Source organism: Faecalimonas umbilicata (assembly GCF_042846195.1).
Lineage (GTDB): Bacteria > Bacillota > Clostridia > Lachnospirales > Lachnospiraceae > Faecalimonas > Faecalimonas umbilicata.
The window spans coordinates 2595220-2710562 of record NZ_AP031411.1; the positions used below are offsets into that span (position 1 = coordinate 2595220).

108 protein-coding genes (2 of these 108 only partly in view) are annotated in these 115343 nt (G+C 42.5%); 23 read left to right on the forward strand and 85 right to left on the reverse strand.

Features of this window, described 5'->3' with window-relative positions; genetic code table 11:
* The 4 genes from selB to yedF all read right to left on the reverse strand — a co-directional run.
* Positions 1 to 70, reverse strand: partial view of a selenocysteine-specific translation elongation factor gene (gene selB, locus ACGG81_RS12510; protein WP_117577839.1) — the 5' portion only. Its footprint begins 1847 nt before the window's first position; the window shows 70 of its 1917 coding nt (coding positions 1–70); its start codon is at positions 68 to 70; its stop codon lies off the left edge, out of view.
* Between the two features lie 76 nt (positions 71 to 146).
* Positions 147 to 1550 (reverse strand): L-seryl-tRNA(Sec) selenium transferase, encoded by a 1404-nt coding sequence (selA, locus tag ACGG81_RS12515; protein WP_008977016.1) that lies wholly within the window; start codon positions 1548 to 1550, stop codon positions 147 to 149.
* Positions 1551 to 1560: 10 nt separating this feature from the next.
* Positions 1561 to 2601, reverse strand: a complete 1041-nt coding sequence (gene selD / locus ACGG81_RS12520) for a selenide, water dikinase SelD (protein WP_081636852.1) — start codon at positions 2599 to 2601, stop codon at positions 1561 to 1563.
* A 90-nt stretch (positions 2602 to 2691) separates the two neighbouring features.
* A complete protein-coding gene (gene yedF / locus ACGG81_RS12525; RefSeq protein WP_120105636.1) occupies positions 2692 to 3297 on the reverse strand; it encodes a sulfurtransferase-like selenium metabolism protein YedF in 606 nt (201 codons plus the stop codon).
* A gap of 303 nt (positions 3298 to 3600) precedes the next feature.
* On the opposite strand from yedF, the gene ACGG81_RS12530 reads away from it, so the two are divergent.
* Both ACGG81_RS12530 and nagB read left to right on the forward strand, forming a co-directional pair.
* Positions 3601 to 4461, forward strand: coding sequence for a class I SAM-dependent methyltransferase (locus ACGG81_RS12530; protein WP_008977019.1), 861 nt, complete (start codon positions 3601 to 3603; stop codon positions 4459 to 4461).
* A gap of 173 nt (positions 4462 to 4634) precedes the next feature.
* Complete coding sequence (nagB, locus tag ACGG81_RS12535; protein ID WP_390110397.1) at positions 4635 to 5366, forward strand: glucosamine-6-phosphate deaminase; 732 nt, start codon at positions 4635 to 4637, stop codon at positions 5364 to 5366.
* A 162-nt stretch (positions 5367 to 5528) separates the two neighbouring features.
* Here nagB and nth read toward each other — a convergent pair whose 3' ends face one another.
* The 3 genes from nth to ACGG81_RS12550 all read right to left on the reverse strand — a co-directional run bounded on the left by nth (position 5529) and on the right by ACGG81_RS12550 (position 7914).
* Positions 5529 to 6170, reverse strand: coding sequence for an endonuclease III domain-containing protein (gene nth, locus ACGG81_RS12540; protein WP_008977021.1), 642 nt, complete (start codon positions 6168 to 6170; stop codon positions 5529 to 5531).
* Positions 6171 to 6257: 87 nt separating this feature from the next.
* Positions 6258 to 7409 carry a DUF3878 family protein gene (locus ACGG81_RS12545; protein ID WP_390108647.1) on the reverse strand — a complete coding sequence of 384 codons (1152 nt, stop codon included), beginning with the start codon at positions 7407 to 7409 and terminating at the stop codon, positions 6258 to 6260.
* Between the two features lie 58 nt (positions 7410 to 7467).
* Positions 7468 to 7914 carry a YaiI/YqxD family protein gene (locus tag ACGG81_RS12550; RefSeq protein ID WP_008977023.1) on the reverse strand — a complete coding sequence of 149 codons (447 nt, stop codon included), beginning with the start codon at positions 7912 to 7914 and terminating at the stop codon, positions 7468 to 7470.
* 178 nt (positions 7915 to 8092) lie between these two features.
* Here ACGG81_RS12550 and ACGG81_RS12555 point away from each other — a divergent pair, with 178 nt between their 5' ends.
* Entirely contained in the window at positions 8093 to 8599 is a 507-nt protein-coding gene (locus ACGG81_RS12555; RefSeq protein WP_008977024.1) for a GAF domain-containing protein, read from the forward strand.
* A 25-nt stretch (positions 8600 to 8624) separates the two neighbouring features.
* Here ACGG81_RS12555 and ACGG81_RS12560 read toward each other — a convergent pair whose 3' ends face one another.
* The 25 genes from ACGG81_RS12560 to cls all read right to left on the reverse strand — a co-directional run bounded on the left by ACGG81_RS12560 (position 8625) and on the right by cls (position 35646).
* The gene (locus tag ACGG81_RS12560; RefSeq protein WP_008977025.1) at positions 8625 to 8978 is read right to left on the reverse strand and encodes a hypothetical protein; all 354 of its coding nucleotides are present in this window, start codon (positions 8976 to 8978) and stop codon (positions 8625 to 8627) included.
* Positions 8979 to 9000: 22 nt separating this feature from the next.
* Positions 9001 to 9828 carry a DNA-3-methyladenine glycosylase gene (locus ACGG81_RS12565; RefSeq protein ID WP_016439551.1) on the reverse strand — a complete coding sequence of 276 codons (828 nt, stop codon included), beginning with the start codon at positions 9826 to 9828 and terminating at the stop codon, positions 9001 to 9003.
* Positions 9829 to 9872: 44 nt separating this feature from the next.
* Entirely contained in the window at positions 9873 to 10076 is a 204-nt protein-coding gene (locus ACGG81_RS12570; protein ID WP_318250203.1) for a DUF6472 family protein, read from the reverse strand.
* 75 nt (positions 10077 to 10151) lie between these two features.
* The gene (locus tag ACGG81_RS12575) at positions 10152 to 11039 is read right to left on the reverse strand and encodes a CorA family divalent cation transporter (RefSeq protein ID WP_008977028.1); all 888 of its coding nucleotides are present in this window, start codon (positions 11037 to 11039) and stop codon (positions 10152 to 10154) included.
* Between the two features lie 326 nt (positions 11040 to 11365).
* The gene (locus tag ACGG81_RS12580) at positions 11366 to 12025 is read right to left on the reverse strand and encodes a PHP domain-containing protein (protein WP_016439550.1); all 660 of its coding nucleotides are present in this window, start codon (positions 12023 to 12025) and stop codon (positions 11366 to 11368) included.
* Positions 12026 to 12273: 248 nt separating this feature from the next.
* Complete coding sequence (locus ACGG81_RS12585) at positions 12274 to 13461, reverse strand: glycosyltransferase family 4 protein (protein ID WP_390108651.1); 1188 nt, start codon at positions 13459 to 13461, stop codon at positions 12274 to 12276.
* A 323-nt stretch (positions 13462 to 13784) separates the two neighbouring features.
* Positions 13785 to 14660 (reverse strand): LysR family transcriptional regulator, encoded by an 876-nt coding sequence (locus tag ACGG81_RS12590; protein ID WP_008977030.1) that lies wholly within the window; start codon positions 14658 to 14660, stop codon positions 13785 to 13787.
* Positions 14661 to 14750: 90 nt separating this feature from the next.
* On the reverse strand, positions 14751 to 15323 hold the full coding sequence (locus ACGG81_RS12595; protein ID WP_390108654.1) for a chromate transporter: 573 nt from the start codon (positions 15321 to 15323) through the stop codon (positions 14751 to 14753).
* Positions 15324 to 15902: a chromate transporter gene (locus ACGG81_RS12600; RefSeq protein ID WP_009263339.1), complete on the reverse strand. Its 579-nt coding sequence runs from the start codon at positions 15900 to 15902 to the stop codon at positions 15324 to 15326.
* A gap of 227 nt (positions 15903 to 16129) precedes the next feature.
* Positions 16130 to 16966, reverse strand: coding sequence for a carbohydrate ABC transporter permease (locus ACGG81_RS12605; RefSeq protein WP_008977033.1), 837 nt, complete (start codon positions 16964 to 16966; stop codon positions 16130 to 16132).
* A complete protein-coding gene (locus ACGG81_RS12610; RefSeq protein ID WP_008977034.1) occupies positions 16966 to 17832 on the reverse strand; it encodes a carbohydrate ABC transporter permease in 867 nt (288 codons plus the stop codon). The genes ACGG81_RS12605 and ACGG81_RS12610 overlap by 1 nt, the downstream gene beginning before the upstream one ends.
* The gene (locus ACGG81_RS12615) at positions 17832 to 19109 is read right to left on the reverse strand and encodes an ABC transporter substrate-binding protein (RefSeq protein WP_008977035.1); all 1278 of its coding nucleotides are present in this window, start codon (positions 19107 to 19109) and stop codon (positions 17832 to 17834) included. Before ACGG81_RS12615 ends, ACGG81_RS12610 begins: the two co-directional genes overlap by 1 nt.
* 130 nt (positions 19110 to 19239) lie before the next feature.
* A complete protein-coding gene (locus ACGG81_RS12620) occupies positions 19240 to 20133 on the reverse strand; it encodes a cation transporter (RefSeq protein WP_390108659.1) in 894 nt (297 codons plus the stop codon).
* A gap of 120 nt (positions 20134 to 20253) precedes the next feature.
* Positions 20254 to 20655 carry a NifB/NifX family molybdenum-iron cluster-binding protein gene (locus tag ACGG81_RS12625; RefSeq protein ID WP_008977037.1) on the reverse strand — a complete coding sequence of 134 codons (402 nt, stop codon included), beginning with the start codon at positions 20653 to 20655 and terminating at the stop codon, positions 20254 to 20256.
* Between the two features lie 614 nt (positions 20656 to 21269).
* Positions 21270 to 21824, reverse strand: a complete 555-nt coding sequence (locus ACGG81_RS12630) for a peptidylprolyl isomerase (protein ID WP_390108662.1) — start codon at positions 21822 to 21824, stop codon at positions 21270 to 21272.
* Between the two features lie 157 nt (positions 21825 to 21981).
* Entirely contained in the window at positions 21982 to 23520 is a 1539-nt protein-coding gene (asnB, locus tag ACGG81_RS12635) for an asparagine synthase (glutamine-hydrolyzing) (RefSeq protein WP_035102976.1), read from the reverse strand.
* A 192-nt stretch (positions 23521 to 23712) separates the two neighbouring features.
* On the reverse strand, positions 23713 to 24672 hold the full coding sequence (locus ACGG81_RS12640) for a DnaJ C-terminal domain-containing protein (RefSeq protein ID WP_016439543.1): 960 nt from the start codon (positions 24670 to 24672) through the stop codon (positions 23713 to 23715).
* 187 nt (positions 24673 to 24859) lie between these two features.
* Positions 24860 to 25300, reverse strand: a complete 441-nt coding sequence (locus tag ACGG81_RS12645; protein WP_008977041.1) for an Hsp20/alpha crystallin family protein — start codon at positions 25298 to 25300, stop codon at positions 24860 to 24862.
* Between the two features lie 384 nt (positions 25301 to 25684).
* On the reverse strand, positions 25685 to 27475 hold the full coding sequence (locus ACGG81_RS12650; RefSeq protein ID WP_117500653.1) for a flavin reductase: 1791 nt from the start codon (positions 27473 to 27475) through the stop codon (positions 25685 to 25687).
* Between the two features lie 158 nt (positions 27476 to 27633).
* A complete protein-coding gene (locus tag ACGG81_RS12655; protein ID WP_270665677.1) occupies positions 27634 to 29499 on the reverse strand; it encodes an ABC transporter ATP-binding protein in 1866 nt (621 codons plus the stop codon).
* A complete protein-coding gene (locus tag ACGG81_RS12660) occupies positions 29492 to 31312 on the reverse strand; it encodes an ABC transporter ATP-binding protein (RefSeq protein ID WP_270665676.1) in 1821 nt (606 codons plus the stop codon). Before ACGG81_RS12660 ends, ACGG81_RS12655 begins: the two co-directional genes overlap by 8 nt.
* Positions 31313 to 31421: 109 nt before the next feature.
* Positions 31422 to 32150, reverse strand: a complete 729-nt coding sequence (locus ACGG81_RS12665; protein ID WP_009263352.1) for a sensor histidine kinase — start codon at positions 32148 to 32150, stop codon at positions 31422 to 31424.
* Between the two features lie 12 nt (positions 32151 to 32162).
* Positions 32163 to 32894, reverse strand: coding sequence for a LytR/AlgR family response regulator transcription factor (locus tag ACGG81_RS12670; protein ID WP_390108669.1), 732 nt, complete (start codon positions 32892 to 32894; stop codon positions 32163 to 32165).
* 91 nt (positions 32895 to 32985) lie between these two features.
* Positions 32986 to 34035, reverse strand: a complete 1050-nt coding sequence (locus ACGG81_RS12675; RefSeq protein ID WP_016439537.1) for a trigger factor — start codon at positions 34033 to 34035, stop codon at positions 32986 to 32988.
* Positions 34036 to 34170: 135 nt separating this feature from the next.
* Positions 34171 to 35646 carry a cardiolipin synthase gene (cls, locus tag ACGG81_RS12680; RefSeq protein ID WP_008977052.1) on the reverse strand — a complete coding sequence of 492 codons (1476 nt, stop codon included), beginning with the start codon at positions 35644 to 35646 and terminating at the stop codon, positions 34171 to 34173.
* A 168-nt stretch (positions 35647 to 35814) separates the two neighbouring features.
* On the opposite strand from cls, the gene ACGG81_RS12685 reads away from it, so the two are divergent.
* The gene (locus ACGG81_RS12685) at positions 35815 to 36309 is read left to right on the forward strand and encodes a hypothetical protein (protein ID WP_008977053.1); all 495 of its coding nucleotides are present in this window, start codon (positions 35815 to 35817) and stop codon (positions 36307 to 36309) included.
* Between the two features lie 148 nt (positions 36310 to 36457).
* Here ACGG81_RS12685 and ACGG81_RS12690 read toward each other — a convergent pair whose 3' ends face one another.
* The 9 genes from ACGG81_RS12690 to ACGG81_RS12730 form a co-directional block, all read right to left on the reverse strand.
* On the reverse strand, positions 36458 to 36931 hold the full coding sequence (locus ACGG81_RS12690; protein ID WP_270665674.1) for a DUF1934 domain-containing protein: 474 nt from the start codon (positions 36929 to 36931) through the stop codon (positions 36458 to 36460).
* A 46-nt stretch (positions 36932 to 36977) separates the two neighbouring features.
* Complete coding sequence (murI, locus tag ACGG81_RS12695; protein ID WP_009263356.1) at positions 36978 to 37814, reverse strand: glutamate racemase; 837 nt, start codon at positions 37812 to 37814, stop codon at positions 36978 to 36980.
* Positions 37815 to 38056: 242 nt separating this feature from the next.
* The gene (pfkA, locus tag ACGG81_RS12700; protein ID WP_009263357.1) at positions 38057 to 39031 is read right to left on the reverse strand and encodes a 6-phosphofructokinase; all 975 of its coding nucleotides are present in this window, start codon (positions 39029 to 39031) and stop codon (positions 38057 to 38059) included.
* Between the two features lie 70 nt (positions 39032 to 39101).
* A complete protein-coding gene (locus ACGG81_RS12705) occupies positions 39102 to 42578 on the reverse strand; it encodes a DNA polymerase III subunit alpha (protein ID WP_117577941.1) in 3477 nt (1158 codons plus the stop codon).
* Positions 42579 to 42772: 194 nt separating this feature from the next.
* On the reverse strand, positions 42773 to 43741 hold the full coding sequence (locus ACGG81_RS12710) for a carbohydrate kinase (protein ID WP_016439536.1): 969 nt from the start codon (positions 43739 to 43741) through the stop codon (positions 42773 to 42775).
* Positions 43742 to 43758: 17 nt separating this feature from the next.
* A complete protein-coding gene (locus ACGG81_RS12715) occupies positions 43759 to 45249 on the reverse strand; it encodes a glycoside hydrolase family 32 protein (RefSeq protein WP_390108676.1) in 1491 nt (496 codons plus the stop codon).
* Positions 45242 to 46915, reverse strand: coding sequence for an ABC transporter substrate-binding protein (locus ACGG81_RS12720; protein WP_120105615.1), 1674 nt, complete (start codon positions 46913 to 46915; stop codon positions 45242 to 45244). Before ACGG81_RS12720 ends, ACGG81_RS12715 begins: the two co-directional genes overlap by 8 nt.
* Positions 46916 to 46926: 11 nt before the next feature.
* Positions 46927 to 47826 (reverse strand): carbohydrate ABC transporter permease, encoded by a 900-nt coding sequence (locus tag ACGG81_RS12725; RefSeq protein WP_009263361.1) that lies wholly within the window; start codon positions 47824 to 47826, stop codon positions 46927 to 46929.
* 11 nt (positions 47827 to 47837) lie between these two features.
* Positions 47838 to 48776 (reverse strand): ABC transporter permease, encoded by a 939-nt coding sequence (locus tag ACGG81_RS12730; RefSeq protein ID WP_009263362.1) that lies wholly within the window; start codon positions 48774 to 48776, stop codon positions 47838 to 47840.
* A gap of 238 nt (positions 48777 to 49014) precedes the next feature.
* Between ACGG81_RS12730 and ACGG81_RS12735 the strand changes: the two genes are divergently transcribed.
* Positions 49015 to 50040, forward strand: a complete 1026-nt coding sequence (locus ACGG81_RS12735) for a LacI family DNA-binding transcriptional regulator (RefSeq protein WP_390108680.1) — start codon at positions 49015 to 49017, stop codon at positions 50038 to 50040.
* Positions 50041 to 50167: 127 nt separating this feature from the next.
* On the opposite strand, the gene ACGG81_RS12740 is transcribed toward ACGG81_RS12735, so the two are convergent.
* The 8 genes from ACGG81_RS12740 to ACGG81_RS12775 all read right to left on the reverse strand — a co-directional run bounded on the left by ACGG81_RS12740 (position 50168) and on the right by ACGG81_RS12775 (position 57341).
* A complete protein-coding gene (locus ACGG81_RS12740; protein ID WP_009263364.1) occupies positions 50168 to 50989 on the reverse strand; it encodes a S1 RNA-binding domain-containing protein in 822 nt (273 codons plus the stop codon).
* 1 nt (position 50990) lies between these two features.
* Positions 50991 to 51713, reverse strand: a complete 723-nt coding sequence (locus ACGG81_RS12745; protein ID WP_390108683.1) for an acyl-[acyl-carrier-protein] thioesterase — start codon at positions 51711 to 51713, stop codon at positions 50991 to 50993.
* Positions 51714 to 51728: 15 nt separating this feature from the next.
* A complete protein-coding gene (locus ACGG81_RS12750) occupies positions 51729 to 52913 on the reverse strand; it encodes a cation diffusion facilitator family transporter (protein WP_009263366.1) in 1185 nt (394 codons plus the stop codon).
* Positions 52914 to 52940: 27 nt separating this feature from the next.
* Positions 52941 to 53633: a stage II sporulation protein R gene (spoIIR, locus tag ACGG81_RS12755; protein ID WP_270457500.1), complete on the reverse strand. Its 693-nt coding sequence runs from the start codon at positions 53631 to 53633 to the stop codon at positions 52941 to 52943.
* Between the two features lie 64 nt (positions 53634 to 53697).
* Positions 53698 to 54375 (reverse strand): GntR family transcriptional regulator, encoded by a 678-nt coding sequence (locus ACGG81_RS12760; protein WP_008977074.1) that lies wholly within the window; start codon positions 54373 to 54375, stop codon positions 53698 to 53700.
* Positions 54376 to 54379: 4 nt separating this feature from the next.
* The gene (gene ispE / locus ACGG81_RS12765; RefSeq protein ID WP_390108687.1) at positions 54380 to 55255 is read right to left on the reverse strand and encodes a 4-(cytidine 5'-diphospho)-2-C-methyl-D-erythritol kinase; all 876 of its coding nucleotides are present in this window, start codon (positions 55253 to 55255) and stop codon (positions 54380 to 54382) included.
* A gap of 92 nt (positions 55256 to 55347) precedes the next feature.
* Complete coding sequence (locus tag ACGG81_RS12770) at positions 55348 to 56910, reverse strand: SPOCS domain-containing protein (RefSeq protein WP_009263368.1); 1563 nt, start codon at positions 56908 to 56910, stop codon at positions 55348 to 55350.
* An 11-nt stretch (positions 56911 to 56921) separates the two neighbouring features.
* Positions 56922 to 57341 carry a protease complex subunit PrcB family protein gene (locus ACGG81_RS12775; protein ID WP_009263369.1) on the reverse strand — a complete coding sequence of 140 codons (420 nt, stop codon included), beginning with the start codon at positions 57339 to 57341 and terminating at the stop codon, positions 56922 to 56924.
* A gap of 122 nt (positions 57342 to 57463) precedes the next feature.
* On the opposite strand from ACGG81_RS12775, the gene ACGG81_RS12780 reads away from it, so the two are divergent.
* From ACGG81_RS12780 to ACGG81_RS12795, 4 genes are read left to right on the forward strand one after another with little or no spacing between them, the layout of a single operon-like run.
* Entirely contained in the window at positions 57464 to 58243 is a 780-nt protein-coding gene (locus ACGG81_RS12780) for a lysophospholipid acyltransferase family protein (protein ID WP_117577951.1), read from the forward strand.
* Between the two features lie 5 nt (positions 58244 to 58248).
* Complete coding sequence (locus tag ACGG81_RS12785; RefSeq protein ID WP_009263371.1) at positions 58249 to 59706, forward strand: nicotinate phosphoribosyltransferase; 1458 nt, start codon at positions 58249 to 58251, stop codon at positions 59704 to 59706.
* 12 nt (positions 59707 to 59718) lie between these two features.
* Positions 59719 to 61197, forward strand: coding sequence for a UDP-N-acetylmuramoyl-tripeptide--D-alanyl-D-alanine ligase (murF, locus tag ACGG81_RS12790; RefSeq protein WP_270602180.1), 1479 nt, complete (start codon positions 59719 to 59721; stop codon positions 61195 to 61197).
* A 21-nt stretch (positions 61198 to 61218) separates the two neighbouring features.
* Positions 61219 to 62025: a Cof-type HAD-IIB family hydrolase gene (locus ACGG81_RS12795; protein WP_117577955.1), complete on the forward strand. Its 807-nt coding sequence runs from the start codon at positions 61219 to 61221 to the stop codon at positions 62023 to 62025.
* Between the two features lie 90 nt (positions 62026 to 62115).
* On the opposite strand, the gene ACGG81_RS12800 is transcribed toward ACGG81_RS12795, so the two are convergent.
* A complete protein-coding gene (locus tag ACGG81_RS12800; RefSeq protein WP_009263374.1) occupies positions 62116 to 62622 on the reverse strand; it encodes a sporulation initiation factor Spo0A C-terminal domain-containing protein in 507 nt (168 codons plus the stop codon).
* 163 nt (positions 62623 to 62785) lie between these two features.
* Between ACGG81_RS12800 and ACGG81_RS12805 the strand changes: the two genes are divergently transcribed.
* Positions 62786 to 63514, forward strand: coding sequence for a helix-turn-helix transcriptional regulator (locus ACGG81_RS12805; RefSeq protein WP_016439524.1), 729 nt, complete (start codon positions 62786 to 62788; stop codon positions 63512 to 63514).
* A 233-nt stretch (positions 63515 to 63747) separates the two neighbouring features.
* On the opposite strand, the gene ACGG81_RS12810 is transcribed toward ACGG81_RS12805, so the two are convergent.
* The 7 genes from ACGG81_RS12810 to ACGG81_RS12840 all read right to left on the reverse strand — a co-directional run bounded on the left by ACGG81_RS12810 (position 63748) and on the right by ACGG81_RS12840 (position 72699).
* Positions 63748 to 64791, reverse strand: a complete 1044-nt coding sequence (locus tag ACGG81_RS12810; RefSeq protein ID WP_008977084.1) for a ribonucleotide-diphosphate reductase subunit beta — start codon at positions 64789 to 64791, stop codon at positions 63748 to 63750.
* A gap of 44 nt (positions 64792 to 64835) precedes the next feature.
* A complete protein-coding gene (locus tag ACGG81_RS12815) occupies positions 64836 to 67088 on the reverse strand; it encodes a ribonucleoside-diphosphate reductase subunit alpha (RefSeq protein ID WP_390108693.1) in 2253 nt (750 codons plus the stop codon).
* A gap of 153 nt (positions 67089 to 67241) precedes the next feature.
* Entirely contained in the window at positions 67242 to 67676 is a 435-nt protein-coding gene (locus ACGG81_RS12820) for a hypothetical protein (RefSeq protein WP_009263378.1), read from the reverse strand.
* 48 nt (positions 67677 to 67724) lie between these two features.
* Positions 67725 to 68636 carry an NAD(P)-dependent oxidoreductase gene (locus ACGG81_RS12825; RefSeq protein ID WP_390108696.1) on the reverse strand — a complete coding sequence of 304 codons (912 nt, stop codon included), beginning with the start codon at positions 68634 to 68636 and terminating at the stop codon, positions 67725 to 67727.
* 177 nt (positions 68637 to 68813) lie between these two features.
* The gene (rlmD, locus tag ACGG81_RS12830; protein WP_117577979.1) at positions 68814 to 70214 is read right to left on the reverse strand and encodes a 23S rRNA (uracil(1939)-C(5))-methyltransferase RlmD; all 1401 of its coding nucleotides are present in this window, start codon (positions 70212 to 70214) and stop codon (positions 68814 to 68816) included.
* A 242-nt stretch (positions 70215 to 70456) separates the two neighbouring features.
* Positions 70457 to 71398 carry a 3'-5' exoribonuclease YhaM family protein gene (locus ACGG81_RS12835; protein ID WP_009263381.1) on the reverse strand — a complete coding sequence of 314 codons (942 nt, stop codon included), beginning with the start codon at positions 71396 to 71398 and terminating at the stop codon, positions 70457 to 70459.
* A gap of 41 nt (positions 71399 to 71439) precedes the next feature.
* Entirely contained in the window at positions 71440 to 72699 is a 1260-nt protein-coding gene (locus ACGG81_RS12840) for a S1C family serine protease (protein ID WP_120090954.1), read from the reverse strand.
* Between the two features lie 124 nt (positions 72700 to 72823).
* Here ACGG81_RS12840 and ACGG81_RS12845 point away from each other — a divergent pair, with 124 nt between their 5' ends.
* From ACGG81_RS12845 to ACGG81_RS12855, 3 genes are read left to right on the forward strand one after another with little or no spacing between them, the layout of a single operon-like run.
* A complete protein-coding gene (locus tag ACGG81_RS12845) occupies positions 72824 to 75196 on the forward strand; it encodes an endonuclease MutS2 (RefSeq protein ID WP_390108698.1) in 2373 nt (790 codons plus the stop codon).
* Between the two features lie 32 nt (positions 75197 to 75228).
* The gene (locus tag ACGG81_RS12850) at positions 75229 to 75930 is read left to right on the forward strand and encodes a response regulator (RefSeq protein WP_390108700.1); all 702 of its coding nucleotides are present in this window, start codon (positions 75229 to 75231) and stop codon (positions 75928 to 75930) included.
* A gap of 1 nt (position 75931) precedes the next feature.
* Positions 75932 to 77347 carry a sensor histidine kinase gene (locus ACGG81_RS12855; RefSeq protein WP_009263385.1) on the forward strand — a complete coding sequence of 472 codons (1416 nt, stop codon included), beginning with the start codon at positions 75932 to 75934 and terminating at the stop codon, positions 77345 to 77347.
* Positions 77348 to 77494: 147 nt separating this feature from the next.
* Here the strand turns inward: ACGG81_RS12855 and ACGG81_RS12860 are convergent, their stop codons facing one another.
* Positions 77495 to 78721: a substrate-binding domain-containing protein gene (locus tag ACGG81_RS12860; protein WP_390108703.1), complete on the reverse strand. Its 1227-nt coding sequence runs from the start codon at positions 78719 to 78721 to the stop codon at positions 77495 to 77497.
* A 367-nt stretch (positions 78722 to 79088) separates the two neighbouring features.
* Between ACGG81_RS12860 and pflB the strand changes: the two genes are divergently transcribed.
* From pflB to ACGG81_RS12880, 4 genes are all read left to right on the forward strand, one after another.
* On the forward strand, positions 79089 to 81200 hold the full coding sequence (gene pflB, locus ACGG81_RS12865) for a formate C-acetyltransferase (RefSeq protein WP_120090951.1): 2112 nt from the start codon (positions 79089 to 79091) through the stop codon (positions 81198 to 81200).
* A 40-nt stretch (positions 81201 to 81240) separates the two neighbouring features.
* Complete coding sequence (gene grcA3 / locus ACGG81_RS12870; protein WP_270196201.1) at positions 81241 to 81501, forward strand: autonomous glycyl radical cofactor GrcA3; 261 nt, start codon at positions 81241 to 81243, stop codon at positions 81499 to 81501.
* 180 nt (positions 81502 to 81681) lie between these two features.
* The gene (gene pflA, locus ACGG81_RS12875; protein WP_008977109.1) at positions 81682 to 82455 is read left to right on the forward strand and encodes a pyruvate formate-lyase-activating protein; all 774 of its coding nucleotides are present in this window, start codon (positions 81682 to 81684) and stop codon (positions 82453 to 82455) included.
* 169 nt (positions 82456 to 82624) lie between these two features.
* A complete protein-coding gene (locus ACGG81_RS12880; protein ID WP_330572380.1) occupies positions 82625 to 82804 on the forward strand; it encodes a 4Fe-4S binding protein in 180 nt (59 codons plus the stop codon).
* Between the two features lie 153 nt (positions 82805 to 82957).
* On the opposite strand, the gene ACGG81_RS12885 is transcribed toward ACGG81_RS12880, so the two are convergent.
* The 11 genes from ACGG81_RS12885 to ACGG81_RS12935 all read right to left on the reverse strand — a co-directional run bounded on the left by ACGG81_RS12885 (position 82958) and on the right by ACGG81_RS12935 (position 94625).
* Complete coding sequence (locus ACGG81_RS12885) at positions 82958 to 83563, reverse strand: helix-turn-helix domain-containing protein (RefSeq protein ID WP_009263387.1); 606 nt, start codon at positions 83561 to 83563, stop codon at positions 82958 to 82960.
* A gap of 88 nt (positions 83564 to 83651) precedes the next feature.
* The gene (gene dnaB / locus ACGG81_RS12890; protein WP_008977113.1) at positions 83652 to 84995 is read right to left on the reverse strand and encodes a replicative DNA helicase; all 1344 of its coding nucleotides are present in this window, start codon (positions 84993 to 84995) and stop codon (positions 83652 to 83654) included.
* A 9-nt stretch (positions 84996 to 85004) separates the two neighbouring features.
* Positions 85005 to 85451 carry a 50S ribosomal protein L9 gene (gene rplI, locus ACGG81_RS12895; RefSeq protein ID WP_008977114.1) on the reverse strand — a complete coding sequence of 149 codons (447 nt, stop codon included), beginning with the start codon at positions 85449 to 85451 and terminating at the stop codon, positions 85005 to 85007.
* Positions 85451 to 87499, reverse strand: coding sequence for a DHH family phosphoesterase (locus ACGG81_RS12900; protein ID WP_008977115.1), 2049 nt, complete (start codon positions 87497 to 87499; stop codon positions 85451 to 85453). The genes rplI and ACGG81_RS12900 overlap by 1 nt, the downstream gene beginning before the upstream one ends.
* Before the next feature lie 188 nt (positions 87500 to 87687).
* Entirely contained in the window at positions 87688 to 88704 is a 1017-nt protein-coding gene (galE, locus tag ACGG81_RS12905; protein WP_008977116.1) for a UDP-glucose 4-epimerase GalE, read from the reverse strand.
* Between the two features lie 204 nt (positions 88705 to 88908).
* Complete coding sequence (locus ACGG81_RS12910; protein ID WP_008977117.1) at positions 88909 to 90024, reverse strand: phosphotransferase enzyme family protein; 1116 nt, start codon at positions 90022 to 90024, stop codon at positions 88909 to 88911.
* Positions 90025 to 90028: 4 nt separating this feature from the next.
* A complete protein-coding gene (locus tag ACGG81_RS12915; RefSeq protein ID WP_008977118.1) occupies positions 90029 to 90955 on the reverse strand; it encodes an NDP-sugar synthase in 927 nt (308 codons plus the stop codon).
* Between the two features lie 249 nt (positions 90956 to 91204).
* The gene (locus ACGG81_RS12920) at positions 91205 to 91375 is read right to left on the reverse strand and encodes a DUF6903 family protein (RefSeq protein ID WP_008977119.1); all 171 of its coding nucleotides are present in this window, start codon (positions 91373 to 91375) and stop codon (positions 91205 to 91207) included.
* 12 nt (positions 91376 to 91387) lie between these two features.
* A complete protein-coding gene (locus tag ACGG81_RS12925; RefSeq protein WP_390108709.1) occupies positions 91388 to 92269 on the reverse strand; it encodes a carbohydrate ABC transporter permease in 882 nt (293 codons plus the stop codon).
* A 15-nt stretch (positions 92270 to 92284) separates the two neighbouring features.
* On the reverse strand, positions 92285 to 93175 hold the full coding sequence (locus ACGG81_RS12930) for a carbohydrate ABC transporter permease (RefSeq protein WP_008977121.1): 891 nt from the start codon (positions 93173 to 93175) through the stop codon (positions 92285 to 92287).
* Between the two features lie 76 nt (positions 93176 to 93251).
* Positions 93252 to 94625 (reverse strand): carbohydrate ABC transporter substrate-binding protein, encoded by a 1374-nt coding sequence (locus tag ACGG81_RS12935; RefSeq protein WP_117578431.1) that lies wholly within the window; start codon positions 94623 to 94625, stop codon positions 93252 to 93254.
* A 238-nt stretch (positions 94626 to 94863) separates the two neighbouring features.
* On the opposite strand from ACGG81_RS12935, the gene ACGG81_RS12940 reads away from it, so the two are divergent.
* Complete coding sequence (locus ACGG81_RS12940) at positions 94864 to 96324, forward strand: arylsulfatase (protein WP_390108713.1); 1461 nt, start codon at positions 94864 to 94866, stop codon at positions 96322 to 96324.
* Between the two features lie 67 nt (positions 96325 to 96391).
* On the opposite strand, the gene ACGG81_RS12945 is transcribed toward ACGG81_RS12940, so the two are convergent.
* Positions 96392 to 97498: a radical SAM/SPASM domain-containing protein gene (locus ACGG81_RS12945; protein WP_270457510.1), complete on the reverse strand. Its 1107-nt coding sequence runs from the start codon at positions 97496 to 97498 to the stop codon at positions 96392 to 96394.
* Positions 97499 to 97619: 121 nt separating this feature from the next.
* Here ACGG81_RS12945 and ACGG81_RS12950 point away from each other — a divergent pair, with 121 nt between their 5' ends.
* Together ACGG81_RS12950 and ACGG81_RS12955 are read left to right on the forward strand one after the other, a co-directional pair.
* Entirely contained in the window at positions 97620 to 98471 is an 852-nt protein-coding gene (locus ACGG81_RS12950; protein ID WP_390108716.1) for a helix-turn-helix domain-containing protein, read from the forward strand.
* Positions 98468 to 99352: an AraC family transcriptional regulator gene (locus tag ACGG81_RS12955; protein WP_016439512.1), complete on the forward strand. Its 885-nt coding sequence runs from the start codon at positions 98468 to 98470 to the stop codon at positions 99350 to 99352. The genes ACGG81_RS12950 and ACGG81_RS12955 overlap by 4 nt, the downstream gene beginning before the upstream one ends.
* 117 nt (positions 99353 to 99469) lie before the next feature.
* Here ACGG81_RS12955 and gnpA read toward each other — a convergent pair whose 3' ends face one another.
* The 8 genes from gnpA to ACGG81_RS12995 form a co-directional block, all read right to left on the reverse strand.
* Entirely contained in the window at positions 99470 to 101635 is a 2166-nt protein-coding gene (gnpA, locus tag ACGG81_RS12960) for a 1,3-beta-galactosyl-N-acetylhexosamine phosphorylase (RefSeq protein ID WP_009263394.1), read from the reverse strand.
* A gap of 193 nt (positions 101636 to 101828) precedes the next feature.
* The gene (locus ACGG81_RS12965; protein ID WP_390108720.1) at positions 101829 to 102032 is read right to left on the reverse strand and encodes a hypothetical protein; all 204 of its coding nucleotides are present in this window, start codon (positions 102030 to 102032) and stop codon (positions 101829 to 101831) included.
* Between the two features lie 36 nt (positions 102033 to 102068).
* Positions 102069 to 102722, reverse strand: a complete 654-nt coding sequence (locus ACGG81_RS12970) for a hypothetical protein (protein ID WP_008977130.1) — start codon at positions 102720 to 102722, stop codon at positions 102069 to 102071.
* An 18-nt stretch (positions 102723 to 102740) separates the two neighbouring features.
* Complete coding sequence (locus ACGG81_RS12975) at positions 102741 to 103775, reverse strand: M42 family metallopeptidase (RefSeq protein WP_008977131.1); 1035 nt, start codon at positions 103773 to 103775, stop codon at positions 102741 to 102743.
* 190 nt (positions 103776 to 103965) lie between these two features.
* Complete coding sequence (locus ACGG81_RS12980; RefSeq protein WP_009263396.1) at positions 103966 to 105069, reverse strand: PucR family transcriptional regulator; 1104 nt, start codon at positions 105067 to 105069, stop codon at positions 103966 to 103968.
* Between the two features lie 27 nt (positions 105070 to 105096).
* A complete protein-coding gene (locus ACGG81_RS12985; RefSeq protein WP_008977139.1) occupies positions 105097 to 106446 on the reverse strand; it encodes a glucose-6-phosphate isomerase in 1350 nt (449 codons plus the stop codon).
* A gap of 65 nt (positions 106447 to 106511) precedes the next feature.
* A complete protein-coding gene (locus tag ACGG81_RS12990) occupies positions 106512 to 107324 on the reverse strand; it encodes a hypothetical protein (RefSeq protein WP_270196176.1) in 813 nt (270 codons plus the stop codon).
* Positions 107325 to 107477: 153 nt separating this feature from the next.
* A complete protein-coding gene (locus ACGG81_RS12995) occupies positions 107478 to 108173 on the reverse strand; it encodes a 5'-methylthioadenosine/adenosylhomocysteine nucleosidase (protein WP_008977141.1) in 696 nt (231 codons plus the stop codon).
* A 194-nt stretch (positions 108174 to 108367) separates the two neighbouring features.
* Between ACGG81_RS12995 and ACGG81_RS13000 the strand changes: the two genes are divergently transcribed.
* Positions 108368 to 108610, forward strand: coding sequence for a TIGR03905 family TSCPD domain-containing protein (locus ACGG81_RS13000; protein ID WP_336305054.1), 243 nt, complete (start codon positions 108368 to 108370; stop codon positions 108608 to 108610).
* A gap of 313 nt (positions 108611 to 108923) precedes the next feature.
* Here ACGG81_RS13000 and ACGG81_RS13005 read toward each other — a convergent pair whose 3' ends face one another.
* Positions 108924 to 109370 (reverse strand): DUF6147 family protein, encoded by a 447-nt coding sequence (locus tag ACGG81_RS13005; protein ID WP_117578441.1) that lies wholly within the window; start codon positions 109368 to 109370, stop codon positions 108924 to 108926.
* 56 nt (positions 109371 to 109426) lie between these two features.
* Positions 109427 to 110323 (reverse strand): DUF4367 domain-containing protein, encoded by an 897-nt coding sequence (locus tag ACGG81_RS13010; RefSeq protein WP_117578443.1) that lies wholly within the window; start codon positions 110321 to 110323, stop codon positions 109427 to 109429.
* Positions 110324 to 110500: 177 nt separating this feature from the next.
* On the opposite strand from ACGG81_RS13010, the gene ACGG81_RS13015 reads away from it, so the two are divergent.
* Positions 110501 to 111565 carry an undecaprenyldiphospho-muramoylpentapeptide beta-N-acetylglucosaminyltransferase gene (locus ACGG81_RS13015; RefSeq protein ID WP_120090939.1) on the forward strand — a complete coding sequence of 355 codons (1065 nt, stop codon included), beginning with the start codon at positions 110501 to 110503 and terminating at the stop codon, positions 111563 to 111565.
* Positions 111566 to 111623: 58 nt separating this feature from the next.
* Here the strand turns inward: ACGG81_RS13015 and ACGG81_RS13020 are convergent, their stop codons facing one another.
* Positions 111624 to 112172 (reverse strand): RNA polymerase sigma factor, encoded by a 549-nt coding sequence (locus ACGG81_RS13020; RefSeq protein WP_009263403.1) that lies wholly within the window; start codon positions 112170 to 112172, stop codon positions 111624 to 111626.
* Between the two features lie 19 nt (positions 112173 to 112191).
* Positions 112192 to 112605: an HIT family protein gene (locus ACGG81_RS13025; RefSeq protein WP_016439504.1), complete on the reverse strand. Its 414-nt coding sequence runs from the start codon at positions 112603 to 112605 to the stop codon at positions 112192 to 112194.
* A gap of 135 nt (positions 112606 to 112740) precedes the next feature.
* Between ACGG81_RS13025 and ACGG81_RS13030 the strand changes: the two genes are divergently transcribed.
* Positions 112741 to 113466: a sensor histidine kinase gene (locus ACGG81_RS13030; protein WP_008977148.1), complete on the forward strand. Its 726-nt coding sequence runs from the start codon at positions 112741 to 112743 to the stop codon at positions 113464 to 113466.
* Here ACGG81_RS13030 and ACGG81_RS13035 read toward each other — a convergent pair.
* From ACGG81_RS13035 to ACGG81_RS13045, 3 genes are all read right to left on the reverse strand, one after another.
* Complete coding sequence (locus tag ACGG81_RS13035; protein WP_008977149.1) at positions 113444 to 114073, reverse strand: rhomboid family intramembrane serine protease; 630 nt, start codon at positions 114071 to 114073, stop codon at positions 113444 to 113446. The genes ACGG81_RS13030 and ACGG81_RS13035 overlap by 23 nt on opposite strands.
* Before the next feature lie 214 nt (positions 114074 to 114287).
* Entirely contained in the window at positions 114288 to 114665 is a 378-nt protein-coding gene (locus ACGG81_RS13040; RefSeq protein ID WP_008977150.1) for a RidA family protein, read from the reverse strand.
* Positions 114666 to 114818: 153 nt separating this feature from the next.
* Positions 114819 to 115343, reverse strand: the 3' portion of a protein-coding gene (locus ACGG81_RS13045; RefSeq protein ID WP_016441314.1) for a DUF6382 domain-containing protein. 231 nt of this gene lie beyond the right edge of the window; 525 of the gene's 756 nt are visible here — the last part of the coding sequence; its start codon lies off the right edge, out of view — the gene reads right to left on this strand; it ends in the stop codon at positions 114819 to 114821.

Consider the following 115343-nt stretch of genomic DNA (forward strand, 5'->3'; position numbering starts at 1 on the left):
TAAGCGCTTTTATCAAAGTTGTCTTTCCGTGGTCAATATGACCTGCGGTTCCAATAATGATATTCTTCATCTGTACTGCCTTTCTACCTTCGGGGATCTTTGCCGATCCCCTTTTTTCTGATTCAGGCGAATCTCTTTGCTTCCCCTTACTCCAATATCTCTTCTTCTTTGAGCATCTTTGCGATCTTCGGATACCATTTCTTATCCACTGTGCGCACATCGATCACAATCTTGTCATTCATTGTACGCACGATCATCGGAACAGACATATGTCTCAGCCGAAGTTCCAACTCTGCTGTCGTAATCTTTTCCGGATGAATCGTCACAGCCATACTTGGGATCCTCTCCAACGGCAGAGATCCTCCTCCAATCTGTGACTCACATGGCTCCATCTGAATCTGAGCCGGCAATTCTGCCTGCTGTAACAGTGCTTCCAATTCCTGCGCATCTCTTGTAATCTCTTCGATCTCTTTTGTGATCATGCGAAGTGCCGGAATATTCTGGATTGCTTTTTCCTCAGATAAATACTCCTGTAAAACGACCTCCAGCGTTGCCGCTGTAAACTTATCAATCCGAAGTGCTCTCGTCAGCTGATTTTTCTTCATCTGGTCAATATATTTCTTCTTGCCGACAATGATTCCCGCCTGCGGACCTCCGAGCAACTTATCCCCGCTGAAGCACACGACATCTGCACCATTTCGCACAGAATCCTGTACGGTTGGCTCATAGGTCAGTCCATATTTGCTAAGATCGATCAGCACACCGCTGCCAAGATCTTCGATTACAGGAATCTCCCGCTCTTTCCCAAGCGGAACAAGTTCTGCGATACTTACGTTATCTGTAAATCCAACGATTCGGTAGTTACTTGTATGTACTTTTAACAGCGCTGCCGTCTCCTCTGTGATCGCATTTTCATAATCTGTATAATGCGTCTTATTTGTCGTACCGACCTCTACAAGCGTTGCTCCACTCTGCTCCATCACATCGGGAATCCGGAATTTTCCGCCGATCTCTACAAGTTCTCCCCGGGAGACGATCACTTCTTTTCCTTTTCCCATTGTGCTCAGGATCAGCATAACTGCCGCCGCATTGTTATTCACCGCCATCGCCGCCTCTGCTCCGGTAATCTTGCAAAGTAATTTTTCAAAATGCGAATAACGTTCCCCTCTTGCTCCTGCTTCCAGGTTATATTCCAAATTAGAATAATTCATTGCAATATCTGCAATATGTCTCATATGACGCTCCCCAATCGGTGCACGTCCAAGGTTTGTATGCAAAATTGTTCCGGTTCCGTTGATCACTGTACGCATATTCGGCGTATGCATCGCCTTTACTGCCTCCTGAATCCGTACAGACAATTGTTCAATCTCCCGGATTCCTTCTGCTTCGTCTTCGCATGTTCCGATCAACGCCCGGAGTTTATCCAACTCCTCCCGCACCGCTTCCAGCACGGTATCGTAACTGTACTGCTCTGTCAGCTCCCGAATCTTTTCATCTTCCAGCAGTACATCTACCTTCGGTATCCTGCGGTATAATAAATTCTTATTCATTTTACTTTCCTTACTTCAGGTGAATCAATTTCTCACCCTTTTCCAGTACCTTTCCAATTATTGATATTTTCGTATCCATTCCCTTTTCTGCAAAATCTTTTATCATTTCTTCTGCCTGCTCTGGGGAGACACTGACTAAAAGACCGCCTGATGTCTGTGGATCATACAGAAGATCTACATAATGTTCTGCAACAGTTCCACAGTCTACCTGATCGATCGAATATCCCCGGTTCTTATAAGCTCCTGCCGGAATCAGCCCCATCTGTGCGTATGAGATTGCCTCTTCCAGATAGGCAATGTCTTCCACATGCAGTTCAAAGGTAACTTCACTTGCCGACGCCATCTCGACACAGTGACCTAATAGTCCAAATCCTGTAATATCGGTGCAGGCTGACACATCATATTTTTCTACAACTTCCTTTGCCTTCTTATTCAGAGATGCCATTACCGTCACCGCTTCCTTCACAGCAGCTTCCGATGCCATCTCCGCTTTGATCGCCGTGTTGACGATTCCGGTACCGATCTGCTTTGTCAAGATCAGTATATCCCCCGGTCTGCATCCGTAATTTTTAAAAATCTTCTTCGGATGAACAAAACCGGATACACAAAGTCCATATTTTGGCTCATCATCCTGCACGGAGTGTCCTCCTACGAGTACCGCTCCTGCCTCTTTCACTTTATCTGCTCCTCCTGCCAGGATTTCTCCCAACACTGCCGGATCCAGACAATTCGGAAATCCTACGATATTCAGCGCAATCTTCGGTTCCCCTCCCATCGCATAAACATCGCTGAGAGAATTTGCCGCTGCAATCTGACCGAAAGTATAGGGGTCATCCACAATTGGAGTGAAGAAGTCCACGGTCTGAATCAGTGCAATATCCTCTGTCACTTTATAGATTGCCGCATCATCGGACGTCTCGATGCCGACGAGCAGATTGTCATCATGAAATTTTGGTAGCTTACCCAACACCTGGGCAAGTGTCTCTGGACCTATCTTGGCAGCTCAACCCGCCGTCTTCGTCAACTGCGTTAATTTCACGTCTTTTTTCATCGCTTTTTTGTTCTCCTTCTCTCTGTCTTTTATCTTTGTTTCTCCTTCAGCCGGATTTTCCTTATATGAAATAAAACCTCTTTTTGCTTGCTAAGGCTGAATGATCTTTCCTGCCTCTGCCATCTTCTCCACGATTGTATACATATTTGTCACAGATCCTACTTCCAGCTTATCTGTCAGGCCGTAATAGTTCAGACATGTTCCGCACGTCAGAATCTCAACACCCTGCGCTTCTAAACTCTTTAAATCTTCCAGAGAATCCGAACCTTCTGCTGTCAAAGTTGCCCCTCCATTGTAGAAGATCATCGCCTTTGGCAATTCTTCCAGCTGTGTCACCGCAAAAATAAATCCTTTGATCAGTACCTTTCCGAGTTCATCATTACCGCTTCCCATTTTGTCAGAAGCGATCACAACAATCGTATCTCCCTTACGATCTGGTGTACATACTGCTTCCTCTCCTGCTTTCTTGGCTACTGCACCGTTCATCTGGATCGTCACTTTAAATTCTTTCTCTCCCAATTTTTCAGAAGTTACATTTCCCCCTGAGCTAACTGCCATCTTTGTCACATTCTGAACAGCGATCTCATTGTCCACAAGTACTTCTATCGTCTCAGGACCTGTAATCTCCTGCATTGCCTTTTTTGTTTTAATTACTGGAATCGGGCAGTTATCACCCATCGCATTTACTGTAATCATTTTCATATCCACCTTTCTTTTTTTCAAGTGCCCCTTCTTCTTCACTTATAGATACATTCTATCACTGTTTTTCACTTTGGTAAACCTAATTTTCTACATTTTTCCTCCAATTTCCCCAATTCTACGGTTCTTCCTGCAAAATCATTGAAAAAAGTCGGATTCTATGAGAATATAAGAAGAAACGTAAAATCAATACTCAAAAAAACAGCATGAAAAATTCCTGAATGGAACAAACGTGCCTGACATTGAAATAGCAAACTTAACTATTCTAAGAGAAAACGAACAACAGAAAGGAATAAAAATATGTGGATTGCAGATCACTGGAAAGATTATGAAGTTATTGACTGTTCAAACGGGGAAAAACTAGAGCGTTGGGGAGACTATCTGCTCGTCCGTCCGGATCCGCAGGTTATCTGGGATACTCCAAAGTCACACAAAGGCTGGAAACATATGAATGGCCACTATCACAGAAGTTCAAAAGGAGGCGGTGAATGGGAATTTTTTGACCTCCCTCAACAATGGCAGATTCATTATGGAACGCTCACCTTCAATCTGAAACCGTTCAGTTTCAAGCATACAGGACTGTTCCCGGAACAAGCTGCAAACTGGGACTGGTTTTCTGAAAAAATTAAAAATGCCGGGCGTCCGATCAAAGTACTGAATCTTTTTGCCTACACCGGCGGTGCAACACTTGCTGCTGCTGCTGCGGGAGCACATGTCACACATGTAGATGCCTCAAAAGGAATGGTAAACTGGGCAAAGGAAAATGCTGTTTCTTCCGGCTTAAAAGATGCACCGATCCGCTGGCTCGTGGACGACTGTGTCAAATTTGTTGAGCGTGAGATCCGCCGCGGCAACACATACGATGCGATCATCATGGATCCTCCATCTTACGGAAGAGGTCCAAAAGGAGAAATTTGGAAAATCGAGGATGCCATTCATCCACTCGTGAAACTCTGTACAAAGATCCTGTCAGACAATCCACTGTTTTTCCTGATCAATTCCTACACAACCGGACTTGCACCGGCAGTACTGACCTACATGCTCGCCACAGAGTTAAAGAACTTCCATGGAACTGTAGAATCTTCCGAAATCGGACTTCCAGTATCGGAAAGCGGACTTGTCCTTCCATGCGGTGCTTCGGGTAGGTGGGAAGCCATTTAATTTTGCCTCTCGCTTTACCGTTATCTACGTTATCTGATTGTAGGTTTTTTTTGTACTTTTGTTGATTTCATCTGCAAAAGCTTGCTTTTCCAGTTTGATTTTGTTACATTTGAATTATCTAAAGTACAAATTTCTAATTTATTTATAAGCATGGAAACTGGAGGAGAACTATGATGAAGATTTTCAAAATGAAAGATTATGACCAGATGAGCCAAAAAGCAGCCAATCTCATCGCTGCACAGATCATTACGAAGCCAGACTGTGTACTTGGACTTGCAACCGGTTCCTCACCGATTGGTACATACAAGCAGCTCATTGAAAAATATAACAACGGAGATCTTGATTTTTCCAAAGTCACTACTGTGAACTTAGATGAATACAAGGGACTTCCTCGCGACAATGATCAAAGTTATTACTATTTCATGAACGATAATTTATTTGACCATGTCAACATCGACAAAGAGAATACACATGTGCCAAATGGAATGATCGAAGACAGTGAGAAAGAATGTGCTGACTACGAAGCTCTGATCGCTTCTCTCGGAGGTCAGGATCTTCAGCTTCTCGGACTTGGTCACAATGGACACATCGGATTCAATGAGCCTGCAGATGATTTTGCAAAGACAACTCACTGTGTAGATCTTCAGGAAAGTACGATCGAAGCAAATAAAAGATTCTTCGCTTCCATCGACGACGTACCAAGACAGGCTTACACTATGGGAATCGGAACGATCATGAAAGCGAAGAAAATTGTTGTAGTTGTAAGTGGCGCTGACAAGGCTGACGTCGTAGAAAAAGCATTTTTCGGACCGGTAACACCACACGTTCCTGCTTCCATCTTACAGATGCACCCAGATGTGACAGTCGTAGGGGACGAAGCAGCTTTAGCAAAAGTAAATTTATAATTTTACTTGTTGCGTGAATTCAATCTAAAGATATTAAAAAACTTATATCAAAATTTTCATAAAAGATGCTATCCTGACTTGTATCACTCACAAATCGGGATAGCATCTTTTGTCAAAATTCTATTATTTATCCTTCCTACCACATACTAATATCCCTGTGCTCTAAATTTTCTTCGCACAGATATCTGCCAGACAGCATCTGTCGCAGTGTGGTTTTGTGCGGGCCGTGCACACTTCCCTTCCGTGGTATACAAGTCTGTGACAAAAATCGCTTCCTTCCTCCGGTGGGATGATCTTCCAAAGTTCCATCTCTACTTTCTTTGGCTCCTTAATGCCATCCACCAGTCCGATTCGATTTACAAGACGGATACAATGTGTATCCGTGACGATTGCCGGCTCCCCAAATACATCACCCATGATCAAGTTTGCACTTTTTCTTCCGACACCCGGAAGTTTCAGAAGTTCATCAAAAGTCTTCGGAATCTGTCCCCCATACTGCTCTTTTAAAATCTTCATACATGCGCTGATGTCTCTCGCCTTGCTTTTTCCAAGCCCACAAGGGCGCACGATCTCTTCGATCTCCGCCACATCCGCGTCTGCCAACGCATCCACATCTGGAAATTTTTCATATAATTTCTCTACCACAATATTCACCCGTTCATCGGTACACTGTGCCGCCAGTCTTACCCCGATCAACAATTTCCATGCCTGGTCATAGTCCAACGTACACTCTGCATCTGGATATTCCTCCCGCAAGCGCTCGATCACTTCCAGCGCCAGTTTCTGCTTTTTTGTCTTTGCCATCTTTATCTTCTCCTGTCATCCCGTAATTTCTACTGTTCTTTTTCTGTTTTCTCACGGTCTGTCTTCTTTTTATTTTGTTTTTCTATTTTACATCTTTTTTCGGATTCTGTCTGCAACATTTTTCCCATCTTCTGTGAAAATCCAGCTGTTTCTTCCTCTTCCCCGAAAGAATCCTCGGTTTCTTGCCTGTCTGTTACAATTCCTTCCTATTGTTGTTTGCCGCTTCACCTGCGATACCATATAGTAGATCCGAAATTGAAAATGATCCCATTCCATCACCGTAAAAGGATGCTCCTCCAAAACGATGACCTCAAACTCTCCCCGATGATACTCCGGATATGTACCTGTAAATCCTGCTCGAATCAGTTTCTGTTCCGCCTGCTTCCGTTTTTCTGCAATCTTTTGATGAAATGCCGCTCCATAATCCCGCTTTGCATAAGTACCTGACTCGGCTTCCACTGCCTGTAAGATGGTTTCGTAAAGCTGCTCTCTGCTTGAATCCGTCAGCGCTCTTGTCAGCCACCGTTCCAGAGATCTCGATGGAAATCTGCGGTACAAACGAAGCAGTGCCAAATATCCTCGATCCTGTGCCATCGTCGCAAACTGCTCCATACATGCAATTCCTTCATAAGTCGCAGGATATTTTTCTTCCAGCGACTCTCGTACCGGGGACCAATTCCGAAATGGAGCAAACTCTACCAGCCTCAAAAGTTCCAATTCTCCTTCTGTACAGACTTCTTCTCCCACATACGCAAATTTGTCATAGATCGTTCCTGCCATATAGACAAGCCGCCTCCACTGCTCCTGTCCTTCCATCCAAAAATGCCCTATCTCATGGTACTGATAGCAGGTTCTAGATTCACGGATTTTTTCAAAATGCAGTGTAAACACCGTTTCCTCCCCATGAAGCAAGCTCTTCTGCCGCACAACAAGTACATAAGCGCCCTCTTTCCCGGAAATCCTCGCAGACAGTTCCAATCCTCCCGCTTGCTCTTCTGCGGCAACCTCTCCTACCATTCGGCAGTTTTCCAAGACCAGATAATCCTCAATCGCATCATTCATCATATATGGGATTAAATAACTTTTCCCGCTTTCCTCTTCTTTCTCTTCAGGTTCCTCGCAAAGTTCAAATACTTGATATTTAAAAATCTCCGCAAGCTTCCAAAACGCTAATGGCATCTGCTCCTGCAGCCCATCCAGATATTCTGATAATTCCTCCCGTACTTTCACTGCCTCCATACTCTCACCTGCCTCTCTGCTATCTTCTTTCCTTCCGCTCTTTTATCCATAGCTGTTCCTATAACTGAAAACTCTTTCGAACGATCCTCTCAAATGCTTCTGCAAACTTTCTGTCATCCTCCTCGGTACGTCTGGCAGGTCCTTTCAGATGATGCTTGCTCTTTGCCCTTCTGGCTTTCTTAGCCATATGCCTCTCCATCAGGAGCCTGTCAATATTTTCATTTGTATACTCTCGTCCATTTTGATGGATACAGTAAGCACCTTTTCCAAGCACCATCGCCGCAACACCATAATCCTGCGACACAACAATATCCCCTCTGCTACATGCTCCGACAAGTGCAAAATCAACTGCATCCATCCCCGCACCGATCACTTTCACTTCACTATAATCAGATGACAATACATGATTCGTATCACAAAATAAAATGCAGGGAACACTATATTTCTCTGCAATCTGCTCAATCAACCTGATAACCGGACATGCATCCGCGTCTACTAAAATCATATATCTCCTCCTGAATCTGATACTATTTTCCACATCTTATATTTTGCTTCCCGCTTTTTTCCACATTTCCCATCTTTCATCCACATAAAAATCCCCATCCTGGCTTTTGACCTGTTCTTCTTCTTGTGATAGAATGACTTTATTAAATTGCCGTTCGAACGGCAGAATGGAGTTTTTTATGAAACAGATTGCAATAACTTATCCTGATGACAAAACTTTGATGTACCGTCTTCTCAGAACACAACTGACCGGACTGGTCGACGGAGTTCCTCACCTGACCGCAAATCTCGCAAATACTTCCGCACTTCTTGCCGGAGCACTGCGCGACATTAACTGGGTAGGATTCTACCTTCTGAAAGACGACACTCTGATTCTCGGACCATTCCAGGGAAAACCTGCATGCGTAGAGATCAAAGTAGGAAAGGGAGTCTGTGGTACTGCTGTCGCAGAAGACTGCACAATGCTTGTGCCAGATGTCCACGCATTCCCGGGACATATCGCTTGTGACTCTGCCTCTAATTCCGAAATAGTCGTTCCCATCCACTGCAGCGGGAAAGTAGTCGGTGTCCTCGATATCGACAGTCCATGCCTTCATCGGTTCGACGATGAAGACCGACATGGATTAGAATGTCTTGTCCACACGCTCGAGGGAATGCTGTCCGAATCCCTTCTGGAACTTTGCTAAAGAGAAGCTCATCCTACAAATGCTCTTATGCTTCTGTCAAAATCCGAATGATCTGCACACGTCTCTGTGTCATCAGCGCAAGCACATTTTTTGCCTGCGCTGTATTTTTTCTGGCAAATGTATTCTGAAGCTGTGGAAGAAATTTCTTCATACTCTGCATTCTCAGCCGCTCCATCGTCTGACCGATTCTCCGCATTGTCATTCTCGCAGCTGACCACTGCCCTCTTGTCACTGTCTGCCCAAGCCGCAGGAACTCCTGTCCCCTTACAAACTGCTCCAATTCTTTAAAATATTGTTCTTCCCCAAACTGCTCTATTCCTTCTGAAACACAGATTCCAAACTGCTCCAGTTTTTTTATCTGCACTGTTCTGTCTGCCACTATTTATACCTCCTGTCACTTCTTACATATGCCTTTTTTCATGATCTCCGGTCAGTTCATAGTAAAAAATGTACTGCTGCATCACACCCTGCATGCCCTTATATCTGCGGTTTGGAAATCCTCGCTTATAGTGCTTCTGAAGTGCCTGACTGATGTGTGTATCTATCGGAAATGCCTGCAGATGATGAAGCGCAAACAGACAGATACAGTCTGCAACTTTCTCACCGACTCCAAACAACTTTAACAACTCTTTCTTTGCTTTTGCATAAGGCAGATGTCGGATTGCATCCAGATCCACTTCCCCTGATACAATACTTTTTGCAGTCCGCACAACGTATTTACTGCGATATCCAAGATTACATGCTTTGAGATCATCATCCCCAAGTTCCGCTAGTTTTTCCGGCTCCGGAAATGTATAAAATGTATTTCCGGAATCGCTTGTCCTCTCCTCCCCGTATGTCTCACACAGATTTTGAATACACTTCCGGATTCTCGTGATATGGTTCTGCTGGGAAATCAGAAATGATGCTATCATCTCCCACAAATCCTGCCGGAGAATCCGTATCCCACTCCCCCACTCTGCCGCCGCGAGCAAGTAAGAATCATTTGGGTTAATCCCCTCTATATAACTTTGATAATCCGTTTCCAAATCAAAATAATCGTTCCATATCTCCTCAAACTCGTGCGGTGTGCAGAAAAATGTACATTGCTCTCCCTCCTGCAAGATTTCCAGAGATCTGCCAAATGCAATCACCCTGTAACAGTTCTCCGATACTCTCTCCATCCGAAAGCACTGCCCCGAATCGCAGATCTGCTGCAAGTTGAAATGTTTGCTCTGTCTTATCACCATATCGTTTCCTCTTCTCATCTTTATCTAGTATAGAAACTGCCCTATTATATCTGCTTCTTCACAATCTGGTACTCGTCTCCGAACTGATAATATGGACAATCCCGGAATTCTCCCCGGACAAACCGATACATCTCATCCTCATCCAGATTTTTGCTGCACACATAATACTCATACTCTTCATCGTATTCATAATTCATACAGCTCTCACAGTTTGTTATCCTTCGTTTTTGTGTACTTTTCTTTGTCACTGACCTTGTCAGAGATTTCCCTTCTGCCTTTTCTCCGATTGTTTCCATTTCATTTTATCCTTTCTTCCTCAACAACTACTCAAACCACTTTTTCTTTCGAAAAATCCACACTTCCACTGCCACAATGGCAAGACAAATTGCACTTACTACTATATAACCGTATTTCGCGTCCAATTCCGGCATATTTTTAAAATTCATTCCATACCATCCAGCAATCAATGTCAGCGGCATAAAAATGGTTGTAACGACTGTCAGAATTTTCATAATTTCATTCTGTCTAATATCAATCTGTGTCTGGTGCATTTCTCTTAACTGCATCGAATATTCTTTCAGATTCTGCACCATCGCATATAACCTTTCTGCTCGCTCGTAATACAGTCCGAATAAAAACTTATCCTGCTCATCTCCTAATTCCGCCGCATTCTGCTGAAGGGTCTCGCCAACATCTGACAACTGTTCATAATAGGCGCTCAATGCGGATAAATCCTTTCTGACCTCAAGCAGACTTCTGTTGAAGTCCTTTAATTCCCCATCTAGAAGCATCTCCTCCATCTGAGTGAGTTTCTCCTCATACTGCTGCAAATACAGCATATCATCTTTGATCAGATACTCCATAAAATCAAACAACAATAAGGATGCTGATGTAATATCTGTCATCTGATATCCCTGCATCTCGTCCAAAATTCTACGGACCTCTCCGTTGTTCTCAATAAAGATCAGTGTATCCTCTAACAAATAATATCCAAACCGAATCTTCTCTGCTGAAGGGTCTTTCTTCCGCGGAATTGCAAATGTCCCCGACACTCTCTGGTAGAAACGGTCTGCCTTACAAAACCGAATCTGCTCCAACTCATTACCTTTAAAGCTTCTTGGAAACTTCTCCGCATACAACCTTTGAAATTCTTCTGGCGTCAACAACTCAATCTGACAGGACTTTTGGCTGTCCTCCCACTTATAGTTCATCGTTTTTCTCCTTTTTCTAAACTTCTTTAGATTATTAAGAAATCCTTTTCTCTTTTGTCACACTTTCCTCACAACTTTATTTTATCATAACCTTATCAAAACAAAGAAGTCAATGGTTGCATTTATACTTTTATTATTTGTGGCTATTGTACTTCGCCTAACTACTACGTTTTGCGTTTACATAGAGCTTTTTCTTTTTAGCCGGCCAAGATGTATACAACATCTTTCCGGCTTTCTCCACAAAGTGAAAGAAGAAACTCACCTCCCCCGGCAGAGTTTCTTCTTTCTATGAGTTTTCATTACTTTCGCCTTCTGCCATTTCCCTTCTATTCTTTTAGCAGAAATGGCTTATGTATCGGCGTCTCCATATCCCAGATTTTATATTCCCCTTCCCAATAATAAGCAGGTTTACACCCGCCGCTCTTGAACACGCGCATAAAATCTTCCATCGTATACACATCTTCCGGGAAATACGTCGCGAAAAATCCTACTTTCTCTCTTACATGGCAATCGCTGGAACCTACGGTAACCAACCCTAACTCTTTGGCATAATCTGCCGCCTTTTTATTTGCTTCCGGCAATGTGCTTCCATTTAACACTTCCACCCCGTCCAGCCCATGAACAATTTTCAAATTCTCTTCCAGCCCACGGTTGTTGTTACGAAACGGATGAGCACTGAAGCAAATTCCTCCCTGCGCTTTCACAAGGTCAATAAATTCCTGAGCATTCACTCGCTCTTTCGGATATTCTTCAATTCCGAATGCTACAATATCTCCTTGTAAGGAAAAAAATTCAATTCCGACAAAGATTGGAAATCCAGTCTTTTCTGAATATTCCGCCGCATACTCTTTCAGACCCATATCATCGTGGTCTGTAATGCAGACTGCCCCCAGCCCTCTCTTTTTTGCCAACTCTACGATTTCCTCTAATTTTAAGTGACTATCTTTGGAATAGGTACACTCATGCATGTGTAAATCAATAAACATTTTACGCCCTGATTCATTGGTCTTCCCCCTGAATCTTTCCCCTTTCTCTGTATCTTTACACCGAAATCCTGATGAAAAAATTCTATTTTCCCGACAAGTGTACAACCATCTATTGACAAGCAAGAATATCTCTGCACACTAATCACTTCTAAAAATAATGTTATCACTCCAGCCACGTTTTTTCTAATAGAAATATAAAATAAGACAGAACACTTATTCGTTTTATCTATGAGTAACCCAAATTTTCTTTATCTCAATACACATTCGCTGATTTTTCTCCAGGAAATCTGAGAAAGCTGTGGAGTTTCTTCTTCTGTTTGTTCCAACTTCTGCCGCAATGCTTCTGCCAATCGCTGTTCAAATGCCGGGAGTTCTTCTGCCACCGGCTCATCGGTGTTCTCCATCCTCGGAAGTTTTACGAAAGTAATCTGCTCTCCCGGAACATTTTCCTCAAACCAGTCTTTCATTCCCGGAATATCTGAACAAACTACTTTGCATCCGCATGCCATCGCTTCAATATTGACAAGCGCCAGCCCTTCAAAAAAAGAAGGGAGTATAAATACATCGCTTTTCCGAAATTGCTCCGCCAATTCTGCTTGAGACAACATTCCTAAAAACTGGACCGGATAGCGACACTCCATCGCCAGTTGCTGTATCTGCTCATATTCCTCCTCCGGTCCATGTCCACCTGCAAGCACAACTTTCAATTTTTCTTTTGGATACGGAAGATAGGAAAGCGCACGAAGCAGGCTGCATACTCCTTTCTTTTCTGAAACTTTTCCCGCAAATATAATCTGAAACGATTCTTTCTTCTCCCTTTTTTCACCAGTTTGAAAAAAGATCTTATCATTGTAACCGACACCGGCAACTTTTATTTTTTCTTCTTTGACTTGAAAAATTCTTTCGATTTCCTTCTTTTGTTCCCTGTGCAGTGCGATCACTCCGTCTAACTGCCGAATACGTTCCTTGATATACTCTCGCTCCAGAGTATTCTTTTCTATCTGCCGCAGATCCGATCCATGACAGATGGCAATGATCTTTTTCCCCGGATACCATTCCCTGACCATCGCTGCCAGAAGATAAAGGTGATGACAGACAATCACATCCGGGTTCAGTTCCCTCACTGCATCTTCAATCGTACGGCAAAATATTTCCCGAAATTGCCCCAACATCTCTGATGTCAGATCCTTGTAGCATGTGCTCTCATACGGCATCTCGTCAGACATCCCCGTAATTGCAAATGGAAGTGCCTCTGTGTGATAAAATACCGGATAGAACTTCACCCCATCAGGAAAATCAACCTGATCTTCCTCGTAAATTCCACCGACAACAGACTGTTCATGTCCCGCTTCTGCCCAGTTTTTCACAAGTTCTGTCAGATAGACACCGCTTCCCGTGCTGTGTGGTTTCTGTGCTGTAATACTCAAAATCTTCATTCTCTTTTGCCCCTCTTTTTTTCCTCTTCCTTTCTTCTGCTGTCTGGAAAGACAGATACACTGCCTTTTCATCTACATGAAATAAATTTATTATACCACACTCTACTTGATTTTTGTGTCGTCTACCAGACTTTTCGTTAAATGTACTTAAACAAAATCATAGCTGATCCGATTTAGCTCTCCTCAAGTGCATTTGCCATCTCTTCCTGTCTTTATCCATTTCTCTTGAATCTTTTTTTCGCATCGACCTTTGCTTACTTTAAGCATACCAAAGCTCTGATTCTTCCACAACTGAACAGATCTCAACAAAATGTCCGGAAAAATTAACAACTGCTCAATAAAATTTCCTGAAGTACTTTGATTTCCTCTGACAAATATTTATTTTTATGAATGGCAAGATGAATGTTCCTTGTGACACTGATCTCCTTTAACGGCAGTATGACAATGCTTCCGTCTTCTGCCTCTTTCTCAATCATTCTTCTTGAGAAAATGGCAATCCCTCTTCCACGGATCACCGCATTTTTAATTGCTTCCGTATTCGTACTGCAAAATGTCCTGCGAAGCTGTACTCCACGATCCTCAAACATCTTTTCAATCTGATTGCGCTCCGCGCTGCCACTTTCTCTGCTAATGTATGACTCCCCCTGGAGCATCTCCAATGTCACACTTCTCTCTTTTGCAAGCCAGTGATCTCTTCCACAAACAACAACCATCTCATCCTTACAGACAGGTGTCAGGACGAGATCCTTGCTTTTTAAAATTCCTTCCACAATTCCAAGATCCACTTCATTATTTAAAATCTGTCTCTCAATCTCTGAAGAATTGCTCACATTGACACTGATCATACATTCTGGAATCCGTTTCTCTGCCTGATCCAGAATATCATTGATCAGGCATGTGCCCACAGATACGCTGCATCCAATCCGCAGACTTGTTGTTTCTACCGCCCGGTTCATCGCCGCTTCCATATGGTCGAACGAATCGAGAATATGACGGGAAAAAGAGAGCATCAGCTCTCCTTCTTTCGTCAAATATATCTTTTGTGAAAGCCGTTCAAACAGCTTTACTCCATAATGTTTCTCAAGTTCTGAAACTGCCTGGCTGATACTCGGCTGAGAGATGTGCAGCATCTTTGCCGCCTTGCTCATCCCGCCGTAATCTGCTACCGCCGTAAATATTTTCAAATGCCTGATCGTCATATATTCCTTCCCTTCTATCTTGGTCCCTGCTCTTCTTTTTCCCTAAAATCTTCGGATTTTTCTGCTTTTCCGGATGAACCTCACAGTGATTTAGATGGCTCCAAACAGTGCATAAATTACCGTCCCGACAACACCGCTTCCCAAAATAATTGCAATTGCGCTTACTTTGTATTTCCTCAGGAGGAACAGTGCTACGACAAAAATCCCCAACTCTACAACGCGAAGTTCACCAACTACCACTTCTCTTAACTCTGCCTGGAATAATCCCAACATCAAAATAGACGCACCTGCAGAGGCGATCAGAGATACGACTGCCGGCCGCATTGCTCCAAGAACAACCTGCACACCACCAACCGAACGATATTTATAATAGAAATGTGCAAGGATCAGACAAATGCAAAAGGATGGTATGATACATCCAATCGAACAGAGCAGGACACCTGGAATCCCGGCAATCCGCATTCCTACGAACGTTGCTGAATTGATGGAAATCGGTCCCGGTGTCATCTCTGCAACCGTGATCAAATCTGAAAATTCTTCCAGTGTCATTAACCCGTAAATATTGACAATCTGTTCCTGAATCAGTGGAATAGCAGCATATCCACCGCCTACACTGAACATTCCAACTTGTATGAAAGCAAAAAACAATTTTAATAATAACATTTATGCAACCCCTCCATTCTTTTTCCGAAAAGTTCCTACAGCAAGGTCCAGCAGACCAATTCCAAGACAAGCGAGAATAATGATCATTGCGCTGACATCCAACAGATACGTCGCAACAAAAGCGATGATCATCATGGAAATATACAGAATCCGTTTTGTCTTTATCACATTTCCAGCAAGGTTAATGACTACGTCAAAGATAACCGCTGCCACACCTGCCCGCATCACCTGCAGCGCTGTACTGATATACGGATTTGTACGGAACTGTTCATAGAACAGTGAGATGATGGAAATAATGATCATCGGCGGAAGAATTGTACCAAGAATAGCCGTCAGTGAACCTATTACCCCTGCGATCCGATATCCGATGATCACCGAAGCATTCACCGGAAGCGGACCGGGCGCTGACTGTGTGATCGCCGTCACATCAAGCATCTCATCCTCCTCCAGCCACTGCAGCTCTTCCACAAATTTTTTCTTCATCAAGGATACAATGACAAATCCCCCTCCGAATGTGCATGCACTGAGCACAAACATTGACTTAAATAACACCCATAGTTTACTATAATCCTTTTTCATAATGCTCTCCTCCATTTTCTATGTAAACCTTCTCTGGTCTTCCCTGTTTCCGAAATGAGTTTATCACACTCTATATCATTTGTAAAATACATAAGTTTTATATAACTTATAGGCTATTACTTATAGTATTTTTATCTTTCCCTCAAAATATTTTAAAAAAAGACTGTTGAAAAATGTTTTTTCATTTTCCAACAGTCCCACACTTCACCCACGAAAAAAGGAAGGATCTAACCTTTTACAGATCCACGCATCATCCCGGAAATCAAAAACTTTCGAAAGATTAACGCTGTAATGGCCGGTGGAATCACAGTTATAATCCCTGCTGCAGCAGTCAGACCGTATTGAATGGAGTCCTTTGTCATGAACTCTGATACAACGATCGCCACCGGTTTTGTCTCCACAGAAGAAGCGAGAATTAACGGAATCTGAAACTGATTCCATGTGTTTAAAAATATGATCAATGCTGCTGAGAGGATGATCGGATAAGAAATCGGAAGAAAAATCCTCATAAAAACAGCAAGCCTTCCGCAGCCATCAATCACTGCCGCTTCTTCTAATTCTTTTGGTATCGTAGAAAAATAATTGGACATCAGCCAGGTAATCATCGGAAGATACGAACTGACATAAACAAGGCTGAGCCAAAATACGTTATCCAACAACTGTCTGGCAACAAAAATCCGAAACAACGGAATGATCGTCGCCATGACAGGAATGACCATCGTGATCAAAAGAAGATTCCGGATGAATTTTCTCCCTTTAAATTCCATACGACTCAACGTGTATGCACTCATCAGACAGATTGGAATCCCAACCAACAAAGTCATGCCAACCGCTTTTAACGAATTTGCGATGCCGGCAAACAAAAGCTGTCCTTTCCGACTTCCTCCAAACAGTTCCAAATAGTTTTTCCAGGTAACTACTTCCGGAAGAAGCGCTGTCGACTTCGCAAGCATCGCATGCTCCGGAGTAATAGACAAAATAAACGCCCACACAAATGGTCCAAGCGTCAGAAGAAGGAATACAAGTAAGCACAAAACATACCCTGCTTTTTTCAACCATTTCATTAGTATTCCACCTCCTTATTCAGACTCCGCAAGTAAAAGATTCCTAAGATTGCGGCGAGGAACATTACCAGATAGGTAACTGCGCTTCCTTTTCCAAAGTCCAGGAAACTAAAGGTCGTCAAATAGCTTTCCACAAGGATATTTTTCCCCAGATCGCTATAACCAGATAACGCAACAATCTCATCAAAAACATTGATCGCTGTCACCGAAGTGGATGTCACTCCGATTCCAATAAACGGAAGCATCAGCGGGAACGTGATCCGCCGAAAAATATTTGGAACATTTGCGCCATCGATTTTTGCAGCTTCATATAATTCATGTGGAATCGACTGTCTTCCGGCAAGACATACCAGCGCCATAAACGGAATGCTCCTCCAAATTACTACAATGGATACGACAAAGAGAAGTGTCCACCTCGAATTGAGCCATTCGACCGGCTGATCGACCACTCCCATTCCGATCAGCAGCTTGTTCATCAGACCGTATCCCGGGTAAAAAATAAATCTCCACAAAATTCCATTTACATAAGGCGGCAGTGCCCACGGAAGAACCGCAACTGCAAGCAGAACTCCGGAAAACTTTACTTCAATATTCAAAAACAGAGAGAGCAGCACCCCGAGAATGGTTGTTCCAAACAAAATCAGTACGAGAAGGAACACCGTATTCTGGAGGCTGTACCAGAAGGACTCTGATTTTAAAATATTTATGTAGTTATCGAATCCAATAAAATGAACGTCATTTGGCGCAGTCAGTTTCCAATACTTTAGGCTGTAAGAAAAGGTTGCTGCAATCGGATAAAATACTAATACACCCATGATCAATATCATGGGTGTGAGTAAAAGATATGGTAAAATCTTCTTTTTCATTATTTCTGTCCTGCTAACTCAGTGATCTTAGTATCCATTTCTTTGAAAGCTTCCTCAGCTGTCAGTTCACCAAGAGCCATTTTGTTGATTGCATTGTACATTGCATTGCTCATCTCCGCATAGTAAGACGGGATTCCATCCGGGAATGGAGAAGAAATTAACTTCGCCTCTTCCAGCATTGCACCAGCATTCTGAATTTTATCATCGTTGATAAGTTCTTCTAACACTGAATTTCTTGTTGGAATCGCACTGTTTGTTTCGTTTAATTTTTTCTGCATATCAGCAGATGTATACCACTCAACAAATTTTTTCGCTGCTTCTTTGTTTTTAGAAAATTTTGTTACACCAAGCGCTTCTGGAAGAGCCATTGTCACTTCGGATTTTCCTTCTTTTCCCGGTGTAAGGATTGGTGTAATCTGTCCGACAACACTGCACTCCTCTGGATTTGTGCTTCTGGATACAAAAGAAGTCGGTCCTGTTAAGAAGCTTGCGCTTCCACCTGTCAGACGTTTATAGGCATCCATACCAGATGAAGTCTTATCTGCCGGATCTACAAGTTCTTCCTGAATCAGAGTTTCCATGTACTTTAAAGCCTCTGTTACAGATTCTTCATTTAAAGTACCATCTTCATTATAGACAACACCATTCATCGTATATGCAAGCCACATCAAGCAAGTCGTTGTTTTTTCCTCTGCATTTAATGCAATTGCAAAAGGATGCTCTACTGTCCCTGTAGATTTTAATGTTCGGCATGCTTCCAGCACATCCTCCCATGTCTGAGGCTCCTCTGTGATTCCGGCTTTCTCAAACTGTTCTGTATTATAGTAAGATAAACGGTAATCGTTTGCATATGGGATTGCAAGCACTTTTCCATCTTTTGTAAATGTTTCCAGAGTAGGCATATCTGCTTTTACTTCATCAGAAACGTCTAATGGCTCTAACCAGTCAGCCGCATAAAATTCACCAACCCATGACCAGTCTACTTCTACCACATCTGCAACGGCCTGTCCTCCTGCAGCTGCAGTAACCATTTTTTCACGAATATCATCCCAGCCAACTTCATTGACTACAACTTCTATTCCTGTTTCTTTTGTAAATTCATCCAGCTGTTCATCTGTCGGGACCGCCCAATCAGGAGCCATAAATGTAATAGACTGCGCTTCTTTTTTATCTTCTTTTTTACTTCCTTCAGTTCCGTCGGCTTTGGAACCGCATCCTGCTAAAGCAGTCACTGACATAGCAGTCACTAATAATAAACTGACTAATTTCTTTTTCATCTTGTTTCCTCCTTGTATTGTTTTCTATTCCTTTTTAGTTTAACAACGGAATACATGTAATTCAAGCTGATATTATAAATAATCATGTAGGTGATGTCAATGCAATTGTTTCCTCTTTCCAAATCATATTTTATTTTCCGGGTACTAAAATCAATTCACAAGTGCATTCCTGGTATTTTTCCTTTACCTGCTCATTTACCTGTCTCAATGCAGACTCCAGGTCCCGCACAGACATACTTTCTGTTGCAATCTGAAAATAAACTGCGATCCATAAATGTCGTCCTGTCTTAGTCACATCATAAAACACAGGGGAAAACTGATATTTCTCTAAAATCGGATTGCAAAGTGTTTTAATCTCATCCACTACATGTTTTTCCGGTGAAAACAAAAATACTTCTTTTATCGCATTCCACAATACTTTCACACTTTCCGGAAGCATGAAGATCATCACTACTACCGCCACAATCTGATCAAAATATGGAGCGACAAACGCAATCGGTGTGCACTCTAAATAAAGTGATATGAAAAAAGCAAATGACATACCCAAACTGTAAACAATATCCAATTTCCATCCTAACAATTCTGCTTCGATGGTAGGAGAGGATAAATTTTTGTTCCACTTTTTCATAATCACAAAAATAATAATACTTGCTATCCCCAAAAATAATTGAAAAACAGAAATTTGTGCATTATTCACCGCATTACCACCTGCTAATGCCGACTCAATAATCTCTGCCGAAACTCCCATTGTCACTGACAGCATCATGACTCCTTTGATAATGACAAATATGGACTCAATCTGAAAATATCCATAGGGATGTTTTTCCGATACCGGCTTATGAAACAATGGTGTTAAAAATAGTAACAAAGCGATAAATACTAATTCGGAAGCATCATATACCGCATCCGTCAAAGCTGATTGTGAGTGACTGTAAATAGAAAATATAAATTCTATGACAGCAAACGCAAGTCCTGAAATAAAGGACATCATTAAAATCCGCTTCTCTTTCTTTTCTGTTATCATGACATCAACCTTTCTTCTTAATAGTCTGATCTTTCTATTTTGTACCTGCTCCCAGGTCTTACAGAAGTAGAAAATAGACTACCGCTTTTCCGGTAGCCTATGAATCTCTTATTTATTCTTTTAATGTCCGCAGTGACCACTTCCGCATCCGCCGCCTGCACAGTTCTCATGATGCTCGTGTTCCCCTTCATGATGACTGCATTTCACATTTGGATCATAAGAAAGTGCTTCGTTTAAAAATGCCTCAACAGCTTGATCTGCCTCTCCGGTCACTCCTCCATAAAGCTTGATTCCCGCTTCCGCAAGCGCCGCCTGTGCGCCGCCTCCAATACCGCCGCAGATTAAAACATCCACTTGATGCTCCGCAAGCAGTCCTGCAAGCGCTCCATGTCCGCTTCCGTTCGTGTCTACAACTTGACTCGTTGTGACTTTTCCGTCTTCCACCTCATAAAATTTGAAGTGTTCTGTGTGTCCAAAATGCTGAAACACCTTTCCTTCTTCATATGTTACTGCAATTTTCATTTGAATCTTCCCTCCATTTCGATTCTGTCAATGCCAGTAAACAAAGTTCTTTTCTCTTTATTTATGAACCACACTGGTATTTCTTTTTTATTATACATCCAAAACGGAAGCCTTACAATCTTATCGTCCCTTTTCTTTTCAGTTCTCTTTTTAAGAAGAAACGTCTGTGACTTCATTACAGAATTTTCTTTTTGTTTCTGCGATGATATAGCCATCACAGATCACATACTATCGTAAGGAGGATTACCATTATGCACATTCAATTAGATGAACGTCTTACCGGTTATATGAAAGAACATCACAAAGAAAATATTCTGATCACTTCTATGCTCTGCCATACTTGAGGTGGCTCCCGGCTGGAGGTTTCAGCAAGATTTATCGACGCAGAGGAAACTGCCGCATTAAAAGCAGATCATTTTCAAGTATTCCCTCATCCACTTGGGAACGTCCTGATCCGCCGTATCCCACAGCACATGGAGGAAACAGTGACACTTGGACTCTCCAAATTTTTTAAAAGGATCACGGTGCAAGGAATCTACTCCGCATAGCAGTCTATTTTTTAGCACTATCCCTTTGGAGAACTGTCATTCTAATTTATTAGCGTGACAGTATCTCTACCCTAAAATAACCGGCTCATCATATTCGACTCCCCATGTTTCTACTATCACTTTTTCCATGTATTCCGGCTCAATCGGTTCATTGACATCCACTCCCGGAATTCCAATATCTACTTTTTCTGTCGGAAGTGCTGTGATCTGTTCCACAACTTCCCAGCCTTCTATGACTTTCCCAAATGCCGCATAGCCTCCATCGAGACGTTTGCCAGCTTCATCCGTCAGTGTAATAAAAAAACAGCTTCCCGAAGCTACATTTCCCTCTCCGCCCATCGCGACAGTCCCGCGCTCAAACGGAATATCATTCGGAAACCCGTTATTTCGATATTCTCCATCGAGTGAGATTGCACACCTTTCATCCTCAAAGTCAGAATAACTCGGCTGCAATACAAATCCCGGTGCAATCCTTCTAATCTTCCGGTGATCAAACAGTCCTTTTTTCGCCAAAGAAATAAAACAATTCACCGTATTTGGCGCCTCTTTTGGGTATAGCTCTACCTTAATGTCCCCAAATCTTGTCACAATAATTGCAATAGGATTTCTTTTTTCTTCCATATCCCTCTCTCCTTTTTCTCAAACTTTTCATTTGTGATCCGCTTTTTCTGATAGGAAAAACGTGCGTGAAACCTCTCCAGCTTTTCACACACGTTTTTTGAACCTTCCTTATATCCGATGCAGCAATGCTGCTCTCATGCCATCTGCCAGTGCACGATTAACGCTTTACAAAATATTCTTCATACCATACAAGGAACGTATAGATTGTCCAAACTTTTCTCCAGTTGTCAGAATTTCCTCCGACATACTCATCAAAGATTGTATTGATCTCTTCTACATTGAAGAATTTCTCTGCCATCTCGCTGTGGAATTTGGCGCGCACATCTTGATTATAGCGGTCATCTGCCATCCAGATACGAATTGGCACGATAAATCCGAGTTTCTTTCGGAACGCAATCTCTTCCGGCAGCATTTTCTGTGCCGCTGTACGGAACGCAACCTTATTCTGCTCTTCATTCACTTTATACTTCGAAGGCATTCTCGATGCAATATCGAAAATACGCAAATCTGTCAACGGCATACGAACCTCAAGTCCTGCCGCCTCACTCATCTTATCTACATTGAGGTAAATATCTCCCTCCAGCCAGATCTGGATATCGATATTAGACATCTTTGTCAGAGGATCCAGCCCTTCCATCTCTTCGTAAATACTCTGTGCCACTTCGATTGGCAGTACGTCCGGGTCATATTTTTTCAAGATCTTTTTCTTCTCGTCTTCTTTCATAATGTTCGTGTTACCGACATAGAAGTTCTTTAGATTCTCCCCGTATCGCTCTGCATTGCGGTACATATTGTACCCACCGAAAAATTCATCTGCACCTTCTCCTGAATAGCAGATCTTCGTATGCTCTGCAGTCGCCTGACATCCAAGTGCAAACACAATCGCAGAAGCATCCCCAAGCGGCTGCTCCATATTGTACATGACATATGGGACAATATTAAAATATTCCTCTGGATTGATCACACGTCTGGAAATCTTACGTTCTAAAATGCGCGCAGTCTCTACAGCCAGTACGGACTCATCGAACCGTTCTTCCTCATAACCGCATGTATCCGCAGTATCGGCATCAGACATCGCAAGTACATAGGAAGAATCCACTCCGCCTGACAGGAAAGACTCCACTCGCTCATCTGAAGTCTTTACTTCCTTCATGATCTCGCCAAGTGTCGTGTGGATCTCGTCTGCCCATTCCTCAAGAGACTTGCTGTCATCCGGATGAAATTCCGGCTTCCAATAGCGCTTTACTGTCACTACTCCGTCCTTCCAGATAAGGTAACGTCCCGGAAGCAGTTTCTTCAGTCCGCGGAAAAATGTATTCTCTCCTGCCACGTAAGTCAGACTGAGATAGATCTGCAGCATCTCCTCATTCAATTCTTTGACAAACCCTGGCTGCTCCATGATTCCCCGGATTGTTGTTCCATAGAGAAGCTGTCCATCTTCCGTCTCATAATAGTAGAACGGCTTCGTGCCAAACTGGTCTCTGAGACAGAATAGCTGTTTTTCCTCTTCATCCCAGAGCGCAAAAGCAAACATTCCATACAAATGCGCTGCCATATCAAACTGCCATGTCTCAAATGCCCGGACCAAAATCCGCTCCTCTCTCTCTCTTCTGGATAAGCTTTTGTCAATGCAAAGCTCTTCACAAAGCGCCTCCCAGTTGCGAATATGTCCTCTGTATTCCTGAACTTTTATCATATGTTTCCCATCCTTATAAAGTGTAAATTCATCGGTTTCCAAAATACATTCAGGAAGAGAAAACTCCCTTCCCGCTTGTACACCCCTATTATAAACCAAAGTTTTTCCAATAACAACTGCTTCCTTACACTTTATCTTTCCCGTACTTCTCCCCTTTATCATTCTTAAACAGTGGTGTTTAAACAGCAATGCTTATGCAACTCTTCCTGCTGCCTCCTGATATGCTCTCAACTTTCTCCTTGCATCTTCACTCAGATTCCGCGGCACCTGGATTTGAATTATCACATACTGATCTCCTTTTCCGGATGGCTGCCCCATATGTGCGATTCCCTTTCCGGCCAGTCTCACTTTTGTTCCGGATTGTGTTCCTTCCTTGATCTTGCAGCTTACCTTTCCGTAAAGTGTAGGCACAATCACCTCACCGCCCAACACCGCTGTTGTATACGGAATCTGAATGGTCGTGTAGACATCGTCTCCCTTCCGTTCATAACCGACTTTGTCTTTTACTGAAATTTCCAGAAACAGATCTCCGGCTTCCCCTCCGTTCATCCCGTCCTGTCCCTTTCCTTTCAGCCGGATTTTCTTGCCGGAAGAAATTCCCGCCGGAATGTGTACTTTCAGAGACTGTGCACGTCCACTTGCGTCTGTATAAGAGATGACCTTATCTCCTCCAAATGCTGCTTCCTCAAAAGTCACCTCTAATTTTGCAGTGACATCTGCACCTTTCCTGCGATAACCGCGCGGTCCAGTTCCACTTCCCCTTGCTCTCTGAAAAGAACTTCCAAAAATGTCATCAAAAAAATCATCCATATTTCCGCCTTCAAAATGAAATTCCTGGTAGCTTCCGTCCGGACTTCGATAGAACTTCGCCCCTTTAGGTTCTCCGTACGACTGATAGGCGCCCGGATCTGCTCCCATACTTCCATCAAAGGCTGCTGTTCCAAATCGATCGTACAACTTTCGTTTCTCTTCATCGTGCAGGATCTCGTAAGCTTCGGTCACTTCTTTAAATTTCTCATTTGCAACAGAATTCTCCTGATTGGTATCCGGATGATACTTTTTTGCCAGTTTTCGGTATGCCTTCTTGATCGCATTCGCGTCTGCATTTCTGTCCACTCCGAGAATCTTGTAATAATCCTTATTTGCCGCCATAACTATTTCTCCCCTTTCCTACTACAATTTTTATGCAAGATTAAAAATTTCCTGCGGAATAAAAACGGGACTGCATGTCACAGTCTGTAATCATGCAGTCCCAAATCTATATAGAGTGTGTCTGAAAATCTATCACTGCTTTCTTGATCCGTAACAAAAAGTTCTTCCCCATACACACCTACCAGCACTATCCTTCGATGGCAATATATTTCTTCTCCTCAGCTTCTACTTTCTTCTGATCCTTCTTCGGGATTGCAAGAACAAGTATACCATTTTCATATTTTGCCTTAATGTCTTCCTGAGTGATATCCTTTCCTACATAGAAACTTCTGCTGCAAGATCCGGAATATCTTTCTCTTCGGATATAATTGCCTGTCTTCTCATCCTTCTGATCGTTGTTCTTCGTCGTCGCCGCCTGGATGGTCAGATAACCATCTTTTAATTCTGCGTGAATGTCTTCTTTCTTATATCCCGGAAGGCTTACTTCCAATTCGTAGCCATGTTCATGCTCCTTAATGTCTGTCTTCATCAAAGACTCTGTGTTCGCTCTCTGGTAACCTCTGAATGGGTAATCAAAATCAAAGAAATCATCAAACAAATTCTCTCCAAAAATACTAGGCATCATCATAAATCATCTCTCCTTTTCCATTAAAATCTTATTGATAAATGTCATTTATTGGAACCGGTGATGTGGGGACTATTCAGATCTTCTCATCCTTTCTTCGTCCTCCTCCTTTGTTCTAGTTGTAATATAACACTTATGTTAGCACTCGTCAAGAGGGAGTGCTAAAAAAATTGTGAACATTTTGTGTCCCGCAATTTTCCTCTCTGTTCCATGACTTTTTTATTTTTCCCTCATATGACTCTTTTATACCGAACAGTACATTTTCTATTTCAAATAAGATACACGGATAGCATAAAAGGCTCCCTCCATGGAAATAACTATCCCACTGAAAGAGCCTTTTTCTATATGCTTTTTCTTATCTTTTCCTTCACCTAGAAATCTTGATTCCTAAATCGGTTCAAAATCCGCAACTCCATGCTTGCACAGTGGACAAATATAATCATCCGGAAGTTCCTCTCCTTCATAGATATATCCACATACCACACATACGAATCCTTTCTTTCCTTCTGTCTGCGGTTTTGGTTTTACATGTTTCTGATAGTAAGTGTATGTCATCGTTTCTTTATCATTCATCACACGAGCCTCTGTCACGGTACAGATAAACATTCCGTGTGTATCCAGATCCACATACTGCTCCACTTTCAATGCAAGGAAGGCGTTGATATATTTTGGAAGGAAGGCAACACCATTGTCTGCACGCAGCATATTCCATCCTTCGAATTTATCTGCTTCTCTTCCGCTCTGGAATCCAAATCTTTCAAACACTTTAAACGGTGCTTCCACAGAGAGACAGTTGACATTCATCACGCCAGTCTTCTTGATGATATCATGCGAATAATTCGCCTTATTGATATTGACTGCCACACGGTTCGGATTGTCTGTCAGCTGTGTAACGGTGTTGACAATCAGTCCGTTGTCCTTCTCACCATCTCTTGAAGTCACAACATACAGTCCATATCCAAGACGGAACAGTGCTGTCAGATCATTTTTATTTGCTTTGTCATCTGACTGGGCAATATATTCCTGACATAACTCGTCTGCCATCTGATCTAACTCTTCCAGATTCTCTTCGCTCAGCGAGGACATGATCTTTACTGAATTTTTCATCCATGTAATATCCTGGCTGTCCTCAAACATTCCCTTCATAACTCTTGCTGCCGTCGGGGCCCAGCTTCCGTTCTCAATGAATCCGATCGTGCGCTTCTGGTAATTGCGCGCGGTCAGATGCTCAATAAAAATTTTCATAAACGGGAAAATATCTGCATTATATGTCGTTGTCGCCAGTACTAATTTTCCATAGCTGAATGCATTTTCCACTGCTCTTGCCATATCTGCGCGTGCAAGGTCACAGACATACACATCCGGACATCCTTTTTCTTCTAATTTCGCAGCCAAAGTTTCTGCTGCTTTCTTTGTATTTCCGTAGACCGATGTGTACGCGATCATCACACCTTCTTTTTCCACTGCATAAGAAGACCAGATATCATATTTCTCGATATAATGTCCAAGATTCTCCTTTAAAATCGGTCCGTGCAGCGGACAGATCATCTGGATATCCAGTGTCGCTGCCACTTTTAAGAGGTTTTGTACCTGTGTACCATATTTTCCGACGATTCCGATATAATAACGGCGAGCTTCGTCATCCCAATCTTCCTCCACATCATTTGCCCCGAATTTACCAAATCCATCTGCAGAGAACAGTACTTTTTCTGTACTGTCGTAAGTAACCATAACTTCCGGCCAGTGTACCATCGGAGCGAACACAAATGTCAGATCATGCTTTCCAAGTGACAATGTCTGTCCGTTTTCTACTTCCAATGTTCTTCCTTCCAGATCCATCTCCCTGAAAAAGTTGGCCATCATCACAAATGTCTTCTCATTTGCCACGATCGTTGTATCTGGATATACCTTCATAAAATTATAAATATTCGCAGAATGATCCGGTTCCATATGCTGCACGATCAAGTAATCCGGCTTTGCTCCATCCAGCACCTGTGCAATATTTGCCAGCCATTCTTCCGCAAAATTCACATCCACAGTATCCATTACAGCGATTTTCTCATCTTTGATCACATAAGAGTTGTAAGACATTCCATTTGGCACAACATACTGCCCTTCAAACAAATCTACCTGATGATCATTAACCCCAACGTAAATGATATCATTTGTCACCTTCATTTTGTATTCCTCCTGATTTTTTGAAATACTGACTTCGCAGTCTGATTCTTTTCTTACATTTGATTTTCTCTCACAGATTTCTCTCTGCTTCAGAGATTGTGAAATTTTTATCTTTATGCCTATTATAACTAGAATCGGATAAGAACACAATTCTTTTTTTATAAAATTTCTGATTCCCCTCCTTCCGCTTTCTTCTTCACATAGTACTGTGCCTGTGCCTCGTAAAGCGCAAAATATTTCCCTTTCTTTTCCATCAATGTTTGATGATTTCCGCTCTCTGCAACAGTTCCTTCTTCCAGAACAACAATTCTGTCACAGAACTTGCAGCTGCTCATCCGGTGGGAGATATAGATGGCCGTTTTTCCATTGATCAGTTCGTTGAAATTCTCATAGATTTCCGATTCTGCCACCGGATCTAACGCTGCAGTCGGTTCATCGAGGATCACAAACGGAGCATCTTTATAAAGCGCTCTTGCGATCGCAACCTTCTGCGCCTCCCCGCCGGAGAGCGCCTCGCCATCCCCGGTTTCGTGATAGAGCAGCGTGTGAATCCCATCTTTCATCTTCTTCACTCTTTCTTCCAGCCCGACCTGACGGATCACCTTCCATACTCTCTTTTCATCCACTTTCTCGGAGCCTGCGATATTTTCATCCAATGGAAAATGATACAGTCTGAAGTCCTGAAAGACAACCGCGAAAATCTTTATATATTCCTCATAATCATATTTCCCGATCTCAATCCCATTTAAAGTGATCTTTCCCTCAGACGGCTCATAGAAACGAAGCAGCAGTTTGATCAATGTCGTTTTTCCTGCACCATTCATCCCGACAAGCGCCATCGTCTCCCCTACTTTGAATTTTAAACTTACATCCTTTAAAATATACGTCTCTGTCCCCGGATAACAAAAAGAAACATGGTCAAACTCCAACTCATACTGATTATCGTCTCTTTTTTCAATCGGCAGTGTCCCTACATAATGCATATTCGGGAGATGAATAAATTCCTCATAAGATTTCAGATACTCATTGGAATAATCAATCTCAATATGTGCTCCCATCATTTCACGGATACTGTTCATCATCGTTATGATCGCACCCGCATACATCAGCACTTCCCCGGCGGAAACACTTCCTGCAATTGCCTTTATTGCAATATATACATAAGTGATGCCTGCCAGGATCTGAAGCGCAAAAGCGACAGCGCCATTTCCACGTCCGGAAACTTTCGCTCTTCTCTGGAACAGTGCCATACACTTCTTTATCACATCTCCTTGAAATTTATTTATCAGATATTCTTTGAGCTGAAACAGACGGATATCCTGCGCAAACTGCTCTGAAACAATCAGGTTGACTAGATAGTCAAATAATGCATTTGACTTTTCATTTGCATGCATAGTGATTACTGTTTCCTTTCCGATCCGTTCGGAAACCTTATCTCCTAACCACAATACAAATACAAAACCAGCGATCATCACCCCCGTACTGATCAGAAACCGAAAGATACTTTCCTTCTCCCAGTCTGACTGCAGCAGCAGAAGCACGACAAATCCACTGGCAAAAACAACTTCCGTGCAGCAGGTAAAATACTTATAAATTTCTATACACTGTTCGGAGATTCCTCCATGTCCGCGCTCTGCCTGCCGTACTCTTCGAAACTTCTGAATCGTCTCCTGTTTCTCAATTTCTTCGTATTCCATGGAAAATGCTTTTTTTGCAGTACGCTTTTTCGTCTCCTCCTCGCTCGGTTCCGCATAGTGCGAAAAGATCTGTTCCGCTGCCTTTGAGATCAATGATACAATCATCACCGTCACAACAAGAATCACGACAAAAGTTGCTGCCTGCTGATACTTCTCCTCCAGAAGAACATCGAGAATCTTCGCATACAGAAAACTGTTAATATAGACAACCGATGCACCCGAGAGCATTCCAAGTACAAGGATCACCGGCAAAATCCGATAGCCTTTCGCCTGAAAAAGACAAAATTTCCACATTTCTTTTACAGACATCTGTTTTCTCTTATTCATGTGCCTCTTCCTCCTGATAATATTTCCCCTGAAGTTCAAAAAGGGAAGCGTATGTCCCTCCCATTTTCATCAATGTTTCATGGGTTCCGCGCTCAATGATCTCCCCTTTGTCAAGCAGAAGAATCTCATTGCAGAACCGTGTCGATGCCAGCCGGTGGGAAATAAAGATCGTACTTGTTCCTTCCAGCGTCTTCTGGTAAGTATCATAAATATTTTTTTCTGCAAGTGCATCCAGCGCTGCAGTCGGTTCATCTAAAAGTAACAGTTTCGGGCTGTGATACAGCGCCCTTGCTAGAAGAAGCTTCTGAATCTGTCCACCCGAGAGCATAATCCCATCTTCCGATACATCCTTTCCAAAATAGGTGTATAGTCCGTCCGGAAGGCTGCTGATCTTCTCTGCCACTCCTGCCTTTTCCAGCACATTCCATAACCTTTCCTCATCCCATTCTCCTGAGAGCGTTACATTTTCCCCAACTGTATACGACATGATAAACGGATTCTGAAAAATTGCAGCAACATGGTGCATGTAGGCTTTGCGATCCAGTTCCCTCGTGTCGATCCCATTAACATAGACTGCTCCGTTTGTAGGAAGATATAGACCAGAAATCAGTTTTACAATCGTAGATTTTCCGGCCCCGTTTAATCCGACAAGTGCAAGCCGCTCTCCTTGATGGATGGTAAAGGAAACATCCTTTAGCACCTCTTCCTCTGCCCCCTCATAGCGATAGGATACATGATCAAACGTAATGTCCAGACTGGAAAATTGGTTTTCCGGGATCCGCCTTTCTCCTCCTGATCCGCTCTCAAGTTCTAAAAAATCTCTAAGATCATCCACCTGCTGCCCGCACCGCTTCATCACAACAAAGTTGCTTGTGATCTCTGTAAACCATTTGGCAAACCCGCTGATCAATCCAATATAAAACACAAACATGCTTGACGAAAGCCCCTGTTTCAAAAGATAGATCAGATAAAAATAACAGATAAAATCTCTGACTGCTGCCAGGATCACTTCTGTAAAGTCCGAGAAGAAGCAGGCCGCATTATAAAGCGCCCTATATTTTCTTCGCTGTCTGATCGCCGAATCATATTTTCCGATCAGCCAGTCGGAAAGTCCGAAGACGCGGATATCCTTTCCGCCTGCAATATCATCCACAAGCCGATCAATATATCCCTCTATCCTCTGATATCCAGCAAGTTTTTCTTTGACCCTCTCATACACTTTTACAGAAACTTTGGACGTTGCGACAGTGATCAGTGACAGACCGACAAGGAGCAGCAAGATGCGTATATCCATACTTCCCACGATCATTGCATATGCGACCAGCCCTAGTACATTTGTAAAAAACATTCCAAAACGCTGCATCATGCCTTGCACTCCATTGGAATCGTTTCCATTCAATGCGATCAGCGACCTCTCCATCATCTGACGGATTTCACTGCTTTCTGACTGTTCCAGAGAAATCTCCAATATTTTTTCGAGAACAGAATAGAAGTGTCCTCCCATCCTCATTTCGATGTATTCTACGGATATAATATTCTGCAGATAAGTATCAATCCAACTAATCGCCCCGTATACAAGAAAGATGGTCATGACCGCCCCGATCAACAGCATAAGCGGGCTTTCCTTCCCCAGCATCGATACGATAAGTGCATTTGCTCCTACCCCCAGTAACAGAAGAAGAACATATGTGACTGCCTGAATCCCGATGTGCACCAGATAAACCGGAGTTTTCTTCATAGCCGGTGCAAAGCAGAAAATCAGGTTGCTTAAAATGCTCCTTTTCTTTTGCTTTTGTTTCTTCTCTTCCTCCATCTATAAAGCCTCCTCTCTTTTCTTGCATTCTTAACTTATCACATTTGTTCTCAAAATAGAAAAAACATGCACGAATTGTAAAAATCCGTGCATGAATTGCAAATTTTCTCTATAATGGCAGCATGATCTCGGTGACGAACACCCCCGGTTCATTCTTTCGATTGATATAACCGTCATATTTCTTCACAACATTGTTAATCCGTTTAAGCCCATGACCGTGATCACCGCGCTTTTTGGAAATATATTCTTCATCGAGTTTTCGCACAACCTCGCTGGTGGCATTGGTCACTGTAATATACAACTGCTGCTTCAGCGGTGCAATATAAAGTCGGAGAAACTGTTCTTCCTTCTTCACCGTCCGACATGCTTCGACTGCATTGTCGATCAGATTCCCAATCACAACACACAGATCAATGTCCGACACAGACAACTCTTTTGGGATCACCGCCTTATAGTCACACCGGATTCCATTTTCCAGCGCAAGTGAAATCTTCGCATTTAAGATCGCATCTACATTGAGATTTCCGGTATCAAACAGCAGGCGGATATCCGCAAGATCTTCCTCCAGCCGGTTTAAGTATTCCTTTGCCTCAGTGATATTATCTTTCGCAAGATATGCCTTTACCGACTGCATATGATTATGATAATCATGCCGCCAACCTCGCATCGTCATATAGATGCTCCGCACTTCATCCATCTCCTGAGACAAAATTTTGTTCTGATAATCAATCAGCGCCTTCTCATACTGCCGCTGCATGATTGCCCGGATCACGAAACCGATGATCACAAGCAGGAGCAGCATTGCCACTGCAGCCAGCCCTATGATTTCCATTCTCATCTGTAATACTCCTTATAGATTTTCCTGAATAAATGCCTGATTAAGCTGTTGGTACATTCCCCGGCTCACCGGAACCTCGATCTCGCCTGTAAGAACACAGCTCTGCCTGCCAATCCGGCTCACCTTCGATAAATTTACAGCAGTACTTCTATGACATTTCACAAAAGGAGGAATGCCCCCGTCCTTTGTATCTCTGTTCAGATGATTTAAAACTTCCCCGAAACTCTCTTTGACTGTCAACTGTCTGTCCTTGCAATACACTGTGGTGTAGTGACCATCCACTGCAACATACAAAATCTGCCCCTGCTCCACCTTGATATTCTCCCCTGCCACTTCCAAAAAAACATATGGCTCTTCTCTGTCTGCAAGTTCTGTCACAAGTATGTCCAACATTTCATACAGCTTCTGTTCCCTTACTGGTTTCATCATATATCTCCAGGCTTCAATCTCATAGCCATCAAATACATGACTTGGATCTGATGTCAAAAAAACAATGCGAATATTCATATCCGTTTTCCGAATCTGTTTTGCAAGTGTGAATCCATCCATCCCGATCATCGAAATATCAAGAAGAAGCAGATCATAGGGTACGAGTTCTTCTCCATCCAACTCAAATAGAAATTGTTCTGCACTGGAAAATACATCGACGATACACTTCTGCCCGCGCTCCTTTGCCCAGCTTTTTATCATATCCTCTGTCAGCACCGCCTGCGCGCGCTCATCCTCACGATATGCAATCCGCACTGTCTTCTCTCCCCTTATTCTTTCTGTCTGATGCTCTGCCTTTCCGGTCAGAATTTTACAGACTCCTCTTGCCGTTCTTGCATCTAACTTCTTATTTCTCCGTCTCTGCCTCTACAAACTTCGCATGATCAGCAACCCATGTCATAGCTGTATCTAAGAGAATGCTCTCTTTTAACTTCTCTTCTCCGTCCTCACCATTTGCCTCAATAAATGCATCTCCGTTTTCGTATCCGTAGGACTGTGCATATTCGTCATATTTTTCCTTATACGCTTTGTCGGAAAGCTCTAATTTTTCTTTCTCGGCGATCAGCTTGCTTGCATACTTGCTCTTCAACTGATCTTTTGCCTGCTTTTCCATCTTCTCTACAAACTGATCTTCTGTGATTCCAGATTGTTCCAGGAATTCCTCAAATGTAACTTGGTAGTACATCTCTGCAAGCTGTGTATACTGCTCTTTCATCAGATCTACGCTCTCATTGATATCCTCTTTAAACTCTTTTTTCAGCTCTGTGTTTTTGACTACTTCTGTCCATGCACTGTTTTTGTTCTGAGACTCTACCGTCTTTTTATTAGATGTCTCCAGATCTTTTTTTACTTGTTTTTTGTACTCGTCAACGGTCTTTGCCTTGTCAGAAATTTTCTGTACAAATTCATCGTTCAGCTCTGGCAGGATCTCCTCTGTAATGGAATTGATCGTTACGGTAAACACTGCATCTTTCCCCGCGATTTCCGCTGGATAATTCTCCGGCAATGTAAGAGAAATATCAAATGTCTCATTCAGCTTATGCCCTTCCATTCCTTCTGAAAATCCTTCCACAAATCCTTCGCCTCCGACTTCTACCGTAAGGTCTCCCTGATCAAATGTCTCCCCATCTGCTTTTCCAACGTAAGAAACTTCCAGAGAATCTCCTTTCTTTGTCGCCCGGTCTGTCACCTCTTTATGTTCAGCTTCCGCTTCCAATGTGCTCTGGATGCTGTTTTCTACATCTTTATCTGTCACCTTCGCCAGTTCCAGTCCTTCTACTTTAATCCCTTTATACTCACTGATCTTTACATTATCGTCCTCAATGGATTTCTGACATCCTGCCAGTGTTACTGTCATACACACTCCGAGAAGAAGCGCCGCTAATTTCTTTTTCATCTTCCTACCTCATTATTCTTTCATTTTCCAGCTGTCATCTCACATTTTGACTGCTCTTTCAGTTATATCACACTTCCAAACAGAAAGAAAGGTGTTTTGCCAGATTTCACACTTCTTTTAGAATCCTCTTTCTTCTTATAAAAGTGGGGACAGCAGGCGGGAAAACTGCTCTTTTCCACGGATGAGAAGACTCCGCTCTTCGTAAAGACGTTTTGTCACCAACGTAGAATTTAGAATATCCTGTTCAAAAGCTTCCTCCAGTTTTTTTGTCGTCTCCTCACTGTAGATCACGGCATTGACTTCAAAGTTCAGTTCAAAACTCCGAATGTCCATATTGGCTGTCCCAAAACAGCTTACAAGGCCATCGACCGTCAGTCCTTTGACATGGAGAAAGCCGTTGTTATACACATAGCATTTTGCCCCAGCCTCGATCATATCCCCAAGGTACGAATACGATGCCCAGTAAACAAACGGATGATCCGGTTTACACGGAATCATGATTCGCACATCTACTCCCGATTTCGCCGCAATCCGAAGCGCTTCCAAAATGCAGTCGTCCGGCACGAAGTATGGCGTCTGCAAATAAATATGATGGCGCGCCTTATGGATCAGCCTCATATAGTTGTCACGGATCTCTTCACTTTTGGAATCCGGTCCACTGGAAATAATCTGTACCGGCTCTCTTCCATTTCTTACGTACTCTGGAATTTCAAACAACTCATCCCGCAAAAACAGATTGTCTCTGGCCGCATAGTTCCAGTCCATCACAAAGCGCACCGCAAGGGAAGTAACCGCTGATCCTTCGATGCAAAGATGGGTATCTCTCCAGTATCCGAATTTTTCGCTCAATCCAATATATTCTTTTCCTATATTGAATCCTCCGACAAACCCAACTCTTCCATCGATGACCGCAATCTTCCTATGATTCCGATAATTGACACGCAAATGTAGCTTCCCAAGCAGCGCCGGAAAAAACTCTGCCGTCTGAATTCCATTTGCATTCAGCTCCTCCCAGTCTTTTTTCTTCATATCACGACATCCCATACTGTCAAACAGGATGCGTACTTCCACGCCTTCCTTGGCCTTTTTGATCAGTTCTCTGCTGATCGCCTGCCACAGCTCATCCTTTCGGATAATATAATATTGCAGATGGATATATGTCTTTGCGGCGCGGATTTCTCGTATCAGAGCCGCGAATTTCTCTCTGCCGTCCGTATAAATCTGTACATCATTATTCCCTGTCAACACCGCACTGGCCGCTTCCAGATTGTAATAGATCAGATTCTCAAATCGTTCCATCTTTGGATTAGACAGACGAAACTGCTTCCGACGGATACTCTTCTCCTGCCGTCTGACTGCATAATTTACTTCTCCTTCAATTTCCTTCATTTTAAACATTCTGCTCTTTCGGAAATCTTGTCCGATCAGCAGATACAATACAAATCCAACAATTGGTATAAAATATAGTACGAGCAGCCATGTCCAGACAGTCTGCGGCTTTCTTCTCTGAAAGAAGATAATCACAAACGAAAGAAGAATATTGATCAAAACAAGATGCTCCATCATCCAGCCAGTTCCTGTACAAAGATCATTCCAAATATTTCCTAACATTCCCTCACCTCACTTTTGTATTTTTCACCTTTTTCTCATTCCCTATTATACTCATTTTTCCACAGAAAAGTAAGGTGCAGCGCTCAAATCGCTTGCACTTCCTAAGAAACAATGCTACAATACTATTTGTCTAAAAATGTATTTTTACTATATACTAGGAGGTCTATCGTGAGTTTACCAGTAATTATATTACTTATCGTTTTAGCCGTACTGATCATCGGCACGATCGTATTGTACTTCTTGGGAAAAAAAGCGGAAAAGAAACAGGCAGAACAACAGCAGCAGTTAGATGCTATGGCTCAAAATGTAACGATGCTTATCATTGATAAGAAGCATATGAAACTAAAAGAAGCCGGTTTTCCTGCCATCGTACTGGAGAGTACACCGAAATATTTGCGCAGAGCCAAAGTTCCGGTTGTAAAAGCAAAGATCGGTCCAAAAGTAATGACTCTGATGTGCGACGAGAAAATTTTCCCATTGATCCCGGTCAAAAAGGAAGTCAAAGCAGTTCTCAGCGGTATCTATATCACAGATGTCAAAGGACTTCGCGGGAAATTAGAAATGCCTGAAAAGAAAAAAGGCTTCTTCGCAAGATTCAAAAAGAACAAAGACGAACAAAACGATAACAAAAAGAGTAAAGAATCTACAAAGAAAAATAAATAATCTAATACATTCCTACAGGAAGATAACTTTCATGGAAATGTCTGGAGATTACAGAAACCTCCAAAATGATGCCAGTTAATACACATCATTTTGGAGGTTTCCTTTACTCTTCCCTCAGATTTTCAACACTTTCCTTTCTCATTCTTCTTTAGAAGTCCATATTTTTTGTAATCTGAAAGTCTCCTGCATCTTTGGACTTTACATTGATCCGAATCTGACAGTCTGCCAATGGCTCATGATTGACATCCAATATATATCCGACCTTTACATTGATGTTATCCTCTGACACTTCCACTTCCATTTCTTTTGTATGGATACCGATCAGAAGCTGTCCATACGGTGTCTGGTAGTATGTGAGGTTCTTTTTATTCTTCTCAAATACCATGTGCACATTTGATACACCGCTCTTCATCACTTCCAAAGTGTCCTCTCCGGTAATCTTTATTCGATTTTTTGTAATGCCCGGTATGCCCTCTGTAACTTCATCGAATAAAATGTAATGTTTTCCATTTTTGAGGAAATAGTTAGCAGGAGCAACGACTTCAATAGGTTCATACTCTTTCTCCTCCTCCAGTGCGTCCATCTGCAGTCCCGAAATACTTATTAATACGTCTTTTGTCATACTCTCACCTGTACTTTTTGTCTGTCATCTCTCATATTGTTGCATTCTAATATTCTTCAATATTGATCTGCTTTGTCGTCTCAATATCATACGGCAAAATAGAATTGGCAAACTGCTTGAACTTATCTGCCGCATCACTGACATAGAAGGAATACTCTCCATGTTCTTCCTGGTCATTCACCGGAGTGTCTCTGAGCATCTCTTCTTCCTCCAGAAGCCGCTTAAGATCCATTGCAGTCTCATATGCCGGATTCACAAGATGAATCTTTTCTCCCATATATTCCCGGATCGTTGAGCGCAAGAGTGGGTAATGTGTGCAGCCAAGAATCAGTGTATCGATATCAGATTCTCTCATATCTGACAGATAGATATCAATGACTTCCCGGGTAATCTTGTGTTTTGCAAATCCTTCTTCCACAAGCGGCACAAACAGGGGACATGCTCTTCCGGATACACTGATCTGAGGGTCTTCTGCCTGTATCAGTTTTTTATAAATCTCACTTTTTACCGTCGCCTCTGTACCGATCACTCCGATTTTTTTATTGATCGTCTCTTCCCTTGCCGCCCTCGCTCCCGGTGCAACAACACCGATGATCGGGATCTTAAATTCTTTCCGCACCGCATCCAGAGCAAGCGCACTCGCTGTATTGCAGGCAATCACAATCGCCTTCACTTCCTTCGTCAGCAGGAAGCGGATAATCTGACGGGAATAGCGGATAATTGTAGTTTCCGACTTGCTTCCATAAGGTACTCTTGCAGTATCTCCGAAATACACAATACTCTCATTAGGAAGCTGCCGCATAATCTCCCTTGCCACTGTAAGTCCTCCGACTCCGGAGTCAAATACGCCGATCGGCATATCTTTCTTATTCTCTATCTTCACAACATTTCTCCTTCTATCTGCCATATCTGTTCTCTATTGTACCCGCTTATCAGGCAGATTTCAAGGGCATGTTCCCTTTACTCAAAATCCCGGTCCAATGAGAAGCAAAAAAAGAACATTTTCAATCATCCCCCGTCACTGGATGCCCGTCCGAATTGAAAATGTTCTTTCTTCCTTTGTCAGTCAGAGAAAGCCATCTACTCTGCCGTCCTCACAGACAGATTGTTTCTCTTATAAAATCACTAAATTGCCAGTTTTTTCGCAACCTCAAGCTGATACTCTGGAAGTTTCTTTTCCATGTTCAGCGCTTCATCAATATCCACATCAATATATTCACCATGCTTGTATCCTACCACACGGTTCGTCTTTCCTTCGCAGAGAAGTTCTACTGCCTTTGCACCCATAATGGAAGCATACACTCTGTCCTTTGCTGTCGGGCTTCCACCGCGCTGCATGTGTCCAAGGATCGTCGCTCTTGTCTCCATTCCAGTTGCTTCTTCGATTCTCTTTGCCATGTTGATGGAATCTCCGACACCTTCTGCATTGATGATAATATAATGTTTCTTTCCACGGTCTCTGTTATCAATAATTCTCTTGATAATTTCTGACTCATCGTAATTGTGCTCTTCTGGAAGAAGGATCTCCTCTGCACCGTTGGCGATTCCACACCACAATGCCAGATACCCTGCATCTCTTCCCATAACCTCTACAATACTGCAGCGCTGATGAGAAGTCGAAGTATCACGCACTTTATCAATTGCTTCCATTGCGGTATTCACCGCTGTATCAAAACCGATCGTATACTCTGTACAATCAATATCCAAATCGATTGTTCCCGGGATTCCGATTGTATTGATTCCGAGCTTTGCAAGCTTCTGTGCTCCGGCAAAAGAACCGTCTCCACCAATGACAACAAGCCCTTCAATTCCGTATTTCTTACAGATTGCAGCAGCCTTCTGCTGTCCTTCTTCTGTACGCATTTCCTTACATCTGGCAGTCTGGAGAATCGTACCTCCGCGCTGAATTGTATCAGATACGTCTCTTGCTGAAAGATCGATGATCTCCTCTTCCATCAGTCCCTGATATCCTCTTCTGATCCCTCTTACTCTAAGTCCTTTCCCCAAAGCTGTTCTGACTACGGAACGGATTGCCGCATTCATTCCCGGAGCATCTCCACCACTTGTCAGGACACCGATTGTGCGTATACGCTTTGCCATGATATTACCTCCATTTACCTATACCTAAATATTATTATTATTTATATATTTTGTGATTATTTTAACATACTTAAAATTTGTTTTCAATGCATTTTTCGACAACTTTCACACGTTCTTCCCCATAATAATTTGTCAGTCTGCTCAAAATATTCGGTTCAATCCCAATGTTCCAGTTACGCGGAAGACGTTTTACCGCTTTCTCTGCCTTACAATAAATTACAACTGTGTCATCTCCTTCAGAATCCTGGAGCATGCCCATCAAAAGCTTTTCTTCCGCAAGATAACTATTTTTGTCTGCAAACTGAATCCAGAGTTCTCTCTTTACTTGATGAAATGGGATGATTTTCTCACAAATCAGTTTGCTAGGACGGTCATCTTCCTCAGAAACTCTTCCTTTGACAAACACCTTCTTATCTTCTTCCAAGTATTGTCTGTTCGCCTCATAATCTCTCGGGAACACGACAACTTCCACCGTTCCGAGCAGATCTTCCACGGTAATAAATGCCATCATTTGATTTGTCTTCGTATGCTTGATCGTCTTCCCAACGATCATGCCCCCGATGATTTCTTTCGCACCGTCATGCACCTTTGTCCGGTTTGTCTCCTCATCAAGCTGAAAGTCCAGTGTAGTTGCCGACACACTTTTCTTCCACTGCTCTTCATAGGCATCTAATGGATGCCCGCTGATATAAACACCAAGCACCTCCTTCTCAAATGCAAGAAGCGTCTCTTTTTCATATTCCCCAACATCTGGGAGCTGGATCTCAAATTCTTTCTTCTGATCTTCGTCGACAAAATCAAACAGTGACATCTGCCCGCTCATCGAAAATTTCTTTTCCTGATTGACATTGTCTACAATCTGAATATAGATCATCATAAACTGCTTTCTTGTCCCGCCAAGATTGTCTAGCGCCCCTGCTTTGATAAAGTTTTCAATACTTCTTTTATTTAACATTTCTTTTAAGGAAATACGTTCAATAAAATCTTTCAGTCCCCGGTACAATCCATTTTCTTCCCGTTCACTTACAATTGCTTCAATGACCGGCTTCCCGATACTTTTGATCGCCGCCAGTCCATAGCGGATATTCCCCTCATCTACCGAGAATCCACTGACTCCGCGGTTGATATCCGGCGGAAGGATTTTGATGCCCATCTGCCTTGCCGCATAAATATATTCTGATACCTTTGTCGGATTTTCAATCACAGATGTCATCAGCGCTGCCATAAACTCAATGGGATAGTAATATTTCAAATAGGCTGTCTGATAAGAAACAACTGCATATGCTGCGGCATGAGATTTATTGAACGCATATTTTGCAAAATCAATCATTTCATCATAAATCTTATTCGCTGTCTTTTCATCAATTCCATTGTTCAGACATCCCGGAACTCCTTCATCAATATTGCCATAAACAAAACTCTGGCGCTCCCTCTCCATGACATCCGCCTTTTTCTTTGACATCGCCCTTCGCAAAAGGTCACTTCGTCCAAGTGTATATCCGGCAAGATCACGCACAATCTGCATAACCTGTTCCTGGTAAACGATACATCCATATGTCGGTGCAAGGATTGGCTCCAGCTGTGGGCAATCATAGGTGATAGATCCTTTGTCATTCTTTCCTTTGATGTACTGTGGAATGAAATCCATCGGCCCCGGCCGGTACAGCGAAATACCGGCAATGATATCTTCCAGACTCTGCGGCTTTAACTCTTTCATAAAGTTTTTCATTCCGGCGCTCTCCAACTGAAATACACCGTCAGTCTTCCCGGTTCCGATGGAATCCAATACCAGTTTGTCGTTGTAGTCAATCTCCCCCATATCCAACTTGACTCCAGTCGCCTGCTCCACCAGGTTGACGGCATTCTGAATTACGGTCAGAGTTCTCAAGCCCAGGAAATCCATTTTCAAAAGACCAAGTTCTTCCAGTGTCGTCATCGTAAACTGTGTCGTGATCGAACCGTCCGATGCTCTGGAAAGCGGCACATATTCGTCTACCGACTTCTGACTGATCACGACTCCGGCAGCATGCATCGACGTATGCCGTGGAAGCCCTTCGAGACGTTTGGACATGTCGATCAAATATTTTACTTGTTCGTCTGTCTCATACATTTTCCGGAACTCCGGATTCATTTTCAATGCTTTATCAATCGTGATATTTAGCTCTGTCGGAATCATCTTTGCGATCGTATCGACAAATGCATACGGCAGATCCATCACACGTCCTACATCGCGGATCACACCTCTTGCCGCCATTGTACCGAATGTTACAATCTGCACAACACGGTCTTTCCCATATTTTCTCACAACATAATCGATGACTTCCTGACGCCGTTCAAAACAAAAATCAATATCGATATCCGGCATGGACACACGCTCAGGATTTAAGAAACGTTCAAACAGAAGCTGATAGCGGATCGGATCAATATTCGTGATCCCAAGACAGTACGAGACAATACTTCCCGCCGCCGAACCTCGCCCCGGCCCTACACTGATATCATTGTCCCTCGCATATTTGATGAAATCCCATACGATCAGGAAGTAATCCACATATCCCATATTTTTGATCGTACTCAATTCATAGGAAAGACGTTCTTTTAATTCTTCTCCCGGATTTGGATACCGGCGTTCTAACCCTTCAAAACAGAGTTGATTCAGATATTCCCATGAAGTCATTCCCCCTGGCACATCGTATTTTGGAAGTTTCGTCACTCCAAATTCAATCTCCACATGACATCTATCTGCAATCTTCTGCGTATTTTCCAGCGCCTGCCTTGCATATGGGAATAATTCGATCATCTCCTGCTCTGACTTGACATAATACTGTCCGCCTGCATAGCGCATCCGGTTTTCATCTGTCAGCTTTTTCCCGGTCTGAATACACAGCAGAATGTCATGCGGTTTCTCATCCTCCGCATAAGTATAGTGGACGTCATTGGTCGCCACAAGCTCGATCCCGGTCTCTGCCGCCAGCCGAATCAGACGCTGATTGACATCTGCCTGCTCGGTCAGCCCATGATCCTGAAGCTCCAGAAAGAAATTCCCCTTTCCGAAAATAGATTCATATCTCAGTGCTGCCTGTTTCGCTTCCTCGAACATTCCCCGAAGAAGATTTTTCTGTACTTCCCCTGCAAGACAAGCACTCAGTGCAATGATTCCTTCATGGTACTCTTCTAACAATTCGATATCAATTCTTGGCTTGTAATAATATCCTTCCACAAACCCTTTGGAAACAATCTTCATCAGATTCTGATATCCCTGATTATTTTCTGCCAACAATACCAGATGGTAATAGCGGTCCTCCCCGCCATTGATCTCATGGTCAAAACGTGACCCGGGAGCCACATACACCTCACAGCCAAGAATGGGATTGATGCCTGCAGCCTTAGCCGCCCGGTAAAAATCAATCACACCGAACATGACACCATGATCGGTGATCGCAGCACTGTTCATCCCCAGCTCTTTTACCCTGGCAACGTACTCTTTGATTTTATTTGATCCATCCAGAAGACTGTACTCTGTATGGACATGCAAATGTGCAAAACTCATAGATGTTGCTGATTTCCTCCTTTTCTTCTCTTCCTGCCAATATCCGAAGCAGTGAAAATACCATTTCCTTCTGAATCGGTCCGACAGATTTTTATTACTCAAATATTTATTACAATGATTCTAAAATCTACGAATTCAGTATATCATCATTGAAACTCGCCGTCATTCCTTTTCTAATAGAAAAATCCTGCCCCTCAAAATGAAGAGCAGGATTTTCCTCCCAAAACCTTTTCAATTTCTTCTCGTTCCGGCATCACTCGCAGAGCGCCTTTTTTCGTCGTGATCAATGCAGCTGCTGCATTGGCAAACTGTAGCATTTCCCTTACCCTTTCTTTGTCTTGCTTCTGTATACCATATCTTAATATGTAGTCCAGAAGGCAAGCGCAAAATGTATCTCCCGCTCCAGTTGTATCGATTGTGTCCTCCATCAAAAAGGCTTCTGCTTCTACAATCTCACTGCCAAAAAATGCTTTGCTTCCCTGATTTCCCATCGTTGCACAGACAAAAGGAATCTGATATTTCTCTATCAGTTTCTGTACTCCGCGATCAATGTCTGTTTCTCCTGTCATAAATGTGATCTCATTGTCAGAGATTTTTAACACATCGCACTGACTCATCCCAAATGCAATCTTTTCTTTTGCCTCATCTAAATGATTCCAAAGTGCCGGACGCAAATTAGGATCAAAAGAGATTATCGCACCATTTTGTTTTGCTGTCCAAATGGCATATTTTGTCGCTTCTTCTGCCTCGGACGATGTCATAGAAAGGCTTCCAAAATGAAAAAGTTTTGTCTCTTTTAAAAGTGCTTCCCCAACTTCTTCTTTTCGAAGCATCATATCCGCACCGGGATTCCGATAAAACGAAAACGTACGCTCTCCATCTGCTGCATTATGTACAAAAGCCAATGTCGTTGGGATTTTCTCATCATAGCAGATTCCCTCTGCGGAAATTCCCTGTTCTTTTACTACCGACACCAACATTTCTCCAAAAGAGTCTTTCCCTACTTTTCCAATAAATGCGGTATTTCTCCCCAGTTTCTGAAGCATTGCAAGTACATTGCATGGCGCTCCTCCAGGATTTGCCTCATAAATCTGATTACCCTGACCGCTGATTCCTGCACTGGTAAAATCTACCAGAAGTTCTCCTAATGCTACTACATCCATTGCCTTCCTCCTGCTCTTTAAATCAGTTCATGTTTTTCCACGTTGATTTTTACTGTTCCATCACAACAAAATACAATCTCTTCTGCTTCCATCGGCGTACAGATTGCTGTGGTAGACACTTGCTCCCCATCGTTAATAAATAATTCAATAGACTGTCTGTCCATAATAAAACGAAGTTTTAAAGGTTCTTTTTGTTCTGGAAGTTTCCACGCACGCTGACATACGATGTCCCTTGTCACACCGCAGTATGTTCGGTTCACTTCCATTATCTGTTTTTTTCTATAATAAGTATAACTGGTCGTATATTCTTGATTGTGTGCCAGTTCGATGCAAAATTCATCGAAGACTCCTTCGCAGATTTCCACTGTCAGATCCAAAATCCGCCCTTTCACTTCATCAAATTGCACCGTACCAGATACTTCCTGATTCTCCAAACGACAGGAATTTTTCCGGTAGTTTTTCAATTCTTCTACCGGTTTCTGATATAACTTTCCATTTACATAATGTAATTCTCTTGGAAGTGTCATCATTCCCTGCCATTTTTGTTCTTCCGGAATTACGCAGGCATCCCAGGATTTCATCCACGCAATCAGGATTCTTCTTCCATCCGGCAGTTCTGTCGTCTGCGGTGCATAAAAGTCTAATCCATAATCCAATGTTTTCGGCATCTCTTTTTGGAATGTATGTGTGTTTTCATCGTAATCTCCCACAAAATATACAGAATTATTTCCATTATGAAATTCGTATTTCTGTGCTTTCATATTCTGCGGCGAACAGATTAGAAAATATTTTTCATCCAATGCGAAGAAATCCGGACATTCCCACATGGTCCCCACTTTGCCGTCACTGTTTTCTGCCAGTACAGTTTCAAATTTCCACTCTTCTAAATTTTTACTGGAAAAAAGAACAACCTGTCCTTTTTGTTCTGCATTTTTATTCCCTACGATGAGGTAATAGGTATCCCCTTTTTTCCATACTTTAGGATCACGGAAATCAATCCGGCTACAGTTCTCCGGCATCAGTTCTCCAGTCACTACCGGATTTTTGGAAGATTTCTCATAAGAAATTCCATCTCCATATGCAATGCATTGATTCTGTCGCTCTTCTTCTCTTCCATCTTCCAGCACTTGTCTGCTCACACCAGTGTAGAGAAGCACATGTTTCCCATTTGCTTCCAGAGCGCTTCCTGAAAAACATCCAAATGCATCATAATTTTCATCCGGAGCCAACGCCACAGGAAGAGTTTTCCATGAAATCATATCCTCTGAGACACTGTGTCCCCAGTGCATCGGTCCCCACTCTCGTGTATAAGGATGATACTGATAAAACAGATGAATTTTCCCATCATAAAATGAAAATCCATTTGGGTCATTCATCCAGCCAATCGGTGGTGTGATATGAAACACCGGTTTTTCTTCGAAAGAAATCTCCTTCTGTTTATTTTTTTCATATTCTCGCGCTTTTTCTAATTTTTCACTCACGCTTTGCTCACCTGTCTTTCTATTCATTCTTTAAGGATTCCTGATATTGATCAAAATATTTCTGTTTGATTTTTAAATAATCGGATAGTCCATACTGCTCCATTTTTTTCAGATAACTATCCCATTCTTCTTCAATTCCGCCATTTAAAATCCAGTCTGCTTTTTTCTGTTCTGCATACTTCTTGATGTCAGTATCGTACTGAGATACTTTATTCGTATCTGCAATGCTCATAAATACATTTGGGTATACATACTTGCTGTTCATGTCCTCCAAGTATACTTCATGCATATTATCGAGACGCCATTTTGCATCCGTAGGCTGTGTCACATAAGTATCATAATACTCATTTAATATTGCCAGTGGTCCATTGACCGACTGTGCCTCTCGGACTTCTACCGGAGACTGCTCTCCAAGGTCCATATGCTTTAACATTTTTTCGCCTTGTGCATTCTCACTCATCTCAAAAATATTAAAGGAATCTTTTTCCCCATAGGTTCCCCAGTTATTCTGCGGAGACTGTAACGGAGCATACATCTGATCGATCCAAGCAGCCGCCAGTGCAGTATTCCGGCAACTTGTTGTCAGTACACAGCGCCCTCTGTCAAACCCGCTCGTTTCACTGTTATTCTGTCTTGTAATGTTTACCAGTCCTTCTGGGCCTGCGAGCGCTGGCAGCATAACATAGTCTTCATAATTATCAATATTAGAAATATCCCATGTGAAGCAAAGCCCATACCGATGGCTCTTTCCTTTCGCTACATAAGTAGACCACTCTTGTGTGAAAGCTTCCGGATCGACCAAATCCTGCTCTACCAGTCCATGAAGCCATTGAACGCCTTCTTTATATCCTTCCTGCACAGTAGTATAGATCACTTTTCCTTCATCTGTCACCGCAAAATGATCCCCCGTGTCCCCATAGCCTTCTCCGAATCCATTGATTAAGATTCCTGGATCCTGATCTCCATTATTGATGATAAAAGACATTGGGATAACCTCTCCCTCTATTTCAAATTCGCTTTCCAAAAGATCTGCATTATCCCGAAAAGCGATCAGTACCTGTTCTAGTTCTTTTGTCGTATCTGGTACTTCCAGTCCTAAAAAATCCAGCCACTTTTTATTGATATAAGGAATGTTGCCAATTGCCTGAATCGCTTCTTTTCCCTCTCCAAGCTGTTCAATCCACGGAAAGGAATAAATATGTCCATCCGGAGCTGTGCACATTGTTCTGTATTCCGGATACTGTTCAAATACCGCCTGCAAATTAGGCATGTATTTGTCAATCAACTCCTCCAGAGGAATAATGATTCCTTGTTTTGCATAGCGTAAAAGATCATAATCATTCATCCCCGCATTGAAAAGCCCGTCCGGAAGATTTCCAAATTGAGCCAATGCAAGATTTTTCTTATCTGCAAACTGATCTGCCACAAAACAGGTCCAGTCAATATGTACGTTCGTCTGTTTCTCCAGTCTTTTGAAGATCTCTCTTTGATTTGGATCTTGTGTAGAAGTTGCCGGCGCATTGGTAATAAATGACAGTTCCGCTTTTTCTTTTAATGGAAATGCTACTTCTTCCACTGGTGTATCCGGATTGATCTCTGCTTCCATCTTCTTTCCGTCTCCGCATCCCACAACAGAACATGCAAGCACCAAAGATAATCCTGCTGCAATTACGGTATTCTTCTTTCTTCTCATGCTGCTGCCTCCTAACCTTTCACTGAACCAACCATAATACCCTGATCAAAATATTTTTGGAAAAATGGGTACATGATCAATAATGGTAAACTTGATACAACGATTGTGGCATATTTCAATAATTCTGCCACTTTCGCCATCTCTGCCGTACTTTGGATATCCGCGATCATTCCCGGCTGCGGCGTATTCTGCACTAAAATAGACCGAAGCACAAGCTGCAATGGCTGCAGATCCGCATCATTTAAGTAAATCAATGCATCAAAATAGCTATTCCACATTCCCACAAAAGACCACAATGCCAAAACAGCGATGATCGGCTTGCAGACTGGAATCATGATTTTAAAGAAATGCTGAAGCTCGCTTGCCCCATCCAGCGCAGATGCTTCCCGCAACTCTTTCGGTATTGATTGATAGTAAGTTCTTGCAAGAATCATATTCCAAACATTAAATGCCCCCGGAATCAAAATCGCCCAAATCGTATTCACCAGATGTAACTGATTGATCAAAATAAAAGTCGGAATCAATCCTCCTCCAAAAAACATGGTAATGATGAAAATCACATTAAAAAATCCTCTTCCGACAAAATCTTTTTTTGACATCGGATACGCAGCTAACAATGTGATAAACACCGAAATGACTGTAAATGCTGTGGAATAGAAAAAGGAATTGAAAAATCCTCTCCAGATCATCTCATTTTCCAATACTCTCCGATAGGCATCTAAGGTCCATTTCTTAAAATCAAAGCTGATTCCCTGACTGTTCAATACATTTGGATCCATAAAAGAAGCTGCTACAACATATACAAGCGGAATGATAATCGCAAGTACAAATAAACCTAACGCGAAATATCCAACTCCCAAGATCAGTCTATCTGACATTCCCAGTTTTCTTTTTCTTCCTGTTGCCTTCATTTTTGCACCTCCTATAATCCTTCTCCATCATTAAGCTTCTTCACGATCAGATTTACTGCAATCAATAAAATAACATTGATAACCGAGTTGAACAGACCGACCGCTGTTGAATATCCGTAATCGCCATTCAACAGACCAATTCGATAAACATATGTTGATAAAATTTCTGATGCCGGAAGATTCATCGAAGTCTGTAATGCGTATGCCTTTTCAAATCCAATGCTCATAATATTTCCTGCCTGCAAAATAAACTGAATGACAATAATATTTTTGATGGCCGGAAGTTCTACATAACGAATCTGCTGAAAAATATTTGCACCATCTACGATTGCCGCCTCTTCTAAATCCTTACTTGCGTTGGAAAGCGCTGCCGTATACATGATCGAAGCCCATCCAGCTCCCTGCCAGATTCCACTGGCGATATAAATGGTGCGAAATGCCTCTGGCATTGCCATCCAGTTTGTATTGATTCCAAGCACCTGATTGATCGGACCTACCGGTGACAAAAACATTCTAACCATACCACAGAGAACGATTACTGAAATGAAATTTGGCGCATAAATCAATAATTGAATATTCTTCCGCAGTCCAACCTTTCGAATCCGATTTAGCAACAGTGCTAAAATAATCGGTACTGGGAATCCCCATAAAAGCCCATATGCACTCAGTTTCAATGTGTTCAGCAAATAATTCATAAAATCTGGTGAAGACAGGAATCTCTTAAAATACTCCAGACCTACCCACTCACTTCCAAAAATTCCTTTGATGACATTGTAATCCTCAAATGCGATCAGTACTCCACTCATTGGGATATACTTAAAAATAATCGTCAAAAGAAGAGCTGGCATTAAAAAAATCACATACAACTGCCAGTTCTTTCTGACATACGCCAGCTTCTGCCTCATTGTCTGCTTTGCAGAAACTGTTTTCTTTCTCGCAAACGTCCTCATGCTTTGTTCCTCCATTTTCTTTTCCTCTTTTATAAACCGGTTCCGCAACCGGTAAAGTAACCGGTTACTTTTGATTTCATACTACAATAAAATTACTCCTCTGTCAACATTTTTTCCAAAAAATCACTCTCTTTTCTCCCACTCTAAATAACCGGTCACTTTACCAGTTATTTTTAAATTGCTTTTTACAGTTGTTCTTGCTATACTAATGTTAATTTATAGAAAGAGGCGTTTTATTATGAGAAAAAAGAAAGTCACCTTTGCTGACATTGCAAAATATACCGGATTCTCCAAGACAACTATCTCCAGATATTTTAATGATCCGGATTCCCTGACTCTGGAAAATCAGGAAAAAATTGCAAAAGCACTGGACGAGCTTGATTATCAGGAAAACAAACTCGCAAAAGTTCTCGCAAATGGAAAGAGTGAATTTGTCGGCATCATTATCCCGAACCTTTATCTACACTATTATTCTGAGATGTTGAATCAGCTTTTATCCAGCTACACAGACTACCGTTACAAATTTCTTGTATTTGTAAGCAGCGACCAGAAAGAACTGGAACAACAATATTTAGATGAGCTGATGGCATATAAGATTGAGGGATTGATTGTCTTAAGCCACACGTTTCCTTCAGAAAAACTGGCCTCCTATCATATTCCGATCGTTGCTATCGAGCGGGAAGCAGAACATATCTGCAGCGTCAACACTGACAATTATATGGGAGCCGTACAGGCAGCCACTCTCCTGATTCGGAATCAGTGTGAAATCCTCATTCACGTCAATGTTCCGGTTCCTAAGCAGGTTCCCGCTTACAATCGTATCCGTGGTTTTGAAGATACCTGCATCGAACACCATGTTCCTTATGAACTGATGCTGCAAGATCTTGGTTCCACTTATGAGACAACTTACGAAGCAATCAAAAAAGTCTTTGTCAAAATTGACAATGCTTATCCAGGAAAGAAAAAAGGTGTTTTTCTCGCCAATGATACCTATGCAAATATTTTTCTAAACCTAGTTTTTCAAAAATATGGAACATTACCAGAAGAATATCAGATCATGGGATTTGACAATTCCCCTATTGCGAACGAGGCAATCATCCCTATTTCCACTATCGGACAACAGATCGATCAAATTTCCAAAACAGCTATGGAACTTCTGATGCTCCAAATGAACGAGATGAAGAAACGGCAGCCCGTTCCTTTAAGCGAACCGATTCACAAGCAGATTACTCCTGTTTTGATCCGCCGGAATACTACGGATTAAATGCGGTCAAAAAATCCCCTTTGCACAGAAAAGAAAACACTCAAAAAGGAACTGTAATACTATTTTCTTAGTACAACAGTTCCTTTTATTTCAGAGTATTTTACCTATATCAAATCATTTCTTCTGCCTATTTCATCACAATGGAATCTTCTTTGATCTCAATCTTTCTCTCCTTAAGCAGTCTTCCCACTGCTCTTTTGAATGCATTTTTGCTCATGCCCAGTTCTTTTTTAATCTTTTCTGCGTCTGCTTTATCATTAAACGGCAGCTTTCCATCGCATTTTTTCATAATGCCAAGCACATACTCTGCATCTTTATCCATCTGCGCCGGAATTTTCTCGCGGATGCTTAAATCCAGCTTTCCGTCTTCTTTGACCGCAGTAACTCTTCCAGTCACCTCTGTTCCGACACGGAAATTTTTAAAAACTTCTTTTCTTGGGATCAGCGCAGAATATTTATTATCTACGGCAACAAAGACTCCAAAACGATCACTGGTGTCATAGACAATCCCATGTACCATATCATCTTTCTTATACGGAGAATCTGTGCGAAGAAGACCGTATACTTTCATTGTTGCACAAAGTCTCTGACTTTTGTCAATATAAAGTGTCACAAGACATTTATCTCCTTTTTCCACTTTTGCTGTCTGTTCTTTAAATGGAAGGAACAGATCCTTTTCCAGTCCCCACGACAGAAATGCCCCGAATTTTCCTACATCTGCAACTTCGAGCACTGCCAATTCTCCGACTTTCAATTCCGGCTCATTGGTCGTGGCGATCAGACGGTCGCTGGAATCCTTATACAGAAAGACCTCAATCGGATCTCCCACTTCAATGTCCTCCGGAACCTGCTTTTTCGGAAGGAGCACTCTTTCTTCATCACTTCCCAAATACACTCCAAAATCCACGATTTTTACTACTGTCAATACTTGTTTTTTCCCTAACTGCATCCTAATTTTCTCCTCTTACTTGCACGATCGCATATGGTCTTTCCTTTTCATCTCCAAGCACGATCGTTGTGTTGTCTTGTTCCTCTATCATAGACGGATAAATCATATCTCCGTACACTGCTGATTTTTTGTATTCAACCCTCAGTTCCCTGATCTTAGACGGCGTTCCTATCTCTTCCCAGACATCCAATGCCATCTGCACATACTGGCTATTGTTCACATGGTGATTCGTATCGATCTGATGTCTTCTCACTGGAAATGGCTCGCCCTGCTTTCGTTCTTTTGGCAGAGGGATCTTTCTTCCTGCATATTCCATCGGAAGCGGTTCCTCTGTTCCATATCCTGCGATTTCCTGAGGCTGTGGTCTTACCGGACGCCCTTTTTTCAGATCCATGAATACCCATATGGAATAGGCATAGGCGATTTTACTCCCTTTTGCATCGGTCATCACAAAATTTCTCGTCCCATACAATCCGTCAAATCCGGTCGCGAACGTCTCTACCGTAACTTCCTCACCAAGTTTTGGCCGACGCTCGATCACAATCTGCCAGAAAGACAATACCCATGCTTTCTGATGCTCCTCCATATATTCACATCCGACCCCAAGTTCTTCTGATTGGAAGGTACTGCAGTCTTGAAAATAATTGACAAGATTGGGAATGGTCAGTTTCCTTTCCCCATCGACTTCGCTGTATCTGATCCGTTGTTTCCACTGATATTTCATTTCTCTGCGCCTCTTTTACTTTTCTTTCTCATTGATAAAACTTGTCTCCACGGTGATCACACACTGGTATCTGGAATCTCTCTCCCGGATACATCTGACAAATAAGTCATGCAGCTCCCTCTGCTTTGCCTGATCATATTCATGTGGCACTACCATGTCAAAGATCAGATTGATCTGGTCTTTGCCGTCTACCATTCGGAAATCATGGATACTTGCATCTGCATCCAGCGACTGAAGCACTTCTTCTGCCATCTTTCTCGCTGCAAGTACTGTCTCATCTTTCGTCTCAACGGGATCCATATGAATGACAAGAAAAATGCCAAGCTGCTTGAGCGCATCCCGCTCAATCCGGTCGATCACCTCGTGTGACGTCTCAATGTCTGTGTCGTTAGGAACCTCTGCATGGATGGATGCCATACTTTTCCCAGGTCCGTAATTATGTACGATCAAATCATGGCTCCCTACAATCCCATCATACTGCTCTACAAATTTTGTGATCTGTACATAGACTTCCGGGGAAACCGCTTCTCCGATCAATGGCTCCAGTGTGTCTTTTGCAATGCTGATTCCTGCCCACATCACGACAAGTGACACTCCCAGTCCTACAAATCCATCGATATTAATTCCCGTCACTCCAAAAACAATCAGCGAAAGAATCGTCGCTGAAGTTGTGATCACATCTCCGATCGAGTCGGCCGCTGTCGCCAGCATCACCTGGGAATGGATTCGTTTTCCTAATTTCTTATTGAACATTCCAAGCCACAGCTTGATTCCGACAGAAAGCAATAATATTATAACAGAAATCAACTGAAAGTGCATCTCCTGCGGATGCATGATTTTCTGAATCGCATCTTTCAAAAAGGTAAACCCGACCTCAATGACAAGGAAAGATACTACCAGTGCAGAAATATACTCGATTCTTCCATGCCCAAACGGGTGATCTTTATCTGCGGGCTTACTTGCGATCCGAACTCCTACAAAGCTTATGATGGAAGATCCCGCATCTGACAGGTTGTTAAATGCATCTGCCATAACCGAAATACTTCGCAGAACAAACCCGATACTTATTTTTATCAAGAATAATAACACATTACAAAAGATGCCGACGACACTCGCCAGCATCCCATACCTTGTCCGGACTACGTTGTTTCCTGTCTCCTCATAGTCTTTTACAAATCGTTTTACTAACCAATCGGTCATAAAATCCCTCTCTTCTTTTGCTGTTTTCTATTTGTCATCTTTCTCCGGGAAAAAGAACCATCTCACTTTTACTTTTGCATCAGAAGTTACCAGATCATATTCTTCCTCTGTCAACACTTCCTGAAGCTCTTTCTTTCCATCTTCCGGGACGACTGCATGAACTGCATCAATAAAACAGAGATTTGGATATAGGACACACCACCAGTTATGCCCTTTCGCCTCTCCAATCTCAATACGAAGCGCTTCATATTCCCCTGCCGGAAATGTGACGTCCCCATAAGTTTTCTCCGGAAAATAACTTGTAGTCAATTCCAGATGAACCGGATAGTCATAGGACTCTCCACAGATTACTGCCTGAGCAATATCCCCCAGCTCTCCGAGATGCTCCCCAACCCACTCTCTTGTCTGTGCAAGATCGGTATGCTGCGGCATTTTATATTCCATATAGGCAAGAACCGCTTCCTTGACCTTCATCTTCAATGCTTGATCTTTTTCGCTGTCACTATTTGCCAACACATGGAACCGCAAAACCTCTCCCGCCATATGCTCCTGAAGATTGGACAACTTCTCCTTTGCTGCCGCATGCATCCTGGTTGTCACCACCCCGGTCAATACCCCTGCGATCAATACTGCAAGTATGAAAATCCTGTACTTCGCTTTCTTTGTGATCCCCGACACAACTGTCTTTTCTGTTTCTGCTGCTTGTTCTCTCCCACTCATCACTATGTACCTCCCTTTTTGATATAAGGAGTATGTACCGATGAGCAGTTTTTATTCATTATTCCTATTCTTTTTTCGAGCGGATCGTATGCAGCACAGATTCTACCTGATTCTCAATATGGCGACATACAATCTTTGCAGCTTCTTCCTTGTTGCGCTTTTCAATATTTTCTATAATCTGATCATGCTCTTCTAACAATTTCACATGGGATTCGTCCTTTTTCAAATATTCCACGCGGAAACGGTACATCTGCTCCCGGAGATTATTCAACAGTTGGATCAGACGCTGGTTGTCGGTCGCCATATAGATCACATCATGAAATTTCACATCGGCTTCCGCATATTTTGTCACGTCTTTGCTCTTTAATGTCACTTCAAACTCCTTCGCGGCTGCTTTCAACTCCTCAATCTGCTGTGCAGTCATCTTCTCACAGGCAATCTCTACGGCGAGCTCTTCTAACGCACGTCTGACTTCCAACACATCTTTTAAGCTTTTCTCTGTGATTTCGGCCACTTCCGCCCCTTTTCTTGGGATCATGAGCACAAGTCCCTCCAGCTCCAGCTTGCGGATCGCCTCCCGAATCGGAGTGCGGCTGACTCCCAGCTTATTGGCAAGCTGTATCTCCATCAGGCGCTCTCCCGGCTTTAATTCTCCGCGCAGAATTGCCTGCCGCAGTGTATTGAATACAACATCTCTCAATGGTAAATACTCGTCCATGCTTACTTGAAATTTTGGTTCCATGCTCTTATTTCCTCCTTGCATTGTGTATATTCGTAATATACACCTGCTTTGCCAGTTCTCTGTCTCTGATTGCTTTCTGTGCCTCGCGCGCCATTCTGCGGTCTCGGAACAGACCAAATACCGTCGGCCCACTTCCGCTCATCATCGCGTTCAAAGCCCCGTACGCTTTCATCACATTTTTAATCTCTTCGATCACCGGATATTCCCCGATCGTCACTCTCTCCAGCACATTGCCCATCGAAGCTGCCACTTTTTCCAGGCTCTGCTCCGAAAGTCCCTGCAGGATCCCATCAATATCCGGATGATCTGTAATCTCCCCCGAATCTAATTTTTCATACACCATCTTCGTGGATACACTGATCGGCGGTTTCGCAATCAGCACATAACAGTTCGGCATCTGCGGCAGTCTTGTCAATTCTTCCCCGATTCCCTCTGCCAGCACTGTCCCTCTCATCAGACAGTACGGTACATCTGCTCCAAGCTTGACCCCTCTGTCCATCAATTCCTGCTCAGAGAGTCCTAAGGCAAACATCTTGTTCATTCCAAACAGAACTGCCGCCGCATTGGAACTTCCACCTGCCAGACCTGCCGCTACCGGTATATGCTTATCAAGTGTGATCGACACTCCGTCCTGAATATCAAATTCATCGATCAGAAGCTTTGCCGCCTTGTACGCAATATTATTTTCATTGACCGGAAGATAGAACAAATTCGTCTGAATCCGTATGCCCGGTTCCTCCGTTCGTCTCAGTGTCACATCATCATACAGATAGATGGTCTGCATAACCATCCTGACATCGTGATAACCATTCTCTCTTCTTCCGAGTACATCTAGTCCCAGGTTAATTTTCGCCAGAGATTTTAACTTTAAGTATCTCATCTTCCTACCCCTTTCGACCACAACACACGGATTTCTTCTATCAGAACCTCTACATCCGATAGAAGAAATCGTGTATCTTGTATACATTATTCTTATAGTATACTCATGTTTTCTTTAAAAATCAATATCTTATCCCCCGGTTTCACCTGATCTTCCGTCAGCCCATTGACTGCACAGATCCCGTCAATTGTGGTACAGTACCGCTTTGCCAGTGTCCACAGTTCCTCTCCTTCTTTTACGATATAACCGACGATTCCCGGACGGCGCTCCAGCTCCTCTGTCTGATATGGCTCCATCGTAATGTTGTCAATGACCTCTGTCTGCACCGGCTGTCTGATAAAACTGCAAAATGCCAGAACTGCCTTCACCTCAATCTCTCCACTTCCCGCCATGGAAATAGAAAGCTGTTCAATATTATTTGAAATATCATACTGTGTCTTCTCATTCATTCCTTCTGCCTCTAACAGATAGGAAAACGGCACCATGCCCTGCCACGTTGCAAATGGCACCTCATCATTTGCTTTCACATATAAAAAGGAGACATGGAGGATTCCTTCCATTTGAATTCCGTTTTCCGTCACTTCTGTGTGCTCTACCTGAATGTCTCCATTACTATGACAGATTTGAAGGATTTCTTCTTTTAACTCCGGAAGCGCAAGTTGCTCTGTCACCTTGCATTTTGAATGATTCTGAAGCAACAATGTCTCATAAGCTGCTTCCTTCTTTTCCAGATTACATTTTTCTTTCAGAGAATATGCATCCTCAAGAATCTCCAATTCTTCTTCCTGATAGATCGTGATCTTCAGATCCAGTGTTGCCTCAACGCCCAGTACCCTCATTTCTCCATCTTCATCCATGCGGATGTCCACAAGAGTATCCTCCAGATTTGCATAGAGATGATGATACATCTGTGCCTCTGCCCCAGAACATTCCACCGTTCCCTCATAGGGAACAGTCTGTTCTATCCAGTCTTCTTTCTGTTCCTCCGACAGATATAAGCAAAAAACAAGCAGTTCTCCTTTGACGACAAGCTGATCGTCAATCAGCTTCGAATCCAGCTTCCGGTTTACAATATCTGTCCAAAGAATCGTCCCAATATTCTCCTTTGTGCCCGGCAATGTAATCTCTTCCTTGATCCGGTAAGTATCTTTCTTCCCGGTGTGCAGTTCCAGCACTTTCGCAGTCCGCTTTTTCTGGAAAATTTCCTCCTCCTCTTCAATTCCGGTTGTTGTCTCCTCTTCCCGGAGCACTTCCCGGCAAATCTGAAGCTCTACCATCGCTTTCAAATTCATTTTCCGGGAATGGATCAGCGTCGGCACAAACTCCACTCGGTAATCCCCTACACTGTATGTAACCTGTGCTTCCCCTTCTTCGATGTAGACCATCTCTTCAAACGGAAGTCTTCCTTCCACTGCTGACAGTTTTGGTTCCACCTCATCGGTCACATACAACACCTGAAAATATAGTTTTCCGGATACTCTGAGATAATTTTCCATCCGTTCTATCCCTTCGACCTTGACATGCCCCTCCCCCTGTACAACACGGAGTACATCATTTTTTGCATCGGGTACATTGTAATCGTCATCTACAAAAAACTGATGGATCATCCGCTTTCCAATCTGACTGCAATGTACATTTTTCTTTCTTAACTCCATAAAACATCCTCCTACTCAAATATAATATTTTTATCAATCCATTCCATTTTCACAACAACATACGGATATGTCTGTTTTTCCGTGATTTTCTCTTCCTTGGACGGCCCTAAAAGCTCCGTCTGTATATAGACTGCATTTTCTGTCTCGTACAATGCTTTCACTTTTATACTGTAACCGCTTGTCGGTCTTGTTCCATACCCCACTGCAAGGTACAGTTCTCCCTGATCTGCATAAGAAAGTTGAAATCCTTCTTCCTTTCGCTCTGCAATCATTTCCTCTAATTCTTCCGGAATGTCCTGCTTCTCTGTCACCGTAAATTCTATGTCCCGAAGTTTCCCGGTCCGCTCTGTCTTCTCCACACAGCCGCCCACCGTCAACATCAGACAGGCAACAAGAAGAAGAACTATTTTCCTGCCAATATACTTTTTCACCTGGAAACAATCACTTCCGCTCCTGCATGATTCTCTCTACATCTTATTATCTTTCTTGTCTTTTCATTCCCTCTCTAGTATAATATTTTCAATAAATCAAAATAATGAAGGAGACTTTAACTATGCTGCGTTTTACATTTTTAGTGATATTTTTAATATCCTTTTTAATTCTTTCCATCCCAGTATTGCTTGTAGAAGCCATCATCGGGAAGTTCAACCGGAAGGCAAAAGATTACAGCTGTCTTCGCATTGTCCAGTGGGGATTTCGTTGTATTTTATGGATCACCGGAGTAGAAACGACCGTGATCGGCGAGGAACAAGTACCAGATGAACCGGTCTTATTTGTCGGGAACCACAGAAGTTATTTTGACATTCTGCTTACTTACTCCCGCTGCAAGCGTCTAACCGGCTATGTGGCTAAAAAGGAGATGGAACGCTTCCCTCTTTTGAACAACTGGATGCGTAATCTCTACTGCCTGTTCCTCGACCGAGATAATTTAAAAGAAGGACTCAAGACAATTCTGACCGGGATCGATTATATCAAGCAGGGAATTTCCATCTGTATTTTCCCGGAAGGGACAAGAAATACCGGCGAGGAATTAAGTATGCTCCCGTTTAAAGACGGCGCACTCAAGATCGCCGACAAGACCGGATGTGCAATCGTTCCGATCTCGATGAACAATACTGCCGAAATTTTCGAAAACCATCTGCCAAAGAAAGGTACAAAGGGATTTCCAAAAATCCGGAAGACGCATGTGATTATTGAATATGGCAAGCCAATCTATCCACACACACTTGATCGGGAAGAACGCAAGCACCTTGGTGCCTACTGCCAGAATATCATTCAGGAAACTATCAATAAAAACGCTGCACTGCTCGAAAGCGTGCACGAAAGGGGCTAAGAACCATGACAACACAAAATTTAACATTATTGACCGATTTTTATGAACTGACGATGATGCAGGGATATTTTCACAGCAAAGAGGAAAATACTCCTGTCGTCTTTGACATCTTTTTCCGCAGTAATCCATCCGGCGGCGGGTATTCCATCGCAGCAGGACTGGAACAGGTAATTGAATATATCAAAAATTTGAATTTTTCTTACGAAGATGTCGACTATCTTCGCAGCCTGAATCTATTTGATGAAACTTTTCTTCAGTATTTAAGCGGATTTCATTTCAGCGGAAGTATCTATGCGATCCCGGAAGGAACTGTGATCTTCCCTAGAGAACCACTCCTGAAGGTGATTGCTCCGGTGATGGAAGCGCAGCTTGTGGAGACTGCACTGTTAAACATTATCAATCACCAGTCACTGATCGCCACAAAAGCTTCCCGCGTCGTCTATGCCGCTGACGGAGACGGTGTGATGGAATTTGGACTTCGCCGGGCACAAGGACCGGATGCCGGACTCTACGGCGCAAGAGCCGCCATGATCGGCGGATGTATCGGTACTTCCAACGTGCTTGCCGGACGAATGTTTGATGTACCGGTAAAAGGAACCCATGCACACAGCTGGATCATGAGTTTCCCGGATGAGTACACTGCTTTTAAAACTTATGCCAAGCTATACCCTTCCGCATGCTGCCTGCTTGTAGATACTTACGACACCTTAAAATCCGGTGTTCCAAATGCGATCCGTGTCTTCCGGGAAATGCGCGAAGAAGGAATCGAACTGAAAAATTATGGGATTCGTCTGGACAGCGGTGACCTTGCTTATTTATCAAAAAAAGCAAGAAAGATGCTAGATGCCGCTGGCTTCTCGGATGCATTCATCTCGGCCTCCAATGACCTTGATGAATACCTCATTCTCGACTTGAAGAATCAAGGTGCCGCAATCACTTCCTGGGGGGTTGGTACAAGTATGATCACATCCAAAGACTGTCCGGCATTCGGCGGTGTCTACAAACTCGCTGCCATTCAGAATGCCGACGGTGAATTTATTCCGAAGATCAAACTCTCAGAAAATACGGAAAAGATTACGAACCCAGGAAATAAAACCGTTCACCGAATCTATGACAAAGAAACCGGAAAGCTTCTTGCTGACCTAATCTGTTTTGTCGATGAAGTCTTCGACGAAAGTAAGGATCTCCTACTCTTTGATCCAGTAGAAACCTGGAAGAAGACAAAACTAAAAGGTGGTACTTACACGATGCGCGAACTGTTAAAACCAGTCTTCTTAAACGGGAACTGTGTCTACCAATCACCGACCGTCATGGAAATCGCTGATTACTGCCGCAAAGAGAAAGAAACACTCTGGGATGAAGTGACACGTCTGTTCAATCCGCATAAAGTGTATATTGACCTCTCAAAGAAATTGTATGATGTCAAAAAAGAACTGTTAGATCAGATGAGTATTCAAGAATAGGAGAAACTGATTATGGAACATATGTCATTACAGGAAATTACAACAGCCTGTGGCGGAACCTATTACGGGGAACCGTCACTGCTTACAAGAGAAGTATCCGGTGTCGCCATCGACAGCCGGAAAGCCGGAAAGGATTTTTTATTTGTCCCGATCAAAGGAGCCAGAGTAGATGGACATTCTTTTATTCCACAGGTGATGGAACAAGGGGCACTCTGCACACTCTCCGAGCACCCGCTTTCTGACAGTTCCCCATATATCCTTGTGAGTTCCTGCGCCCAGGCGCTCAAAGATATTGCCGAACATTATCGCAGGGCACTCGGAATTAAAGTAGTCGGGATCAGTGGAAGTGTGGGAAAGACAAGTACGAAAGAAATGATCGCTTCCATTTTGGAACAGAAATATTCCGTTTTAAAAACTGCCGGCAACTTCAACAATGAAATCGGTCTCCCACTGACCGTTTTCCAGATTCAAAAAGAACATGAGGTTGCTGTTCTTGAGATGGGCATCAGCGACTTTCAGGAAATGAACCGCCTAGCCAAAATTGCACAGCCAGACATCTGTGTGTTGACCAATATCGGACAATGTCATCTGGAAAATTTAGGAGACCGCGACGGTGTGCGGAAAGCAAAGACAGAGATGTTCGCCCACAGACGTCCGGGCGCTTCAATCATCCTAAACGGAGATGATGACAAACTGTCTGAAATTGCAACAGTGCATGCCGCTTCTTTCTCCAAACAAGACGGTACAACTGTCGTTCCTTATTCTGATTCGACTCACGATGAGACTTCTGCCGCATCCGCTGTCGGCAAATCCGGGGATACGACTCCTATCTTCTTTGGAAAAGATCCGCACAATGCTTTCTATGCCGATGAAATTCAAAGTCTCGGACTCAAAGGAACTTCCTGTAAGATTCACACTCCAGCAGGTGATTTTACAGTGATCATTTCCATCCCAGGTGCACACATGGTATACAATGCCCTTGCCGGAACCGCAGTCGGCATTGAACTTGGACTGACACTCGATGAGATCAAGACCGGAATCGAAGCATTACAGCCAGTTGCCGGAAGAAACCACATGATTGAGACAGAACATCTGACAATCCTTGATGACTGCTACAATGCAAATCCAGTTTCCATGAAGGCCTCCCTGGATGTCCTCTCCACCGCACTTACAAGAAAGGTTGCAATTCTCGGAGATATGTTTGAACTTGGAACGAAGGAACTTCTCCTTCACAGAGAAGTTGGTACCTATGCAGCCGAAAAGAAACTGGATCTCCTCTGCTGCATTGGGACATTATCCAAAGCAATGGCAGATGGTGCATCCGAATTTTCTGCACAAAACGATACAAAAATTTGCTATTTTGAGACAAAAAACGACTTTTTAAATGCTGTTTCTTCTATTATAAAGGAGCACGATACAATTCTTGTAAAAGCTTCCCATGGAATGGCTTTTGAAGAGATCGTCCACGCCCTCTGTCACTTAACATTTTAAAAAACACTCAGGAGAATTGACATGAATTATGAAGTATTAGTTCTTGATCTTGACGGTACACTCACCAACTCTGAAAAAAAGATTACAGAACCAACAAAAGAAGCGCTGCTTGACATTCAGCAAAAAGGAAAGATCGTCGTGCTTGCATCCGGCCGGCCGACCCCCGGCATCTTGCCGCTTGCCCACGAATTGGAATTAGAAAAATATGGGGGATATGTTCTTTCTTTTAATGGCGCAAAAATCATCAACTGCAGTACCGGAGAAGTCTTATACAATAAGACGATTCCTTCTGAAGTGATACGCCCTGCCTATGAACTGGCAAAAGATTATGATGTGGATATTCTTGCATATTCCGATGATGCGATCATCTCCGGAATCTGCCCGAATTCCTATACAGAATTGGAAGCCCGAATCAACAGTCTTCCGATCTGCCGTGTAGAAAATTTCCCTGCATATATAAATTTTCCTACAAACAAACTGTTGATCTCAGGTGAAGAGTCGCTCACTGCCGAACTGGAAATCAAATTGAACTCCCATTTCCGCAAGCTACTCAATATTTACCGCTCAGAGCCTTTCTTTCTGGAAATCATGCCACAAAATATTGATAAGGCATATACCCTCCAGAAATTATTATCTGCAATCGGCCTGACCGCAGACCAAATGATCTGCTGCGGCGATGGTTATAATGATATTACCATGCTGGAAAGCGCCGGACTCGGTGTTGCCATGGCAAATGCCCAGCCGCTTGTCCGTGAAAAAGCAGATTATATTACAAAGTCCAATGACGAAGACGGTGTTCTGTTCGTCATTGATCAATTTCTCAGATAGAAGCTTTCCACTTCATTTTGCCGGCTGTTCCCTTTCGGGAGCAGCTTTTTCATTTGTCCTTCTTTCAAACAAATTTTCTCCTCGTATTTTTTAGAAGCCGGCAACTTTTCCAAACGTCTCTTTCATCGACTCATACAAATGATCTTCTTCTCCAATACATTTATTCCGAAAATCCATCAGTTCGCACATAATCTTGATAAAAAATGTATTGACTTCTTTCTCATATGTATTTTGTTTTTCCCGGTCTTTTTCCGGCAGATTTGCTTTCTTTTCTTCTCTTTGTTCTTCTGATACCCTAGCATAAAGTGTGTGAAGTAAATTTCCATTTGTCACATTGACTACTGACAGATATTTCTCTACCAGCGCCAAGTCTCCATAAGTAACCGCGTTGGAAAAAGCATAACGAATAGACTTTTCTACCCTGCAATAATTTGTCTTATTCATACGCGCTACCTTCTCGTATACAATCATCATCTTCGCATTTCTCCATGCTTCGTCTTCTTCAAATAGTTCCATGATGTCCAAAATATACTTGAATCCTTTCAAATTCGCTGGTATCCCAATCTCCATTAAAATTTCCTGTACCCGTTCTCTCATCACTCTACTCCTTTCGACAAACTGGTAAATCCTTAGAAAGCACCTGCCCTTTACCCTATCGTATTTGTCTAAAATAGTCAATCTTTTTGTTAACTTTAAAAGAATCTTGTAATATTATGGGTTTGTTTAACAAAATATTATATCATTTTAGGGAGATTTTACAATGAGTTTAGGAGATAGACTGAAAGAACGACGCGTTATGCTGAATTTAAGTCGAAAAAAATTAAGCGAGATCACTTACATTACTCCACAAGCCCTGGCCAACTATGAAAATGGAATCAGTACTCCGAAATTTGAAATATTAATCAGCCTTTTTCAATCATTAGAATGTGATGCCAATTATCTATACCAGGATTATCTGCCTGCCAATCTCCAGACAGACTTTAATATTACAAAAAACGAACAAGATCTCATCGAAAAATACCGTCAGCTCAATGACCATGGAAAACATGTAGCCAAACTGATCATTGACGAGGAATATGCCCGTATGCTGGAAGGTCTTCTCCGGAAGAAACGTGTCTCCTTCCCATGCCTGTTTCCAACCCTTCACAATGCCTGGACATTCCATCTTGATGACTGTTTCTCAAAGGAAGTCAGTATCCTGCCTAACCATATCACAAGCGAGACTGATTACTGCATCAGAATTCCGGATACGGATATTCTAGAGCCTATTTTTCACTCCAACGATATTCTTGCCGTGAAAAACTGTCCGGTTCATCACAATGAAATCGGAGTATTCTCCTTTCAGCATAAGATGTACATTCTGAAATTATATCATATGGGAAATACGATTAAACTGATTCCATTCCATGTCAATGCAACGCCAATCCATATCCATCCGATGAGTGATTTCAAATGTCTGGGAAAAGTTCTCGGTGTTGTGTCTGAGTAGGTCGAATAGTTCTCTTTGTGAACAGTCCTTCATTTTTTCTTCTTATTTTATTCACAATCCTTTTATTTTTTGCACACACAATCAACACATTTTTCCAGTATAGTTATTATTGTAATAAATATTACTGAAGCAACATTCATAATACTATTACTAATAACATCTTTTTCATAACTTTTCTCCAAGAACTGCGTCCCCAACGCAGTTCTTATTTTTTTCTTTTTCTCTACACTATTTTACAAGTCATCGACCAACGCACTGCTCTTTGCGTAAGCGGTGCTTTTTGCCTCAAAGAAATCTGTTTTGATCATATTTGCGTTGGAAAACTGACTGACCCATCCCATACTCTCCGGCTCTTTTTCATGCCCTTCATAAATTGGCGCAAGCCCAAGATTTTTGCAGCGCAGATTGCCCAGATATTTCACATAATCTGTGATCATGTCACAGCTCAGTCCACTCACTGCATCGCCGATCACATAATGCCCCCATGCAATCTCCTGCTCACAGCCTTCTCGGATCATCTGACGATATTCTTTTTCCTTCTCCTCGCTGAATAATTCTGGAAGTTCTTTTCTGAGTTCTCTTAAAATATTGGTAAATAACCATAAATGTGTGTTCTCATCCCGATTGATGTAACGAATTTCCTGCACGGAACCTGTCATCTTCTGATTTCGCCCAAGATTATAGAAAAACATGAACCCACTGTAAAAATAAATTCCCTCCAAAATATAGTTTGCAATCATCGTCCGCACGAATGCTTCCAGACTTTTCTCTCTCTGAAATTCATTGTACAGATTTCCGATAAATTCATTCCGACTCAGCAGATGCGGATCATCTTTCCACTGATACAGCACTTCATTTCTCTCCTGCGGCTCACAGATCGTATCCAGCATATAACTATAACTTTGACTGTGTACTGCCTCCTGAAATGCCTGAATCGACAGGCACAGATTTACTTCATTTGCTGTAATATATTCGCTGATGTTCGGCAGATTCGCAGTCTGAATACTGTCCAGAAATACAAGAAATGATAAAATCTTATCGTATGCTCGCCGTTCCGGTGCCGGAAGCGTGCGATAATCCCTGACATCCGCACCAAGATTAATCTCCTCCGGAATCCAGAAATTATTCATTGCCTGCCGGTACCAGTCACTCACCCAGCTATATTTCATATTGTTGAAATCATTTAAGTTTGTCGTATTCCCCCCGACAATCCGGCGCAAGCGTACTTCCGTATCCCCTGCCGGATTAAACAGCGGTTTTTTCTTTAACTCTGCCATTTGATTCGTTCTCTCCTTTTCTCTTTTCTCCCAGGCACACTCTTCTACGCAGAGCACACTTCACACTCTTCCACTTCCAGACTCTTAGAACGGATATAGTAGATCGTTTTGACTCCCTCTTCCCACGCAAGCAAATATAGATGCAATACTTTTCGGAATGTATACTCATTTGTAATATAAAGATTCATACTTTGCGCCTGGTCAATGTAGCGTTGCCTTACTCCACAGGCACGGACAGACCAAGTCTGATCGATATGGTGTGCGTTCTTGTAATACCAGAACGTATCCATTGTAAGCTCCGGCGCCACACGCGGAAGAATTCCGCTTTTCTTTTCCTCAAGAAAATACCTGCTCATGACCGGGTCAATCCCCGCTGTCGTTCCGGCAATCATACTTGTACTTCCCGTCGGCGCGATCGCCATCAGATACCCATTTCGCATTCCATTTTCCCTGACCTTTTTTGCCAGCTTTTTCCAGCGGTCTTCGGTCAGATGTCTCTCTGCAAAATATTCTCCGGTCTGCCATTTACTTCCTTCAAAATAGGTGTAGCACCCTTTCTCCCTGGCAAGTTCTGCACTTGCTTCCACCGCTGCATAATGGATCTCTGCAAATACACGCTCTGCGAATGCCAGATGTTCTTCGCTCTCCCATGGAATCTCATTTTTCGCCAGCATATGATGGTAACCACTTACCCCAAGCCCGATTGGGCGATATTTCTCATTGTTAATCTTCGCGTATGGTACCGGAAAAAAGTTCAGATCGATGACATTGTCCAGCGCGCGCACTGCCGTCTTCGTGATCTCTGACAACTCTTCCCTGTTATTGACATCGATCCTTCCAAGAGAGAGACTTGCAAGATTACATACAACAAATTCTCCCGGCTTTGTGACTGTCACAACAACCTGCTCCCCGTCAATCTCTGTAATCTTCTCCTCTGTCACTTCCATCTCACTCATATTCTGGGCAATCTCTGTACAGAGATTGCTGCAATAAATGATTCCCTTATGGCTGTTTGGATTTGCCCGGTTGACATGATCTCTGTTAAATGCGAATGGCGTCCCTGTCTCCACAACGCTTTTAATGATCATCCGAATCACATCCTTGATCGGAATGACTCTCTTTTGGATCTCCGGATCAGCCACACAATCGAGATATTTTTTCTTCCATTCTTCTCCAAAAGAATCTTCCAGTGCATATCCTTTTTTCTTCAAGATCTCATGCGGACACATCAAATACCATTCTCCCTCAAGATTGTCTCTCGCCTGTTCCCAGAAATAATCCGGATAACACACTCCCGGGAAAATATCATGCGCCTTCATTCGGTCATCTCCGTTATTTGTCCGCAAGTTGAGAAATTCTGGAAGATCCCGATGCCACACATCAAGATAGACCGCTGCTGCTCCCTGACGAACCCCAAGCTGATCGACTGCAACTGCCGTGTCATTGACCAGACGGATCCAGCGGATCACACCTCCTGCTGCTCCCTCAAATCCACGGATCGGGCTTCCGCTTGCACGCACTTTTCCAAAGTACATTCCCATTCCGCCGCCAAGTTTGCTGACTTTCGCAAAATTATCAATGCTCTTATAAATTCCATCCAGACTGTCCGGCACTGTATCGATAAAGCAGGAGGAAAGCTGGTGGTGCGGCTTTCTCGCATTGGCAAGTGTCGGTGTCGCCACCGTCACCTGCAGCTTGCTTAACATATTATAAAACTTCTCCACCCATCCAGACCGATCACACGGTTCCTTCATCGCCAGATGCATCGCAATCCCGAGAAACATCTCCTGCGGACTTTCTAACAAAACGCCCTTCTGATCTCGGATCACATAACGATTCAGAAGCAGTTCCAGCCCCGAATAATTAAAAAGATGATCCCGTTCCTCCCGCATCAATTTCTCAAATGCTGTGATTTCTTCCTCCGTATAAGTTTCTAAAATATAAGCACCGTACAGATTCTCTTTTGTCAGATAACATATTTTCTCATAAAAAGAATTCACGTTCCGCTGTTTCATCTGTTCTTTCAACTCATTTCGAAATGTTACCAGGCGAATCCGCGCTGCGATCATCTCCCATTTCGGTGCCTCCTGCGTCGTCAATTCCACTGCCGCTTTGAGGAGCATCTTCATTTGTTCCTCTCCTGAGAATCCTGTTTTATAGAATGTATGGTATTTTTCTTCCAGCTTTTCCAAGCTATATACCGGATCCAGAAATTCCCTGCTGATGTCTGAAAATACTTCCTGAAGTCCTTCTGTTTCCGGAAAATCGTAGTTTTTTCCTTCTTGATTTATATTCATTTCTTATATCGCCTCACACTATTTATTGTATTGCTTTCTTGATATTACCACAATATATAGTGCTTCGCAAGATTTTTTCCTGCTTGTTCTCACTTATTCTGCGAAAAAAATAATTGATAGCTTCTTACGAATATCCTTAAAATAATTTTCAGATTACAAATAAATTCGGAGATCCTCTGCAAGTTTTTCCTCCAGGCGAATCAGTTTTCTGGCAATCTCCTTCACTTTCCATTCCGCTTCAGGATACTCATTCAAATATCTCCCAAGAGACTTCACTCCCATATTACAGCCATCTGTGATCAGATCTGCGATTGTTGCATCAGACTCATTCCATACAAGCCTGACATTAGTCTTCACCCACGACATTCCCTTCGCCATCATTCCAGGCTCTTTTCCCTCATCCTGATATTCCTTCAATATTTCCTGGATTTCTTTTTCCAGCTTCTCATGTTTTTCCATACAGTCAGACAGGCATTGGTACAATTTCTTCTCGTGTACATATTCCAACACTTCCTCAATCGAAGAAATTCCCATTTTAATCCCTGCATCACATTCTCTTAATAATTTAATTGTATCCGGTTCTACCATTTTTGTTTCCACCTTTCTCTTTCTTTTGGTGAAAGTATACCCGATCAACTAAAAAATATTCTCACTACAGTATCTCTCCAGATTTTCAAGTACTTTCTTATTCAGCCGAATTACGGCCTGCCTTGTCATCCCAGATGAACACTTCTGACATCTGACATTTTCCCGCGCAAGAAGCGATTCTTCTCCAAGTCCCATCAGGGTGTCACAAAAATACCAGGTATTGTTCCGCTCCAGCCATTTCTCAATCGCATGCTGCTCAAAACAAGGACTCAGCGCCGTGTTAAATAAAATCGTATTTTCTCCGAGTGCCTCAAACTCTTCCTCGTATAACAACGTCACATTTTTACTCAGGCAACTACAAACGACATCACTTTCTTTTAATAACTCTGAAAGTTCACAGTAACGGTACCCCTCCTGCTCTTCCAGTTCCGGTTTTCTCGTCCGGCTGTAATAACTGATCTGTGCTCCCATTGCGCCTAATGCTCTTGCGACTGCCTGCGCGCTTGCCCCAAGCCCAAGTAATCCGATCCTCGCACCGGAAATCTCCGAACTTTCTCCTAAAAGAGGTGGATGCCCATCTGTCCCATGAAGCCGTCCGATCAAGTTCATCAGCACATACTCTGCTACGCCTTCATCACCGTAATCCCGGATTCCTGTCACTGTGATTCCATGTTCTCTTGCATAAGCAATATCCACATTAGAACTTTCCTCTGAATACAGACTGCAGCACATCCCAATGTATACAAGATTTGGGCACTTTGCTAAGATTTCCTCCCCGATTGCATGTGTATAACTGACAAATACCGCATCTGCATCTCCGATTCTTTCTACAATCTCCTCTGCACTCTCTGGCTGCGAATCAAAGAAAATGATTTCCTCACAAAATTCCTTCAATTTTTCTTTACTCTCTTGCAGAATAGAAACCGGCTGGATTGCCACAAGTTTTTTTATTTTTTTCATAAGTTCTTCCTTCCCTTCCATATGTTTCAGCTATTATTTTATTATAGCACTGGATGTGACTTTGTCCTATTGGAGACAAAAAAGAAATCTATTTTCAAAACATAAAAATAAGAGCTATGCTTCACCTCACTGCATCCCATAGCTCTTATATTCCTTATTATTTTAATCTCTTCTCAATTATTTCTTCCCTCTACTCCTCTGCAATAATGTCACGCATTCTGTGTGAACGGTATTCGGGAACTGGTCAACTACCTGTACTTTTTCCAACGCATACCCTTCCCCGCATAGATATTTTAAATCTCTTGCCAATGTAGCAGAATCGCAGCTGACATAGACAATTCTGTCTGGCTGCATTTTTACCATTGTTTCAAGCAGCGCTTCCTCGCACCCTTTTCTCGGCGGATCGACAACAATCACATCGGCATGTGCCTGCTGCCCCGGATGTTCTTTCGCATAATTTTCATAATATGCCGGAAGTATTTCTTCTGCTTTCCCGACAAAAAATTCTGCATTTTTCATATCATTTAATTCTGCATTTTGTTTGGCATCTTCAATCGCCTGCGGTACAATCTCAACACCGTACACCTGCTTTGCCTTTTGTGCCAGGAAAAGAGAAATCGTTCCGATTCCGCAGTACAGATCCCACACGGTTTCCTCTCCGGTCAGCCCTGCATATTCTAATGCATATTTATAAAGCTTTTCGGTCTGTACCGGATTCACCTGATAGAACGACAGCGGAGAAATCTGATATTTTACATTTCCAATATAATCGGTAATGTAACCATCTCCCCAAAGTACTTCTATCTCTTTTCCCATAATGACATTTGTATTTTCTTTGTTCTTGCTGAAAGTTATACTCCTCATGCCCTCGATTTGAGATAACTTATCCACAAATTTGTCCGCACATGGCAGGTTATCCCCATTGATCACAAAGCAAACCATAATCTCTTTCGTCGTAAATCCATAACGGATTAAAATGTGGCGCACTAGTCCGCTGCAATCCTGCTCGTTATACGCCGGGATATGGTTCTCATTCATGATCGAAAGAATCTCCTCTAAAATCTGCTGATTCTGAGAAACCCCCAGCGCACAATCTGTATTCGGGATGATCTGATGTGTCCTTCCCGCATAAAATCCGGCGACTGCCTTGCCGTCCTTGTCCGTCCCAATCGGGAACTGCGCTTTATTCCGGTAATGAAACGGCTCGTCCATCCCACACACCGGCTGCGTGATCTTTTCTAATACTTCCGGCGCAAATCCTCCGATCCGTTCCAGATTTCCAATGACTTTTTTCTGCTTGAACTGTAACTGTTCCTGATAATCCATCTCCTGGATCTGACATCCTCCACACTGTTTTGCGACCGGACATTTTGCTTCCACACGATTTTTTGAAGGTTCAATGACACGAAGCAGCTTCGCATATCCATAGTTCTTTTTCGCCTTCATCACTTTCACTTCCACAAGATCTCCCATCACGGTATCCTTGATAAACAGTGTATATCCGTCTGCCTTTCCGATTCCCTCTCCATTGATCCCGATATCTTCGATCTTCACGACCGCTGTATCATTTTTCTTCATGATCTTCCTCCTACTATAAAATTGTATCCGTTTCCAACTTCTCTTTGCCTTTTTGGCATTTTCATCACTGCTCGCGCGTGAAGCGTGTTTTTTACATAAGAATTTCCTATGTAACAAAGAAAGCGGGTGCCGCAAAATCAATTTCTTAGACATGGTATAATTCATCTCTGATTCGATGCAATCTATATCTTGTTGAAATTCTCTGTTTTGCAGCACCCTTTTTCATCTCTCTGTTTTTATTTCTAAATACTTGTCTTTCTTAAATTACTCTCGAACAGTCTGTTATATCCAAGCCAGTCTGTCGTATCTTTTTCTTTGAAAATCTCTGTCAAAGTCTGTAACTTGGCATCTGTGCTGTCCGCGAAATTAAGTGCCAGTGCTTCTGCCAGCGCAGGCTTTTTCGGAGAACCGTATTCTAACTCTCCGTGATGTGCAATAATGCAGTGCTTCAACTCACTTGCCAGCTTTTCCGGAAATCCCGGAATAGATCGAATCGCATCGTTTGCCATCTCGACTCCGATAATGATATGTCCGAGCAGCTGTCCATCATCCGTATAATCATTTTCCGGAAATGCGGAAAGTTCTTTTGTCTTCCCGATATCATGGTACATCGCCGCCGCATACAGAAGATCTTTATTCAAGATTGGATACGCCCCTACATAGTATTCACACATTTTGACAATACTGAGCGTGTGCTCCAAAAGACCTCCTGCAAATCCGTGATGTACACTCTTTGCCGCAGAGTGTGCCTGAAACCGCTTAATAAATGCCGCATCGTCTTTGAAATAATACTCCACTGCTCTTCTCAAATATTCATTATCAATCTGTGCAACATATTTCATCAACTCCTGATACATTCCCTCGACACTCTTCTCACTTGTCGGCATGTAGTCTGCCGCCACATACTCATCTTCAAATGCCTTGCGGATCTGCTTGATATTCAGCTGAAGATTTCCATTATAGCAAATGACATCTCCGAATACTTCGATAAAATCCATCTCATCATAGTCTGCAATTCCATTAGAATTTGGATCCCACACTTTTCCGTCTAAAGTTCCCGTTTTATCCTGTAAAATCAGATTGTCATATGCCTTTCCATTTCTCGTTTCTGCAGAGCGCTTTCCTTTGCACAAATAAATACAGCGGATGGTCTCTCCCTCATGTAATGTATTAATATATCTCATTTCTGTCCTCTTTCTATTATAATATTCTCATTTTAATTCTTCTATTTCTTCTCGGCTCCTCCGATGACAACGGTATAACTGATCTCCACATATCCTTCGGATCCAAGTCTTTTTGCCGACAACTTCACTTCATCTCCCGGCTGAAATGTCAGCAGTTTGTTATGCAGTGCTTTCACGGTCACCACCGGATCGCCGTCCATTGCAGTGATAATATCTCCACACTGAACTCCTGCAGTCATTCCCGGAGAATCTGCCTCAATCTCTTTGATATAGATTCCTTTCGGAAGTTTCTGTGCCTCTGCAATTTCATCCGTCACATTCGTCCCGACAATACCGATATATGGAACACTGTTGCCATTTAGCAGCTTTTCCAGTTCTTCTTTCACATCCGAAACTGCAAGGACACGCAGTGTACTGCTTTCATCCGTCACCTGTTCGGCAGCAAATGTAAATCCGATGACTTCACCGTCGATATTAAATAACACACCGCTCCCTTGTCTGGAGGCAGGTATGTCTGTGTCCAACAGCCGGTATACTCGGTCTGCTACACTGACTGTATTTTTATTGGAACTGATAATGCCATATCCCATCCCTTTGGAGTAACCAAACAGACTTCCCAGTGCAATCACTACATCTCCTTTGTAAGTCATGTTAGAATTGCCAAGGACAGCCTCCTGGATCTGATTCTTTGTGCTGTCACTGACCTGATTCCGATCAACCGCAAGCACGGCAATCCCCAACACCGCATCCTTCTTTCTGACTGCAGCATCACAGGATGCGCCATCTCCAAATGTCACCTGAATCTGCTCTGCATCCTTGATGGCACTTCCCATCGTCAGGATCAGATATTCTCTGCTGTTGGACGGCATGATCACGCCACATGCACCGGTTCCTTCTTTTCGCTCTTCCTCTGTCCAGTTATCATCTTCTCCGGCAGAAGTCACTGAGACAATACTTTTGTTCGCCTCCGCAGCGACCTGGTACATCGCACGTTCCAGCTCTTCAAAATTTTCAAGGGTAAGCTCCGGCTCTCTTTCTTCTTCCTCTGCCTTTGCTTCCTGTGGATGTTCTTCAGGTTCCTCGTCCTTTGGAATGGTAATCTCTTCTTCTGCATTCAGCTGTTCATCAACCCATGGTTGGAACACACAAAAACTAATACTGGCAAACGCACCGAATAGAATTCCTGCCGCCGCCAGCCCGGCTGCCTTATGCATGAGCTTTTTTCGATTCAGAGGCTTCTCCTTGATTACCTCCTGCAAAAAAGAAAATTTTTCTGGTCCTTCCTTGTTCTCCATAGACATGACGTATCTCCTTTTTCATCCTCTTTACAGTATACCCTAACATTTGTCAATGTTCAATAAGTATAGAATATTTCTGCTTTCCTTTATTACAAATATAAGGTAGAATGGAAACAGGTGAATGATTATGAATAAAAAGACTTTAAAAAAACTAGAATACAACAAAATAACTGAATTACTTGCAGAGCAGGCTTCTTCCCCGGGCGGAAAGATACTCTGCAGCCATTTGGCTCCGATGACCTCCCTGGCCGAAATCACAACCGCGCAAGAACAGACCGCGGCGGCTTTTACAAGAATTGTAAAAAAAGGACGTCTCTCTTTCAGCGGTGTATACACTGTGGAAGATTCTCTGATGCGTCTGGAGATTGGCGGAGCGCTCGGCTGCAATGAACTGCTCCGCATCTGCAAATTACTGGAAGTGACAAACCGTGCCAAAGCTTATGGGCGGCACGAGACTGTGGACGAGGAGCAGGACTGCCTCGACGTGTATTTCGATCAGCTGGAACCACTGTCGATCCTTGCCGGCGAGATCCGCCGCTGCATTATCGATGAAGATGAGATCAGCGATGACGCGAGCAGTACCCTGAAGCACATTCGAAGAAGTATTTCCCAGACAAACGACAAAGTACATTCTACGCTTCTTTCGCTTGTCAACGGCTCTCTGCGTACTTATCTGCAGGATGCCATTATTACGATGCGCGGAGACAGATATTGTCTTCCAGTCAAAGCGGAATACCGCAGCCAGGTACAGGGAATGATCCACGACCAGTCTTCTACCGGTTCGACACTCTTTATTGAACCAATGGCTGTCGTAAAGTTAAATAATGATCTAAAAGAACTTTACGGAAAGGAGCAGGAAGAGATCCAGGTGATCCTTGCCAATCTCAGCGCAGATGCCGCCGGCTATGTGACGGAGATTCGCAGAAACTATAAGCTGCTTACAGAACTGGACTTTATCTTCGCAAAGGGTTCCTTTGCCCTCTCCTTAAATGCAAGCAAACCGATTTTTAACGACCATGGCTATATCCATATCCGTGAAGGACGCCATCCGCTTCTCGATAAGAAAAAGGTAGTCCCGATCACGGTCACACTGGGAGATGCCTTTGATCTTCTGATTGTAACTGGTCCGAACACCGGCGGAAAAACCGTATCGCTAAAAACAGTCGGTCTTTTCACGCTGATGGGGCAGGCAGGACTTCATATTCCTGCACTGGATCGCTCAGAATTGGCGCTGTTCCACGAAGTGTATGCGGATATCGGCGATGAGCAAAGTATCGAGCAGAGTCTCAGTACCTTCTCTTCTCATATGACCAATATCGTTTCCTTCCTGCAGCACGTGGATGAGCACTCTCTTGTGCTGTTCGATGAGCTCGGCGCCGGAACCGATCCAACCGAAGGAGCTGCACTTGCAACTTCCATTCTGTCCTACCTGCACGAGCGGAAAATCCGCACGATGGCAACGACTCATTACAGTGAGCTGAAAGTCTATGCACTTTCCACTCCAGGTGTAGAAAATGCCTGCTGTGAATTTGACGTAGAGACACTCCGTCCAACTTACCATCTGCTGATTGGTATCCCGGGAAAGAGTAATGCCTTCGCGATTTCCAGTAAACTTGGTCTGCCGGATTATATTATCGCAGATGCGAAAGAACGTCTGTCCGAACAGGATGAATCCTTTGAAGATCTCCTTGCAGACCTCGAAAACAGCAGACGTACCATTGAGAAAGAACAGCAGGAAATCGCTGCCTACAAGCGCGAAGTAGAAGCTCTGAAACAGAAATTAGAGCAAAAACAAGAACGCCTTGACGAGCGCAAAGAGCGTATTATCAATGAAGCAAACGAAAAAGCAAACGCGATTCTCCGCGAGGCAAAAGAAGTTGCTGACGAGACTATGAAGAACTTCCGCAAGTTTGGGAAAGAAAATATCTCTGCCGCAGAGATGGAACGCGAGCGCGAACGACTCCGCCAGAAGATCAAAAAGACCGGATCCGGTGTGAAGCTTGATACGAAAAAATCGAAAAAACAGCATAAACCAAGTGATTTCAAACTCGGCGAGGCCGTAAAAGTGCTCAGCCTCAATCTGACCGGAACCGTAAGTTCTCTTCCAAATGCGAAAGGAGATCTTTTCGTACAGATGGGAATCCTTCGCTCCCAGGTAAATATCTCCGATCTGGAGATCATCGATGAACCTGTGATCACGGGGAAACATCTGCAGAAGACTTCCTCCGGAAAGATGAAAATGAAAAAGACCATGTCTGTCCGCCCAGAGATTAACCTACTCGGAAAGACAGTAGACGAGGCAATCGCAGAACTTGACAAATATTTGGATGATGCGTACATGTCGCACATCAGTCCCGTCCGCATCGTGCACGGCAAGGGAACCGGTGCACTCCGCAGCGGTATCCATAACTATTTAAAACGACAAAAACATGTAAAATCTTACCGCCTCGGTGCGTTCGGTGAAGGAGATGCCGGCGTCACGATCGTGGAATTTAAGTAGTAGATTTGAAATAAAGGAGGGATTCCTACCCCATGGTAACTAAACAGAAAATCTTAATCGTCGATGACGATGAAAATATTGCAGAGCTGATCTCCCTCTATCTTTTGAAAGAATGCTTCGACACGATGATGGTACATGACGGCGAGGAGGCGTTAGCTGCATTTGACAACTATTCGCCAAATCTTGTACTGCTTGACTTAATGCTGCCGGGCATTGACGGTTATCAGGTCTGCCGCGAGATTCGGGCAAAATCAGATACTCCGATCATCATGCTCTCCGCAAAGGGAGAAGTCTTTGATAAAGTACTTGGTCTCGAACTTGGTGCAGATGACTACATGATCAAGCCTTTTGATTCCAAAGAGCTTGTCGCAAGAGTCAAAGCAGTGCTCCGCCGCTACCAGGCACCTAGACAGGAAACTGCTGCCGCAGAGAAAGGCAAATGCGTTTCCTACCCTGGCATTGAGATCAACTTGACGAACTACTCTGTCGTCTGTGACGGAAAAGTAGTCGAAATGCCTCCAAAGGAACTGGAACTGCTTTATTTCCTCGCATCCTCACCAAATCAAGTATTTACAAGAGAACAGCTCCTCGACCAAATCTGGGGCTACGAATACATCGGAGATACAAGAACTGTCGATGTGCACATCAAGCGTCTGCGCGAAAAAATCAAGGACCATCCGACATGGTGTCTCGGCACCGTGTGGGGTATCGGGTACAAGTTTGAGGTGAAATAGTATGCGCAGCACTTTATACTTAAAATTTATCAGCATTTATCTGATCTTCGGATTTCTCTGCCTGTTCACAGTCGCCACACTCACCCATGAGCTGACGATCTCCGAGCTGGAAGAAGATACTTCTGATACCCTTTATAAAGAAGCCACCCTGCTCGCCAATGATTACCTGACCGGATATTTTACAGACGATCTGACACTTTCCGACATTCACACGCAGTTAAATGGGATGTCGACCTATCTGCATGCATCAACATGGTTCATTGACCGTACTGGACAGGTGATTCTATCTGCGGGAGCAGATGAAATGCCGGTTCCGCCATCCGAAATCCCAGACTTTGATCCTGCGGAAAATGGCAGTTCCAAATATCTGCTCGGAACTTACCATGATCTTTTTGATAAAAAAGTCATCACAGTGATTGCACCGGTCACACAAGGCTTTACGACGAAGGGATATCTGCTGCTGCACAAACCTTACGAAGATCTCGAACAGCAGACTTCTTCTTTATTGCGAAATGTCTATATTACCATTGTTGTCATCTACATTTTATCTTTCTGCATACTGCTGGCATTCCACTTTTTCATTTACCAGCCGCTGCGGAAGATCACAGAGGCTGCCACCCAGTATGCCTCCGGCAATCTGACTTATGAGATCCCGGTGCGGACAGAAGACGAGATGGGCTATCTGTCTGCCTCTCTCAACTATATGGCAGCACAGCTCAAAGATATGGAAGACTATCAGAAGAAGTTCATCGCCAATGTCTCCCACGACTTCCGCTCTCCGCTCACATCCATCAAAGGATATGTGGAAGCGATTGTCGATGGAACAATCCCACAAGAACTTCAGGGAAAATATTTGAACATCATACTGTTTGAGACCGAGCGCCTGACGGATCTGACAAAAGATCTTCTGACATTAAATGAATTTGACACGAAAGATCTTCTTCTTGACAAGACCAACTTCAATCTGCACGACACGATCAAACACACTGCCGCTTCTTTTGAAGGAACTTGTACCTCCAAGAAAATTTCAATTGAACTGCTCTTTGACCCGCGCATCCAGAATGTCTTTGCCGACCGCGGTAAGATTCAGCAAGTCTTATACAACTTGCTGGACAACGCGATCAAATTTAGTAATCCGGACTCTTCCATCGTACTCGAGACGACCGAACGCAATGGAAAAGTGTTCGTCTCCGTCAAAGACTCCGGAATCGGGATTCCCAAAAAAAGTCTCACAAAAGTGTGGGAGCGTTTCTATAAGAGCGACCTCTCCCGTGGAAAAGACAAGAAAGGAACCGGGCTCGGACTTGCAATCGTCAAGGAAATCATTCAGGCACATGGAGAAAATATCAACGTTATCAGCACCGAAGGAGTCGGCACAGAATTTATTTTCTCACTCACAAAAAGCAGTGAAAATTAGTTTCTTCCTTACACGAAAAGAAACGATACAAAAAAAGAGAAACACATTTCCTCCACTGAAATGTCGTTTCTCTTTTTTGATGATTTGTATTAGTATCTGCATTGATTACAGCTTTATCTGCTTTTGAATTTCATATTCCTTTCCTCACTAATACAAAATACGGCTGATATTTTTATCTTCCATATTATCTTTTGTCACCCACACATATCCTGTATCAACAACTGCCTCATTTCCTTGATTCGCGATGGAACGCGCACAGGCAATCACAGTCGCATATCCCATACCATACGGATTCTGAACAACAAGACCTTCCAGTTCTCCATTCTCCAGCGCCTCCATCTGTTTCTCTCCTCCGTCGAATCCGATTATCTTGAGATTCTTGGCAGCCTCTGCCTGCTTAGTATCTTTTGACTGCTTCATCTCATTGACAATCGACAGTATTTTCTGTGTCGCATCCACATTGGTTGTAAAACAGCCCGTCACATCCGGGTGTTGCTCCAGAATATACTGGATTGCCTGCTCATCAGTAAAGTCTTCCTTCTGCGCTGCCTTCTCATCTTCTGGATTGATTTTCGCTTCCTGGTTCTTCTTCTCTGCCAAAAGTCCTTTCACGTCTTCCAGATTATCTAGATAGACAACTTCCGCAATCTCAACTTCCGGATAATCTTTTGCGAGTGTATCCGCAAAACCACTCTGACGCTCTCTCGCAGTAGTAGACTTAGAATCGTGGACAAATACGAGTACCTTTCCCTTGTTATCTAATGCCGTAGCCAGATTCACTGCCGCAGTCTGTGCTGCTTCTGTATTATTGGTAGCGCAGAGTGACTGCAGTCCCTGGTAATCACTTCCGGAATCAAAGGCAACAATTGGAATTCCATTCTCTGTAGCAAGATCAAACTGCACCGAACAAGCATTGGAGTCAATGATCGCAATCCCAACTGCATTTGGATAGCGGGCCAGTTCTTCATCTAAAATATTAATCTGCTCGTCCACGCTCTCACTCTCGCTCGGACCACTGTAATTTAACTTAATCTTATCTTCCCCTTTGTAACCCAGTGCACTGTTCAATTCCGATACTGCTTGCTTGGCGCCTTTTTCTACCATCTTCCAATATTCGGTTCCGGCTTCCTTCCCGATCAGGGAAATGTATGTTCCCGGTTCCAGGGTAAGACCGTCCACATTGCTGTATGCCTGCGGAGAAATAATATTTAAATTGCCCTGTCCTTCTTTCTCTTTCGGCTCCTCTTTTTCTGTATCTGCCTGTGTCTGTGTATCTTGCTTCTCTTCCTCTGCTTCCTTCCCACAAGAAGAAAATAGAAGCATTGCACTCATCAGACATGCCAGCCCTATGATGCTCTTCCTTCTTCTCTGCATTTTTTACACACTCCATTTTTTCATTCTGAACGTATATTTCAAAGCCTATGTCACACACTTGTAAATATACGTAAAATCTTCGGGCACCGGCAATGACTTCTCACAATTTTAAAAGAAAAAATCAACTTCCGTCCGCCCTCTAGGTTATTACCTATCTACTATACACTAAATTACAAAAAATAGAAGAAATTTTTTCTTAAATTTTTATAAGGTTTTATACAGTGTTCACAATTTGTATACTGTATGCAATTTAGTACAATCCAACCTATTGACTTTTCTTATAGCAAATTGATATAATCTAAGTGAATTATTTAACAAACATTTTACAAACTACTAACTTTTTTACAACGATTTAGGAGGAAATATAATGGAAAAAAACTGGAACTCTAGTTGGGACGGATTCAAGCCAGGACGTTGGAACCGTACATCAGTAAACGTACGTGACTTCATTCAGTCAAACTACACACCATATGAGGGGGACGATTCTTTCTTAGCAGGTCCTACAGAAGCTACAAAGACTCTTTGGGCTCAGGTAATGGATCTTTCAAAGCAGGAACGCGAAGCAGGCGGAGTTCTTGACATGGATACAAAAATTGTATCAAGCATCACTTCCCATGCAGCAGGTTACTTAAACAAAGACTTAGAACAGATCGTTGGTTTCCAGACAGATAAACCATTCAAACGCTCTTTACAACCTTACGGTGGTATCCGTATGGCTCAGAACGCCTGCCATGAAAATGGATATGAAGTTGACCCTGAAATCGTAAAAATCTTTACAGAATACAGAAAAACACACAATCAGGGTGTATTTGATGCCTACACACCAGAGATGAGAGCAGCAAGAAAATCTGGTATCATCACAGGACTTCCGGATGCATACGGACGTGGACGTATCATCGGTGACTACCGCCGTGTTGCTTTATACGGAACAGACTGGCTGATCGCAGACAAGAAAGAACAGCTTGCTACTTCTTTAGTGAGAATGACAGGAGATAACATCCGTCTTCGTGAAGAATTATCTGAGCAGATCCGCGCACTTGGCGAATTAGCAAAATTAGGAGAAATCTACGGATACGATATTACAAAACCAGCTTCCAATGCAAAAGAAGCTATCCAGTGGTTATACTTTGGATACCTTGCAGCTGTTAAAGAACAAAACGGTGCAGCAATGAGTCTTGGACGTACTTCTACATTCCTTGATATCTATATCCAGCGTGACTTAGAAAGAGGACTGATCACAGAGGAACAGGCTCAGGAATACATTGACCACTTCATCATGAAGCTTCGTCTTGTAAAATTTGCACGTACACCAGAATACAATGCATTATTCTCCGGTGACCCGACATGGGTAACAGAGTCTATCGGTGGTGTTGGTGTTGACGGACGTCCGCTCGTAACAAAGACATCTTTCCGTTACCTTCACACATTAGACAACCTTGGAACAGCTCCAGAACCGAACTTAACAGTTCTCTGGTCTACTCGTCTTCCAAAAGCATTTAAAGAATACTGTGCGAAGATGTCTATCAAATCATCTTCTATCCAGTATGAAAACGATGATTTAATGCGTCCGACTCACGGAGATGACTACGCAATCGCATGCTGTGTATCTTCTATGAGAATCGGTAAGGAAATGCAGTTCTTCGGAGCTCGTGCAAACCTTGCAAAATGTTTATTATACGCAATCAACGGTGGTGTGGATGAGAAATCCAAAGTACAGGTAGGACCAAAATACCGTCCGGTAGAAGGTGAATACCTTGACTACAATGATGTTATGGCTAAATTCGACGACATGATGGAATGGCTTGCTGAATTATATGTAAACACATTAAATATCATCCACTACATGCATGACAAATATTGCTACGAAAAAATCCAGATGGCTCTTCATGACCGTGAAGTAAAACGTTACTTTGCAACAGGTATCGCAGGACTTTCTGTTGTAGCTGACTCTTTAAGTGCAATCAAATATGCAAAAGTAAAACCGATCAGAGACGAAGATGGATTAGTAGTAGACTACGAAGTAGAGGGAGATTTCCCGAAATACGGTAACAACGATGATGATGTAGATGAGATCGCAGTAACTGTTGTACGTTCTTTCATGGATAAGATCAGAAAACATCACACATACCGTCACGGTGTTCCTACAACTTCTATCCTTACTATCACATCTAACGTTGTATATGGTAAGAAGACAGGTAACACACCAGACGGAAGAAAGCTTGGAGAACCTTTAGCACCAGGAGCAAACCCAATGCACGGACGTGATTCTCACGGAGCATTAGCTTCCCTTGCATCTGTAGCTAAGATTCCATTCAGACATGCTCAGGACGGAATTTCCAACACATTCTCTATCATTCCGGGAGCACTTGGAAAAGAAGATAAGATTTTTGCAGGTGACCTTGACCTTGACAGAATCGAAGAATGTGGAAACCAGGCTTGCAACATTCCAAACATCATGGACAGCATCGACAACGAATAATCTGTCCGACAATACAAAAATCAGATAAAGAAAAACCAAAATCAAGGAGGATAACACTATGGCAGTAAATCAGCAGCAGGTAGATAACTTAGTAAATATGTTAGACGGATACGTAGAACAGGGTGGACACCACTTAAATGTAAACGTATTTACAAGAGAAACATTATTAGACGCTCAGAAACACCCAGAAAACTACCCACAGTTAACTGTTCGTGTTTCAGGATACGCTGTAAACTTTATCAAACTTACAAAAGAACAGCAGGACGACGTTATTTCCCGTACATTCCACGAAGGAATGTAATGTAACGGCAGAGAGAGCCGTCTGATGACATATCGTCTATGTCATCAGACGTTCTGTTCTCCGTATCGAATTGCAATAATGACTTCAAGGGGCTGCCGCCAAAATGGTTTCTGATCTTTCCATTCTGCGACAGCCTTTTTTCATACCGAACTTTATCATACTGAAAGGCAGGTGTCTTTTATGACAAAAGGATATATACATTCGATTGAAAGCTGTGGAACCGTAGATGGCCCGGGACTGCGCTACGTAATCTTTCTTCAGGGCTGCCCGATGCGCTGTCTGTACTGTCACAATCCAGATACATGGGAGCCAAACATCGGAGAACAACAAAGTGTAGAGGAAGTACTTGAAGGCTTCTACTCTAATCTCCCATTTTACCGCCATGGCGGTGTGACTGTGACAGGCGGTGAACCAATGATGCAGATGGATTTTCTGATCGAGCTCTTTACAAAGCTGAAGAAAGATCATATCCACACCTGTATCGATACTTCTGGGATTATGTTTCAGCCATCCAATGCAGTATTTATGGAAAAGCTGGAAAAGCTCCTTCAGGTCACAGACCTGATCATGCTTGACATCAAACATATCAACGGAGAAGAACACAAGAAACTGACTGCACACTCCAATGAGCGTATCCTGGCATTTGCACGCTATCTCGATGAGCAAAACATTCCGATCTGGGTACGCCATGTGATTGTTCCCGGCATCACTTTCTATCAAGAATATCTGGAACAACTTGGCACATTTCTCGGAACACTGAACAATGTCAAAGCGCTTGATATTCTTCCTTACCACTCTATGGGAAAGGCAAAATATGATAACCTTCATATGGATTATCCGTTAAAGGATACTCCAGAACCAAGTAAAGAAGATGCAGAGGCTGCCAAACGTGTTGTTCTCGCTGCATATAAGCATGAAAAGCAGCGTCTGAACAAACTGTCGGAAGAACTTTAAGACAAATTGTTCCGGTCCCTGTTCTGTTGTCTTCTAGTCTTTTTGTGCTCTGATTGAAACTCTTTTTCTTTGTATTAAATTCAGAGCACAAAATAGACTTGTATATTTGGCTCATTTGTATTAAAATAAACACAAATAGGCAGAGTTCATTCTGCCACAGAAAAGGAGGATACATACTATGGCACACGTAATTAGCGATGAATGTGTAAGCTGTGGAGCTTGCGAAGCTGAATGTCCAGTTGGAGCAATCTCTCAGGGAGCAGATCACTACGAAATCAATGCTGATGCTTGCGTAGACTGTGGAGCTTGTGCTGCACAATGTCCAACAGGAGCTATCTCTGCTGAATAATTCAGATATGGCTGCCTGGCAGCCAACATAGCCCAGTAAGTATATAGGCAAAAAGTGGGACGGATCAGATGTAATGTCTGATCCGTCCCCTTTTTTGCAGCATAAACTTGTCCTAAAAAATCATGTTATACTCCATCTTTTGTTCACTTCATGCTATCCTTCCAGCAATTTTCTCAACTTTCCAACCGGTGATATCTTCACACTCTCGCGTCTGATCTGCTGCTGCTGTCTGATCAGGCTGTCCAGCTTGCGGTAATGTTCTTCTTCTTTCTGCTCTTTCAGATGAAACAACGTTTCCATCTCGCCAAGTACATTCTTTGTAACTGTATGACTGACTTCCTGCGCAAGCTTCGTATTATTCTCCACGATAACTTTCTGAAGTGCCTCCCCGATAAAGCTCTGAACTTGCAAAAACTTGTCCGTATCCACCACTTCCGGCTGTGCCTTGACAAGCTGTCCTTCTGTCTGACTCATTCTGCTGTTCTCCCTTTCCTCCATCTCTGCCAGCTTTTTCTTCTTCTGTTCCCGCGCTTTCTTTAATTCTGGTATGACGGTCTTTAACTCTCTCAACTGCATGCTCTGCTCTTTGAGATCCTTAATGCAGTGAAATAAACGGATGTCATCTTCTGTATAGTAACGGTGCCCCATCTCTGTCCTGCCGATCGGAAGGTCAAGTTCTTCCTCCCAGTATCTCAGCACATGTGCCTCCACCCCGACTCTCTTTGCAGCTTCTGAAATCATATAGTGAACTTCGCCCATAAAAATAACCTCCAATATGTAATAACCTATAAAGATTATAACATATTGAAGGTCTGTTCTTTTGCTCTTTCCATCGCAAGTTTCGCCATTATTCCTGCTTTCTCGTCGCATTGGCAAACTTCGTATAATTTGGAAGCCATGCAAGATTCACAGTTCCGATCGGACCGTTTCTCTGTTTCGCAATGATGATCTCTGCAATGTTCTTCATATCTGTATCTTTGTTATAATAATCATCACGGTAAATAAACATCACCACGTCGGCATCCTGCTCGATTGCACCAGATTCTCGAAGGTCTGACATCATCGGACGATGATCCGGCCTCTGCTCTACGGCACGGCTCAGCTGAGAAAGTGCAATAACCGGTACATTCAGCTCTCTGGCAAGTCCTTTCAATGATCTGGAAATATCCGAGATCTCCTGCTGTCTGGATTCTGCACGTCCGCCTACACGTCCGGTCATCAACTGCAAATAGTCGATGATGATCAGGTCTAACCCTTGCTCCAACTTAAACTTTCTGCACTTAGAGCGGAGTTCTGAAATAGAGATTCCCGGCGTATCATCAATGATCATCTTAGACTTTCCAATCACTCCAGCTCCTTCAATCAGCTTCTCCCAATCGGAATCCTTCAGATTACCGGTACGGAGCAGCTGTGCATCTACCTGAGACTCCAAAGAAAACAGACGGTTCACCAACTGTTCCTTGGACATCTCAAGACTGAAGATTGCCACCGTCTTATTGCTGCGAAATGCCACATGCTGTGCGATATTAAGCACGAACGCTGTCTTTCCCATAGACGGTCTCGCTGCCACGAGGATCAGATCAGACGGCTGCAGGCCGGATGTTTTATAATCAAGATCAATGAACCCTGTCGGAATTCCGGTGACAGTTCCCTTCGTCTTGGAAGACTTCTCGATCTTATCTAACGCATTTAACACGACCTGCTTGATCGGAACATAGTCTCCGGTATTTCTCTTCTGTACAAGCTCAAATACTCTCTTCTCCGTCGTCTCAAGCACCGCCTCCAGCGAATCCCGACCGAGATAACACATGTTCTCAATCTCCTCATTCAGCTTGATCAGTTTCCGCAGCATCGATTTTTCCATGACGATCTCTGCATAATATTTTACATTCGCAGAAGTCGGAACCGCTGTCAGAAGATCTCTTGCAAATTCAAGGCTGGTGATTTCCGGCGGAACATCCTTTTCTTTCAGACGCTCCTGAAGGGTGATCAGATCGACCGGCTTCCCTTCATTGAAAAGTTCCACCATAGCCTCAAACAGAATGCCATATGCCGTCTGGTAAAAATCCTCCCGGCTGACGATTTCTGCCGCTGTCATGATCGCATCCTTGTCCATCAGCATTGCGCCGACAACGGATTGCTCCGCCTCGAGGCTGTGCGGAAGGACTCTCTTGATCAATGCCTCTTCCATGCGTTCCACCTACGCTTCTGTGACAACGACTTTCAGATCTGCTGTCACCTTTGTGTGAAGTTTCACCTGAACGATATGTGTTCCCAATGTCTTGATTGCTTCTTTTAACTGAATTTTCTTCTTGTCAATATCATATCCCATTTGCTCTTTGACTGCATGTGCCACTTCTTTGGAAGAAACAGATCCGAAAGTTCTGCCGCCTTCTCCAACTTTGATCTGCAGTGTCACCTTTCCTGCTGCAATCTTCTCTGCGAGTGCTTTGGCAGCCTCTAACTGCTCCTGCGCAATCTTTTCTTCGTTCGCTTTCTGAAGCTTCAGGTCATTTAAATTCTTTCCAGTTGCTTCGAGACCTAATTTCTTCGGCAAGATAAAGTTTCTTGCGTACCCGTCATTGACGTTTACGATCTCTCCCTTTTTCCCAAGTGCCTTTACATCTTCTAATAAAATTACTTTCATTATATATCTCCTCCTTCTATCATCTCGTCCAGTGTGCCTTTGATCATCCCAATGACTTCCTCGACTTCCATATCGGAAAACTGTGCTCCTGCTACGTTGATATGGCCGCCTCCGCCGAGACGTTCTGCGATTACCTGAACATTTACCTCATCAATGGCACGGGCGCTCAAATACACCTTCCCATTGTATGCTGTCAATACAAACGATGCACGGATCCCCGCAATGTTGAGCAGCTCATTCGCTGCCTGGGCTCCGACGATCGTCGGACTTTCAATTCCTTTGCCCGGACACTCCGCAATAGCAAATTCACCTCTGTATACCTCTGCTCTGCGCACCGTCTCCGCCTTTGCACGATACGAATCCATATCATCTCGGAACATCTTTCTCACCCGGGTGATATCTGCACCACAGCGCCTTAAAAATGCTGCCGCCTCAAAGGTTCTCACACCAGTTCTGCTCACAAAGTTATTTGTATCGATCATGATTCCCGCATACATACAGTCTGCTTCCACCGCCTTGATCCGGATATCATCCGCAATGTACTGCAGCACTTCTGCGACCATCTCACAGGTGGAAGATGCATACGGTTCAATATAAGATAATACTGCATTATCAATGCTGTTGCTTCCCTGCCGGTGATGATCGAGCACGACGATCGTCTTTGTCATGCCAAGCAGTTCCTCACACTCTGTCAGTTCCGGCTTATTTGTGTCGACTACAACAACCATCGTATTTTCCGTTACCACATCCTCCACCTGAGAGGAAGTAAGAAACAGATCTTCATCGTATGCCGCATTATCCCGGATACGCTCATACAGCGGTCTGACAGAACTTGTGATATCGTTGATCACGATATGTACTTTCTTCTCCATAATTGTAGCTGCACGATAAATACCGATTGCCGCTCCAAAAGAATCTACATCCCCGATCTTATGTCCCATGACAATGACTTTGTCCTTCGCGGCAATAAACTCCCGCAGAGCCTCTGCCTTGACTCGCGCCTTCACACGCGTATTCTTTGCCACCTGTTCGCGCTTTCCGCCAAAATACGTAATATTGTTCGCATCCTTTACAACCGCCTGGTCACCCCCTCTTGCAAGTGCAAGATCGATTGCCACCCGGGCATAGTTGTAACTCTGTGCATAAGTATCGGTACTCATCCCAAGACCGATACTGAGTGTCGCCGGCATCTCATTTCCAATGCTAATGCCCTTGACCTCCTCTAACAATGCAAACTTATCTTCTTTCAACTGTTGGAAATACTTTTTCTTAATCACGATAAAGTATTTATCCTTCTCCATTTTCTTGACGATCCCGTCAATCTTTGCAATATACTGATTAATCTTCCGGTCGATCAACGCTACCAGAAGTGACTGTCTGACTTCTTCAACACTCTCGATGACTTCATCAAAGTTATCAATGTAGATCAGACCTGCTACCATCTTCTGTGCATCATTTTCGCGAATGTACTTATTCAGTTCTGTGACATCCTTCAGGTAGATTGCAATAAAGTATTCCTTCTCCTTGGGAAGCTGCAAAAGTTCCTCTGTCTCACTAAATCCTTCCACAGATACTTTGTGCATAGCTACTGAATATTCCTTCTCCTTGTAAATAACATTCAGCTGCACCTGCTCAGATTCCGCTTTTGGAAATACGCCCCGGTTCAGTTCCGGAATGACCTTATTAATATACTTCTCTGCCTTGTCGCCCTGCCCTGTCACTACTTTGAAACTGTCATTCATCCATATAATCTGCCCATCATCCATCAGAAGTGCATACGGAATGGAAAGTTCCTTCAGCAGTGTATTCTGAACAACACCATACTGTGCTGCGAACTGTACCAGGTCTGCCATGATCAGCGACTTACTGTACATATAGAGCACACCTACTCCGATTCCATACACTGTCACAATGATTGCCATCATGATTCCTGCCTGACTGCTCGTAAAAAAGATCCAGATGGTCATCGCTACGAGCAGGATCAGCATAAAGATCGGCCACTGCATGTAAAAGCGGAGCTGTCCTTTTAATCGAATATCCTTCTTCATATTTTAACCCTCAATAGAACTAAAGTTACCGTTAAATTATACCACTTTTCCCCCCGATATGGAAGTACCAATCCTTGGACAGACAATCTGCTTCCTAAAATGCTCGAACCAAAAAAAAGAGAGAATCCAATCCCTCTGTAACCAGAGCTTGTCTTCTCTCTTTCTCTCTATGAGATTCTCATATCTTTTTATGCTTCATATCCGTTTGGATTGTTTGACTGCCATCTCCATGAGTCTTCGCACATCTCATCGAGTCCTCTCTCAGCTTCCCATCCAAGTTCTTCTTTTGCTTTTGCAGGGTCTGCGTAGCAAGTTGCAATATCTCCGGCTCTACGCGGTTTGATCTCATATTTAATCTCTTTTCCGCATGCTTTGCTGAATGCTTTTACCATATCCAGAACAGAATATCCATTTCCTGTTCCAAGGTTGTAGATGCATACACCGGCTTTCTCTTCAATCTTCTTCAATGCTTTCACATGACCAAGTGCAAGGTCTACGACATGGATATAGTCGCGCACACCTGTTCCGTCATGTGTATCATAGTCATCTCCGAATACTCCGAGACACTCTAACTTCCCAACTGCCACCTGTGTAATATAAGGCATTAAGTTGTTCGGGATTCCTTTCGGGTTCTCTCCGATTGTTCCGCTCTTATGTGCTCCTACCGGATTAAAGTAACGGAGTAATACGACATTCCATTCCGGATCTGCTGTATGTAAATCTGTGAGGATCTGCTCTAACATTGACTTCGACCAGCCGTATGGGTTTGTACACTGTCCTTTCGGGCATTCTTCTGTGATCGGTACAAATGCCGGATCTCCATATACTGTTGCAGAAGAACTGAAGATAATGTTCTTCACTCCCGCATTTCTCATTGCATCGCAGAGTACCAGTGTTCCTGCAATGTTGTTGTCATAATACTCTAATGGTTTTACAACAGATTCTCCAACTGCTTTTAATCCTGCGAAATGAATGACTGCATCGATATCTTCTTTCTCAAATATATTCTTTAACGCCTCTGCATCGCGGATATCTGCCTCATAAAATGGGATTGGTTTTCCGACGATCTTCTCAACACGTTTTAAAGATTCCTTGCTGGAATTACATAAGTTATCTAATACAACAACGTCATATCCTGCATTCACTAATTCGATGCATGTATGGCTTCCGATATATCCGGCTCCGCCTGTTACTAAAATTGCCATGTTCGTATCCTCCTGTTTTTTACGATTTGTAGGGTAACATGAGAAATCTCTCTCTTCTTCTATTATAATACCGTACTGCGGGCAGTACAACTATTTTTTATATTTTTTGTTTTAAAACATTTTTTCTGTTTTAAACTTATTTCTCACAAATTCTTTCAAATCTTATCTACGGATTTCCCACACACTCTCAAGAAACATTCTTACTTAAACGTTATATTTCCTGATGATCTCCTGCATGATATCCCATTTTGCTTCCATATCTTCCACAAGCTTAAACTGTGTACGGCAGCGGTCAAGATTGTGATGTTCTCTGTGGATCTTAAAGTAATGATCTCCTTCAAGATAATCTGTTAAGAAACGCATACCACATTCAAATGTCATAACCTTTGCTCCCATTGGCATCAGCTCGATCTCTTTCTTTGTAAGTTTTCCGCCACATCCTTCGATGTATCCTTTTGCATACAGATCAAATAATTCCATATCGCAGGACACTTTGCTCAGATCGATTTCATCTTCTGCCCCTGTACTTGCTCCAAAACGGATAGAATCCCCAAAGTCATTCATTGCAAGTCCCGGCATAACTGTATCAAGGTCGATCACACAGATTCCTTTTCCCGTCTTATCGTCGATCATAATGTTATTTAATTTTGTATCATTGTGTGTCACACGAAGCGGAAGTTCTCCTGCCGCAAGCATATCTCCAAATACGTTAGCTACATCTTCATGTGCCAGAACAAAATCAATCTCTTTCTGAACAGAAGCTGCACGTCCACACACATCTGCTTCCACTGCTTTTTTGAACACTTCAAAACGTGCCTTTGTATCATGGAATCCTTTGATCGTCTCGTGAAGAGTCTCTGCCGGATAGTCTGCAAGCAATCTCTGGAAGTTACCGAAAGATACTGCGCTCTGATAGAAATCATCTGGTTTTTCTACCTGGTCATAGCTGGTAGCTCCATCGATGAATTTGTAGCATCTCCAGTAGTCCCCTTGAGAATCCACATAGTACGGTCTGTTTGCAACTGTGCGAATGATATTTAATGTCTCTCTCTCCGGATCTCCACCGTTTTCAATGATCTTCTTACGAAGGTAAGAAGTAACACCGAGTACGTTCTCCATCAATTCTTCCGGCTGTGTAAAGATTTCTTTGTTCATGCGCTGTAAGATTACACGCAGAAGTCCCATACCGGAGATATCGAATGTCAGAAGGAATGTATCATTGATATGTCCACTTCCATATGGACGCTCATCGATCAGAACCCCTTCAAATCTAAAATTTGCAATTGCTTCGTCTTTTTGTCTGTTTGATACCATTCCCATGATCTTACTCTTCTCCCCACAATTTTTCCGGATATAATCCATTTTCTTTCATCTGTTTGATCGCAGCTACTACGACTGGCTTATCTTCTTTATAAGTTACTCCATACCATTTATCTGCAGATGTCAGTACGGATACAGTTGCGCGGTCTTCTTCCAGCAGATTGCTGACAACTGTCGGAAGGAAGTATTCACATTTCAGAGGGTTCGTCTTTAATCCTTCCTCTAAGAAAGAAGCAAATCCATTTTTGATCTCCTGCAGAATGCTTGCTGTGAATCCCCACATATTCATAGACACAATGCTTCCCTTCGGAAGATCTGTCCAGGTTGCTCCCTCATCTTCTGTATAGGCAGCACCGTCACCTTTTTTCTCGATTCTTGTCCGCTCTTCTACTTTTACAAGCTCGCCTGCCTCATTTGTCGTACATACCCCGCGGGCTACATGTCCGTTCTCTGTCAATGTATTTTCCAGCTGATATCCGACCATTGTATAACGGAACTTGTCATCGTCCTCATGAGTAGAAAGGAAGTCATAGATTTTCTGGAAGGCATCTCTTCCATAGTAGTCATCTGCATTGATTACCGCAAATGGTCCGTCCACTTCATCGATACAGCTTAATACGGCATGTGCAGTTCCCCAAGGTTTCACACGTCCTTCCGGCACTTCAAATCCTTCCGGAATGTTGTGAAGATCCTGGAATACATAAGCAACATCCATCACTTCTTCCATGCGTTTTCCGACTGCTTCTTTAAAATCTGCCTCATTTTCTTTTTTGATGATAAATACGACTTTCTCAAATCCTGCTCTCTTTGCATCGAAGATAGAGAAATCCATAATAATATGTCCCTGCTCATCTACTGGGTCAATCTGTTTTAATCCGCCGTAACGACTTCCCATTCCGGCTGCCATAATTACTAATACTGGTTTTTTCATTTTGAACTACCTCCTGTTCATCTATCACTTCTGTTTTGTATTATCTACTATTCTACCTGATGTTTTTTAAAAAATCTTTAGTCAATTTCTTTCTATGTTTGCACAATCGTCTCCTTTCAAGGTCTATGCCTTTCTTTCCTTTTATATAATCTTCTTACATTAATATAACTCATATTTTAAAAAAAAGGAATGCAGTTCCTCCAAAAAAAATATGCCGGAATCCGTTCTTAGATTCCAGCATATTCTCTTCTATTTGTATCTGTGGTTATATACGAACAAAAGTGTCAGAAGTCCGATCAATCCGATGACCTCCATCGCAAGTCCGGATACAGAAATATGTCTCTGACCAACGATGATCATAGCAAGGAAAATAACAAATGCAACACACATGATAATATTTCTTACTGTACTACTATTCATTGCCAGTCCCTCCTAACCTTTCAGTCCGCCGAGAGTCATACCCTCTGTCAGACGTTTCTGTACCATGATGTATAAGATCAATGTCGGCAGCATAACAATCACAAGTCCGGCATACATAATACCGTAGTTGGTAGCTGTCTTTTCCACTGCCATCAGATTTTTCAGTCCCATCGCCAGCGTATCATTTCCATCCAGCAATGTATAGGCAATGATATACTCATTCCAGAATGACAAGAAGTTAAATAAAATCACTGTGATGATACTTGGTTTTGCCATAGGCACCATGATCTTTGTCATCGTCTTAAAGTATCCGCATCCGTCAATATATGCCGCTTCCTCAAATCCTTTCGGCAATGTTCGGAAATATCCGCTCAAAAGATACACTGTAAATGGCAGTGCACTCGATGCATAGACAAGCGCCAGGATAAACCTGTTATTCAGGAAGAAATCTACCCCGAGCAATTTATTTGCATCACTGAGCATCAGGAAGATCGGTACTACAATGTAACTGATGTTGACGAAAAGTCCTGCCATAAATGCAATGTTCAGAATCTTTTTCCCTCTGAAGTTAAATCTTGACAGTGCATAAGATGCCGGAAGTGCAAGAAGTAACAGGAGGATCAATGCTGTTGCAGTAACGATCACAGAATTTAAGAAAAACGTTCCCATGTTCGCATCGCGGAATGCCACAACAAAGTTCTGTACAAAAAATTCTTTCGGAAGTGCCCACGGACTTACATCTCCCCCGATAAACTCTGAGTTCTTCTTCAAACTTGCCATGAATACCCATGCTACCGGAATAATGATAGAAATTGCCAGTGCAAGAAGAGCTACATAGATGAACAGCTTATAAATATAACTGCTTGGTTTTTTATGTTTATTAATTTTTTCCATATCTGCTCTCCTTTCCTAAAATTCATAAACTTCTCTGTCTGTGATCTTATTTACAATTCCTGCCAGAATAAATGAGAACAGGAAGATCACAACACCGATCGCCATACCATATCCATAAGAACCGTTTGTGTATGCCTGCTTATACATATAGTTCAGCGCCACTTCTGTATTTCCATTCGGTCCTCCATTTGTCATAATTTGGACAAACAGGAAGCTTAAGTTGATCGTACTGATGATGTAGAATGTCAATGTAGTACGAATATTGCTCCAGATCAGAGGGAATGTAATCTTGAAAAACATCTGGATCTCTGTCGCTCCATCCAGAGATGCCGCCTCATAATAATCCGGTGGAATCGCTGCCATACTTGCCATATACATTACCATGTAGTATCCAATTGCCTGCCAGATCAGCGCAAAGATTACAGAATAGATCACAATATTCGGCTCTGCCATCCACTGACGTGCCAGTCCATCAAGATGAATCGCTTTCAGGAATGTATTGAGAAGACCTGTACTGGGGTTATAAATAGCTCCAAAGATACCCGCAATAACAACGATGGATAAAATATTCGGAATGTAAAAAATAACACGGAAAAAGTTCTTTCCCTTAAAAGTTCCTCTGTTTAACAATGCTGCAAATAATACAGCAAGAATGATCGTACAGATCATTACTAACACAATAATCAATATTGTATTCTGCATTGCCTGAAGGAAATTCTTATCCCCCAGCAGTGTTTTAAAGTTCTCCAGTCCTATGAATGTCTGTTTGTTCGTAATTCCTCCCATGCGGTATAAGGACATCCGAAATACATTGATTGTAGGAATGAAAATAAAGAGAACCATCAAGATTACTGCCGGTGCCAGACATGCAAAGACAAATCTTCTTTCTGATCGTTTTCTGTTCATAAGCTTATCTTTCTCCTTAAAAAACGGTGAGCCCTGATAACTCACCGTTCTGATTAACTATAACTTATCTGGATAATTATTCTACGTTTTCTAATAATTTCTCCCATGCATCTACCAGTTGTTTCTGGTACTGATCTGCTGTCATCTCTCCTGTATTCAGAGCATCGATCGCACCATAAACTGTTGCTTTCATATCAAATCCATCAATTGGTTTTGTTGTAGCCCATGTACCTGCAACTGCTTCGTATCCGTCAGAAGATGCCAGTGTATAAGTATCTTTGATTGTTCCATCTTCCAGCTTGTCTGATGCGCCAAGAACCGGTGATACGATTGGAGCTGCTGATTCTTCATTTGTCTCTTTGTTCACTACTTTGTTGTTGAGCATTAAATCAACAACTGTATCAGAGTACATGAATTTTACAAATTCTTTTGCAAGATCCATATTTTCTGCATCTGCAGGAATCCACATCTGCTCTGTGAATGTGTAGATGTAGTTATCTTCATCTGCATTGAACTTCGGAGGTGCCATCATTCCCCAGTTGAATCCTTCCGGAGTAGAGTTTGCCATCTCCCCGATTACCCAGTTACCATTTGGCATAAATAATGCTTTTCCGTCGATCACGTTCTGCTGATTGATCTTGAATCCACCGTCTGAGTTTGCATTTGCAACTGTATCTGCCTGGATATAATCTGGTGAAGCAAGTTTTGCGATTGTATCAACAACTTTCTTTCCTTCTTCAGATGTCCATGTCTTTTCATCGTAGTTTACAGCTTTGTTGTAGAAATCAATTCCACCTGCCTGTGCTAACATCTGATACATTGTTGCGTCGAAGTATCCTGATTGTGGATATGTAAATAAAGAAATTCCGTCAGCTTTTGCTTTGTCTCCAAGTGCAAAGAACTCGTCCCATGTTGTCGGAAGGTCGTATTTCTTATTTGCTCCTTCAAATAAGTCTTTGTTATACCATAATCCTGTTGGTGTATAAATGATCGGAGCAAGGTAAACTTTTCCGTCACCGTATGGCTGTGCCGCAGCATTCTCTGTAATACCACCTACTAATTTACCTTTTAACTCATCATCAAATACGTCTGAGATGTCAGCGATTGCTTTTTCTTTTAACATGGTCTCTACGAATCCGCTCTCCTGACCTAAATTGTAATATACAACATCTGGAACATTTCCGTTCTTAAAGTCTTTCTGCAAATCTTTATCAAGCTCAGAAGAAAGGTGTAATTCTACGTCTACATCTTTGTGTTCTTCCTCAAATGCTTTTTCGATATTTTTCCAGATCTCAGCTCCATTTCCACCTTCAAATGCAGCAAATTTCAGGACTGTCTTTCCATCTTCTTTCTTGCCTTCTGCTTTTTCCTCTTTACTTCCGCATCCTGCAAGCATAGTAGCAGCCATTGCAACTGTAAGTAAAAGCGCTGTTACTTTTTTCATTTTCATAACCGAACTCCTCCTTTTGTTTATTTCGTTCACTTTATACACTATATTCTACACTACATCCGTCATTTTTTCTATATTAATGTTGTTCTCATTTTTATGTATATTGCTCTCAAAGCTAAAAATATGAAATTAATAAAAAACTCTTCCTTGCTTTTCTTTTTCCCAGTGTTTATGATTGTATCAAAAGCTGCCTGCATTGGTAACCGAAAAATATGTAATAATATGAAAGGAAAAAATGATGAAACAACCAAACATTTTACTTCTTATGTGTGACCAGTTTCGTGGAGACTGCCTTTCCTATGCCGGACATCCGGACGTCAAGACACCTTACCTTGACACGCTCGCTTCTGATGGTGCCTTTTTTGACCGCGCCTATTCCTCCTGTCCAAGCTGTATCCCTGCAAGAGCTGCGCTTTTTACCGGGAAAAGTCAAGAGCACCACGGACGTGTCGGATATGAGGATGGTATTGACTGGAACTACGATCACATGCTCGCAGAAGAGTTCAGTACACACGGATACCAGACACAGTGTGTTGGAAAGATGCATGTACATCCGGTGAGAAAACATTGCGGGTTCCAAGGACTGCGTCTGCACGATGGCTATCTTGGATATTACCGGGATGCCTCCATTACGCATTTTCAGCATCAGACGGTGACTGATGACTATCTTTATGATTTAAAAAATGCTCTCGGATCCCATGCGGATTTCAATGCCAGCGGACCGGAATGCAACTCCTGGGTGACCCACCCGTGGATCTATGAAGAACGGCTGCATCCGACAAACTGGGTGACGGAAGAAAGTATCCGCTTCTTAGAAACACGTGATCGCACCAGACCATTTTTCCTGATGAGCTCCTATGTCCGTCCGCACCAGCCTTTTGATGCGCCGGCATCCTACTTCGATCTGTACAAAGACAAAGAACTTAGGGCACCTGCCTGCGGCGACTGGGATGACACCGCAAGTACCGAACAGTTCGGATATAGGAAAGACTCTATCTACGGCTGCAACGATGCCGAACAGCAACACAATGCAATGGCGGGATACTATGCCTGCATCACACATGTCGACCACCAGATCGGACGGCTTCTCTCTGCACTGATGGAAAGCGGAGAATATGACAACACTGTGATTCTCTTCTTGTCCGATCACGGGGAACTACTCTTTGATCATCACCTGTACCGAAAAGTATTTGCCTACGAAGGAAGCACACATATCCCACTTCTGTTCCACGTCGGCAAAAATGTATGCCCTTCCAAACCGATTCGCAGCAATACGATCACAGAACTGCGCGATATCCTTCCAACACTCCTCGATTTTGCAGGTATCCCGGTTCCAGAGGGTGTGGACGGCTTCTCTCTGATGCCAGAGATTGTCGGAAAGCCGAAAGAAGAGCAAAACAACCGCGAGTATCTGCACGGAGAACACAGCTTCCACTCCGGTCTGTCCAGTCATTTTATCGTGACGGAGACTGATAAATATATTTGGTACAGCGAGAAAAATACTGAACAGTACTTTGATCTGAGAAAAGATCCGCGGGAAGAACACAATGCAATCGCCGATGAAGCATATCAGGCTCGGATCGCCTATCTTCGCGCTCTTCTGATTCAAGAACTCGATGGCCGCGAAGAGGGGTACAGCGACGGAGTCTCACTCCAAAGCGGCTGTACACCGGTCGCAAATTTATCTCATATTCTATAAGAATTCAGCTGGAAATCTTGATTTCCAGCTGTGTTCTGCTACTTTTAAAAAATAATCACAGAGTCTTTCAAAGTGTCTGTGCGATCCGGAACAATGTCGGATATGCCTCCATCAGAAATTCTCTGTGACCACACCACTCTTCTGTGAGATAGGTTCCATTCTGTCTCTTGCAGCCACCGCGGCAGATTTTCCAGAATGGACATGTCTCACAGATTTTTTTTATCTGTCTTTCTTCCTGAATAAAGTTTTTCATCGCTTCACTATATAAAAGTTCCTGAAGTGTCTGATCTTGCAGATTTCCGCAGCAATACTGATCCAACACATAAAAATCACACGGATATACACTGCCGTCTGCCTCCACCACAAGCTGCGCTGTACAGAATCCAAGCATTCCACACTGTTGCGGAGGGCGATCAGACAACATCAACAGCAAATTATCAAACAGAGTCACACTCATGTAATCTCCATGCACATAATCATCCAGCCAGAGCCGATAGAACCGCTTATAAAATTCGGCGTACTGTTCTGGCTTTAGTTCCTGATCATTTCCAGTCACTGCACTCTGTTGCTGTTCTGGAAATTCTCCAAGACACGGAATACACTGCACATAAGAAAATCCCTGATCTTTCAAGAAATGATAATATGCTTCCGGATGCGCCGCAAGCCGTGGTGTCAGTACAGTAAGAATATTATATGCCACTTCATATTGTTCCAGCAGCCGGATTCCCTGCATGATCTGCGCATACATTCCCTTTCCCTCTTGATCTACCCGAAAACGGTTTGTGTTAGACTCATACCCATCCAACGAAACACCCACGAGAAAGTCTTCTTCTCGAAAGAACCGTGCCCACGACTCATCCATCTGCGTACCATTTGTCTGAATGGCATATCGTACTGTGCGTGCCCCCTTTTTTTCACGGACATACTCTGTAAATTGTCTATAATACTCCAGCCCGGCAAGGGTGGGCTCCCCACCTTGAAATGCGAATGTAATCTGTGCATCTTCCTCCGTTTCTGCAATGGCACGGTCAATCAATTTCCGCATGATTTCCGGCTTCATTTTCCCACTGCATGGACGTTCTCTCCTATTACTGATGTCCTCATAGAAGCAGTACGGACACTTCAAATTGCATAGGGATGATGCAGGTTTTACTAAAAATGAAAGATAGTTCATAATGTTTTCTCCTCCTCATTACACGGATTATACTATCTGACAGCAAGCTTGTAAATGACACCGATTCGTTTATTGCTTTTTTCAACAAACATCTATATAATAAACCCAAAGGAGACCTATTATGAGTAATCAAAATTATCGCCTGGAAGAGAAAAATTCCAAAAAAATCGATGTCCATCTGCTCTATATCACAGAAGCAAAATATGAGCAGGACTGGCACAGCCTTGCACATACGCATCATTTTACCGAATTGTTTTTTATTACCCACGGAACCGGAAAATTTACAATTGAGAACGAGTGTTTCCCGGTCAAAGAAAATGATCTGATCATTGTCAATCCGAATGTTTCCCACACAGAATCAGGCGGAACCGGCACTCCTCTTGAATACATTGTCCTTGGGATCAACGGACTGCAATTTACGGACAAGGACGAATTTACTAATTATACGATTCATAATTTCTTTCACTACCGCGAGGAGCTCCATTTTTACCTGAAAATGCTGCTCAAAGAGGTGCGGAAAAAAGAAGAAAATTTTGAATCCATCTGCCAGAATCTTCTGGAGCTGATCATCTGGAATATCACTCGTCAGACACAGACAACACTGTCCGTTGCTCCGACTAAGAAGATCACAAGGGAATGTCGGTTCATCGAACAGTATCTGGATGAACATTTCAAAGAAGATATCACACTTCAGACACTCAGTGACCTGACGTATCTGAACAAATATTATCTGGTACATGCATTTAAAAATTATAAAGGAGTTTCCCCGATCAACTACCTGATTGAGAAGCGGATTTCTGAGGCAAAACATCTGCTTGGCACTACCAATTTCCCAATTGCAAAGATTGCTTCCGTCGTCGGTTTTTCCTCTCAATCCTACTTTTCGCAAGTATTTCGAAAAGAAACCGGGCTTTCTCCGAACAAATACCGCAAGAGTATGGACTCACAAAATGAGGCAGGAGGTTTAATATGATGTACAAAGGAACACTTCTGACGGACACCATATCCATCCACGAAGTATTCACCATCCATTATTTTGAATATATGAGCGATTTCTCTTTCGCCGGAGAGTCCCACAATTTCTGGGAGTTTGTCTTCGTTGACAAAGGTGAGATTGATATTTATATGGAAAGTATCCATGCACGTTTAAAAAAAGGGGAGGTCGCCTTTCACAAACCAAATGAATTTCACAGACTACAGGCGACCGGAAGCTCTGCCCCGAACCTTGTCGTTATCTCTTTCGAATGCAGTGATGCAGTGATGCAGTTTTTTGAAGGGAAGATCTTCTCTCTCGATGAAACCGAAAAGATTCTGCTCGGTGAAATCGTCAAAGAGGCGAAGACACTGTTCAACTGTCGGCTGGATGACCCTTATCTTACCGAAATGACAAAATGCGAGCAGCCTCCGTTTGGTGCAGAACAATTTATCCGGATTCATCTGGAGCATTTTTTGCTCCATCTGCTTCGTCGCAAACAGGACAGTCCTTCTTCGACTCCAAAAGTGATCGCCTCCAAAGGCAATTCCGAAGTGTTTAACCGTGTGCTTGCTTATATGGAAAAAAATCTCTGTCTGCACCTGACGATTGAGCAGATCTGCCGCGACAATATGATTGGCCGCTCGCAGCTGCAAAAGATTTTCCAACAGAAGACCGGACTTGGTGTGATTGAATATTTTTCCAATATGAAAATCGATGCTGCAAAGCAAATGATGCGTACAGATTTAATGAATTTCACACAGATTGCCGAGAAACTGGGCTATTCTTCCATCCACTATTTTTCAAGGCAGTTCAAGAAAATCACCGGCATGACACCGTCCGAATATGTCTCGTCTATCAAAGCACTTTCAGAAGTCTAAGCATGAGGCTTTGAGTAAAACTTAGTAAAAATCACAAAACTTCTTATATAGAAAAAAACCTCCGCAGGTCAGCTGTCATATGCTTTCCCCCGGAGGTTTTTTCTATTAAAGATTTTACTAGATTTCGTACCAGATAATTTCATTTGCATCCAGATGAAGATCGAAACTGCTTCCATCTCCTCTGTATACTGTTGTATCCTGTGGCTCATAAGTATTATTTACTACACAGTATTTTCCATTCTTCACATATGCGTGCACTTCCACGTTGAAGTTTGTGCTGAACCATTTGTGAAGGTTTCCTTCGTCATGTGCAGACCAAAGGATGGAACGATACAGAAGACGGCTGTTCTCGAAACTGTATGGAAGCCCGCTGATGTAAACACAACGTCCTGCTCCAAAGTCATTGACTGCCATCTGCACTTCTTTGTCAATCTGTCTTAATACTGTTGTTCCGTCTAGTGCAAAAATATTTTTCTGACCTTCCCCAAAGTCGATGTCCTTTGTGCAGTCTTCTTTGATGAAGTGGTCATGTTCTTCCCAATTGTATTTATCTGTATTTAAGTTAAATCCATTTTCTTTTTCTACACCGAGTGCGCTTGCAAGCTGGAAGTAACGTCCTTCCCACTGATAAGCTGTAGGCTCACCAACACCGATAAATCCACCGCCATTGTAGATAAATCTCTTCACTGCTGTCACGATCTCTTCATCCGCCCATGCAGCTCCACCACTGTGTGCAGTGTAAGCTCCTCCGACATTAATGATAACATCGATATCGTCAAGGATTGCCGGATTCGTCTTAATATCATCAAAGCTGATAAAACGCACATCAAACGGCGCTCCGGAAAGCGTCTCCACAATTCCTGCGTAAGAGTAGTTCTGCTTCTGATATAAAGCATGATGTACCATGTGATTTCCCCATGCTCTCATCTTACCCCAGCTGTTGAGTACTGCAACTGTCTTCACACAATATGGTGTTGTTCCTTTGATATTTTCATATAATGTACGGAATTCTTTACATACACTTTCTACATAATCGATAAATTCCGGAAATTCCAGTGCAAGCTTTAAGTAACCGCCGTATCCGATTCGATCGATCGGTTTTCTAAGGATTGCACGTCTTGCTGTTACCCAGTTCACCTTCGCCTCTTTGACCGGATCTCCGCCTTCGTGGAAAGTATCTGGGAAGAAATATGGGAGGAAACGTCCCTCAGTATATTTCACATTTGGAATATCGCTGATCAGACGGAGTGTAGAACCATTTCCGACACTTCCTACAACTGCATCCAGTCCGATGGATTTGAATTCGTCCATAAACGGCTCCATACCGATCCAGTGGTCTCCTAAGAACATCATTGCTTCTTTTCCCATCTCGTGCGTGATATCCACCATCTCTTTGGCAAGTTTTGCAACTTCTCTTCTCTGAAATGCCTGGAAATCCTTGAATTCTTTTGACGGAATCCGGTACTGATTGTTCATATATCCCTGATCAATAATATACTCTGGTCTGAATTTGTATCCCACTTCCTTCTCGAACTGCTCTAAAATATACGGGCTGACAGATGCAGAATATCCGTACCAGTCTACATATTTTTCTCTTGCCAGTTCATCGAAGATCAGTGTGAACTGATGGAAGAATGTTGTATATCGAATGACATCTACATGTGGATTGTCCTCGATAAATTTGCGGAGACGTTTCATGGAAAATTCTTTTGTCTTAGGCTGACGCACATCAAAAGTAATCTGCTTCTCCACACCTTTCCAGTCATTAACAACTGCGTTGTACATATGTACCGGATCCCACATAATGTATGCAAGGAAGCTTACTGTGTAATCATGGAATGCCTTTGCTCCATGAATCGTCACATCACCAGTCTCTTCACTGTAAGACCAACTATCTGTCGGAACAATTTCCCCTGTAGTACGGTCGATTACTTCCCACCAGCGCTTAATGTCGTCATGAGAATTTACCTTCAGCATATCCGGATATAAATGATCCATCAAATGAATCGAAAGCTCTTCCTCCACTGCTGTATGGAAAGAAGTCATAATATACATCTGCTGAATCTCATCCGGGTTCGCCTTTGCCCACTCATTATCTTTTCTTGTTGTATAGTAAGTAGAATACACTTTTGCATCTACATCTCTTAATCCTTCCGGATAGTCTGTTCCATCACAGTCACGGATCGCATCTGCTCCCCAGCGCTCCAGTAATTCCAGTGTCTCTGGTACAACATCAACATCTGTCGGGATCGTTACCCTTCCTCTTGTGTTTTCATTACCCATAATGTTTCTCCTTTTCTAAAAAATTCGCATTTTTCTAAATCTAGTATAACTTCTTCTCATAAGCAAATCTACGCAAATCTTGTTTACAATATTATAAATATTGCTATATCCTTACATTTTAACAATTTTCTTCTCTTTTCCCATAATCCCCGGTCAAATCTCCACTCCAAAATACTCTCCTGCCAAAATACTTTTAAGTACTACCGCTGTCTTTTCCAGATTCATCCTGGAATTGTCTTTGTTTCCCATCTTTCTTATGGTAGAATAAATTACAGAAACAAGTGCCAAATCCACTGTAAAAATTGGGAGTTTCCAATAAATTTCTATCAATTAAAAAGACAGCCAGTTTTTCAAAAATCTGATCTACAGACTTTTGAAATCCTGACTGTCTTTTCACTCTTTTCCTGAATCACATCGCCGCTAAGCAAGCAATTTACTCGAATAGAAATTCTACAAATGCTTTCGCATGTTCTCGATGTTCCGTGTAAGAAAATACTCCGATATACGCATCTTCATACCCGACGATTCCATATTCCTCTGCGAGTTTACTTTGGTTGGCAAGCATATAATTTTCTCCAACCTCCTCTGCATGTTCTTCGCAAAATTCACTTCCCATTAACTCTTCTACACTTAAAAAAACACCATCCTGATCGTATGTTGCAAATGTTTCTTTATCACAAACAAAAATATCCGCGGTTCTTGCCCCCATTACAACAGATAGCTTCATTGTACTGTTATATGTCGTCTGATTTCCTTCTCCGGTATAGACGGAAGTATCGATCGTGATAATCTGATTCTTGTCTTTGATTTTCAGTGCTTTCCGCAAATCTTGATTTAAATTTTCTGTACTCGGTGCAGAAGAATTGACGATTACCACATTTAATAGCTCTTCTTTCTGCAAGTTCTTGTACCAGTTTACCCCAAACACTCCGAGTGCAATCACTGCCACTGCCACCACAAGTACCCATTTGTAATAAGTGAAGAAATATTCGATTCGCTTCTTCCAGCTCATCGAAGCTACTTTTTCCCTCTCTAACTGCCACTTCTCTTTCCTTGTCAGATCAGACTCATGTTTCTTTTGCATCATTCATTTCCCTGCCTTATCTTATTTCAGAACATAATTCAAAGCAAGTTCGAATGTCTGTTTCATGCCGTCTTTGTGTGTTCTCTCATATCCATGTGAAGCATATACTCCTTGTCCGATCAATGCATATCTTACATCCTTACCAGATCTAAGCGCTGCTCCCGCGTCGGATCCATAAGATGGATAAATATCAACTGCATAATCGATTCCATGTTCCTTTGCCACTTCAATCAGCTCATTTGTCATTTCAAAATGATATGCTCCGGAACTGTCTTTTGCACAGATGGATACTTGTTTTTCCGTACATGCCAGATGATCCCCGACACATCCCATATCCACTGCCAGAAGATCTTCAATCTCCTCTGGGATTCCTGCTGACGCCCCATGTCCAATCTCTTCAAATGTCGTAAAGAACAGCTGTACATTTCTCTTCAGACATCCCGGATGCTCGCTCACATATTTTGCGATTCCAAGAAGAACTCCCGAAGAAGCCTTATCATCCAGAAAACGGCTCTTAATATATCCTTTTTCTGTCACTTGAAATCTTGGTTCTACCGCAAGAAAATCTCCGGCACAAATGCCCAATTTCTCTACGTCTTCCTTGGAAGTGACATCTTCATCAAGAACTACTTCCAGATTTGTAAATTTACGCTCTGCGTTGACATCTGGATTTACATGCACAGAAGCATTCTCAAGCTGGATTGTTCCCTCATACACCGCACCACTTCTTGTAATGACACGCACATTTTCTGTCTCAATATTATTTGGGTTCAATGTCCCATTGGAAATTGCAAGACGTCCATTCCCTTTAATATAATGTACAAATGCGCCTAACGTATCTACATGTGCAAGCATCATCAACGGATTCCCCTCTCCGCCAAGATTTGCAATTACACCGCCTTTTCTCAGCGTACGAACTTCAAAACCCATCGCCTGTATTGTATCTACAAGATATTTCTGTACATTGTAATGATAACCTGTCGGGCTGTCGATCCCGATCACTTTCTCAGTCTGTTCCACGATGTATTCGTGATATTCATGATTCTGATGTGCCATAATAAAATCCCTCCATTATTTTTACAATACAAGTATTATAACAAATGGGAAGAGCATTGACTAGAGTTGTTTGAAAATATCCTTCTATTCATTTTTACTCCCTCTATATGCTGGCAGACAAAAAAATATTCCAAACATTTAGAAACGCAGCTTTCTGTTCTACGCTTCCAAATTATTCGGAATATCTTTTTTATTTTTTTATATGACTTGCAACCATCATCGCAATCTTAAATGTAAGTGCATCATCAAACACACGCACATCCAGCCCTGTCGATTTCTGAATCTTTTCCAAACGGTACACAAGTGTATTTCTGTGAATATATAATTGCCTTGCGGTCTCCGATACGTTCAGATTATTATCAAAGAACTTATACACGGTAACCAAAGTCTCCTCATCAAACTGCTCAAAAGCGTCTCCGTTAAATACTTCCTGCAGAAACATCTCGCACAGTGAGACCGGAAGCTGGTGGATCAGCCTCCCAATTCCAAGCTCATTGTATGCCAGTATCGTCCGTTCACTGTAAAAAATTCTTCCCACATCCAGCGCCATCGCAGCCTCTTTATAAGACTTAGAAACATCTTTTAACTCTTCCACCACAGTTCCATAGGCAACACGCACTTTCATCATCGCCTCAGCGCTCAATGTATCAGTGATTGTCTTTGCAATATCATTGATGTCCTTATACCCGTCTGTCACCTCGAGATGTTTGATAAAAATAATATGCCCTTCATCCACCGCCGTAATGAAATCCTTTGTTCCCGTCGCATAGAGCCCGCGCATTGTCTCCATAACAATGCTGTCTCCTTCTTTTTTAGGCTCAATCAGAAAAACAACTCTCCGTGCTTCAATTGCGATTCCGAGCTTCTTTGCCCTATTATAAATATCTACCAGAAGAAAATTGTCAAGAAGAAGATTTTGCAGAAAATTATTCTTATCCATCCGTTCATGGTAAGCCATGATCAAATTTCTAATCTGACTTACACACAACCGGCCGATCACCTTTATGTCATCCCAAACTCCATGGATCATCAGAACATATTCCAATTCATTCATATGGTTCAAGATTGGAAAAAATGCTGCCTTCTCCTCAACCGCCTCTGAGAGTTCTTCCGCGTCTTCCTCCATCTGCTCTTTCCATTTGGAAAGATAGATTTTGACCTGCTCCTTGGCGCTCTCATCTGCCCCTGACGTTTTCACAGCAATCATTCCTTCTGCATTCCATAAAGATATTTCTGCTGCCACAATTTCTTTCATCTCATTGATCGTTCTCTGTAATATCTGTCTTGATAACAACTTGCCACTTCCTCTGTCGTTTCCTAATTATAATCTCTTTAATAATTCTTCACGTTCTTTTTCAAACCCAGGTTTTCCAAGAAGCGCAAACATGTTTTTCTTATAGCTTTCTACGCCCGGTTGGTCAAATGGATTCACTCCTAATAAATATCCGCTCACACCGCAGGCAAATTCAAAGAAATAGAATAACTGTCCGAGATAAAATTCATTCTGCTCCGGAATATGTACCATCAAGTTTGGAACATTTCCATCTGTATGAGCAAGAATTGTTCCATTCATCGCACTCTTATTGATAAAGTCCACAGACTTTCCTGCCAAATAATTTAATCCGTCAAGATCCACCGGCTCTTCGTTGATTAAAATCTCTTCTTTTGCAGTTTCCACATCTAAAACGGTCTCAAATAAAATTCGGCTTCCATCCTGAATGAACTGTCCCATAGAATGTAAGTCTGTTGTCAGGTCTACTGCTGCCGGGAAAATTCCTTTTTGGTCTTTTCCTTCGCTCTCCCCGTAAAGTTGTTTCCACCACTCTGAAACATAGTGAAGGCTTGGCTCATAATTTGCTACGATTTCAACTGCTTTTCCTTTACGAAGTAAAATATTACGGATTGCCGCATACTGTAACGCACTGTTTTCTGAGAACTCCGCTTCCAGAGCCTCTTTTCTTGCTGCCTGTGCACCTTCCATCAGCTTTTCAATATCAGCTCCACTAACTGCAATCGGAAGAAGACCTACTGCTGTCAGAACAGAGAAACGTCCTCCAACATCATCCGGAACAACAAATGTCTCATATCCTTCTTCTGTTGCAAGGTTCTTTAAGGCTCCTCTCGCCTTATCTGTAGTTGCATAGATTCTCTTTCCTGCCTCTTCTTTTCCGTATTTCTTCTCAAGTAATTCCTTGAATACTCTAAATGCGATTGCCGGCTCTGTCGTTGTTCCTGATTTTGAAATCATATTGATCGAAAAATCTCTGTCTCCGATCACATCGATCAGATGTCTGATATAAGTACTGCTGATGCTGTTTCCGACATAATAAATCTCAGGTGTTTTGCGCATTTCCTTGGAAATTACATTATAAAAGCTGTGCCCTAAAAATTCATTTGCAGCTCTTGCTCCAAGATAAGAACCACCGATTCCGATCACAAGAAGTACTTCTGAATCGCTCTGAATCTTTGCTGCCGCCTTTTGAATGCGCGCAAATTCTTCTTTATCATAATCTACCGGAAGATCGATCCAACCAAGAAAATCATTTCCTGCCCCTGATTTGGACACTAATTTTTCTCTTGCAGCTACTGCCAGTTCACTCATATACTCTACTTCATGCGCATTGATAAATTTGCTCGCTTTTGAATAGTCAAATCTTACTTTATTTGCCATCGTTATCCTCTCCTTCTAAATATGCCTCATAATCATATTTATTTTATCAAATGGTCCTCTGTTTATCAAGCCAAAAACTCCTCTAAGATATCCCGGATCATTGCCTCCCGTTTCAGGTCATTTTCCATTTTATCCATAACTTCCTCAGATTTTCTCTCTTCCTGCTGTGCTTCCGCAAATAATTCTTTCTCTTTTCCACCTCTGTTCTCCCGCATTTCCATTTGAGCTTGATCCACAGTCTGTTCTCCAGTCTTTGCCTGCACCAGATTCTCCTGCCGATCCCACTCCTCCGATGGGTTACCGTCTACCTGCTGAGCGGACTGCACTTCTTCCTTGTCTCCCCGCATTTCCTGCCTCGCTGCTTTTTGATACCGGTGTGCACATACATTTTGAAGATAATCCACCATGTAGACATGAAGCATTTCCACTTTATATTTTTCATCCGTTGCCTGACAAATCAAAAACAGAAGTACCATTTCAATCGCTCCAAACGCACCATACCGAAATGCCTGCTCTCCCATTCCATAAATACTGTAACTAAGCAATGCCCCTATGAGCCCCAAAATCCCAACAAATCTCATCGACTGCCGCTCCAGCTGCTGCCATGTATGCAGCCGCAAACCTACAGACCGATATTCATGAATAAATTTTTCTACAAATGCACCTACATTGTCCACCTTGTCACTGACCATACATGCATGTTCAAATTTTGCACGAACAAGCTTCATAAAACGATGACTGCTCTTTGACATATTTTCCGCAGCCTTCACCAAACTCCGAAGTGTCCCTTCCGAAACCAGTTTACTGAGTATCCCAATTCCTCCGATCACCCCCATTAGATAAAAAATCATCTGTGTGTCTAACATTGTCTTGAACATAAAAGAGTCCCTCCTTCTTCTTTCTTCTCATTACTGATTCTGCGTTCATTATAGACCAGGAATGTCCGAAGAAAAAGAGGAGCGACTCTTGAATCGTTCATCAAAATTCGACAGAATCGTTTTTCTTTTCCCATTCTGCCTTTTGCTTTTTTCTTATAAACGTGGAAGCAGATTCTGTACAAGCCTTACAGAATGCTCGATTGCCTTCTGCTCAAATGCCGGATAGTCCATTTCCGCACTGTTGTCGGCTTTGTCCGAAATTGCTCGAAGAATGACACACGGAATTTTGTTCAAATATGCCGCATGCGCGATGGACGCACCTTCCATTTCCACACAATCTGCGCCAAATCGCTCAATAATCCTCTGCTTTACTTCCGATTCTGCGATAAACTGATCTCCACTGGCGATTCGCCCTGTAAATGTATGAATATCTGGATTTGCCTCTTCATTTGCTTCTTTCGCAAGCTTTGCAAGTCTTTCATCTGCCGGAAATGCCAGGACATCCATGTTTGGAACCTGACCGACCGGATCCCCAAATGTGGATGCATCCACATCATGTTGTACCGCATCTTTGGAAATCACAATATCACCAATATCAATAGCTGCATTTAAAGATCCTGCAATTCCCGTATTGATCAAAAGATCTACTCCAAATCTATCTACAAGAATCTGTGCACAGATTGCTGCATTTACCTTCCCGATTCCACTCCGCACAACAACAACTTCCTTACCACAAAGCATTCCTTTGCAGAAAGTCATAGAAGCCTTCTCCACCACTTCACTAATCTCCATCTGCTCTTTCAGAATTGCTACTTCCTTTTCCATCGCACCGATAATTCCTATGATCATCTCTTTTCCTCCTGTTTGTATCATTTTGTTTCTCAATTATAGCAAAGATTTGCTCCAATACCTAGTGTCCTGGCACATTTATTTTCAGATGGGCATGTTATCTGGCGCAAATCCTTCAACAGACTGGTATTTTTTTTCCCCTTTTGCTATAATAAAAAAGAAATATTGAATCTAAATGAAAGTGAGGTGCTATTATGGAATACAAAACACACGGTGTCTGTGCCAGAGAAATTAAATTTGACTTAGACGGAGATACTGTCAAATCCGTAGAATTTGTTGGAGGCTGCTCCGGCAATACACAGGGAGTTGCCCGTCTCGTAGAAGGTATGAAGGTAGACGATGCCATCGCACGTATGGAAGGAATCCGCTGTGGTGCAAAATCTACATCCTGTCCAGACCAGCTTGCACAAGCATTAAAAGAAGCTACTGGAAAATAAAAAACAACAGAGACAAACATACAATCTTTCAAGTCTTCATGCAGTTTGTCTCTTTCTACTTTTACTCATTTTACAAAGGGACCATCTCAGTCTCTGCGTCCCAATATGTAGTATTTACCTTATTATTTTGGTTTTTTAGTGTGGCGTTTTCTATTGGAAAATGACAGGTTTTTGCAGGTATGAAAATCATTCCCCAAACATACCGGATGCAGAGACTGAGATAGTCCCTTTGCCTTAACTCTATTCAGTTTTCTTATGACAAGTTTGTAATTCCTTTGTGGATATGTAGATCCATAAATCAACTAGTTACAAATTAGCCCATCCAAATTCCATTTGTGAAAGAATTTGCTATATCTGTGTTGGCAGAATGGATTCCTCTGGCGCGGTAATAATAACCTCTTGGAACATTTAAAACTTTACTTGTGCTTGCAATCGCCGTATTATAAGCAGTTTCTCTCCATGTATAAACTTGTGACCAGGATCCGTTATTATATTGCTCTACAATTACAGCAACTTGAACTTTATCCACAATTCTCTGTGCGGTTGTATCTCCTCCTGCTGCAACAGTTCCTTTCCCCGCATTTCTTATTGTTGTTGTTCCTTCCATAAGATACTGACCTCTTGCATGCTCGCTTGTACTTCCCTCTGCCATTATATCTTCAGTTAGCTTTGAACTAGCCTGTACATCAGTGGCATTTATCAAATTCATACTTACGAGAATAGAAACTGCTGTAAAAAACATTAATACTTTCTTTTTCATCTTTATTTCCTCCTCTATTTAAGTAAACAGATGAGTCCCAAAAAACTTACGCATTTTTAAGAAAAAAATAAATTTTCTACAATTTTTTCCATTTCTTCTCTATTTATTATCCCTCTTAAACGATATAATACGTCTTGTCTTTCAAAAGTAACACTATACATACTTTGTTCTATACTCTCAACTTGAAACTCTCTAATGCTAATTTCCACTCCATCTTTTTCCTTCTTATAAGATTGTAGCAAATTATCTTCTGTTGAAATACTTCTAGCTACATCACTATACTGATAACAAATTTCATATTCCAATATCTGTTCCTGATATAAATACAATAATTTTGCAGTCCCCAATTCTTTTTCTATAACACATCTATCAAACTCCATCCCCGCAGGCATATACTGTAACTGCACAGGCTCAATTCCTAATTCTTCTTTAATCTGTTCGTATGCTTCTTTCTCGCTCACATCTGTTGTCAGAATTCTATCTTCACCTTCTGTATCAACGGTCACTGTATTCTCATTCCCCAGCACCAGATCCGCAACTTTCAACCAGTATGGTCTGCCACCAAGACTTGTCATGCCAATCCCCAATACCAAAACCATCGTTGCGGCAACAACAAACACTGCCCTTTTTTTTCTTGGAAAATGGAATCTTTTTCTCGCTTTCTTTGCTTTCTTCTTTTCCTCGGCCGCTCTCCACCTGAAGTAAGATTCCCGATCTTCTTTAGAAAGTTTTTCACAAAACTCTTCTATACTGATCCCAATCTCCTCTGACTCTTCACTAGGAGCATCTGTCCGATTCTTTTCATATTCTTTTATGCTTTTTGCCAATGCTTCCCGCAATGTGTCTGGCGCCTGAACCTCTTTTAAAGATTCATTTGAAAGAACTTCCTTTTCTATTTGTTCTGCCTCTTTTTCCATCTGCTTCTTCAAAAACTGCTTGAATTTTTCTTCCATCTGCCACCTCTCTTTCTCTCAAAAGGAATTTTATTTTTTTATCTCATTTATATACGGCAATAGAATTTTTTACATGCACTCCTCTTTTCTCAACCTTCACTATTTTGTTTTTTCTTGACATTTTCTCAAATCTGTTTAATATGATTCTTAGATATAGAAAAGATTCGGAGGAACATCATGAAACGTATTATTCTTACCGGCGGAGGAACTGCCGGACATGTAACACCTAATATTGCCCTTCTTCCCCGTTTAAAGGAACTCGGGTATGATATTCAATACATCGGCTCTTATAATGGTATGGAAAAAGGGCTGATCGAACCGCTTGGCATCCCATATCATGGAATTTCATCAGGAAAGCTCCGCAGATATTTCAGTTTGCAGAACTTTACAGACCCATTCCGTGTATTAAAAGGATTTGGCGAAGCAAAAAAACTGATCAAAGAACTACAGCCAGATGTCATTTTTTCCAAAGGCGGCTTTGTAACCGTTCCGGTTGTAATGGCTGGGAAAAAATGTAAAGTCCCAACGATCATTCATGAATCTGATATGACCCCGGGACTTGCAAATAAAATTTCGATTCCTGCCGCCACAAAAATCTGCTGTAACTTTCCGGAGACATTAGAACACCTGCCAAAAGAAAAAGCGGTCTTCACCGGCTCTCCGATCCGACAGGAACTCCTCACGGGAAATGCTGATGCCGCATTAAAATTCTGTGGCCTTTCCGCAGGGAAACCAGTCATTCTAATCATTGGAGGAAGCCTCGGCTCCGTTGTCGTCAACAATGCAGTCCGCGAGATTTTGCCTGATCTTCTCAAAGATTTTCATGTGATCCACCTCTGTGGAAAAGGCAAGGTAGACGATTCTCTCAAGTCCTTGGAAGGATATGTTCAGTTTGAATATATTAAATCCGAATTGAAAGATTTGTTTGCCCTGGCTGATGTAGTGATTTCTCGTGCGGGCGCCAATGCCATCTGTGAACTGCTCGCTCTGCATAAACCGAATCTCCTGATTCCACTTTCTGCAAATGCAAGTCGCGGAGACCAGATTTTGAACGCTCGCTCTTTTGAACGGCAAGGATTCAGCAAAGTTCTCGAGGAAGAGGAATTAAATAAATCCACCTTACTTGATTCTTTGCAGACATTGTTCCGCGACAAGAAATCTTATATCAAAGCGATGCAGCAATCCAATCAACAAAATTCCATTGACACAATTATTGAACTGATTGAATCCGTGTGCAAATAGTCGGATGCTTTCTAAAACGTCAGGGGCTGTCACAAAATATTTTCGTGACAGTCTCTTTTTAGATCAGCTTTTCAAATTCCTCTCTATAATTCTTTGTAATCCACTTTCTTGCTCGGTAAAGCATCTGATACAGAGCATTTAGCTCTATTCTCATTTTCACTGCAATGTCTTCCTGCGGTACTTCATAAATATACGCCAGCACCACTGCCTGCCACCATCTCGGATTTTTCTGATATAGCTGAGTAAAAATTTCTTTCCGTAACAATGTATGCTTTTCTTCTTTTGTTTTTATAAACACATTCTCTTCTGTACTGCGGGCAGCTTCCCTCATATCACATAATTCTACGATATTCTCGTCTGTAAGCTCCCATTTTACCTTCTCCTTATAGTTCAACACATAATTTTTTGCAGTTGTAATCAGCCAGGACTTTATATTTCCTCTTTTTATTTGTTCAAACTGAATATATAACTGCATAAATGTATATTGAGAAGCTTCTTCTGCCACATAGTGATCTCCGGAGTAATTCAACGCTGTTTTGAAAACGAGATTTACATACTTGTCATATGCCGTATTAAAATCTATATTCTCACTTAATTTCTGACTCACTCAGGTACCCCGTTCTATCTTACTGTTCATTCAACTTTGATAAAATTTCCAATTTATCTTCCTCTGTAAGTGTTCCGACATTCCATCCCAGCCCGACATTGTCGTTTTTATATCTTGGAATCAGATGCATATGAAAATGAAAAACAGTTTGTCCTGCCAATTCTCCATTATTCTGCACAATATTATATCCCTCACATCCAAGTACTTCTGTCAGCTTTGTGATCATTCTTTTTGCAAGAACGAGCGCCTTGGCCGCGATCTCATCATCAAGATGATACAAATCTTTATAATGCTCCTTTGGCAAAATCAAAGCATGTCCTTTAGATGCCGGTCCAAGGTCTAAAATAACCCTGAAGTCCTCATCTTCATAAAGTGTTGCCGATGGAATCTCTCCATTTGCTATTTTACAAAAAATACATTTTTCATCTCTCATTATTTTTCCTTCTTTCGTTTTTTCTATGTCATTCCTGTCTGACTTTTCCGACCTCTTTCTGTCGAACTTTGTCGTCGGAATATAGTTGAATCCATGTGACTACAATGTTACACTCGTCTCAGAGAGGTGATTTGTATGCTTAATACAACAGATTCACAAAAGCTAAAGGTTCTTGCAAAACAAAATCCTGAAATACAGATCTTGATTGAAAAACTCATGAAAGAATATGAGTTTATCCTTTCCAAAATGTCGCACGAAATCCGTAACCCACTGACACTTGTGTACAGTTCTCTTCAATTAATGGAGGCGCAACATCCACAACTTACAAAAATCCAGCACTGGTCAGATACACTTGAGGATGTCAAATATATCTGTGGACTCTTGGACGAACTTTCCTCCTATAATCACGGCGAACATTTGAACCTGTCTGTCTTTCCATTTTCGGTATTTCTCAGACACATCGCACTGTCCTTTGCACTTTCTCTTGAACAGACGAACATCCAATTTTGTTCTGAAATCGCAGACAATCTTCCGGATCTGATCGGAGACCAGCGAAAGCTTCAGGAAGTACTTTTAAATCTTCTTCAGAATGCCAAAGATGCCATCACAGAAAATGGCCTTATAAGACTAAAGGCCTTTTGCAATGACCATCACGTGATTGTCGAAATCACGGATGACGGATGCGGTCTTACTTCCGAACAGATTCCTACCATTTTTTCTCCATTTACCTCCTATAAGACAAATGGAACCGGACTTGGACTCGCAATCTGCAAACGGATCATTGACTCCCACCGCGGTACTCTGACCGTCTCCTCAAAGCCGGGATCGGGGGCTACCTTTACAGTTTCGCTTCCTCTTTAAGCTGACTGTCCCTGCCATTTGGATATTTCTTCTTATGATACAATATAGCTGCCAGCAAAATTCCGCTGATAACTCCACCAATATGAGCCGAATTATCCACACCTTTACTTGTAAAGCCTAAGTAGAGACTACATAGAACCATAAATGCAAGTCCTCTGCTGCTGATGTTTCCAATTCGTCCTCTGTTTCGAAGCGCTACATAGAATAATGCCCCAATCACCCCAAAGATTGCCCCTGACGCCCCTGCAGAAATAGCATATTCCCCTGTCTGTATGTCCATCCACGCAGACAGCAGATTCCCCATAAGTCCACTTAACAGATAGACTGCCAGGTATTTCCATTTTCCGATTTCTAATTCCAGATTCCATCCGATCACACCCAATATGAACATATTGTTCATCAAATGCTCAAATCCAAAGTGTAGAAACATACTTGTAAACAGGCGATAATATTCCCCCTCCTCAAGCATGCTGGGTACATACATTGCCCCGTGATGAAACATGAAAATTCCATCTTCTGTCATTCCTTGAAAGGAAAGGACAAGAAATATTGTGATATTGATCACGATCATTGCTATTGTACAGACTGCTTTCTTTTCCTGTTTCACGCTTTACCACCATTTCATTTTATAAAGTCACATTAATTATTAGTATTAAGCAAAAATAGGTATGTGTCAAGAACCTTTCCGGATTCTTTCCTAAGGACCATATATTCCAGCGGCTCCATCACAGCACCCCACATTCAGTTTCTTTTTTATTTTGCGTACAAAAAGAGTGAGCACATCAACCATAAACTGCTCACTCTTGTAACTATTCTTAAAATTATGCCAATGCAACAATTACTTCCACTTCACAGAGAACATTCTTTGGAAGTGTCTTCACTGCAACACAGGAACGAGCCGGTTTGCCTGTGAAATATTTTCCGTAAACTTCATTAAACGCTGCAAAATCAGACATATCAGCAAGAAAACAAGTTGTCTTCATAACATCTGTATAGTTTGCTCCTGCCTCTTCCAGAACAGCACCGATATTTTTCATTACCTGCTCTGCCTGTTCTTGAATTGTTGTTCCTGCAATTTCACCTGTAGCAGGATCAATTGGAATCTGTCCTGAAGAAATCATCAGATTTCCAAATACCATTGCCTGAGAATATGGTCCGATTGCTGCCGGAGCCTTTTCTGTACTGATTACTTTTAACATAGTTAAACCCTCCTTCATTTCGTAGAACTTATTTTCTAATTTTCATAATACCACTTAAGGAATGATTTCTCAACAAAAAATATCCATTTTGCAGTAGCATCCGCCTTGAATCTCCCTTCTCTTTGTCCAAATTTCACAAGCATCTCCTTCCTCCTAGACTGTATCGTCATCCCGAAACATCTCTAATTCGTCCCATTCTCCCCATTTTTTCTTTTTTGAAAAAATCTTTTTTGTATGCTTCTTCCATTCCACAAACCATCCATCCTTTTCCCGCAGCACTATATTTTCTCCGGCTTCCCAACCAGTTTCATCCAATATTCCCTCCTCTGTAACATACCCCTTCTGCTGTGATCTCAGCTGTTCCATCTGCTCTTTCCAGTCTGTTTCCATCAGCATTTGAATCTGTTTCATTGAGTAATTTTCCTGCATGGAAATCTTATGCAGCTCATATGCCAGAAATACACATTCTTTCTCTTGATATTCTGCCCGGCTGACAAAATATTCTGCCAGATGCCGGAACTCGTTCGTCGTCTCTTTTGCATAACGCGGCAAAAAACAGAAAAAGAACACTCCCTTTTCATAATAAATAAACTCTGGATTAAGGATCACCTTGTTTTCACTTAAAAAATACTTTTTCATTTCCTTCATCACGGTCAGAAGCTGATATAAAAATGCTTT

What these genes read in the sequence shown, in the direction of transcription:
- selA (WP_008977016.1), bottom strand. Translation starts at nt 1,550, where the DNA reads ATGAATAAGAATTTATTATACCGCAGGATACCGAAGGTAGATGTACTG.
- yedF (WP_120105636.1), bottom strand. Translation starts at nt 3,297, where the DNA reads ATGATTACAGTAAATGCGATGGGTGATAACTGCCCGATTCCAGTAATT.
- ACGG81_RS12530 (WP_008977019.1), top strand. Translation starts at nt 3,601, where the DNA reads ATGTGGATTGCAGATCACTGGAAAGATTATGAAGTTATTGACTGTTCA.
- nagB (WP_390110397.1), top strand. Translation starts at nt 4,635, where the DNA reads ATGAAGATTTTCAAAATGAAAGATTATGACCAGATGAGCCAAAAAGCA.
- nth (WP_008977021.1), bottom strand. Translation starts at nt 6,170, where the DNA reads ATGGCAAAGACAAAAAAGCAGAAACTGGCGCTGGAAGTGATCGAGCGC.
- ACGG81_RS12545 (WP_390108647.1), bottom strand. Translation starts at nt 7,409, where the DNA reads ATGGAGGCAGTGAAAGTACGGGAGGAATTATCAGAATATCTGGATGGG.
- ACGG81_RS12550 (WP_008977023.1), bottom strand. Translation starts at nt 7,914, where the DNA reads ATGATTTTAGTAGACGCGGATGCATGTCCGGTTATCAGGTTGATTGAG.
- ACGG81_RS12555 (WP_008977024.1), top strand. Translation starts at nt 8,093, where the DNA reads ATGAAACAGATTGCAATAACTTATCCTGATGACAAAACTTTGATGTAC.
- ACGG81_RS12565 (WP_016439551.1), bottom strand. Translation starts at nt 9,828, where the DNA reads ATGGTGATAAGACAGAGCAAACATTTCAACTTGCAGCAGATCTGCGAT.
- ACGG81_RS12575 (WP_008977028.1), bottom strand. Translation starts at nt 11,039, where the DNA reads ATGAACTATAAGTGGGAGGACAGCCAAAAGTCCTGTCAGATTGAGTTG.
- ACGG81_RS12580 (WP_016439550.1), bottom strand. Translation starts at nt 12,025, where the DNA reads ATGTTTATTGATTTACACATGCATGAGTGTACCTATTCCAAAGATAGT.
- ACGG81_RS12585 (WP_390108651.1), bottom strand. Translation starts at nt 13,461, where the DNA reads ATGAAGATTTTGAGTATTACAGCACAGAAACCACACAGCACGGGAAGC.
- ACGG81_RS12590 (WP_008977030.1), bottom strand. Translation starts at nt 14,660, where the DNA reads ATGACGATCAGGCATTTGAAAATATTTACGGCGGTAGCAGATTACGGC.
- ACGG81_RS12595 (WP_390108654.1), bottom strand. Translation starts at nt 15,323, where the DNA reads ATGTTATTATTAAAATTGTTTTTTGCTTTCATACAAGTTGGAATGTTC.
- ACGG81_RS12600 (WP_009263339.1), bottom strand. Translation starts at nt 15,902, where the DNA reads ATGAAAAAGGATTATAGTAAACTATGGGTGTTATTTAAGTCAATGTTT.
- ACGG81_RS12605 (WP_008977033.1), bottom strand. Translation starts at nt 16,966, where the DNA reads ATGAAATGGTTGAAAAAAGCAGGGTATGTTTTGTGCTTACTTGTATTC.
- ACGG81_RS12610 (WP_008977034.1), bottom strand. Translation starts at nt 17,832, where the DNA reads ATGAAAAAGAAGATTTTACCATATCTTTTACTCACACCCATGATATTG.
- ACGG81_RS12615 (WP_008977035.1), bottom strand. Translation starts at nt 19,109, where the DNA reads ATGAAAAAGAAATTAGTCAGTTTATTATTAGTGACTGCTATGTCAGTG.
- ACGG81_RS12620 (WP_390108659.1), bottom strand. Translation starts at nt 20,133, where the DNA reads ATGATAACAGAAAAGAAAGAGAAGCGGATTTTAATGATGTCCTTTATT.
- ACGG81_RS12625 (WP_008977037.1), bottom strand. Translation starts at nt 20,655, where the DNA reads ATGAAAATTGCAGTAACATATGAAGAAGGAAAGGTGTTTCAGCATTTT.
- ACGG81_RS12630 (WP_390108662.1), bottom strand. Translation starts at nt 21,824, where the DNA reads ATGGAAGAAAAAAGAAATCCTATTGCAATTATTGTGACAAGATTTGGG.
- asnB (WP_035102976.1), bottom strand. Translation starts at nt 23,520, where the DNA reads ATGATAAAAGTTCAGGAATACAGAGGACATATTCGCAACTGGGAGGCG.
- ACGG81_RS12640 (WP_016439543.1), bottom strand. Translation starts at nt 24,672, where the DNA reads ATGGCGGCAAATAAGGATTATTACAAGATTCTCGGAGTGGACAGAAAT.
- ACGG81_RS12645 (WP_008977041.1), bottom strand. Translation starts at nt 25,300, where the DNA reads ATGATGATGCCTAGTATTTTTGGAGAGAATTTGTTTGATGATTTCTTT.
- ACGG81_RS12650 (WP_117500653.1), bottom strand. Translation starts at nt 27,475, where the DNA reads ATGAAGGTGACAAATGATATCATTTACGTTGGGGTTAATGATCATCAG.
- ACGG81_RS12655 (WP_270665677.1), bottom strand. Translation starts at nt 29,499, where the DNA reads ATGAATAAGAGAAAACAGATGTCTGTAAAAGAAATGTGGAAATTTTGT.
- ACGG81_RS12660 (WP_270665676.1), bottom strand. Translation starts at nt 31,312, where the DNA reads ATGGAGGAAGAGAAGAAACAAAAGCAAAAGAAAAGGAGCATTTTAAGC.
- ACGG81_RS12665 (WP_009263352.1), bottom strand. Translation starts at nt 32,150, where the DNA reads ATGAGAATGGAAATCATAGGGCTGGCTGCAGTGGCAATGCTGCTCCTG.
- ACGG81_RS12675 (WP_016439537.1), bottom strand. Translation starts at nt 34,035, where the DNA reads ATGAAAAAGAAATTAGCGGCGCTTCTTCTCGGAGTGTGTATGACAGTA.
- cls (WP_008977052.1), bottom strand. Translation starts at nt 35,646, where the DNA reads ATGTTAGGAAATATTTGGAATGATCTTTGTACAGGAACTGGCTGGATG.
- ACGG81_RS12690 (WP_270665674.1), bottom strand. Translation starts at nt 36,931, where the DNA reads ATGACAAAAGACGTATTAATAAGTATTTCGGGACTGCAGATGGACGCA.
- pfkA (WP_009263357.1), bottom strand. Translation starts at nt 39,031, where the DNA reads ATGGCAAAGCGTATACGCACAATCGGTGTCCTGACAAGTGGTGGAGAT.
- ACGG81_RS12705 (WP_117577941.1), bottom strand. Translation starts at nt 42,578, where the DNA reads ATGAGTTTTGCACATTTGCATGTCCATACAGAGTACAGTCTTCTGGAT.
- ACGG81_RS12710 (WP_016439536.1), bottom strand. Translation starts at nt 43,741, where the DNA reads ATGGATGTAGTAGCATTAGGAGAACTTCTGGTAGATTTTACCAGTGCA.
- ACGG81_RS12715 (WP_390108676.1), bottom strand. Translation starts at nt 45,249, where the DNA reads ATGAATAGAAAGACAGGTGAGCAAAGCGTGAGTGAAAAATTAGAAAAA.
- ACGG81_RS12720 (WP_120105615.1), bottom strand. Translation starts at nt 46,915, where the DNA reads ATGAGAAGAAAGAAGAATACCGTAATTGCAGCAGGATTATCTTTGGTG.
- ACGG81_RS12725 (WP_009263361.1), bottom strand. Translation starts at nt 47,826, where the DNA reads ATGAAGGCAACAGGAAGAAAAAGAAAACTGGGAATGTCAGATAGACTG.
- ACGG81_RS12730 (WP_009263362.1), bottom strand. Translation starts at nt 48,776, where the DNA reads ATGAGGACGTTTGCGAGAAAGAAAACAGTTTCTGCAAAGCAGACAATG.
- ACGG81_RS12735 (WP_390108680.1), top strand. Translation starts at nt 49,015, where the DNA reads ATGAGAAAAAAGAAAGTCACCTTTGCTGACATTGCAAAATATACCGGA.
- ACGG81_RS12740 (WP_009263364.1), bottom strand. Translation starts at nt 50,989, where the DNA reads ATGCAGTTAGGGAAAAAACAAGTATTGACAGTAGTAAAAATCGTGGAT.
- ACGG81_RS12745 (WP_390108683.1), bottom strand. Translation starts at nt 51,713, where the DNA reads ATGAAATATCAGTGGAAACAACGGATCAGATACAGCGAAGTCGATGGG.
- ACGG81_RS12750 (WP_009263366.1), bottom strand. Translation starts at nt 52,913, where the DNA reads ATGACCGATTGGTTAGTAAAACGATTTGTAAAAGACTATGAGGAGACA.
- spoIIR (WP_270457500.1), bottom strand. Translation starts at nt 53,633, where the DNA reads ATGAGTGGGAGAGAACAAGCAGCAGAAACAGAAAAGACAGTTGTGTCG.
- ACGG81_RS12760 (WP_008977074.1), bottom strand. Translation starts at nt 54,375, where the DNA reads ATGGAACCAAAATTTCAAGTAAGCATGGACGAGTATTTACCATTGAGA.
- ispE (WP_390108687.1), bottom strand. Translation starts at nt 55,255, where the DNA reads ATGAGATACTTAAAGTTAAAATCTCTGGCGAAAATTAACCTGGGACTA.
- ACGG81_RS12770 (WP_009263368.1), bottom strand. Translation starts at nt 56,910, where the DNA reads ATGGAGTTAAGAAAGAAAAATGTACATTGCAGTCAGATTGGAAAGCGG.
- ACGG81_RS12780 (WP_117577951.1), top strand. Translation starts at nt 57,464, where the DNA reads ATGCTGCGTTTTACATTTTTAGTGATATTTTTAATATCCTTTTTAATT.
- ACGG81_RS12785 (WP_009263371.1), top strand. Translation starts at nt 58,249, where the DNA reads ATGACAACACAAAATTTAACATTATTGACCGATTTTTATGAACTGACG.
- murF (WP_270602180.1), top strand. Translation starts at nt 59,719, where the DNA reads ATGGAACATATGTCATTACAGGAAATTACAACAGCCTGTGGCGGAACC.
- ACGG81_RS12795 (WP_117577955.1), top strand. Translation starts at nt 61,219, where the DNA reads ATGAATTATGAAGTATTAGTTCTTGATCTTGACGGTACACTCACCAAC.
- ACGG81_RS12800 (WP_009263374.1), bottom strand. Translation starts at nt 62,622, where the DNA reads ATGAGAGAACGGGTACAGGAAATTTTAATGGAGATTGGGATACCAGCG.
- ACGG81_RS12805 (WP_016439524.1), top strand. Translation starts at nt 62,786, where the DNA reads ATGAGTTTAGGAGATAGACTGAAAGAACGACGCGTTATGCTGAATTTA.
- ACGG81_RS12810 (WP_008977084.1), bottom strand. Translation starts at nt 64,791, where the DNA reads ATGGCAGAGTTAAAGAAAAAACCGCTGTTTAATCCGGCAGGGGATACG.
- ACGG81_RS12815 (WP_390108693.1), bottom strand. Translation starts at nt 67,088, where the DNA reads ATGAATATAAATCAAGAAGGAAAAAACTACGATTTTCCGGAAACAGAA.
- ACGG81_RS12820 (WP_009263378.1), bottom strand. Translation starts at nt 67,676, where the DNA reads ATGGTAGAACCGGATACAATTAAATTATTAAGAGAATGTGATGCAGGG.
- ACGG81_RS12825 (WP_390108696.1), bottom strand. Translation starts at nt 68,636, where the DNA reads ATGAAAAAAATAAAAAAACTTGTGGCAATCCAGCCGGTTTCTATTCTG.
- rlmD (WP_117577979.1), bottom strand. Translation starts at nt 70,214, where the DNA reads ATGAAGAAAAATGATACAGCGGTCGTGAAGATCGAAGATATCGGGATC.
- ACGG81_RS12835 (WP_009263381.1), bottom strand. Translation starts at nt 71,398, where the DNA reads ATGAGATATATTAATACATTACATGAGGGAGAGACCATCCGCTGTATT.
- ACGG81_RS12840 (WP_120090954.1), bottom strand. Translation starts at nt 72,699, where the DNA reads ATGTCTATGGAGAACAAGGAAGGACCAGAAAAATTTTCTTTTTTGCAG.
- ACGG81_RS12845 (WP_390108698.1), top strand. Translation starts at nt 72,824, where the DNA reads ATGAATAAAAAGACTTTAAAAAAACTAGAATACAACAAAATAACTGAA.
- ACGG81_RS12850 (WP_390108700.1), top strand. Translation starts at nt 75,229, where the DNA reads ATGGTAACTAAACAGAAAATCTTAATCGTCGATGACGATGAAAATATT.
- ACGG81_RS12855 (WP_009263385.1), top strand. Translation starts at nt 75,932, where the DNA reads ATGCGCAGCACTTTATACTTAAAATTTATCAGCATTTATCTGATCTTC.
- ACGG81_RS12860 (WP_390108703.1), bottom strand. Translation starts at nt 78,721, where the DNA reads ATGCAGAGAAGAAGGAAGAGCATCATAGGGCTGGCATGTCTGATGAGT.
- pflB (WP_120090951.1), top strand. Translation starts at nt 79,089, where the DNA reads ATGGAAAAAAACTGGAACTCTAGTTGGGACGGATTCAAGCCAGGACGT.
- pflA (WP_008977109.1), top strand. Translation starts at nt 81,682, where the DNA reads ATGACAAAAGGATATATACATTCGATTGAAAGCTGTGGAACCGTAGAT.
- ACGG81_RS12885 (WP_009263387.1), bottom strand. Translation starts at nt 83,563, where the DNA reads ATGGGCGAAGTTCACTATATGATTTCAGAAGCTGCAAAGAGAGTCGGG.
- dnaB (WP_008977113.1), bottom strand. Translation starts at nt 84,995, where the DNA reads ATGGAAGAGGCATTGATCAAGAGAGTCCTTCCGCACAGCCTCGAGGCG.
- rplI (WP_008977114.1), bottom strand. Translation starts at nt 85,451, where the DNA reads ATGAAAGTAATTTTATTAGAAGATGTAAAGGCACTTGGGAAAAAGGGA.
- ACGG81_RS12900 (WP_008977115.1), bottom strand. Translation starts at nt 87,499, where the DNA reads ATGAAGAAGGATATTCGATTAAAAGGACAGCTCCGCTTTTACATGCAG.
- galE (WP_008977116.1), bottom strand. Translation starts at nt 88,704, where the DNA reads ATGGCAATTTTAGTAACAGGCGGAGCCGGATATATCGGAAGCCATACA.
- ACGG81_RS12910 (WP_008977117.1), bottom strand. Translation starts at nt 90,024, where the DNA reads ATGGGAATGGTATCAAACAGACAAAAAGACGAAGCAATTGCAAATTTT.
- ACGG81_RS12915 (WP_008977118.1), bottom strand. Translation starts at nt 90,955, where the DNA reads ATGAAAAAACCAGTATTAGTAATTATGGCAGCCGGAATGGGAAGTCGT.
- ACGG81_RS12920 (WP_008977119.1), bottom strand. Translation starts at nt 91,375, where the DNA reads ATGAATAGTAGTACAGTAAGAAATATTATCATGTGTGTTGCATTTGTT.
- ACGG81_RS12925 (WP_390108709.1), bottom strand. Translation starts at nt 92,269, where the DNA reads ATGGAAAAAATTAATAAACATAAAAAACCAAGCAGTTATATTTATAAG.
- ACGG81_RS12930 (WP_008977121.1), bottom strand. Translation starts at nt 93,175, where the DNA reads ATGAACAGAAAACGATCAGAAAGAAGATTTGTCTTTGCATGTCTGGCA.
- ACGG81_RS12935 (WP_117578431.1), bottom strand. Translation starts at nt 94,625, where the DNA reads ATGAAAATGAAAAAAGTAACAGCGCTTTTACTTACAGTTGCAATGGCT.
- ACGG81_RS12940 (WP_390108713.1), top strand. Translation starts at nt 94,864, where the DNA reads ATGAAACAACCAAACATTTTACTTCTTATGTGTGACCAGTTTCGTGGA.
- ACGG81_RS12945 (WP_270457510.1), bottom strand. Translation starts at nt 97,498, where the DNA reads ATGAACTATCTTTCATTTTTAGTAAAACCTGCATCATCCCTATGCAAT.
- ACGG81_RS12950 (WP_390108716.1), top strand. Translation starts at nt 97,620, where the DNA reads ATGAGTAATCAAAATTATCGCCTGGAAGAGAAAAATTCCAAAAAAATC.
- ACGG81_RS12955 (WP_016439512.1), top strand. Translation starts at nt 98,468, where the DNA reads ATGATGTACAAAGGAACACTTCTGACGGACACCATATCCATCCACGAA.
- gnpA (WP_009263394.1), bottom strand. Translation starts at nt 101,635, where the DNA reads ATGGGTAATGAAAACACAAGAGGAAGGGTAACGATCCCGACAGATGTT.
- ACGG81_RS12970 (WP_008977130.1), bottom strand. Translation starts at nt 102,722, where the DNA reads ATGATGCAAAAGAAACATGAGTCTGATCTGACAAGGAAAGAGAAGTGG.
- ACGG81_RS12975 (WP_008977131.1), bottom strand. Translation starts at nt 103,775, where the DNA reads ATGGCACATCAGAATCATGAATATCACGAATACATCGTGGAACAGACT.
- ACGG81_RS12985 (WP_008977139.1), bottom strand. Translation starts at nt 106,446, where the DNA reads ATGGCAAATAAAGTAAGATTTGACTATTCAAAAGCGAGCAAATTTATC.
- ACGG81_RS12990 (WP_270196176.1), bottom strand. Translation starts at nt 107,324, where the DNA reads ATGTTCAAGACAATGTTAGACACACAGATGATTTTTTATCTAATGGGG.
- ACGG81_RS12995 (WP_008977141.1), bottom strand. Translation starts at nt 108,173, where the DNA reads ATGATCATAGGAATTATCGGTGCGATGGAAAAGGAAGTAGCAATTCTG.
- ACGG81_RS13000 (WP_336305054.1), top strand. Translation starts at nt 108,368, where the DNA reads ATGGAATACAAAACACACGGTGTCTGTGCCAGAGAAATTAAATTTGAC.
- ACGG81_RS13005 (WP_117578441.1), bottom strand. Translation starts at nt 109,370, where the DNA reads ATGAAAAAGAAAGTATTAATGTTTTTTACAGCAGTTTCTATTCTCGTA.
- ACGG81_RS13010 (WP_117578443.1), bottom strand. Translation starts at nt 110,323, where the DNA reads ATGGAAGAAAAATTCAAGCAGTTTTTGAAGAAGCAGATGGAAAAAGAG.
- ACGG81_RS13015 (WP_120090939.1), top strand. Translation starts at nt 110,501, where the DNA reads ATGAAACGTATTATTCTTACCGGCGGAGGAACTGCCGGACATGTAACA.
- ACGG81_RS13025 (WP_016439504.1), bottom strand. Translation starts at nt 112,605, where the DNA reads ATGAGAGATGAAAAATGTATTTTTTGTAAAATAGCAAATGGAGAGATT.
- ACGG81_RS13030 (WP_008977148.1), top strand. Translation starts at nt 112,741, where the DNA reads ATGCTTAATACAACAGATTCACAAAAGCTAAAGGTTCTTGCAAAACAA.
- ACGG81_RS13040 (WP_008977150.1), bottom strand. Translation starts at nt 114,665, where the DNA reads ATGTTAAAAGTAATCAGTACAGAAAAGGCTCCGGCAGCAATCGGACCA.